Below are 111,994 nucleotides of genomic sequence, written 5' to 3'. Positions count from 1 at the left end.
TCACGGCCGGGCCGTCGGCGCCGGTGCGCAGCACCAGCGCGGCGTGCGCCTCGGCGCGCAGCACCCCGATCGGCCGGTCGTCCCCGGCGGTGCGGGCCAGCTGGGCGGCCTGGTCGATCACCGACCACATCGCCGCGGCCACCGCCGAGGGAGCCTCGGTGGTCAAGGGCGTGTCAGATGGTCTGTGTAGGAGCTGCGTGAGCCTGGGGCTGTGGCCTCGGGAGGGAGCACCCTGATGACCGTGACCGATGAGCAGGCCGGCGACCCGGGTGGCCCGGGCCGGGTGAGCGGGGCGCAGCTGCGGCAGCTGTTGGCCGATGACACGTGGCTGGATGCGTTGATCGACCGGGCCGAGACCGGCGGAGTGGCGCTGACCGGGGAGGGCGGGTTCCTTCCGGAGCTGGTCAAGGCCGTCCTCGAGCGGGGACTGGCCGCTGAGCTGACCGAGCACGTCGGCTACGAGCGGGGCGATCCGGTCGGCCGGGGCTCGCCGAACAGCCGCAACGGCAGCACGCCCAAGACGGTGCAGTCCGAGGTCGGCCCGCTGCCGCTGGCCGTGCCCCGGGACCGGGCGGGCAGTTTCACCCCGCAGCTGGTGCCCAAGGGCGAACGCCGCCTCGGCGGCCTGGACGACATGATCATCTCGCTCTACGCGGGTGGGATGACGGTGCGCGACATCCAGCACCATCTGGCCCGCACGATCGGCACCGAGCTGTCCCACGACACGATCAGCAAGATCACCGACGCGGTGCTCGACGAGGTCGGCGCATGGCAGGCTCGGCCGCTGGAGCCGATCTACCCGATCGTCTACGTCGACGCGCTGGTGGTGAAGATCCGCGACGGCCATCAGGTGCGCAACCGGGCCGCGCACATCGTGGTCGGAGTGGACCTCGACGGCATCAAGCACGTGCTGGGGATCTGGGTGCAGGCCACCGAGGGCGCGAAGTTCTGGGCCGGCGTGGTGGCCGAACTGGCCAACCGCGGCGTGCGGGACATCCTCATCGCCTGCTGTGACGGGCTGACCGGCCTGCCCGAGGCGATCGAGGCGACCTTTCCGCACACGACCGTGCAGACCTGCGTGGTGCACCTGATCCGCGCCTCGATGCGGTTCGTGTCCTACGGCGACCGCAAGAAGGTGGCCGCCGCGCTCAAGGGCGTCTACACCGCCCCGACCGCCGATGCCGCCGAGACCACGCTGCTGGAGTTCGCCGACTCCGACCTGGGACGCAAATACCCGGCGGCGGTGGCGACCTGGCAGAACGCCTGGGAGCGGTTCATCCCGTTCCTCGCCTTCGGACCCGCGCTCCGCAAGATCATCTACACGACGAACATGATCGAGTCGCTGAACTACCAGCTCCGGAAGATCATCAAGAACCGGGGGCACTTCCCCAACGACGCCGCGGTGATCAAGCTGCTCTGGCTGGCGATCCGCGACATCGAGGACAAGCGGGCCCGGGAGCGGCTCAAGGACCGCGGCAAGCCGGCCAACCAGCGCACCGCACCCGGCAAGCTCGTCGAGGGCGCGGTCACCCAGGGCTGGAAGCCGGCCATGGCCGAGATGATGATCGCCTTCGGCGACCGCATCGAGCCTTACCTCAGCTGACAACATCAAGATCGACTGCAGGTCTTACACAGAGAAGTTGACAAGCTCGTGGTCAACGCCGACATCCCGTCCCCGGTCGGGGAGACCCGCACGGCGGCGCGCCGTTCGGCCTCGATCCGGCGCCGTTCGGCGAACTCCTCATCCGCGGCGACCCCGGCGGCGACCAGCCGGGTGCGCAGCTTCCCCGACGACAGGCCCGCCGCCTCCGGCAGCACCGCCGCCACCACCGCGGCAGCCACCTCGTTCGTGGCGCCGGCCAGCACGTCGGCGAACACCCGCGCCCGGAACCAGTCCAACCGCCCCGCCGCGCACGCGGCGTGCACCGCCGGCATCCGCTCCACCACCTGGAACGCATCCGCCAGCAGGCCGACGGCGTACGGCCGTCCGCAGTTCAGCACCAACGCCACCTCGTCGGGCAGGAACTCCGACGTGCCCGGCACCGGCGACCCGCCACCGCGGCGCCGCGCACCCGGATGCCCCGGCGGCGGATCGTCGATGTCCGGCCGATCCGCGGCCAGCGACATCAGCAGGGCGGCCTCGTAGGCGTCGTCCATCCCCTTGCGCGCCCGCACCCGCTGCAACTCGGTGACCTTCTGCTCGGCGGTCAACCGCGCCACCGGCAACCGCTCGACCGACGGCTCCCGCCACAGCAACCACTCGATCAACCCACCCTGGGGCTGCTCCGCGGTCACCGTCATGCACCCAAGCTACGGAGAGGGTCTGACAGTTTCCGCTGCTCAGCGGCCTGCCGACCGGAGATTCTCCGACGGGCCGTGAGGTGGCGGACGCCGTCGCCCCCGGCTGCGGCCACCCCCTCGACGTCAAGGGGGGCGCAACCGATCAGCCCCCACCCGCACGCACCGAGTGGTGTGCGCCGCAGCGGGCATGGGTGCACTCTCAGGGGGTACGGGGCGCCCGTCCTGGGAGGGAGCGCGCGTGGTGCTGCGACCGGAGGTGCACGGCACCGGCCGCGAGGCGGCTCGCGATCTCCGGTCTGCCGGGGAGCCCGTCGAGCCGGTCCCGGCGGACCTGGCGGGCGGGACCCCGCCACCGGCCTCGGGAGCGACCCCGCCGGCCGGCGCCGTCGAAGGCTCGCCCACGGGTCTGCCGCGCTGGCTGCTCCTGCTGGGCGGGCTGGCCGCCGCGACGATCGCGATCGCCGGGCTGCGTGCCGTCGCCTGGCTGGCCGCGCCGATCCTGCTCGCGCTCGTCGTCGTCGTGGGCCTCATGCCGGTCTCGAGCTGGCTGCGCCGCCACGGCGCCCCGCGCTGGGTGGCGACGACGGTGCTGCTGGTCCTCGTGTGGGCGGTGCTGCTCGGCTTCGTCGCGTTGCTGGTGCTCAGCGTCGCCCAGCTCGCCGCCCTGCTCCCGGACTACTCCGACCGGGCCCAGGAGCTCATCGACGGCGTCGTCAACGACCTCAACGACCGAGGGATCGTCTCCGGGCAGCTCTCGGACTGGGTCGGGCAGATCGACTACGGCGCGGTCGTCGGGCTGGCCACCGACCTGCTGGGCCGGATCACGGCGGCCGCCAGCACGCTGATCCTGCTGCTCTCGGCCCTGGTGTTCATGGCCATCGAGTCCAGCGGCTACGGGCAGCGGCTGGCGCTGATCGCCCGGGGGAACGACCGCACCTGCCGTTGGCCTTCAGCCTCTTCGCCTCGGGCACCCGCAGCTACCTGCTCGTCAGCACCGTGTTCGGGGCGATCGTCGCCGTGGGTGACGGGATCGCGCTGGCCATCCTCGGCGTGCCCGCGGCGGCGCTGTGGGGGCTGTTGGCGTTCATCACCAACTACGTGCCGAACATCGGGTTCGTGCTGGGCGTCGTCCCGCCGGCGCTGCTCGGCCTGCTCGCCGGGGGATGGGGCGAGCTGACCGCGATCGTGGTCATCTACACGCTGCTCAACTTCGTCGTCCAGACGCTCGTCCAGCCGCGCTTCGTCGGCGACTCGGTCGGCCTGTCGATGACGGTCACCTTCATCGCCCTGCTGTTCTGGGGCTGGGTGCTCGGCGCCCTCGGCGCGCTGCTCGCCATCCCGCTCACGCTGCTGGTCAAGGCCCTGCTGGTGGACGTCGACCCGCGCGGCCACTGGCTCGACGCGCTGCTCCGCGAGGAGCCGCGCGCACCGCGCACCTCCCGTGCGCGCCGCCGGATGAACGCCCGCCGCTCCGCGCTGGCGTCGGTCCGCCGGCTGCACCACCCGCGCCGTGACCAGGACGCCGAGCACCTGCCGGCCGAGGACGCCGGACCGCCCGACGGCTCCGGGACGACGCCGACCACCTGAGCGCGCCGGGTGCACCGCGGATGCCGGTGCGGTAGACACGGCAGGCCGTTCCCGGCACCCGTCCCGACACCCCGGAGGTCGCTCTCGTGCTGGCCAGCATCGGCTACGCCGCCGCCTACACGGGCGTGGGCATCGCCCTGCTCATGTTGGGCTTCGTGGCGCTCGACCTGCTCACCCCCGGGCACCTGGGGCGGCACATCTACGAGGAGGGGTCGGTCAACGCCGGCATCGTGCTGGCCGCGGGCTTCCTCGGCCAGGGCGCGATCGCGTTCACCACCATCTGGACCAACGCGACCGACGGCTTCGGCCGGGCGCTGTGGTGGACGGTGGTCTTCGGCGTCCTGGGCGTGCTGCTCCAGGCGGTCGCCTTCCTGGTGCTGAACCTGGTGACACCCGGATCGCTGGGGAAGGCGTTGGTCCAGGTGCGCTTCCACCCGGCCAGCCTGGTGAGCGCCGCGGGTCAGCTCGCGGTCGCCGCGATCATCGTCGCCTCGATCTGGCCCTGACGGCCCGCCGCTGCCCCGTGTGACGGCTGCCTCACGCGGTCCCCGTAAGGTGCCGGGCGTTGCCGCTCCCCTCGGTCGGGACGACGGCAGCGCAGACCTGACGAGAGGAAACAACATGAGCGAGGCAGTGAGCGGCACCCGTGCCGCCATCGTCACCGGCGGCGCGCGCGGCATCGGTGCCGCGACGGCGAAGCGGCTGGCCAAGGACGGGTTCGCCGTCGCGGTCCTGGACCTCGACGAGTCGGCCGCCCAGGTCACCGTGGACGCCATCAAGGCCGACGGTGGTCAGGCCCTGGCCGTCGGTGCCGACGTGAGCGACGCCGAGCAGGTCCAGGCCGCCGTCGACCGCATCGCCACCGAGCTCGGTGCGCCGGTCGTGCTGGTCAACAACGCCGGCGTGCTGCGCGACAACATGCTGTTCAAGATGTCGGACTCCGACTGGGACATCGTCATGAACGTGCACCTCCGCGGTGCCTTCCTCATGGCGCGGGCCGCGCAGAAGTACATGATCGAGCAGAAGTGGGGCCGGATCGTCAACCTGTCCAGCACCTCGGCGCTCGGCAACCGCGGTCAGGCCAACTACTCCACCGCCAAGGCCGGTCTGCAGGGCTTCACCAAGACCCTCGCCATCGAGCTCGGCAAGTTCGGCGTCACCTCCAACGCCATCGCCCCCGGCTTCATCCAGACCGAGATGACCAAGGCGACCGCCGACCGCATGGGGATCCCCTTCGACGACTTCATCAAGGGCGCCGGGTCGCAGATCCCGGTCCAGCGCGTCGGCCAGCCCGAGGACATCGCGCACCTCGTCTCGTTCTTCGCCAGCGAGGGCGCGCGGGCTTCATCTCCGGCCAGGTCGTCTACGCCGCGGGTGGCCCGAAGGCCTGATGCACGACCCCCGCGCAGCGGGGCGCACGACCGGGGCCGGGCAGCCGTTGGCTGCCCGGCCCCGCTGCACGGCCCGCACGGCAGGTCAGCGCGTGGGGGCCGGCACGAACCGGGCCGACAGCGGATCCACGAACCGGGTGAGCACCGGGCCGGCCACGGCGAGGAGCAGCACGTAGCCGGTGGCCACCGGGCCGAGCGACTCGTGCCCGGCTGCGACGGCCAGCCCGGCGATGACGATGGAGAACTCGCCGCGGGCCACCAGCGCGGACCCGGCCCGCAGCCTGCCGGGGACGGCGACGCCGTCGCGACGGGCGGCGAACCAGCCCGTGCCCAGCTTGGTGGCGCAGGTGACGACCGCCAGCGCGAGCGCGGCCGGCAGGACCGGGAGGATCTCGCCGGGATCGGTGCTCAGCCCGAAGGCCACGAAGAAGGTGGCGGCGAAGACCTCGCGCAGCGGGGAGAGCAGGTCCCGGGCCCGGTCGGCGAAGGACGCCGGCAGCGCGATGCCGACCAGGAAGGCCCCCACGGCGGCCGAGGCGCCGCCGGCCTGGGCCAGCCCGGCGACGAGGAGCGTGAGGCCGACCAGCCGGAGCAGCACCTGCTCGTCGTGGCGGGAACTGAGGATGCGACCCAGCCGGTGCCCGTGCCGCTGCGCGGCGAACAGCGCCAGGAGGACGGCGGTCACCGCGAGTGCGATGCCGCCGGCGGCCTGCGCCGGCCCCTCGCCGGCCAGCGCGACCACGAGCAGCGGGAGGAACAGGGCCATGGCCAGGTCCTCGAGGACCAGCACGGACAGGACCGCCGGGGTTTCGCGGTTGGCCAACCGGCCCAGGTCGCCGAGCAGCTGCGCCACGATGCCCGACGACGAGATCCAGGTGATGCCGCCGAGTGCGAGCGCGGCCGGCCACGGCAGGCCGAGGAGCAGCCCGGCGACGAAGCCCGGAGGGAAAGTTCAGCAGCAGGTCGACCGCACCTGACGGCGCGTGGCGGCGCAGCGAGCCGAAGAGCTCCTCGGCGGAGAACTCCAGCCCCAGCGTCAGCAGCAGCAGGACGACGCCGATCTCCGCCGCGGCGGTGAGGAAGGGCTCCGACGTCTCCAGCGACGCGGCCCCGCCCTCCCCGAACGCCAGTGCCGCGACGAGCACGAAGGGGATCGGCGTGAGGCCGGCGCGGCGGGCGACGACGCCCAGGACGGACAGCCCCAGGAACAGGAGCCCGAGCTCGACCAGCAGGGCGGCGACGTGGTCCACCCGGTCAGGCCCGCCCGGAGAGCCGCCGCTCCAACTGCTCGAGCCCGTTCCTCGACCCGACCGCCACCAGCACGTCGCCGGCGCGGAGCTCGTCCTGCGGCCCGGGGGAGGGGACGACGTCGGCGCCGCGGACGATCGCCACGATGGAGCAGCCGGTGAGGGTGCGGGCGCGCGTGTCGCCGAGCGGCCGGCCGGCGAACGGGGAGCCCGAGGGCACCGTGAACCGGCCGGACTCGAGCCCGGGGACCTCCTTGGACAGGTCGGCGAACCGCTGCGTCAGCCGCGGCGCGCCCAGCACCTCGGCGAGCGCGTCGGCCTCCTCGGGGGACAGCCGGAGCATGCTGCGCGCGCGGTCGGGGTCGCGCGCGTCGTAGACGCTCAGCTCGGCGCCGCCCGCACGGCCGACCACGACGCCCAGCAGCTGCCCGGACCCGGTGGTCAGCTCGTACCGGACGCCGACGCCCGGCAGCAGGGTCTCCTCGAGGTCCACGCGCCCATCGTCGCAGAACCCGCCTACGGCCGGTGCCCGGCGAGCAGCTCGGCGAGGTGCCGGCCTCGGCGGCCGGCCAGCTGGTCGAGCTGGGTGCGGCAGGAGAACCCGTCGGCGAGGACGACGGCGTCGTCGGCCAGGTCGGCGACCGCCGGCAGCAGCTGCTGCCCGGCGATGGCCACCGAGACGTCGTGGTGGCCCTGCTCCACGCCCCAGTTGCCGGCCAGCCCGCAGCAGCCGCCGAGCCGGGTGACCTCGGCGCCGGCCTTCCGCAGCAGGGCGGCGTCGGCCGACCAGCCCAGCACCGAGGTGTGGTGGCAGTGCGGCTGGGCGACGATCCGCAGGCCCGCGAGGGACGGCGGCTCCCAGCCCGGGGTGTCGGTGAGCAGCTCGGCGAGGGTGCGGGTGGCAGCCGCCACCCGCTCGGCGTCGGCGCCGCCCACCACCTCGAGCGCCTCGGCCCGCAGCACCGCCGTGCACGAGGGCTCGACGCCGACGACCGGGACGCCGGTCGCCGCGTAGGGGGCGAGCTCGGCGACGGTGTGCCCCAGGATGCGGCGGGCGGCGTCCAGCTGGCCGGTGGTGATCCAGGTCAGCCCGCAGCAGGTGTCCGCGCCGGGCACCTCCACCCGGTAGCCCGCGGCCTCGAGCACCTCGGCGGCGGCCATCGCGACGTCCGGGTCGAAGTGGTCGGTGAACGAGTCCACCCACAGCGCCACGGGCGCCCCGTCCGCGCCGGGCGCCCGCTGCGCCCACTGCTGCCGGAAGGTGCGCCGGGCGAACTCGGGCACCGAGCGCCGCTGGTCCATGCCGGCGCCCCACTTGGCCAGCCGGCCGCCGACGCGGGTGCCCAGCACCGCGTTGACCACCCGGGGCGCCCGCGCGGCGAGGTCGGCCCAGCGCGGCAGCCAGCCCAGCGTGTAGTGCGGGCGCGGCCGCAGCCGCCGCCGGTAGGACTGGTGCAGCACCTCGGTCTTGTACGACGCCATGTCCACGCCGGTCGGGCAGTCCGAGGAGCAGCCCTTGCACGACAGGCACAGGTCCAGCGCGTCGTGCACCTCCGGCGAGCGCCAGTTCCGCACCGGCCCGCCGGGCGCGAGCATCTCCTGCAGCACCCGGGCGCGGCCGCGGGTGGAGTCCTTCTCCTCGCGGGTCGCCGGCCACGAGGGGCACATGACCCCGCCGGAGGACTGCAGGTCGGCCCGGCACTTGCCGACGCCGGTGCAGCGGTGCACCGCCGCGGAGAAGTCCCCGCCGTCGTGCCGGTAGGCCAGGGCGAGGGCCGGCCGCTCCGCGCGGGTCAGCGCCGGTGCCGCGGCCATCCGGATGTCGTCGTCGAGCCGGTCCGGCCGGACGAGCACGCCCGGGTTGAGCACGTCGTCGGGGTCGAACACCGCCTTGACCCGTTCGAACAGCGAGATGACGGCGGGGGAGTACATGAGCGGCAGCAGCTCGCTGCGGGCCCGGCCGTCGCCGTGCTCCCCGGACAGCGAGCCCCCGTAGCCGGCGACCAGGCGGGCGGCGTCCTCCACGAACGCCCGGTAGCGGCTCCGGGCCCGGTCGCGCTCGCCGCCGGCGCCGAACGGGAAGTCGATCCGGCCGTGCACGCAGCCGTCGCCGAAGTGCCCGTAGGGCACGCACTGCAGCCCGTGCTGGTCCAGCAGCGCCTCGAACTCGCGCAGGTAGGCGCCGAGCCGCTCGGGCGGGACGGCGGCGTCCTCCCAGCCGGCGTGCGCCGGGTGCCCGTCGGAGGTGCGCGCCGCCAGCCCGGCGCCGTCCTCGCGGATCCGCCAGATCGCCGCCGCCTCGGCGACGTCGGTGACCACCAGCGAGTCCAGCGCGCCGGCGTCGGCCAGCACCCCCCGGGCGGCGTCCTCGATCTCGGCGACGCTGTCACCGGTGAGCTCGACGACCAGCCAGCCCCCGCCGCGCGGCAGGTCGGGGACGACGGCGGCCGGCACGTCGCGCAGCCGCTGCACCATGCGGGCGTCCAGGCCCTCGACGGCGGTCGGCCGGTGGGGGAGCAGCGCCGGCGTGGCGTCGGCCGCCTCGGCCATCGACGGGTAGCCGAGCACGACCAGCCCGCGGAACGGGGCGTCGGCGACCAGCCGCACCGTGGCGCCCAGCACCAGCCCGAGCGTCCCCTCGCTGCCGACCAGCGCACGGGCGACGTCGAACCCGTTCTCCGGCAGCAGGTGCTCCAGCGAGTAGCCCGACACCTGGCGGCCGAAGCGGCCGAGCTCGGTGCGGATCGTCGCGAGCTCACCGGCCACCAGCGCGGAGAGGTCGCCCAGGACGCCGTCGGCGGCCGGTGTGCCGGGGCCGAGGGCGAGCCGGGCGCCGCTCCCGGTGACGACGTCGAGGCCGACGACGTTGTCGGAGGTGCGCCCGTAGCCCAGCGCCCGCGAGCCGCAGGCGTTGTTGCCGATCATCCCGCCGATCGTGCAGCGGTTGTGCGTGCTCGGATCGGGGCCGAACCGCAGACCCGCCGGGCGCGCGGCGGTCTGCAGCGCGGCCTGCACGAGGCCGGGCTCGACGGTGGCCGTCCGCTGCTCGGGGTCGATGGCCAGCACCCGGTTCAGGTGGCGGCTGGTGTCCAGCACGACGCCCGGGCCGACGGCGTTGCCGGCGATGGAGGTGCCCGCGCCGCGGGCGGTCAGCGGGACGCCGAGCTCGCGGCAGACCGCCAGGGTCGCCAGCACCTCGTCGGTGTCCCGGGGGCGGACGACGGCGCGCGGCAGCACCCGGTAGAGGGAGGCGTCGGAGGAGTACAGCGCCCGGGCCAGCCCGGAGTCGTCGACGTCGCCGATCCCGGCCCGGGTCAGGGCGTCCAGCAGGCCGGGTGCGTCGACGCCACCCCGGGTGGTCGCGGTCATCGTGGCTCTCCGGAGGTGGTCGCGGGCGGGGCGAGCACGAGTCTGCTGCCCGGCCTCCGGCGAGGCCAGCCCGCCCCCCTCCCGGCGTCCGTGCGCCCCCGCTCAGTCCTCCAGGGCGGGCTCGATCGGGACCACCGCGACCGGCCCCGTGGCCTGGCGCAGCACGGCGCGGGTGGTCGAGCGGCGGGTCGCGAAGACGCCGCGCCGCCGGTGGCCGATGACCAGCAGCTCGGCGGTGAGCCCGGCGGCGAGCAGGCTGCGCGCGGCGCGGCCGCGGGCGATCACCTCGCGGACGACGACGCCGGGCCAGCGCTCCTGCCAGTCGTGCAGCGTCTCGCTGAGCAGCCGCTCCTCGTCGGCGCGCACCGCGGCCCAGTCGATGACCGGGCCGTCGGACTCGAACCGGGCGGGGGAGACCGCGCGCCACGTGTGCACCGCGACCAGGTCGGTGCCGCGCGCCGCCGCCTCCCGGAAGGCGAAGGCGAGGACCGCGTGCCCGCTCGGGTGCCCGTCCACACCGACGACGACGGAGCGCCGGCCGCGCACGACGATCGAGGTGGTGTTGTCGGGCAGCACGACGACGGGGCAGCCCGCCGAGGCCGCGAGGTCGCCGGCGGTGCTGCCGACCCGTGGCGCCGTCGTCCCGCCGGCGCCCTGGCCGCCGACCACGACCAGCTGCGCGGACGCGGACGCGGAGCGGAGCACGTCCACCGGATCGCCCTGCTCGACCGCCCAGCGCACCTGCACCGGTGCGCAGGCCGTGCCCAGCGAGGCGGTGACCGCCTGCAGGGTGCGGTCCGCACGCGACCCGAGCAGGTCCGCGACGTCGAGCGCGGCGTGCACGAGCTGCAGCGGCGCCCCGCGCCGGCGGGCGGTCTCGGCGGCGAAGCGGGCCGCCCGCACGGAGACCTCCGAGCCGTCGACGCCGGCCACGACGGGGAGCGGCGGTGCGGTCGTCACGGGCGCTCCTCTGCACGGTGCTGCCGTCGGGGGGAGGTCCTGGCCGCTGCCCAGGCTAGCGGGGCGGGCCTTGTGCCGGGGACGCGTTCCCGGCAGCCTCGGGGACGGACCGGGGTACCGACGACGAGGAGCTGTGGTGGCGGAGGACGCGCAGGGGAACGCCGACCGGACGGTCGTGGGCGTGGACGGCTCGCCCGGCGCCCGCGAGGCGCTCGTGTGGGCGCTGACCGACGCGGTACGGAGGGACGTGCCGGTCGAGGTGGTGAGCACCTTCCCGGTGCAGCTCTTCCTCGCCGATCCGTTCACCCTCGACGCCGGCCAGCTGGAGGCGGTGCGCGCCGACACGCTGTCGCGTGCGCGGGCCCAGGTCGCGGAGGTGCGCGCCGAGACGCGGCTGACCGACGTCCCCGTCGAGGTGCTGGCCGTCGCCGGGCCACCGGCCCCGATGCTGCTCGCCGCGTCGGAGGACGCCGGGATGCTCGTCGTGGGCAGCCGCGGCCGCGGCGCGGTGCGCCGCCTGGTGCTCGGTTCGGTGGCGCTGAGCAGCGTCACCCACGCCCGGGTGCCCGTCGTCGTCGTGCACCCGGCAGCAGACGGGGAGGTGCCCGACGGGGCGGCGGCCGAGGGGGAGGCGGCCGAGGGGGAGGCGCCCGCCGGGCCGCCGCGCGTCGTCGTCGGCCTGGACGGGTCCGCGGCCTCCACCCTCGCCCTGGAGCGCGCGGCGCGGGAGGCCGCGCTGCTCGGCGCCGAGGTGCACGCGGTGTCGGCGTACTCGTCGGCGAGCTACTGGAGCGACGCCTACGCGGTCGTCCTGCCGCCGCCGGAGCAGCTCGCCGAGGAGGTGCGGGTTGCCGCCGAGCGCCAGGTGGCGGCCGCGCAGCTGCCCGGCGGGGTGCCGGTGCGCGTTGAGAGCCTCGAGGGCCCGGCCGGGCACGTGCTGGTCGCGGCGGCGCGGGGCGCCCGGCTCCTGGTCCTGGGCGGGCACGGGCAGGGCGCCGTCCGCGGGCTGCTCATGGGCTCGGTGGCGCTGCACTGCGTCCTCTCCGGGCCGTGCCCGGTCATGGTGGTCCCGGAGCCGCACGAGGGCGGGCGGCACGCCACCGAGGCCTGAGCGACCCCCCGGGTCGCGAGCCCCCGGACGTGACGGAGGGGCCGCCGTCCGGGGACGGCGGCCCCTCCGGGGTCCGGCGAGGAGGTCAGTCGGACGTCGGGGGCTCGTCCTTGCCGGCCTCCTCGAGCTCGTCGGCCTCCTCCTTGGTCTTGTGCACCGCGCCGTCGGCGTGCTCGGCCGGGCCGTAGACGGTGTAGAGGATCAGCGGGTTCTCACCGGTGTTCAGGAAGTTGTGCTTCTTCCCGGCCGGGACGACGACCAGGTCGCCCTGGGCCACGGCCTTCTCCGAGCCGGAGATGATCGCCTTCCCGGTGCCGCTGACGAAGGTGAGGATCTGGTCCACCTCGTGGACCTCCTCGCCGATCTCGCCGCCCTTGGGGATGGTCATGATGACCAGCTGGGTGTGCTCCCCGGTCCAGAGGACGCGGCGGAAGTCCGGGCTCTTCTCGGCCTCGGTCGCGATCGTGTAGTGGATGACGGACGCCATGGATGGCGCTCCTCTCGTCTCGGCGCGGTTCAGCAGGCGGCCCGCCCGGGGCACCGGGTGGGCGACTGCGCTGGTCCTGCCCCCGTTCCCGGCCGAGTAGTCCTCGGCTCACCCGGAAAGCTGATCTTCCGGGAGGCGCGGGGTCGCAGCCCCGCCCGCGCGCCCGGGCGTGGGACCGTACGGGCGGGAAAGGGTGGCCGCACTCCGCTGCGGGGCGCTCCGCCATGTACCGTTCCCGCGATCGTGACACCCCTGTGATGGAGGTAAGGTGCCGGATTCTTCCCTGACGCCCTCGGGCCAGACGTTCGACGAGGTCTGGGCCGTCGCGGACCGGATCCCCGGGTGGATGACCAAGGGCCAGGCCGAGCTGCTCGACGAGCAGGCCCGCCGCCTGCCCGACGGCTCCGCGGTGCTCGAGATCGGCTCCCACCAGGGGCGCTCGACGGTGATGATCGGCCGCGTCATGCAGGCCAAGGGCGGTCGCGTCTACGCGGTCGACCCGTTCATCGACGGCAAGCTCTTCGGCGGCCGCAAGACCAAGGACTCCTTCGAGGCGCACATCGCCGAGGCCGGGGTCCAGGACACCGTGGAGCTGGTCTGCGACTACTCCACGAAGATCCGCGCCTCGTGGGACAAGCCGTTCCAGATGCTCTACATCGACGGCAAGCACGACTACTGGACCTACACCGACGACCTCAAGTGGCGGGTGCACCTGCCCGAGGGCGCCCCGGTGCTGGTGCACGACTGCTTCTCCTCGATCGGCGTCACGCTCGGCACGCTGCTCAAGGTGCTGCCGGCCAAGGACCTCCGCTACGAGCGGCGGGCCGGTTCGATGGCGCTGTTCCGCGTCGGCAAGCCCTCCCGCGCCGACCGGCTGCGCATCCTGGCCGAGATGCCGTGGTGGATCCGCAACGTGCTGGTGAAGGTGCTGCTGCGGCTCAAGCTGCGCCCGGTCGCCAAGGTCGTGTTCAAGCACGACTCCCCGTACGACCCGTACTGATCGCACCCGGCGGGGGGGCCGGCCCCCGGCCCCCCCCGCCGTGGCAGTCCGCCCTGCGGGAACCAGTCGGACCCGTAGGAGCCAGGCGGATCCCGTAGGAGCTAGGCCGTCGCCGCCGCGTTGCGCAGCTCGAGCCCCTCGCGGGCGTGCGTGCGCCAGAGGCGCAGCAGACCGGTGCTCACCAGCAGCACGCTGGCGCCGACGGCGATCCCGGCGACCGTGAGCACGGTCAGCCCCTCGCGCGCGGCGAGCACCTCGACGGCCGCGGCCTCCAGCGCGACGGCGCACCACACGGCCACCGCCGCGACGCGGTCCGAGGCCGCGATGCCGGAGTAGAGCAGCAGCTGGGCCAGCGCGAACAGCGTGCCCAGCATCGCGAACACCCAGGTCGCCCCGCCGAGGGCGTCCCCGTACTCCGCTCCGCCGACCAGCGGCAGGGCCCGGGCGCCCAGCACGGCGGTGGCGGCGGTGAGCAGCGCGCCCACCAGCGCGACCAGCGTGGCGGCGACCGGGAGCAGCCGGCGGCGGCCGCGCGCGTGCGCCAGCCGGGGCAGCAGCACGACGCTGACGCCCTGGGGCAGCCAGAAGGCGACCTTGGCGAAGATCGAGGCGACCGCGTACTCGCCGGCCAGCGAGGCGGGCAGGTGGTGGCGGGCCAGGAGCAGGTCCAGGTTGACCATGAGCACCAGGCCCAGCAGCGCCCCGGACGCCTTCGCGGCGGAGACCACGTGCCGGCGGATGCCGCGGGTGAACCCGGGCCGGCCGTTGAAGGACCACCCGACGACGGCGCTGCAGGCGCAGCCGATCGCCATGCCGACCAGCGCGGCCTCCGGCGTGCCACCGATGAGCAGGCCGGCGATGCCGCCGCCGGACTTGAGCAGCCCGAACGTGGTGTTGACCAGCGCGAGCCGGCCGTAGCGGCGGTTGCCCTGCAGCAGGCCGTCGTAGCCGCCGACGAGGGTGTGGGGGACCAGCACCGCGATCAGCCACAGCACGGTCGAGGGCCCCGAGAGGTGCAGCAGCGAGACCAGCGGGGCGACGGCGACCAGCCCCAGGACGCCGACGGCGGCGGCGCCGACCCAGGTGGCGGTGTGCAGCCGGGCCAGGACGGCGGCGCGGTCGGCCGGGTTGGCGCCCAGGGTGAGCGCGGACGCGGTCTGCAGCGCGGTGGCCGGCACGACGCCGATGAACATGACGCCGAGCAGGGCGGCGAGCTCGCCGAACGCCTCGGGGGCGAGCGCGCGGGCCGCCACCACGGTCATGACGTAGGCCAGGCCGTTGACGCCCAGCAGCGCCAGGGAGACCAGCGCGGCCGGGACGGCGGCCTCGCGGCGCCTGCGGGCGGCCCCGGAGGCCGCCGCGGTCTCGGTGGCGGTCATCCCAGCACCGCGCGACGGGGACCCCGGAGGAGCGCCCGCCGGCGGTTGCCCGGGTGGCCGCCCCGGGTCACGCCGACCCTGAGGAGGCGGCTCCGAGGGGGAGCGCCGGCGCGAGGTCGTCCACCCCGAGCGGCACCGCGAGGGTGTGCGTGGCGTCGTCCCGGCCGTGCTCGATGCGCTCGAGCAGGTCGACGAGGTCGGCGGCGTCGCCGTGGCCGGCCTTCGAGCCCCGGGCCGAGCGGGCCAGCACGCCGGCGAAGGTGCGCACGCTGGCCGACCACTCGAAGGTGGCGGCGTGGCGGACCGCGGCCTCGCCCATGGCGCGGCGGGCCTCGTCGTCCTCCAGCAGGCGGGCGACGGCGTCGGTCATCTGGTCGAGGTCGTCGACGAGCACGCCGCTGACGCCGTCGACCACGGACTCCTGCAGGCCGCCGGAGGAGTGGTAGCCGACGGTGGGGACGCCGTGGCCGCCGGCCTCGATGACCACCATGCCCCAGCCCTCCTTCACCGACGGGCAGACGAACACCCAGGCGGCGGCGAGCTGCTCGTGCTTGGCGGTCTCGTCGAGGAAGCCGGTGAACTCCACGCGGTCGGCGACGCCGAGCCGCTCGGCCTCCGCGCGCAGCGAGTCCTCCCACCAGCCCTCGCCGACGACCGAGAGCGTGAGGTCGGGCCAGCGGTCGCTGAGCCGGGCGAGGATCTCCAGGGAGTGCTCGACCTGCTTGTGCGGCACCAGCCGGCCCAGCGTGATCAGCCGCGGCGACGGCGAGCGCGGCGTGTCGACCTGCACGATCGGCTCGGTGCCGACGGGGACCAGCGTGACCCGCTCGGCCTCGACGCCCAGGCCGGCGAGCTCGCGGCCGGTGGCGTCGGAGATCGTCACGTAGGGGGTGCGCCGGTAGATCTTGGGCGCGAGGAAGGACTCCAGCCACCAGCCGATGCGGCCGCCGACCGGGCCGAAGACGATCGGCCACTGCTCCTTGTGCACGTGGAAGACCACGTTGGTCACCGGAGCGCGGGTGACCAGGGTGCTGCAGAAGGGGATGCCGTTCTGGATGTCGACGACCAGGCGCGGCTTGTGCTTGCGGACGAAGGCCATCGCGCGCGGGTAGATGCTCAGCCGGCCGCCGCGCCGGACGATGTGGACGCCGTTGATGGTCTCCTCGGCGGGGGCGCGGCCGTGGGCGGCGCACAGCAGCGTCACGCGCAGACCGGTGGCGGCCAGACCCTCCGCGATCCGCTGCACGTACCGTTCCGATCCGCCGCCCTCCGGGTGGCTGACATCACGCCAGTTCACGAAGAGAACATCGATGTCCGTCGTTCGGTGCAACACCCGCGGCACACTAATGCACCCACGCGGCCACTTCGACCCGCTGTGAGTCCCACGACACGATGGAGTGCGAAAGAATGAGCCGGTCGGCCACCCTCTCCCGGTCGGTCACGCTGTTCCGGGCCTTCCTGCACGAGCAGGACGACCCCGACGGTTTCTACAGCGTCCTCGCCGCCGACTCGGTGGCGCAACTCAGCCGGTGGGCGGACCTCTCGGGCGCCACCGTCCTCGACGTCGGGGGAGGGGCGGGCTACTTCGCCGACGCCTTCCGCGCCGCCGGCGCCACCTACATCGGCCTCGAGCCGGACGCCGGCGAGATGACCGCCCGCGGGGAGCCCGAGCCCGGGACGCTGCGGGGCAGCGGCGAGGAGCTGCCGATCCGCAGCGGCGCCCTCGACGTCTGCTACTCGTCCAACGTGCTCGAGCACGTCCGGCGCCCCTGGGTGATGGCCGACGAGATGGTGCGTGTGACCAAACCCGGCGGCATCGTCTACCTCTCCTTCACCCCGTGGTTCTCGCCCTGGGGCGGGCACGAGACGGCGCCGTGGCACTACCTGGGCGGGCACCGGGCGCGGCGCCGCTACGCGCGCCGCAACGGCGTCGAGCCCAAGAACAAGTTCGGCGAGTCGCTGTTCGTCGCGAAGGCCGGCGGTGCGGCGAAGTGGGCGAAGAACTGCCCGGACGCCGACCTGCTCGCCGTGCTGCCGCGGTACCACCCCTGGTGGGCGGCGTGGGTGGCCAAGGTGCCCGTGCTGCGCGAGTTCGCCAGCTGGAACTACGTCGTCGTGCTGCGCCGCAGGGCCTGACCAGCGGGTTCCCCGGGTCGTCCCGGCCGGTGCGTCGCTCCGGCCGGGACGGCCCGCTCCCGTACCCTCGGGGGTGCTGTGCCGCGACCCTTCTGCGGCGGGAGGAGCTGCATGCGGGCGCGGATCGTCGGGGTGACCCTCATCGTGCTCGGCGCGATCGCGGTGGTCGTCGCCGTCCTCGCGCGGACCGCGGCGCCGCTGCTGCCGGTCGACCTCGAGCTGGACGCGGCGTTCCGCACCGGGGCCGAGGGGGGCGAGGTCAGCTTCGTCGACCCGGTCGACCTCTCGCAGCGGACCAGCGGGGACACGTCCGCGTGGCTGCGGGTCCGCGGCAACCCCGACACCGGCGACGCCGGCGACGACGTCGCGGTGTGGGAGCTCGCGGCCACCGCCGACGACGCCGACGGCACGCTGATCAGCACGATGACCACGGTGGCCTGCCTGGACCGGCGCACCGCCGAGGCCGTGGACTGCGTGAGCGAGTCGGTGGACGGCCGGCGCGCGGACGTCCGCGGCCTGACGGTTCGTTTCCCGATCGACACCGCCCGCCGCGACTACGATGTCTGGGACGCCCGGACCCAGCAGGCGTACCCCGCCCGCTTCGCGGGCGACGAGCGCATCCGCGGCCTGCAGGTGTACCGCTTCGAGCAGGAGGTGCCCGCGCAGGTGGTCGCCTCGGTAACCGTGCCCGGCACGCTCGCCGGCGGCACCTCGACCGCGGACGTCCAGGCCGACGTCGTCCACAGCGGCACCCGCACCGCTGCTCGTCGAGCCGGTCACCGGCGTCATCGTGTCCAGCACCGAGTCGCCGAACACCTGGCTGCGCGGCCCGGAGGGGCTGCCCGGCGCCTTCCTGCTGTCGGGCTCCTTCACCAGCACCGACGAGACGGTCGACGAGGCGCTGGACCGGGTCGAGCAGATCCGCGGCGAGCGCGAGGTCCTGCGCTCGGTCGTCCCGTGGGCCGCCGGCGGCGTCGGCGCTGCCCTGCTCCTCGCCGGCGCGCTGCTGCTCGCCAGAGCCCGCCCGGCCCGCACCGAGACCGCGGAGGACGAGCCCGTGCGCGCGCCCGTCCCCGCCGCCTGAGCGGGCGGGCGCATGGCAACGGTGGTCACCGGCCGCTCGGCGGACCTCGCCCCGGCCCACGAGGACGGTGCAAGGGCGCCGCGCCGGCCGCTCGGGGAGCGCGCGCTGGAGCTGCTCGTGCGCGCCCACCTCGCGGTGGTGTGCGCGGGATTCCTCGTCCTCGCGTTGCTCCAGTCGCCGGGGAAGATCATCGGCGACACGAAGCTGGACCTCGCGGTCGATCCGCTGGCGTTCCTCGGCCGGGCCCTCACCCTGTGGGAGCCCGAGGGCGCCGCCGGGCAGCTGCAGAACCAGGCGTACGGCTACTTCTTCCCGATGGGGCCGTTCTTCGCCCTCGGCCAGCTCGCCGGGCTGCCGGTGTGGGTGACCCAGCGGCTCTGGTTCGCGCTGCTGATGAGCGTGGCGTTCCTCGGCGTCGTGGTGCTCGCCCGCCGGCTGCGGATCGGCACGCCGTCCACCGTGCTGGTCGCCGGCATCGCCTACGCGCTCGCACCGCGCATGCTCACCGCCATCGGCACCACCTCGGCCGAGCTGATCCCCATGGCGCTGGCGCCGTGGGTGCTCGTCCCGCTGGTCGGCGCCGAGCGGCACGGCTCGGCGCGCAGGGCCGCGGCGCTGTCCGGGGTGGCCGTCTTCTGCGTCGGCGGCGTCAACGCCGTCGCCACCGCCGCCGTCCTCCCGCTGGCCGCGCTGTGGCTCGTCACCCGCCCCGGGGGGCCGTTCCGGCGAAGGCTGGTGCTCTGGTGGGGGCTGGCCGTCGGGCTGGCCGCCGCCTGGTGGGCGGGCCCGCTGGTCCTGCTCGGGCAGTACAGCCCGCCGTTCCTCTTCTACATCGAGAACGCCGAGGCGACGACCGGCCCCACCGACGTGCTCAGCGTGCTGCGCGGGGCGTCGCACTGGGTCGCCACCATGGCCTCGCCGTCGGGGCCCGCGTGGCCGGCCGGCTGGTCCCTCGTGCACGACGTCGTCCCGGTGGTCGGCACCGTCGTCCTGGCCGCGGCCGGCCTGGTCGGGCTGTGCCGGCGCGACCTGCCCGAGCGCACCTGGCTGGTGCTGGGCGTGCTGGCCGGCGTCGGCCTGGTGTCCCTGGGCCACCTCGCCTCGGTCGAGGGCATGTGGGCCGGTCCGCTGCACGACGCCCTCGACGGGCCGCTCGCCCCGCTGCGCAACGTGCACAAGTTCGACCCCGTGCTCCGGCTGCCGCTGGTGCTGGCCCTGGCCCACCTCGGCGGCGTCCTGCTCGAGGCGCTGCGGGAGCGGCGCGGCGCGCACGCCGCCCCGGAGCGCCGTCCCCGGCCGCTGGTGCGCGCGGCGTCGCGCGTCGTGCTCGTCCTCCTCGCGGCCGCGCTCGTGGCGAGCGTGACCCCGGCCCTGGCCGGGCGGCTCGCCCCGCCGCGCGGGTTCGAGGACGTCCCCGACTACTGGCAGGAGACGGCCGACTTCCTGGCCTCGGACAGCGTCGAGGGCCGCGCGCTGCTGCTGCCCGGTGCGAACTTCCCGGTCTACGAGTGGGGCACGCCCACCGACGAGCCGTTGCAGCCGCTGGCCGACTCGCCGTGGGACGTGCGCAACGCCATCCCGCTGACGCCCGAGGGCCACATCCGCATGCTCGACGCGATCGAGGAGCGGCTGGAGCGGGGGCAGGGCTCGGCCGGCCTGGCGCGCTACCTGGCCCGCGCCGGCATCTCGCACCTCGTGCTGCGCAACGACCTCGACAACGGGGCCACCGGCGCCACCCGCTCGGTGCTCGTCCGCGAGGCGCTCCGCGAGTCGCCGGGTATCACCCCGCTGACCACCTTCGGGCCGACCACCGTCGTCGAGGTGCCGGAGGACGCCACCGTCTTCGACGCCGGGCTGGACGAGCCCGACGCCGCGATCGAGATCTGGACCGTCGACGACCCCGCGCCGCGGGCGTGGACCGCGCCGCTGTCCTCGGTGGTCACCGTGCACGGCGGGCCCGAGGGCGTGCTGCCGCTGGAGGACCACGGCGTCGTCACCGACCGGCCCACGATGATGGCCGGCAGCCCCGGCGCGCCGCTGGAGACCGTGATGGTCACCGATGCGCTGGTCCGCCGGGAGCGGACCTTCGGCCGGATGGCCGACGCCGAGTCCGGGGCGCTGGCCGCCGACGACCCGCTGCGGCTGGACGCCCCCGTGCGCGACTACGTCCTGCCGCGCACCTGGCCGCGGCCGAGAGCGTCGTCCGCTACGTCGGGGGCACCCCGACCGCGTCGAGCTCGGCGTCGGACCCGGACGGCTTCAACGGCACCCGGATGGACACCCAGCCCTGGTCGGCGGTGGACGCCGACCCGATGACCGCCTGGCGGCCCGCGCCGTGGAGCGAGGACCCGCAGCCGGCCTGGTGGAAGGTGACCGCCGACCGCGCCTTCCTGGCCTCGACCGTCGTGGTCTCCCTCGGTGGCGAGCCCGGCGTCCCGCGCCCGTCGGAGCTGCGGCTCACCACGGACACCGGCTCGGTCGTCGTGCCGGTCGCCGACACCGGCGAGGAGCAGGTCCTGCCCCTGCCCGAGGGGTACACCTCGCAGCTCACCATCAGCTCGACCACCCCCGGCAACGCGGAGGACGCCCCCGCCTTCGCGCTCGCCGAGGTGCGGATCCTCGGGATGACCGTGCACCGCTCGACGGTCACCCCGCCGGTGGCCGGTCCCGCCAGCGTCTACGCCTTCGAGGCCGACCGGGGACGGCCCGGCTGCGTGACCGGCGGCGACGGGGCGCCGCTGTGCGCCGCGCCGCTGGTCACCGGCTCGGAGGAGGCGGTCTGGCTGGACCGCACCTTCTTCGTCACCGACTGGACCGAGTACCAGGTCTTCGGCACCGCGACCGCCCGGCCGGGCCGCGCGCTGGACGAGCTGCTCACCTCGGTGCGGGGCACCGTGACGGTCGAGGCGACCAGCGAGCCGGTCACCGATCCGCGCGCCAGCGCCGCGGCCGCGGTCGACGGCGACCCGACCACCGCCTGGCTGGCGGCCGGCGACGACGTCCGCCCGACCCTGGTGCTCACCTTCCCCGAGCCGCGGACCATCGACTCGCTGCGGGTGGTGCCCACCGAGCGGCAGGCCGGCGCCGCGCCCGAGGCGGTCACCATCGAGGCCGGCGGCCTGCCCCGCACCCTGCGGCTGACCGAGGACGGCACGGTCCGCTTCACCCCGATCACCACCGACCGGCTGTCGGTCACCTTCGAGGTGCCCGACGACCTGCAGTCGCTGGACCCGGCAACCCGCTGGAACCAGCAGCTGGGCGTGGGCATCGCCGAGATCGAGGTCGGGCAGCCCAACCCGGTCACGCCGCCGGAGACCCCCGTGGTGACCGAGTGCGGCACCGGCCCCGAGGTCCGGCTCGACGGCACGCTCTACCTGACCTCGGTGCGCTCGACGGTGGGTGCGCTGCAGACCCTGCAGCCGCTGGCGCTGGAGTTCTGCGAGCCGGCCACGGCGCCGACGCTGAAGATCCCCGGCGGCGAGCACCGGGTGCTGGCGCGCAGCAACGAGGCGTTCGCGATCGAGTCGGTCGCGCTCAGCCGCACCGGCGCGGGCGCGGCCACCGCGCCGGGGCAGCGCGGCGCGGTCGAGACCACGCGCTGGGAGGCCGAGCACCGCACGGTGCAGCTGGCCGCCCGGGACGAGGAGACCCTGCTGGTCATCCCGGAGAACACCAACCACCGGGGTGGGAGGCGCGCCTGGACGGCGAGCCGCTCCCCGCCGTCACCGTCGACGGCTGGCAGCAGGGCTACGTCGTCCCGGCCGGTGCCGCCGCCACGGTCGAGCTCTCCTTCACCCCCGGCCCCGCGTACCGGACGGCGCTGGCGATCGGCGCCGGCGCGGTGCTGCTGCTCTTCCTGCTCGCCTTCCTGCCTGCCCGGGTCCGGCCCGACCGCACCCGCCGGCTCCGGCTGCCCCGGCTGGGCGCCCGCGTCCCGGCGGTGCTGGCCGCGGCCGTCGTCGTCGGCGCGGCGGTGTTCGGTTCCGCGCTGGTCGGCGGGCTGGTGGGCCTCGGGTCGCTGGCCGGATTCTGGGTGCTGCGGCAGCTGACCGGCCGGTACGCGCCGGCGCTGCTCGGGACGGTCGCCGGCGGATCGGTGCTCGCCGCCGGGGCGCTGCTCGTGGCCGACGGCGAGACCGCCGGTGCCGCGGGCCAGGCGCTCGCCGTCGTGGCGCTGGCCGCCGTCGTCGCCGGGGTGCTCCCGGTGCTGCCCCTGCGCCGACGGTCCGCGCAGGAGACCGCGGCCGCGCCGTCCGCGCCGGTGCAGGCATGAGGTGGCGGCGATGAGGGAGCATGGCGGCGTGCTCCGTCGCTCTGCCGTCCTGCTGCCGGTCCTGTGCCTGGTCCTGACCGGGTGCATCCGGCTCGAGGCACCGGCGCCGGAGGTCACCGAGGTGGACCGGCAGGAAGCCCTGCCGACCTCGCTGGACGCGGGCGAGGCCGCCGCCACGACGCGGCTGGAGCCCGCCTGCCCCGCGCCGGACCCCGCGGAGGTCGTCTCGGCGACCACGCTCAACCGGGCGCTGTCCCGGATCGACTTCCCCCAGTGGCAGTCCGCCGACCTCGGGGCCACCGTCGCGCTCGCCGACGGCCGGATCTTCTGGGCCTGGGGTGACACCGGCCGCGAGAGGGACTTCGTCCCGCAGCTGGTGGACAACTCGGTGCTCATCTCCTCGGGCAACTGCTTCTCGCAGCTGCTCACCGACGAGGACGGCCCCTTCTTCCAGCGCGGCCCGGACGAGCTGACGCTGTGGCCCATGTCGGTGGTCCGGCTGGACCCCACGCCGGCCGACGGCGAGGGCGTCACCGACGTCGTCCTCGTCTACCAGTCGCGCATCCAGCGCGGCGACCGCCAGTGGGACTTCCTCTTCCGCGGCACCTCGGTCGCGGTCCTGCTCGTCGGCGCCGACGGCGTGCCGCGGCTGGACCGGACCGTGCAGCTCACCACCGACAGCTCCGACTACGACCAGGTCAACTGGGGCGCGGCCGCCGAGCCCGACGGCGAGTGGATCTACCTGTACGGCACCCGGTACACCGCGGAGGCCTACATCACCGGCCGCGAGCTGTACGTTTCGCGGGTGCCCCTGAGCGACCCGACGAACGCCGCCGCGCAGGAGTTCTGGGACGGCACCGGCTGGCAGGACGAGCCGGGCCGCGCGGCGCCGATGATCGGGGCCGTCCAGGGGACCTCGCAGACCCTCTCGGTGGACCAGATCGACGGGCGCTGGGTGATCATCTCCAAGGAGGGGGGCGACCTGGCCGACTGGATCTCGATGTGGACGTCGGACTCGCCGACCGGGCCCTGGTCGGACCCCGTCCCCGTGCTGTCCTCACCGGCGGGCCACGACGCCCCGGCCGGCAGCCGGAACCTGCAGTACACCCCGCTGTCCCACCCCGACATCCGCACGCAGTCCGGCGCGCTGCTGGTCTCGGTCTCCCGCAACACCGACGACATCGAGCTGCTGTTCGACGAGCCGCAGCGGGGCCGGGTCCTGTTCGCCGAGGTGCCGCTGCCCCGGCCGTGACCCGGTCGGGGTCCGGCCGTGACGCGTTTCGGGAAAACCGGGTGAGCGAGGTCACCGCGCGCGCCGGAAGATCGGCGCCGTGCCAGGTGTCGGGACAGGGGTGAGCACCCCGACCCCCGCCCGCGCCTACGCGGTGTGGGGCGTGGCGCTGCTGTCCTACGTCGTCGCGGTGTTCCACCGCTCGTCGCTCGGCGTCGCCGCCGTGGACGCGCAGGAGCGGTTCTCCGCCGGCGCCTCGGCCGTCTCGCTGTTCCTCGTCCTCCAGCTCGCGGTGTACGCCGGCCTGCAGATCCCGGTGGGGGTGGCCCTCGACCGGCTCGGCTCCCGGAGGCTGATCCTGGCCGGCGCGGTCACGATGGCCGCCGGCCAGCTGGTGCTCGCCCTGGCGCACGACGTGCCCACCGCCGTCGCGGCGCGCGTCCTCGTCGGCGCCGGGGACGCGATGACGTTCATCAGCGTGCTGCGCGTGGTCTCGTTCTGGTTCCCCGGCACCGTCGTGCCGCTGATCACCCAGCTCACCGGCATCCTCGGCCAGCTGGGATCGGTGCTGGCCGCCTACCCGCTGGTCGCCATGCTGCACGGCACCTCGTGGGAGACGACCTTCCTCGGCGCCGCCGCCATGGGCCTGCTGGTCGCGGTGCTGGTGCTGGTCGCGTTGCGGGATGCCCCCGGTGGCACGGTCCGGGGTCCCGCGGTGAGCCTGGCCCACCTGCGCGCCACCCTCGGGGAGACCTGGCGGGAACCCGGCACCCGCATCGGGCTCTACACCCACCTGGTCACCCAGTTCTCCGGCACGGTCTTCGCGCTGCTGTGGGGCTACCCGTTCCTCGTTGTCGGCCAGGGCCTCTCGCCGGGCACGGCGGCCGGGCTGCTCACCCTGCTGGTCCTCGTCGGCATGGGCGTCGGCCCGCTGCTGGGGCGGTTGTGCGGGCGCTGGCCGCTGCGCCGATCGGTGCTGGTCTTCTCCATCCTCGGCGCGACCGCCACCGCCTGGACCGTCGTGCTGCTCTGGCCCGGGCGGGCGCCGCTGCCGCTGCTGGTCGCGCTCGTCGTCGTCCTGGGCACGAACGGCCCCGGGTCGATGATCGGCTTCGACTACGCGCGCACGGAGAACCCCGCCGAGCGGATGGGCAGCGCCAGCGGGGTGGTCAACGTCGGCGGGTTCGTCGCCTCGCTGCTGACCATCCTCGCCATCGGCGCCGTCCTCGACGTCCTCACCCCGGGCGGTTCCACCGACTACGAGCTGAGCGCCTTCCGGGCGGCGTTCGCCGTCCAGTACGTCTTCTGGGCGATCGGCCTGGTCGGCGTGCTGCGGCACCGCCGCGAGCTGCGGGCGCGGCTTGCCCGTGACGGCGTGGTGCTCGCGCCGCTGGGCGTCGCGGTCCGCGCGCGGCTGCGCGGCGGGTCCGCCTACCGCTGACCGGTCGCCGGTTCGGCTGTCGCCCGCGGCGTCGCGCTGCGATGGTGGGTGCATGAACCGCGGAATCCGCGCGGCGGCCGCAGGGCTCGCCGCCGTCGCCGCCGTCGCCACCCGCGACCTGGTGCAGCGCGAGCACACGCTGCTGCGCAACTTCCCGGTGGTCGGGCACGCCCGCTACCTGCTCGAGTCCCTCGGGCCCGAGCTCCGGCAGTACCTGGTGGCCGGCAACAACGAGGAGCGCCCGTTCACGCGTGACCAGCGGCGCTGGGTCTACGCCTCGGCCAAGGGCGAGAACAACTACTTCGGCTTCGGCACCGACAACGACCTCGAGTACACCGCCGGGTACCCGGTCATCAAGCACAAGACCTTCGGCCGGGCGGTCCCGGCGTCCGACGTGCACGCCGGGCACGGCGTGAACCTGCCCGCCGCCAAGGTGCTCGGCGCCGCGCGGGGCCGCCGGCACGCGTTCCGCCCGGCGTCGGTCGTCAACATCTCGGCGATGAGCTTCGGTTCGCTGTCGGGTGCCGCGGTCGAGGCGCTCAACCGGGGCGCCGCGCTGGCCGGCTGCCTGCACAACACCGGTGAGGGCGGGTTGTCCCCGCACCACCGGCACGGCGGCGAGCTGGTCTTCCAGCTGGGCACGGCCTACTTCGGCTGCCGCGACGAGCACGGCCGGTTCGACCTGCAGCGGCTGCAGGACCTGGTCGCCGGGGCGCCGGTGCGCGCGCTGGAGATCAAGCTCAGCCAGGGTGCCAAGCCGGGGCTCGGCGGAGTGCTGCCGGCCGCGAAGGTCTCCGCCGAGATCGCCGCCACCCGCGGCATCCCCGAGGGCCGGGACTGCATCAGCCCCTCGCGGCACGCCGAGTTCTCCGACGTCGACAGCCTGCTGGACTGGGTGGAGCTGCTGGCCGAGGCGACCGGCCTGCCGGTCGGCATCAAGTCCGCCGTCGGCGACATGGCGTTCTGGGAGGAGCTCACCGACCGGATGGCCGCCGGTGGCCGCGGGGTCGACTTCGTGACGATCGACGGGGGAGAGGGCGGCACGGGCGCCGCGCCGCTGATCTTCACCGACTCGGTGTCGCTGCCGTTCCAGGTCGGCTTCGCCCGCGTCTACGCCACCTTCGCCCGCAAGGGTCTGCACGAGGACGTTGTGTTCATCGGCGGCGGCAAGCTGGGGCTGCCGGACAACGGGGTCGTGGCGTTCGCGCTCGGCTGCGACATGGTGAACGTGGCGCCGCGAGGCGATGCTGGCGATCGGCTGCATCCAGGCGCAGAAATGCCACACCGACACCTGCCCGACCGGCATCGCCACCCAGAACGCCTGGCTGGCGCACGGCCTGGACCCGGCGCTGAAGTCGGTGCGGGCGGCCAACTACGTCCAGACCCTGCGCCGCGACCTGCTCAAGGTGGCCGAGGCCTGCGGGGTGGAGCACCCGGGGCTGATCGACGCGGGCGCCGTGGAGGTGCTCACCGGGCGGACGGCGTCGTCCCCGCTGCACGAGGTGTACGGCTACCACCCGTCCTGGGGGCTGCCCTCGGCGGCCGACCGCGCGGCCATCGCCGCGATCATGGCGGGGGAGTCGCCGCAGGGCGGCAGCGCCCCGCCGTCCCCCGACGCCGTCGGCTGACCCTCACCCTGAGGTCGAGGGCGGACCCGGCCCCCCTGGGGCAGAAATGGCCGTTTCTGCCCCACGGGGGTCAGCGGCCGCGGAGGAGGTCCTCGAAGGAGGTCGCCGGGTCGGCGAAGGGGTCCACCGGCGCGGCCGGCGGCCGCCCGGCGACCAGGTCGGCGAGCTCGCCCGCCGCGCGGTCGACCCGGTCGGCCAGCGCGCCACCGGTGCCCTCGCCGCCGGCCCAGTCCTCCGAGGCGGCGAAGACCGCGGTGGGGACGACGGTGGCCCGCAGGTAGGCGAACAGCGGGCGGAGGGCGTGCTCGAGGGCCAGCGAGTGCCGGGCCGTGCCGGCAGTGGCGCCCATGAGCACCGGGGTGCCGGCGAGCGCGTCCTTGTCCAGGACGTCGAAGAACGTCTTGAACAGCCCGCTGTAGGACGCCGAGAAGATCGGCGTCACCGCGATGACCGCGTCCGCGCCGGTGACCGTGTCGACCGTGGCCCGCAGGGGCTCGTTGGCGAAGCCGGTGAGCAGGTGGTCGGCCAGGTCCCGGGCGTGCTCGCGCAGCTCGACGACCTCCACGGTGGCGGTGATCCCGCGCTCGCGGAGCGCGGCGACGGTGGCCGCGGTGAGCCGGTCGGCCAGCAGCCGGGTCGAGCTGGGGGTGCCCAGCCCGGCGCTGACGACGGCGAGCGTCCGCGTGCTCATCGGACCTCGACCTCCTCGCGGGCCTCGTCACGCGCCTGGCCGGTGACGTCGTCGCCGGGGGCGTGCACCGTGAGGTCGCGGCTCCCGCCGGCGGCCGCGACGCGGGCGGCGTGGGTGGGGGCGTCGGGCACGTGCGCGGGCTTGCGGGCGGCGAACTCGCGGCGGAGCACCGGCACGACCTCCTCGCCGAGCAGGTCCAGCTGCTCGAGCACCGTCTTCAGCGGCAGCCCGGCGTGGTCGATGAGGAACAGCTGGCGCTGGTAGTCGCCCACGTACTCGCGGAACCCGAGCGTGCGCTCGATGACCTGCTGGGGGCTGCCGACGGTCAGCGGCGTCTGGCTGGAGAACTCCTCCAGCGATGGCCCGTGGCCGTAGACCGGCGCGTTGTCGAAGTAGGGCCGGAACTCGCGCACCGCGTCCTGGCTGTTCTTCCGCATGAACACCTGCCCGCCGAGGCCGACGATGGCCTGGTCGGCGCTGCCGTGGCCGTAGTGCTCGAAGCGGCGCCGGTAGAACTCGACCATTCGCTGGGTGTGCTCCGGCGGCCAGAAGATGTGGTTGTGGAAGAAGCCGTCGCCGTAGTAGGCGGCCTGCTCGGCGATCTGCGGGGACCGGATCGAGCCGTGCCACACGAACGGCGGGACGCCGTCCAGCGGACGCGGCGTCGAGGTGAAGCCCTGCAGCGGGGTGCGGAACTTCCCCTGCCAGTCCACGACGTCCTCGGTCCAGAGCCGGCGCAGCAGCGCGTAGTTCTCGACGGCGAGCTCGATGCCGTTGCGGATGTCCTGCCCGAACCACGGGTAGACCGGGCCGGTGTTGCCGCGTCCCAGGGTGAGGTCCACGCGCCCGCCGGCGAGGTGCTGCAGCATCGCGTAGTCCTCGGCGATCTTCACCGGGTCGTTGGTCGTGATGAGCGTGGTGGCCGTGGACAGCTGCAGCGTGGAGGTCTGCGCCGCGATCCAGGCCAGCGTGGTCGTGGGGGAGGAGGAGAAGAACGGCGGGTTGTGGTGCTCGCCGAGGGCGAAGACGTCGAGGCCGACCTCCTCGGTCTTCTTCGCGATGGCCAGCACCGCCTGCAGCCGCTCGGCCTCGGACGGCGTGCGCCCGGTGGTGGGGTCCTGCGTGATGTCGCTGACCGTGAAGACGCCGAACTGCATGACCGCTCCTCGACTTGGTTGAGAGTGCAACTACTGTCTCACGGAACCTCCGCGGGGCGCACCGCATTCCCCGCGCTGGGGGGAGGGGGGCGACCCCGCTGGGTAGCCGACTCGCCACGGCCTGCCGGACGATGCCGGGAGTAGTTCACGGTCCGGTCACGACGCGCCGCTCTCGGTGCCGGGGTCTGGCACTGTCCGGATCGGAGAACGGCGAGGTGCGAGGGGGCGGCGCGATGGCCGAGCGATCGGGAACCGGAGCCGGCGGACCGGGTGGGGGCGACGGCCCGGAGCCGGTGTTCACCGGACCGCTGGACGCGCTGCTGGGGTCCGCGCCGGTCTTCCGCGGCAAGCTGCGCGGCTACGACCCGGTGGAGGTCGACACCTACGTCGCCTGGGCCGAGGGTGAGCTGCGCACCGTCCGCCGGCAGGTCGACGACCTGCTCGCCCGGTTCGGCGCCTGCTCCGCCGAGCTGGAGATCTCCCGCCGGCTGCTGGCCGAGGCTCCGCGGGGCCGGGTGTTCCCGGTGTCCGAGCGGGTCGAGGAGATGCTGCAGCTCGCCGCCGACGAGGCCGCTGCCCTCGTCGACGCCGGTGCCCGCGAGGCCGAGCGCCTGGTGGCCGAGGCGCGCAGCGAGGCCGACGCGCGGCTGCGCAAGGCCCACGAGATCAAGGAGATGGCCGTGCGCGCCGCCGACGAGCTGCGCGACCACGCCCGCAGGGAGCAGGCCGAGGCGCAGGCGAGCCTGGAGCGGGCCCGCACCGAGGCCGCCGAGGTGCTCCGCGCGGCCGCCGAGGAGCGCGACCGGCTGGCCGCGGAGCAGCTCACCGAGCTCCGGGCGCAGGTGGCCGAGCTGAACCGGCAGCGCGACGAGGCCCGCCGGTCGCTGCGCGGGCTCAGCGGCCGGATCGGCGAGGCCCTGGAGGTGATCGCCGCGACGGTGCCCGACGCGCCGGGCTCCGGCAACGTCGCGATCGAGGGGATGGAGTACGACCCCGCCCACGTGGCGCCGACCGGTGCGCCGCGCGCCACGGGGGACGAGCTGGTGCTGGTCGGGCGGCCGGCACCGACCCCGTCCTGACCCCCGGGGAGCGGTTCGGGCACTCCGGCGGTGGCTCGCTCGTGGAGGAGTGAGAGTCTTCCGCTGGTGCGGCGCCGTGCCGCCGGAGCAGAGTCCAGGAGGTCAGCGGTGAGCGAGGTCGCCAAGACCGTGCAGATCGACGGCGGGATCGTCGTCGGTCACGACGGGTCCAAGTGCGCGCAGGAGGCCCTGGTGTGGGCCGGTCGGCTGGCCGCCCGCGCCGACGTCGAGGTGCACGTCGTCCGCGCGTGGTCGATGACCTCGGCGCCGCAGCCGGCCAGCTGGTCGGCCGGCTACGTCCCCCCGCTGCCGGAGTGGGAGCAGGCGGTCCACGACGAGCTCACGGCGCACGTCCGGGCCGCCGGCCTCCCGTCGTCGGTGCGCTGGACCTGCCACGTCGTGCACCGCCCCGCGGAGCAGGCGCTGATGCAGGCGGCCGAGGGCGCGAGCCTGGTCGTCATGGGTGCTCGCGGCCGTGGTGGGTTCGCCGGCCTGCTGCTCGGTTCGGTCAGCGACAAGCTGGTGCGGCACGCGCCGTGCCCGGTCACCGTCGTCCGCACCGGTGCCACCGGCCGGGAGCTGGAAGCGGTCACCGGCGAGAACGCCGCCGTCGAGCTCTGACCGGTCAGCCCGGCTCGTCGCCGTAGACGGCGGACAGCCAGATCCGCAGCAGCACGGGGACGACGTCGTCGGCGGCGACCGCAGGCCCGTCGCCGCTGAGCGAGCCGTAGATGACCCGCTCGTTCATCGAGGTCAGCGCGATCGCCAGGTCGCGGGCCGCGGGGCCGCCCGGTGCGGCGCCGCGGTCCCGCTCGGCCTCGATGACCGCGGTGCACCGCTGCACCCAGCGCTCGACGACCTCGGCCCACAGCCGGCGCACCTCGGCGCTGCCCGCGCGGGCCTCTGCCCAGGCGACGGTCAGCGCGCGGTGGGTGCGGAAGGTGTCGTGGTAGGCGGCCAGCGCCCGCTGCCAGCCCTGGCGCGGCTCGACCACCGAGCCGTCGAAGACCGCGTCCATCGCCGCGTCGGCTTCGGCGACCACCCGGTCCAGCAACGTCAGCAGCACGGCGTCCTTGGACGGGAAGTAGAAGTAGAAGGTGGGTCGGGAGATGCCGGCGCCGCGCGCCAGGTCGTCGACCGAGATGGCGCCCAGCGGCCGCTCCTCGAGCAACCGCTCCGCCGTCGCCAGGATGGCCAGCTCCCGGTCGTCGCCGGAGGTGCGCGCCGGGCGCCGGCCGCGCCCTCCCGGCGGTGCCGCGTCGTCGGACATGCGGGCGAGGCTACCGGCGCGCGACGCGTAACTCGACACCCTGTTGACTCGTTCGACAGAGCGTCGATAGCGTCCGCGGTGCGCAGTTCCGCGGCCGCCGGACGCCCGACGCCCGAGCCCGAACCGCCGACCCCCGCGGCCGGCCCGTTCCTGGAGTGTGGACATGAGTCCCGAGCACGTGGACGTCCTGATCATCGGCGCCGGCCTGTCCGGCATCGGCGCCGCCTGCCACCTGCAGGCCGAGTGCCCCGGCAAGACCTACGCGGTGCTGGAGTCGCGCGGGGCCATCGGCGGCACGTGGGACCTCTTCCGCTACCCCGGCATCCGCTCGGACTCCGACATGTTCACCCTCGGCTACGCCTTCAAGCCCTGGACCGGCCCGAAGTCGATCGCCGACGGTGAGTCGATCTCGCGAGTACATCGTCGAGACCGCCCGGGAACACGGTGTCGAGGAGAAGATCCGCTTCCACCACGAGGTGCTCTCCGCCGACTGGTCGAGCGCCGACGCGCGGTGGACGGTCACCGCCCGGCGCACCGACACGGGGGAGACGGTGCAGCTGACCTGCTCCTGGCTGTCGGTCTGCTCCGGCTACTACCGCTACGACGAGGGCTTCCGGCCGGAGTTCCCCGGCGAGGAGCGCTTCGCCGGCGAGCTGATCCACCCGCAGCACTGGCCGGAGGACTTCGACGCCACCGGCAAGCGCGTCGTCGTCATCGGCAGCGGCGCCACCGCGGTCACCCTGGTGCCCAACCTCGCCGAGGACGCCGCCTCGGTCACCATGCTGCAGCGGACGCCGAGCTACATCCTGTCGCTGCCCGGCAAGGACCCGCTGGCCGAGCTCCTGCGCAGCCGGCTGCCCGCGAAGGTCGCCTATCCGATCGTGCGGTGGAAGAACGTGCTCACGTCCACCGCGCTGTTCCAGGCCAGCCGGCGCTGGCCGAACGGCGTCCGGAAGCTGATCCGCCGGCTCACCGAGAAGCAGCTGCCGGCCGGCTTCGCGGTCGACGAGCACTTCAACCCGCCCTACGACCCGTGGGACCAGCGGCTGTGCCTCGTCCCCGACGGCGACCTGTTCCGCAGCCTGCGCGAGGGCTCGGCCTCGATCGTCACCGACCGGATCGCGACCTTCACCGAGACCGGTATCGAGCTGGCGTCCGGCGGGCACCTCGACGCCGACGTCGTCATCACCGCCACCGGGCTCAACCTGCTGGCGATGGGCGGCATGGAGCTGCGCCTCGACGGCGAGCCCGTCGACGTCTCGGAGACGGTCTCCTACAAGGGGATGATGCTCTCCGGCGTCCCGAACTTCTCCATGGTCATCGGCTACACGAACGCCTCCTGGACGCTCAAGGCCGACCTGGTGAACCGCTACGTCTGCCGGCTGCTCCAGCACCTGGACCGCCGCGGCCATGGCCGTCGCCACCCCGCTCGCCCCGCCGGAGGGCGCGGACCTGCCCTTCCTGGACCTGGCGGCGGGCTACGTGCAGCGCAGCCTCGCCCAGCTGCCCAAGCAGGGGCGGCGCACCCCGTGGCGGCTGCACCAGAACTACATCCGCGACGTGCAGCTCATGCGCCGCGGCCCGCTCGAGGACGAGGGCATCACCTTCAGCGCCGCTCCTGCCCGGGCCGAGCGGGCGGCCGCCTGATGCGCGGCTACGAGTTCGCCGGCGGCACCGCGATCGTCACCGGCGCGGCCAGCGGCATCGGCGAGGCCCTCGCCGTCCAGCTCGCCGACCGCGGCAGCGCTCTCGTGCTGGTCGATCGGGACGCCGAACGGCTGGCCGGCGTGGCCGACAGGATCCGCCGGTCTCACCCTCGACTCGAGGTCGAGACCTATGTCGCCGACCTCGTGGACGAGGCGGCCACCGACGCCCTGGGCGCGCAGCTCGCGGCCGCCCACCCCGGGACGACGCTGCTGGTCAACAACGCCGGCGTCGCCCTCGGCGGGCGCTTCGACCAGGTGACGCTCGAGGAGTTCGACTGGGTCCTGGCGATCAACTTCCGCGCCGTCGTCCGGCTGACCGCGGCGCTGCTGCCGGTGCTCAAGGCCAACCCCGGCTCGCACCTGGTCAACGTCTCCAGCATCTTCGGCATCTTCGCCCCGCCCGGGCAGGCCGCCTACGCCGCCAGCAAGTTCGCCGTCCGCGGCTTCAGCGAGTCGCTGCGGCACGAGCTCGCCGACGACGGCGTCGGGGTGACCGTCGTCCACCCCGGCGGCATCCGCACGCGGATCGCCGAGACCGCGCGGCTGGGCTCCGGGGTGGACCCCGAGGAGGTCGCGGCCGGCCGCGAGCAGATGGCCCGGCTGCTGCGCATGCCGCCCGAGAAGGCGGCCGCCCGGATCGTCACCGCCATCGAGCGACGCCGACCCCGGCTGCTCATCGGCCTGAGCGCGACGGTGCCCGACGTGCTGGTGCGGCTCCGGCCGGGCGCCTACTGGCGGCTGGTCGCCCGGGGGATCGGCGCGCGCCGCGCGGCGGCCGCGCGAGACTGACCGGGTGACGTCGGTCCCCGCCTCCTTCATCCGCGCCCACACCCGGCCCGAGCGGCCCTCGCTGGTGCCGGAGGTGCAGCTGCTGGTCGCCGCCGACGTCGTCGCGCTCTGGGAGGCGATGGCGGTCGAGCAGGGCCGCACGGCGCAGGAGCCGCCGTTCTGGGCCGCGGCCTGGCCGGGTGGCCAGGCGCTGGCGCGGTACGTGCTCGACCACCCGGAGCTGGTCGCCGGCCGCACCGTGCTCGACCTCGGCGCCGGCAGCGGCCTGGTGGCGGTCGCCGCGGTCGTGGCCGGTGCCGGCCGGGTGATCGCGAGCGAGATCGACCCCTTCGGCCGGGCGGCCATCCCGGAGAACGCGGCGCTCAACGGGGTGTCGGGGATCGAACCGGTCGGCGACCTGCTGGGGGAGGCGCCACCCGGCCGTGGACGTCGTCCTGGCCGGGGACGTCTGCTACGACCGGACCATGACCGAGCAGGTGCTGCCCTTCCTGGAGGCGGCCCGCGCCGCCGGCGCCGAGGTGCTCGTCGGTGACCCCGGCCGGCCCTACCTGCCGCACGACCGGCTCACCGAGGCCGCCGTGCACGACATCCCCGACGGGGACGCCTCGGCGGCCGGTCCGGCCCGTGTGCGGAGGACCACGGTGTGGCGCCTGCCCTGACGGGAACACCTCACGCATTTGACATGCGTCACGCGAGGAATTCGCGCCAGCGTTTGTCACGGCGCGATAACGCCGGTTACGTTGGACCGGTCCGGAAGGCGGCCCCCCACCGGGGGCGCTGCGCCGGGCGCCGCCGAATCGCCCAGCGAGGCGAACCGGGGACCCACCGCACCACTGGGGTGAATCCCGGCTCCGGATCTCCAGTCCGGAGCGGGTAGGGCTGCTTCCCGCCCGAACCCGTCAGCTAACTCGGTAGGCGGCTCACGGAAGAACTGGACAGCTGCGGAACACGACGCCGCCCCTGCGAGGGCGGCCGTTCTGCTGCGCCCTGACACCCGGAGCTCACCCCCCTCATGAACCTCCGCACCACCCTGAACGCACGCCTGCGCCGCCGCCCGCCCGTGGGCCCGCGCCGCTCCGCCCTGTTCCTCGGCGTCGCCGCCGCTGGAGCACTGATGGTGAACACCCTCGCCGCCGGCGAGCCCGCCGCGCACGCCGAGGCCCAGACCGAGTCGATGAGCGTCGCCCAGCAGCTGGGCATCGAGCAGAGCTCGGTGCTGGACGCCGCGGCCGTGGAGCCGCTCCAGGAGCTGGCCGCCAGCCGCAGCGCCCGCGACGCCGACCAGGCGACCGCCGCCCTCAACCAGCTCGCCGCCGAGCAGGCCGAGCGGGACCGGCTCGCGGCCGAGGAGGCCGCCCGGATCGCCGCCGAGGAGGCCGCCCGCGCCGAGGCCGCGCGCGCCGCCGAGGCAGCCCGTGCGGCGGAGGCGGCCCGTGCCGCCGAGGCCGCCCGCAAGGCCGCTCCTGCCCCCGCTCCCGCCGCACCGCGGGCCGCCGCCGGCTCGGCCGCCGCCGCGCCGTCGGGCTCCTACCAGAGCTACGCGCTGCAGAAGCTCGGTGGCGACAGCGGGCAGTTCTCCTGCCTCGAGAAGCTCTGGGGCAAGGAGAGCGGCTGGAACCCCAACGCGCAGAACCCGACCAGCACCGCGTACGGCATCCCGCAGTTCCTGAACAGCACCTGGGCCGGCACGGGGATCGCCAAGACCTCCGACGGCTACCGGCAGATCGACGCGGGCCTGATCTACATCAACAACCGCTTCGGCTCCCCGTGCGGCGCCTGGGCGCACTCGCAGGCCAAGGGCTGGTACTGAGCCCCCGCGCCGGGCACTGACCCGGCGCTGCACGCCCCACCGGTTCCGCCGGGATCACCGATCCCGGCGGAACCGTTGCGTCCGGGGTCAGTCGAGCAGGCCGGCCTCGGCCTTGGCCAGCAGCGCGGTGCGGACGGCGGCGTCGACGGTCGCGGCGAAGGCCGGGTCCGCCGCGCTGCGCTCCTCGACCGCCTCGAGCATGGCCGGGAAGGTCGTGGGGGCGACGGTGAGCACCAGCGTGCCCCCGGCGGCCAGGAAGCGGATCGCGCGCTCGCCCACCGGGGTGGCCGCCACGGCGGCGGCGTTGCCGAGGTCGTCGGAGATGACGGGGCCGGTGAAGCCGAGCGTGCCGCGCAGCAGCTCCCGCACGACGACGGGGGAGAACGCCGCCGGGGCCGTCGGGTCGATCCGGCCGTAGGTCGCCGAGGACGTCATCACCATCGGCGGGGCATCGGCCGCGGCCAGCGTGCCGGCGAACGCGGTCACCTGGTCGTCGCCCGCGGTGGTCACCGGGTCGACGACGTCGGCGGTGTCGTCGGTGTTGCCGCGGACCCGTCCGAGACCCGGGAAGTGCTTGAGCGTGGCGGTGACCCCGGCCGCCGCCAGGGCCGTCGACGACGGCGCCCGCCGCGGGGGTCACCTCCGCGCCGGTGCTGCCGTACTGCCGGTCGAAGACGCCGATCGGTCCGTTGGTGTCCTCGGTGCCGGCGGGCACGACGTCGACGACCGGAGCCAGGTTGAGGTTGATGCCGGCGTCGCGCAGCTGGCTGCCGAGCCGGCCGGCCAGCTCGGCCAGTTGCCCGGCGGGCAGGTCGCCCTGGTCGGTGGCGGGCGGCAGCCGGTCGAACCCCGGGCCTTTGAGGGTCTGCACGGCGCCGCCCTCCTGGTCGACGGCGATCCACAGCCCCGGCCCGGTGGCGTCGGCCTGCCAGCCGGCGGTGAGCTCGGCGAGCTCCGCCGCCGGGGCGGCGGGGCGGCCGGCGAGGAAGATCCCGCCGACGCCCTGCTCGACCAGGCCGGCGCCGCTGCCCAGCGCGTCGGCGGGCACGCCCACCACGAACAGCTGCGCGATCTCCTCCCGGCGGTCGAGGGCCTCCAGCGCCGCGGCCACCCGTGCTTCGGCGTCGTCGCCGGGTCCGCCGGCCGGCGGCTCGGCGCTCGCGGATGCCGACGGCGGAGCAGTCGCGGAGGAGGGGGCCGCGCCCGTCGCCGGCTCCTCGCCGCCGCAGGCCGCCAGGCCGAGGGCCAGGGACGCCAGGACGGCGGTGGCGCGGACGGCGGTGCGGCGCATGGCTCTCCTCCGGAACTCCTCCCGGGGGAGGCGGCTCGGCGCCCGCTGACCGGCGGGCACCCGGAGCGAGTCTGCCGCCCGGGGTGCCCCCGGTCCGGGACCGGCATAGCGTCGGGTCGTGACCGAGGAGCGACCAGGACCGGAACGCGGCGTCCCGCCCGGCCTCGTGGGCCGGTCGATCGAGGAGTTCGTCACCCAGCTGCGGAGCTTCACCGACCGGGCGCGCACCGTCGCGGGCTCCGTGCCCACCCGGCTGTCCCTGCCCGCCCTGCCCAGCCCGCCGGGCGCGCTGTCGGCCGCCCAGCTGCGCGCCATCGCCGAGATGGTGACCGCGCAGCGGGCCGCGATCGGCGGCATGCGCGCCCAGCTGGACGCCTTCGACCAGCAGCTCGCCGTCTTCGAGCGGATCCTCGAGCCCCTGGTCGAGTGGAGCGGCACGTGGGCGCGCCTCGAGGAGGCGGTCGGCGACCTGGTGCGCCGGGACGGCGGCCCGGACGAACCGGTGCCGGACCGGGGCCCCGACCCGTCGCCCTGACGGCGGGACGCGGCCGGGTCAGCGCCAGGTGGTGATGCGGACCGTCGTCCCGAGGGACGAGGACCGGACCTGCACCAGGTCGCAGAGCTGGTTGACCAGGTGCAGCCCCCGCCCACCGGGCCGGTCCGGCGGGGGACGGCGGCGGCCGACCAGCGGGTCGGCGATGTGCCCGCCGTCGCCGAACTCCACGACGGCGGCGTCCTCGGTGTCCCAGAGCGCCAGCGTGCCGCGCCCTCCGCCGTGGCGCAGGGAGTTGGTGACCACCTCCGAGGCGGCCAGCTCCAGCGCCTCGACCTGGGCGCCGGCCAGCCCGCAGGAGCGGGCGAACGAGGCGACCGTCCCGCGGATGGCCCGGAGGTCGTCGGCGCCGTAGCTGCCCCGCAGCGCCACGTCGGTGCGCTGCGGGAGCGGAGCGCCGAACGTCTCGGCGGCGGCCGCGCGGGAGTAGGCGGTGCTGGGGCGGCGGCGCCCCGCGCTGGAGACCAGGGGGTGGGACTGCAGCGCGCCCGTGCGGACCGCACGGGGCAGGTGGGCCTGGTCGTACGGGCACAGCAGCCGCCACGCCGGCCCGCCGCCGAAGGCGGTGTTCAGCAGCAGCTCGTGCAGCCGGCAATCCACGTACTCGGCGTCGCGACGGCCGGGCCAGGCGGGCTCGCCGACGCCGCGCAGCCCGCAGCCGGCCACCCCGGCGGCGGCGACCACCTCGTCCCACGCCCCGATGATCCGGGCGGGGTTGGCTCCGAGGGTGCTCATGTCCAGCCACCGCACGGCGGCGGCGTCCGCCGCCCAGCGCCGCCTGCAGCAGCCGGAGCCGGCCGGGTGGCTCCGGCGACCACGACGCGCTCGCCGCGGTCCAGCCCCTCGCGGACGAACGGGACCACCCCGGCCAGGAAGGTGTCGTCGTCCCGGTAGAAGAGCGCCTCGTGCTCGAAGCCGGCCGCCGCGTGCGGCGCCGGGGCAGCGGAGCTCATCCGGGCGCGACCCCGTCGGGGGCCGGCACCCGCCACGAACCCACGATCGACCCGTGCGTGCGCACGGGTCGACCGTAGACCGCCGGGGGGCGGGGCGACAGGGTCCGGCGGGGAGGCCCGCCGGGTGTCAGAGCGCCCGGAGGATGTCCTCCACGCGCTCGCGGGCGTCGCCGAAGAGCATCCGGCTGTTGTCCCGGAAGAACAGCGGGTTCTGGACGCCGGCGTAGCCGGTGTTCATCGACCGCTTGAACACCACGACCCGCTCGGCCTCCCACACCCGCAGCACCGGCATGCCGGCGATCGGGCTGGCCGGGTCCTCGGACGCGGCGGGGTTCACCGTGTCGTTGGCGCCGATGACGAGGACGACGGAGGTGTCGGCGAGGTCGTCGTTGATCTCGTCCATCTCGAGCACGACGTCGTAGGGCACCTTGGCCTCGGCGAGCAGCACGTTCATGTGCCCGGGGAGCCGGCCCGCGACGGGGTGGATGCCGAAGCGCACCTCGACACCGCGCTCGGTGAGCTTGCGGGTCAGGTCGGCCACCGCGCCCTGCGCCTGGGCCACGGCCATGCCGTAGCCCGGGGTGATGACGACGGACTTCGCGTCCAGCAGCAGCTGGGCGGTGTCCTCGGCGTTGATCTCGGTGTGCTCGCCGTAGTCGACGTCGGAGGCGGCGGCGCTGCCCTCGTTGCCGAAGCCGCCGGCGATGACGGAGATGAAGGACCGGTTCATCGCCTTGCACATGATGTAGGAGAGGTAGGCACCCGAGGAGCCGACCAGTGCACCGGTGATGATCAGCAGGTCGTTGCCGAGCAGGAAGCCCGAGGCGGCGGCCGCCCAGCCCGAGTAGCTGTTGAGCATCGAGACGACGACCGGCATGTCGCCGCCGCCGATCGAGGCCACCAGGTGCCACCCCAGGGCCAGCGCCAGCACGGTGAGGACGGCGAGCACCGGCAGGTTCGGCTCGACGACGAACACGACGGTCAGCGCCGCGAACGCCGCCAGCGCGCCGAGGTTCAGCCAGTTCTTGCCGGGCAGCACCAGCGGGTTGCTCTTGATGCGGGCCGACAGCTTGAGGAAGGCCACGATCGAGCCGGTGAAGGTGACCGCACCGATGAAGACGCCGATGGCGACCTCGCCGGAGTGGATGCCCAGCAGGTCCGAGGAGACCTCGGTCTGGTTGTCCAGGTCGGCCTCGACCGACAGGTAGCCGTTCCAGCCGACCAGCACCGCGGCCAGGCCGACGAAGCTGTGCAGGATCGCGATGAGCTCGGGCATCCCGGTCATCTCGACCTTCGCCGCGCGCCACAGGCCGATCGCGCCACCGATGACGACGGCGAGGACCATCAGGACGGCGCCGGTGCCGGACAGGCCGTGGTCGACGGCGAGGCCGATGGTGGCGACCAGGGCGATGACCATGCCGGCCATGCCGTAGGCGTTGCCCGCCTTCGCCGTCTCGTGCTTGGCGAGGCCGGCGAGGCTGAGGATGAACAGCAGCGCGGCGACGATGTAGGCCGCGGAGGCGGCGGTGGTGGCGGTCATCGGGCTGCACTCCCCGTGCTCGGTCCGCGGGTGAACATGCCGAGCATCCGGCGGGTGACGGCGAAGCCGCCGAAGACGTTGATGCTGGCGACGAGGATCGCGACGAACGCGAGCGCGGTCACCAGGGCGTCGTCGTGCCCGATCTGGAGCAGGGCGCCGACGACGATGATCCCGGAGATCGCGTTGGTGACGCTCATCAGCGGCGTGTGCAGGGCGTGGTGCACCCCGCTGATGACGTAGAAGCCCACGACGACGGCGAGCGCGAACACCGTGAGGTGCTGGACCAACTCGCTGGGCGAGAACCCGGCGAGCACGAAGAGCAGCGCGGCGGCCACCCCGACCAGCGCGAAGCGCCGGCCTGGGCTCGGGGGCTCCGGTGGGGGAGCGGCCTGCACCGGGGCGGGGGCCGCGGCGGCCGGCGCCGGGGCGGCGGAGACCTGCACCGGCGGCGGGGGCCACATCGTCTCGCCCGCGCGCACGACGGTGATCGCGCGCTGCACGACGTCGTCCAGGTCGAGGACGAGCTCGCCGTCCTTGCCCGGGGTGAGCAGCTTGAGCAGGTTGACCAGGTTGGTGCCGTACAGCTGCGAGGCCTGCGCCGGCAGCCGGCCGGGCAGGTCGGTGTAGCCGATGATCGAGACGCCGTTGGGCGTGACCACGACCTCGTCGGGCACCGAGCCGGCGACGTTGCCGCCCTGGGCCGCGGCCATGTCGACGATGACCGAGCCGGAGCGCATCGAGGCGACCATCTCCTCGGTGATCAGCCGCGGCGCGGGCCGGCCGGGGATGAGCGCGGTGGTGATGATGATGTCGACGTCGCGCGCCTGCTCGGCGTACATCTCGGCGGCGCGGCGGTTGAAGTCCTCGCCCATCTCGCGGGCGTAGCCGTCGGAGCTGACCTCCTGCTCGCCGGCCTTGACCGCGACGTACTCGCCGCCGAGCGAGCGCACCTGCTCGGCGACCTCGGGGCGCACGTCGGTGGCGCGCACGATCGCGCCCAGGCTGCTGGCCGCGCCGATGGCGGCGAGGCCCGCCACACCGGCGCCGGCGACGAGCACCTTGGCCGGGGGCACCTTGCCGGCGGCGGTGACCTGGCCGGTGAAGAAGCGGCCGAAGACGTGGGCGGCCTCGACGACGGCGCGGTAGCCGGCGATGTTCGCCATGGAGCTGAGCACGTCCAGGGACTGCGCGCGGGAGATGCGCGGGACGGCGTCCATCGAGAGCACGGTGATCGGGCGGGCGGCGAGCGCGGCGACCAGGTCGGGGTTGAACGCCGGGCTGATCATGCCGATCAGCGTCGCGCCGTCCCGGAGCCGGGCGATCTCGTCGACCGTCGGCGCGGTGACCCGCAGCACGACGTCGGCCTGCCACGCCTCGTCGGTGCTGCCGATGCGGGCACCGGCGCCGGCGTAGGCGTCGTCCGGGAAGCTGCTGGCCTCACCGGCCCCGGCCTCGACGACGACGTCGTATCCGAGACCGACGAGCTGCGAGACCGTGGTCGGCGTCGCGGCCACCCGCGTCTCGCGGGCTCGGGTCTCGCGTGGCACTCCGATGTGCAACGTGGCTCCGTTCGTCGTCGACCGGCCGCGCCGGTCCCCTGTGGAAAGCGACCGCGGTCACCGCGATCCCGGCAGATCATGCCTGGGTCGGAGCCGGCTCTCCGCCCGGGGCCCGCCGATGTGACCACTGCCACGTCGTCCCACTGCGTGGTCAGGCGAGTCCGTTCACCGAGACACCGGCGGTTCGGAGGGCGTCCACGCCGGTCAGCCGCGTGCCGTCGGTCTCGTCCAGCCCGAGGTTGATCAAGGTGGGCACCCGCAGCAGCGGGGTGAGGTCGGTCAGCGGGTTGGCGCCCAGCTGGAGCTCCTGCAGCAGCGGGGCGTCGGCCAGCCCGCCGACGGCGGAGACGCGGTTGCCGAACAGGTCGAGCACCAGCAGCGTCGGCACGCTGCCCAGGGGCGAGGGGTCGACGACCTGGTTCCGGCCCAGCCGCAGCGTGTCGAGGGCGGGCAGCCCGGCCAGGGGCGAGACGTCGGTGATCGCGTTGCTGCTGAGGTCCAGGCGGCTCAGGCCCTCGGCGCGCGCCAGCGGGGTGAGGTCGGTGATCTGCGCGGAGGCCACCCCGAGCGCCCGCAGGGTGCCGGTCCGCAGCGGGGACAGGTCGCTGACCGGGTTCTGCGAGAGGCCGACGTCGAACAGCTCCAGCCCGGCCAGCGGGGACAGGTCGCTGATCCGGTTGCCGGTGAGGGTCAGCGTGCTCAGCCGCTCCAGCGCCGCCAGCGGGTCCAGGTCGCTGATCTCGTGGTGCGGCAGGTCCAGGTTGATCAGCCCGGTGAGCCGCTCGAGGCCGTCGAGGGACCGGATGGGGGGCTCGGGGCCACCGCCGGGGCAGTGCAGCTCCTCGATGGCCCCGAGGTCGCGCTCGGGGAAGGCGGTCGTGCCGGCGGGCAGGCCCGCGGTCTCCGCGACGCACGCGGCGAGCGCGGGATCGGCCAGCACTGCGCCCGGCTCGTCGTCCCCGGCGGCGCAGGCGGGGACGGCCGCCAGCACCAGGGCGGCGGCGAGTGCGGCCCGGCGGTGGGTGCGGGGTGTGCGGGGGATGACGGCACCTCCTCCGGCCGCAGGCTAGCCAGTGGGGACGCCGCGGCCCGGCAGGCCGGCCGGGCCGCCGCGGCCCGCGTACCCCCAACGGGCGAATCGCACGGGAACGGGCGAAGAGCTGGGCGGATGCGGCCGAAGAACCTGGTGTCGCGTCCGTCCGGGCGCGCCGCCGCATGAGGAAGGGGGACCGTGACCGCCGCGACCGCGCCGGACGAGCACGTCCCGTCGGAGATCGTCTCCTCGGTCTTCTACAGCGCCGCCGTCAGCGACGCGCTGGCCCTGCTGGTGGCCGAGACCTCCGGACGCACCCAGCGGTTCACCTGGGCGAACGAGGGCGCCGTGCAGCTGCTGGGCTACGGCCCGGCCGACCTGTGCGCGATGCCGGTCGAGCAGCTCTTCCCGACCCTCGGCGGGGGTGAGCTCAAGCTGCTGCTGCGCCGCGAGCGCTCCGCCCGCCGCACCCTGCACGTGCGCACCGCCAGCGGCGCCCTGGTGGAGGTCGGCGTCCTCACCACGCCGTCGCCCGGCGGGCGGCGGTGGACGGTGTTCCTGCGCGCGACCGCCAACGAGCAGGAGCGCGCCCTGCGGGCCACCGCGGACGCCCACGAGCGGCGCTTCTCCGCCCTCACCGAGCGCTCCCCGGTGCCGACCCTGCTCTCCGAGCAGGGCATGCGCCTGGCGCACGTGAACGACGCGTTCTGCGGCCTGGTCGGCCGGGGGGCCGAGCAGATGCTGGGCACCGGCTGGATCGACACGGTGCACACCGACGACCTCGACGCCGTCATCGAGCAGGTCTCCGCGGCGCTGGACGGCGGCGAGGTCGAGGTCCAGGCCCGCCTGGTCCGCGACGACGGTGCCGTGCGGACGACGATCATCCGCTTCGCCCACCTGTTCACCCCCGGCGTGGGCGCGGGCTTCGTCGCCACCATCGAGGACATCACCGACCGGCTGGCGTTCGAGGCGCGGCTGGCCCACCAGGCCAACCACGACCCGCTGACCGGGCTGCCCAACCGGACGCTGCTGGCGCAGTACGTGTCGGAGCGCTTCCGGCCGGGCGCCGGCGGCCTGGCCTGCCTGTTCCTCGACCTGGACAACTTCAAGGTCGTCAACGACTCGCTGGGGCACACCGCCGGCGACGAGCTGCTCATCGAGGTGGCGAACCGGCTGCGCGCGACCGTGCGCCCCGGCGACCTGGTGGCGCGCTTCGGCGGCGACGAGTTCGTCGTCGTCTGCGAGCAGGTCGACGAGGAGGCCGTCGTCGCGCTCGCGGAGCGGATCACCGAGGCCCTCGGCCGCCCGATGCGGCTGGGCGGGGTGGACGTGCGTCCCCACGCCAGCGTCGGCGTCACCGTGCAGACCGCCGAGCACGTCGCCGCCGAGGAGCTGATCCGCGACTGCGACATCGCCATGTACCAGGCGAAGGCCGGCGGCAAGGGGAGGATCAGCGTCCTCGACCAGGCCGGCCGGGCCGAGGCGCGGGACAAGCTGCGGATGGTCGCCGAGCTGCGCGACGCCGTCGACCACCGCGAGCTCACCCTGTACTACCAGCCGATCTTCGGCACCGCGGACCGCAGGCCGGTCGCGGTCGAGTCGCTCGCGCGGTGGCAGCACCCCGAGCGCGGGACGATCAGCCCGACCGTGTTCGTGCCGCTGGCCGAGGAGAGCGGGCTCATCGCGGGGCTGGGCCTGTTCGTCCTCGACGAGACCTGCCGCCAGCTCGCGGAGTGGGACCGCCTGGTGGGGGCCGCGGCGCCGCCCCGGGCCAACGTCAACGTGTCCGCCCTCCAGCTGGACGGCAACCTGCCGGAGCAGGTCGCGGCCGCGCTGCAGCGGCACGGGCTGCACCCGTCGCGGATCTCCATCGAGATCACCGAGTCGGCGCTGATGAAGGACCCGGCGTCGGCGCAGAGGGTGTTGCAGGACCTGCGCGACGTCGGCGTCGAGCTGACCATCGACGACTTCGGCACCGGCTACTCGTCGCTGGCCTACCTGCGGCACCTGCCGGTGGACTGCCTCAAGGTGGACCGCTCGTTCGTCGCCGAGCTCAGCGCCGGCCACGGGGAGATCGCCTCGGCGGTCATCGCCCTGGCCCGCAACCTCAACCTGTGCACGGTTGCCGAGGGCGTCGAGACCGCCGAGCAGGCCGACGAGCTGCAGCGGCTGGGTGCCACCTACCTGCAGGGGTTCAGCCTGGCCGAGCCCATGACCGGGGGGCACACCGCCGCCTGGTTCGCCACCCACGGGGAGACCGGAGAAGCGTGACCGTCACACCGTTCCCGCGCGCGGAGCTCGCGGCCGTCCCGGCCCCGACGTTCGACGTCGAGAAGGTCCTGGCCAGCATCGACTCGATGGCCGCCCAGAAACCGGTGGCCGCCCAGCTGGTGTCGGTGGCGAACTCGGAGGACACCAGCTCCAAGGAGCTGGCCACCATCCTGGCCTCCGACGTCGCGCTGGCCGCCCGCGTGATGAAGCTGGCCAACTCCGCCTACTTCGGCATGCGCGGGCGGGTGACCTCGCTGCAGTTCGCCGTCACCGTCGTCGGCTTCACCACCGTGCGCACGATGGCCACCGTCGCCCTCACCGACCTGGACGACGAGTCGCGGCTGCCCGAGGACTTCTGGGCCTTCAGCACGCACCTGGCCCTGGCCGCGTCCACGCTCGCGCCGCGCTTCGGCGAGCGGCCGCAGGACGCGCTCTGCGTGGGCCTGCTGGCGCAGATGGGGGCGGCGCTGCTGTTCCACAACGACAGCGAGGGCTACGCCGAGCTCGTGGCCGCCGAGCCGACCTTCCCCGGCCGGCGGGCCGCCGAGACCCGGCGCTACGGGATCAACAGCCTGATGCTCACCGCGGTCGCGCTGGAGCAGTGGGGCTTCCCGAACCCGATGATCTCCCCGCTCAAGCACGTCGACGACTACCGGGCCCCGGAAGGTGCGCTGCTGCGCAGCTCCTTCGAGGTGGCGGCCCGCCTGACCAGCGAGGACCACGAGACGGTGCCGATCGTGCGGGTCAGCGGCGGTCGGCTGCGCGAGGACGACGTCGTCCCCGTCCTGGACACCGTCCGCACCGACGCGGTCGAGCTGCGCCGGGCATTGCTCTCCGACTGAGCGCCCGCGGGGCGCGTCCGGCACCCTGACGTCGTGACGGTCGCCGTGGTCGTAGCGCTGGTCCTTCTCGCGTTCGGCGGGGCCGCGTCCGTGGCGGCGCGCCGCGCTCGGACCCGGGAGGCCGGGCGTTCCCACATCCCCGTCGCCGATGCGCTTGCAGAGGTGCTCGCGGTTGCGAGCGGCGGCGGTGATCGCGACCGGGTGCGGGCCGTCCGGCTGCTCCGCGAGCGCACCGGCCTCGGCCTCGTCGAGGCTGATCGCACGGTGCTGCGCTGGCTCGAGGAGGAGGCCGCGGGGCCGCACGGGTAGGGGTGGCACCCCTCGCACGTTGGTGCCGGGCGCCGGTCGTCAAGCACGTCGACGAATCTGTGGACAGGGCTCTGACCTGGGGATTCATCTGGTCCGATGCCACCGATCGCGGTACTATTCGTACGTGTGTTCGACAGGATGCGGGACGCCGGTGGAGTGCTTCACCGGTGCGCTGCGGGCGCTGGTCGGGGAGGATCTGTCCTCGTCGTTCGGGCCGGCGGTGCTGGAGCGCGCGACCGTGCTGGTGGGTGCCCGGAACGTGATCGATGCCGAGCTGGCGCGGACGGTGCGCGAGGGTGAGCTGACGAAGGCCTCAGAGCACGACGGGAAGGCGACGATGGCCTCCTGGCTGCGCGGGCACCACCGGCTGCCCCAGGGCGCGGCGAGCCAGTTGGTGCGCAACGGGCGCGCGCTGGAGGCGCTGCCCGCGCTGGCCGCGGCGGCGCGGTCGGGCCTCGTGCCGCCGGAGGCGGTGCGGGTGGTGGGGCAGGTGGCGTCCCCGGAGCACCTGGCCGGCGCGCAGGCCCAGGGCGTGGACATCGCCCAGGTCGACGAGGCGCTGACCGCGGTGGCGATGAACCGGCCCCACGAGGAGCTGCGGCAGGTGGTGGCGCACTACCTGGCCCGGCTTGACCCCGACGGCCCCGAACCCGATCCCACCGAGCAGCGCAGCCTCACCGTGAGCCGGGACGCCACGGGCCTGGTGGTGGGCCGGTTCGTGCTCGACGCGGTCGGCGGGGAGAAGGTCCAGGCCGCCGATCGAGTCGATCCTGCAGGCCTCCCGCCCGGCCGGGGACACCCGCACCCGCGCCCAGCAGGCCGGCGACGCGCTGGTCCAGCTCGCCGACAACGCGCTCGCGTCGGGATCGCTGCCGGTGCTGCGCGGCCGCAAGCCGCACATCGGGGTGCTGATCGACCTGGAGGACCTGGTGGACACCACCGCCGAGGCCGGCGTGGGCGCCGGCGCCGGGCGGACGACCTTCGGCGGGATCATCTCCGCGGCCAAGGCCCGCTGGCTGGCCTGCGACGGGAACGTCTCCCGCATCGTCATGGGCCCGGACTCCCGCCCCCTCGATGTCGGGCGGGACAAGCGGAGCTTCCCACCCCACCTGCGGCGGGCGATCGAGGTCCGCGACCACCACTGCGGCGTCGTTGAATGTGCAGAGCGCCGGCTGCGACGCCCCCAGCTACTGGTGCGACGTGCACCACCTGGTGCACTGGATCGACGGCGGCGAGACCTGCGAGGACAACGCCGGCCTGCTGTGCGAACGGCACCACACCAAGGTCCACCACGGCTTCCGCATCGAACGAACACCCGACGGCCGATGGCGCACCTACCGCCCCGACGGCACCGAGATCCTCATCGTCGAACCGTTCCTCATCGGCGTCTGCCCCGGTACACCCACCTGATCAGCACCGATACAGCGACTGCAATCAACCAGAAGTGACGCCCAGCCCGCCCTGGCATGCCCGGGGCGGGCCGGACGGCTGCGCCCGTCGAGGCATGACCTGCGCGAACGCCAGCGCCTCCTGGAACGGCAGAGCCTCGGGGACGGCAGAGCCCCGGGGACGGCAGAGCCCCGCCCCCACGAAGGGGAGCGGGGCTCTGCTGCGGTCGGTCCTGCGGGCCCGCCCGCCGATCAGGCGGAGGGCGGGCTCACGGGGAGCCGATCAGGCGTACGGGGCGCCCAGCGGGTCGACCGTCGGGTAGTCGCCGACCTTCGCCGCCAGCCGGTCGGCGGCGAAGTCGCCGTCGCCCAGCAGGTGGTCGATGGCGGTGAGCCGGGCGGTGTAGTGCCCGACCTTGTACTCGGCGGTCACACCGATGCCACCGTGCAGCTGGATGGCGTCCTTGCCGATGTGGCGGCCGGCGCGGCTGGTGAGCAGCCGGGCGCGGTCGCCGGCGGAGACGACGTCCCCGCCGGTCATCTCGACGACCGTCGCCCACAGCGCGATGCTGCGGGCCAGCTCGAGGGACATGTACATGTCCGCGGCGCGGAAGTTCAGCGCCTGGAACTTGTTCAGCGTCACCCCGAACTGCTTGCGGGTCTTGAGGTACTCGACGGTGGTGCGCAGCGCCGTGTCCATCGCGCCGACGGCCTCGTTGCTGTAGGCGATCCGGCCCACGGCGAGCGCCCGCTCGATGGCGTCGGTCTGGTCGCCGCCCTCGCCCAGGGGCGCGGCCGGCGTGCTGTCGAACCGGACGTTGGCCGAGCGGGTGCCGTCGATGTTGCGGTAGCCGCTGCGGGTCAGCCCGGAGGCGTCACCGTTCACGACGAACAGGCCGGTACCCCCACCGGGCAGGGCCGCCGAGACGACCAGGACGTCGGCGCGGGCACCGTGCGGCACCGGCTCCTTGACGCCGCTGAGGGTCCAGCTGTCGCCGGCCTCGGTGGCCGTGACCGCGGAGGCGGTCGGCGTCCAGCGGGAGCCGATCTCGGTGTGCGCGAAGGTCGGGATCGAGCTGCCCTCGGACAGGGCCGTCAGCAGCTCGCTCTTCTGCGCGTCGGAACCGACGCGGTTGATCAGGCCACCGGCCAGCACGACCGCCTCGACGAACGGCTCGGGTGCGAGCACCCGCCCGATCTCCTCGGCGACGATCGCAACCTCGACCGGGCCGGCGCCCGCTCCGCCGTGCTCCTCGGCGAAGGGCAGACCCAGCAGGCCCATCTCGGCCAGCTGCGTCCAGACCTTCTCGTCGAAGCCCGGGTCGGTCTTGGTGACCTTGCGGCGCACCTCGCTGTCGCCGTAGGCGCGGCGCCAGCAGCGCCGCCACGGCCTCGCGCAGGTCGTTCTGCTCGCTGTCGTAGGTGAAGTCCATGGCTATCTCACAACCCCAGGATCGTGCCGCTGATGATGACGCGCTGCACCTCGTTGGAGCCTCCGTAGATGGAGACCTTCCGGTAGTTGAGGTACTCGGGGGCCGAGACCCGGGCCCAGTCGGGCACGTCGGAGCCCTCCTCGGCGAACGAGGCGACCGACAGCGGGCCGGCGATGTCGACGATCAGCTCGGTCACCTCCTGCTGCAGGACCGAGCCCTTGAGCTTGAGCACCGAGGACGCGGGGTGCGGCTTGCCGTCGGCGGAGTTGGCGACCACGCGCAGCGCGGTCAGCTCCAGGGCGACGAGCTCGTTCTCGATCTCGGCGATGCGCGAGGCGTAGCGCGGGTCCTCGAGCAGCGGGCGGCCGTTGTAGGTGGTCTCGCGGGCGAGCTCCTTGGCCAGGGCCAGCATGCCCTTGGTGCCACCGACGCGGGCGATGCCCACGCGCTCGTTGCCGAGCAGGAACTTGGCCTGGTCCCAGCCCTTGTTGACCTCGCCGATCAGGTTCTCCGACGGGACGCGGACGTCCTCGAAGAAGACCTCGTTGACCTCGAAGCCACCGTCGAGCAGCTCGATCGGGCGCAGCGTGACACCGGGGGTGTCCATCGGGAAGACCAGCATCGAGATGCCGCGCTGCTTCTTCTCCGCCGTCGGGTCGGTGCGCGCCAGGCAGAAGATCCAGTCGGCGTGCTGCCCCATCGTCGTCCAGGTCTTCTGACCGTTGACGACCCACTCGTCGCCGTCCTGGACGGCGACGGTGCGCAGGCCGGCCAGGTCGGAACCGGCGTCGGGCTCGGAGAAGCCCTGGCACCACCAGATGTCGAGGTTGGCCGTCTTGGCGAGGAAGCGGTCCTTCTGCTCCTGGCTGCCGAACTGCGCCAGCACCGGGCCGATCATGCTGGTGTTGAACGCCAGCGGCTCGGGCACGTGGGCGAGCTGCATCTCCTCGCGGTAGATGTGGCGCTGCAGCGGCGTCCAGTCGCGGCCGCCGTACTCGACCGGCCAGTGCGGCACGGCCAGGCCGGCGGCGTTCAGGATGCGCTGCGTGGTGACGAAGTCGTCCTTCGTCGGGTGGTGGCGGTTCGCGCCCTTGTCACGGATCTCCTTCGGCACCTGGGTGGTGAAGAAGGTCCGCATCTCCTCCCGGAAGGCCTGCATCTCCGGGGACAGCTGCAACTGCATCGGTCCTCTTTCCTGACCGCAGTCGCTCTGCGGTCTCGACGTGTAGGTGCGACGATCCCACATCCCGAACGGGATTCGGTTCCCCCCTCCCGTTAGGTGGGGGCTGCGCGGGGCAAGGTCGCCGGGTGCCCGCCCTGTCCTCCCGCACCCTTCCCCTGCTCAGCGCCTCGGTGTCGACGCCGGGCTACGACCGCGACCGGGTGCGTGCTGGCATCGTGCACCTCGGCGTGGGCGGATTCCACCGGTCCCACCAGGCGATGTACCTCGACCGGCTCATGGAGCGCGGGCAGGCGCTGGACTGGGGCGTCGTCGGCGTCGGCGTCCTGCCGGGCGACCGCTCGATGGCCGAGGTCATGGTGGCGCAGGACCACCTGTACACGCTGGTCGTCAGCCACCCCGACGGCTACCTCGGGGCGCGGGTGATCGGCTCGGTCGTCGAGTACCTGCTGGCGCCCGAGGACCCGGAGGCCGTTGTGGAGCGGATGACCGACCCCGCGATCCGCATCGTCTCGCTCACCGTGACCGAGGGTGGCTACAACGTCGACCCGGTCACGGGGGAGTTCGACGCCTCGTCGGCCGGCGTCCGGGCCGACCTGGAATCCGGGGCCCTGCCGCGCACCAGCTTCGGGCTGGTCACCGAGGCGCTGGTCCGCCGCCGCGCGCGCGGCGTCCCGCCGTTCACCGTCATGTCCTGCGACAACATCCCCGGCAACGGCGACGTCGCCCGGCGCAGCTTCGCCGCCTTCGCCGGCCTGAAGGACGCCGAGCTGGGCGCCTGGGTGGATCGCGAGGTCGCGTTCCCGAACTCCATGGTCGACCGGATCACCCCCGCCACCACCGACGAGCACCGCGAGCGGCTGGCCCAGCGGTTCGGCGTCGAGGACGCCTGGCCGGTGGTGTGCGAGCCCTGGACCCAGTGGGTGCTGGAGGACCGGTTCCCGACCGGCCGGCCCCCGCTGGAGGACGTCGGCGTGCAGCTGGTGGACGACGTCGAGCCCTACGAGCTGATGAAGCTGCGGCTGCTCAACGGCAGCCACCAGGCGATGGCCTACCTGGGCGCGCTGGCCGGCCACACCCACGTGCACGACGTCTGCCAGGACCCGCTGTTCCGGCGCTTCCTGCACGGCTACCTGGACGAGGAGGCGACGCCGACGCTGCCCCCGGTGCCCGGCATCGACCTGGACTCCTACAAGGCCGACCTCGTCGGCCGGTTCGCCAACCCGACCGTGCGCGACACCCTGGCCCGGCTCTGCGCGGAGAGCTCCGACCGGATGCCGAAGTTCCTGCTGCCGGTGCTGCGGGCGAACCTGGCCTCGGGCGGCAGCATCCGCTGCTCGGTCGCCGTCCTGGCCGGCTGGGCCCGGTACGCCGAGGGCGTGGGGGAGGACGGCCGCCCCATCGAGGTGGTCGACCCGCTGCGGGAGCGGCTGATGGCCGCCGCCCGCCGGCAGGGCGAGGACCCGCTGGCCTTCGTCGCCGACCGCGAGCTGTTCGGCGACCTGGTGGACGACGAGCGGTTCACCGCGGCCTACCGGACGACGCTGGAGCTCATTCGCGAGCAGGGCACCCGCGCCGCGCTCGAGGAGCTGCTCCGCCGGCCCTGACCGCGCCGACCCCCGCCCGGAATGTGCACGAACCGTCGTCCCCGGGTCGGGGACGCGACCGGATGTGCACGAACCGTCGTCCGGTGCGCCGCTCAGTTCCCGCCGGCCGCGGCGGGAGCGGGGGCGTCGGCGTCCGCCCGGCGCAGCCGGGAGTGCCGGTAGCCGTAGACCGCGTAGACCAGCAGCCCGAGCAGCAGCCAGGCCAGGAACCGCAGCCACGTCTCCACGCTGAGGTTGCTCATCAGGTACAGCGACGCCAGCACGGCGAGCACCGGCACCAGGGGCGACAGCGGGACGCGGAAGGGGCGCTCCAGGTCCGGGCGCGTGCGGCGCAGGACCGGCACCGCGGCGGAGACCAGCAGGAAGGCGAACAGCGTGCCGATGCTGACCAGGTCGGCGAGCACGCCCAGCGGGATGAACGTGGCCATGACCAGCACCGCGAGGGCGAACAGCAGGGTCATGCGCAGCGGGGTGCCGGTGCGCGGGCTCACCCGGGCCACCGACCGGGGCAGCAGGCCGTCGCGGCCCATGGCGAAGCCGATCCGGGTCATGGTGATCAGGTCGACCAGGATCACCGAGGTCAGGCCGGCGACCGCGGCGATCGACACCAGCGTCGAGGCCCAGCCGAGCCCGACCTGGTCGAAGGCGTCGGCGATCGGCGCGCTCGGGTCGATGTCGGGGGTGTCCACCATGCCGACGAGCACGAACGAGACGCCGATGTAGAGCGCCGTGGCCAGGCCGAGCGTGCCCAGCAGGCCGAGCGGCAGGTCGCGGGAGGGCTTCTTCGTCTCCTCCGACAGGTTCGCCACCGCCTCGAAGCCGGTGTAGGCGAAGAAGACGACGGCCGCCGCGGTGAGCACGCCGCCGATCCCGAACACCGCGGGCTCGATGCCCGCCACGGCGGAGATCAGCGGCTGCTGCAGCCCGTCGGCGTCCTCGCCGCCCCGGCTCGGCGGGATGAACGGGGTGAGGTTGGCGCCGCGGACGAACCAGGCGCCGGCGACGATCACGAAGACGCAGATGGACACCTTGACCACGACCAGCAGGCTGGTCACCCGGGCGGACTCGCGGATGCCGAGCGCGGCGACCACGGTGAGGACCAGCACGATGAGCGCGGCGCCCACGTTGATCGTGGACTCCTCGCCGAACCACGCCGTCGGCAGGTCGAGCAGGTTGCCCACGTACCCCGACCACCCCCGGGCGACGACGGCGGCCCCGAGGGCGAACTCGAGGAACAGGTCCCAGCCGATGATCCAGGCGATCAGCTCGCCGGTGGTCGCGTAGGCGTAGGAGTACGCGCTGCCCGCCGTCGGCACGCTGGCGGCGAGCTCGGCGTAGCAGAGGGCGGCCAGCAGGGCGACGACGCCGGCGATCGCGAACGAGAGCACGACGGCGGGGCCCGCGGTGTCGCGCGCCTCCACGCCGGTGAGCGTGAAGATCCCGGTGCCGATCACGATGCCGATGCCGAAGCCGACGAGGTGCCGGGCGCTGAGGTTCTTGCGCAGCGAGCCGACGGAGCCCTCGCCGTCGCCCTCGGCGTCGGCGCCGATGCGCTCCACGGACTTGGTCCGGAACAGGTCCACGAGCGGAAGGTAGGAGCAGTTGCCCCGGTCCGCTCGCCGGAGCGGCGGTTTCACCCGCGCCGCCCCCGGGCAGGTGAGCTGCGCGATCGACGGAGGGACCCACCATGGCCATCGCCACCACCAACCCGACCACCGGAGAGACGCTCCGGACCTTCGAGCCGCTGTCGGACGACGCCCTCGAGGACAAGCTCGCCCGCGCCGCCGCCGCCGCCGCGACCTACCGGCGGACCACCCCCGCGCAGCGCACGGAATGGCTGCGCGACGCCGCCGACGTGCTGGACGCCGACACCGACGCGGTCGCCGAGCTCATGACGACCGAGATGGGCAAGACGCTCGCCTCCGCCAAGGCCGAGGTGGGCAAGTGCGCCGCGGCGCTGCGCTGGTACGCAGAGCACGGCCCCGCGCTCCTGGAGCCGCAGCCCTGCGACGCCGACGCCGTGGGCGCGACGCAGGCCTACGTCGTCCACCAGCCGATCGGCGTCGTCCTGGCCGTCATGCCGTGGAACTTCCCGCTGTGGCAGGCGATGCGCTTCGCCGCCCCGGCCCTCATGGCCGGCAACGTCGGCCTGCTGAAGCACGCGAGCAACGTGCCGCAGACGGCGCTGTACATGGAGGAGCTGTTCCGCAAGGCCGGCTTCCCCGACGACGTCTTCCAGACCCTGCTCATCGGTTCCTCGACCATCGAGCGGGTGCTGCGGGACGACCGGGTCGCCGCGGCGACCCTCACCGGTAGCGCCCCGGCCGGGCAGTCGGTCGCGTCGATCGCCGGCGACGCGCTGAAGCCCACGGTGCTCGAGCTCGGCGGCAGCGACCCGTTCATCGTCATGCCCTCGGCGCACCTGGACCGGGCCGCCGAGGTGGCGGTGACCTCCCGCAACCAGAACAACGGGCAGAGCTGCATCGCCGCCAAGCGGTTCTTCGTGCACCGCGACGTCGCCGAGGAGTTCACCCGGCTGTTCACCGCCAAGATCGCCGACCTCACCGTCGGCGACCCGATGGACGAGGCCACCCAGATAGGGCCGCTGGCGACCGAGTCCGGCCTGGAGGACGTCGAGAAGTACGTGCAGGACGCCGTCGCCAAGGGCGCGACCGTGCTCACCGGCGGGAAGCGGGTCGACCGCCCCGGCTGGTTCTACGAGCCCACCCTGCTCAGCGGCATCACCCCGGAGATGGACCTCTACGCCGAGGAGGTGTTCGGGCCGGTGGCCGCGCTGTTCACCGTCGACTCCCTCGACGAGGCGATCGAGATCGCCAACAGCCACCCGTATGGCCTGGGTAGCAACCTGTGGAGCGAGGACGAGGACGAGCGGGCGCAGTTCGTCCGCGACATCGCCTCGGGCATGGCGTTCATCAACGGGATGACCACCAGCTTCCCCGAGCTGCCCTTCGGCGGGGTCAAGCAGAGCGGCTACGGCCGTGAGCTGACCGAGCTCGGCATGCGGGAGTTCATGAACGCCAAGACCGTGTGGGTCGGTGCGCCGAGCAGCGAGCAGGCCGAGGGCAGCACCGCCGGGGCCGCCGCGGAGTGAGCCGCCCCGGCCGGCCGCCGTGGTCAGTGCAGCCGGGACCCGCCAGTCGGCGGGCACCCGGCCGCGCGGCCCCGGTGCCGGCTGGTCGGCCGGCCGGGACTGCGGCGGGGCGAGCTCGGCGCCGGGCACCCCCGCGCCGGTGGCGAAGCTCCAGAACCAGTCCTCGCCCGGTTCGAAGCTGCGCACCACCGGGTGGCCGGCGGCCGCGGCGTGCGCGCGGGCGTGCTGCCCGGGGGAGGAGTCGCAGCAGCCGACGTGGCCGCAGGCGGCGCACCGGCGCAGATGGAACCACCAGCCGCCGAGCTCGTCGCACTCGACGCAGCCCGTGCCCGACGGCGGAACCGCGGGATCGATCGCCGGGTCGCTCATCCGCTCCCTCTCGCCGGGGCTCGCTGCGCGCCACCGTACGGACGCCGGCGGGGCCGGGGAAGGTCCCCGTTCACGTGCGTCGGGAGGGTGCACCCGGGGCGATCCCGGGGCTAGCGTGGGCGCCGCCGCGCGGACCCCGCCCCTCCGGCCCCGACCGGTCCGCGCCGGACAGGAGTCGCACATGGGCAGACCCGTCCTCCTCAGCGTGGACGACGACCCCGGCGTGTCCCGGGCCGTCGCGCGCGACCTCCGCCGTCGCTACGGCGAGGAGTTCCGCGTGCTGCGGGCGTCGTCCGGACCCGAGGCGCTGGACGCGCTGCGCGAGCTGACCCTGCGCGGGGACGTCGTCGTCGCGGTGCTCGCCGACTACCGGATGCCGGACATGAACGGCGTCGAGTTCCTCGAGCGCGCGATGGACGTCGTCCCCCGGGCCCGCCGCGCGCTGCTCACCGCCTACGCGGACACCGACGCGGCGATCCGGGCGATCAACGTCGTCGACGTCGACGCCTACCTGCTCAAGCCGTGGGACCCGCCGGAGGAGAAGCTCTACCCGGTCGTCGACCAGATGATCGAGGCGTGGCGGCAGAGCCCGGAGGCGTCGGTCGACGGCGTGAAGCTGGTCGGGCACCGGTGGTCGGCGCCGTCGTTCCGGGCCCGCGACCTGCTGGCCCGCAACGCCGTCCCGTACCGCTGGTACAGCGCCGACGAGCCCGACGGGCAACGGCTGTTGGAGCTGGCCGGCGCGACACCCGACGACGTCCCGGTGATCGTGACCGCCGAGGGCGCGGTGCTGAAGGCGCCGTCGGAGAGCGAGCTGGCCACGGTGGTCGGCCTGAGCGTCGCGGCCGAGCAGGAGTTCTACGACCTCGTCGTGGTCGGCGGCGGGCCGGCCGGGCTGGGCGCGGCGGTCTACGGGGCGTCCGAGGGGCTGCGCACCGTGCTCGTCGAGCGCGAGGCGACCGGCGGCCAGGCCGGGCAGAGCAGCCGGATCGAGAACTACCTGGGTTTCCCCGACGGCATCTCCGGCGGGCAGCTCGCCGACCGCGCCCGCCGGCAGGCGCGCCGGTTCGGCGTGGAGATGCTGCTGACCCGCGACTGCGTGGCCCTCGAGGTGCACGGCCCCAAGCGGGTGGTGCGCTTCGACGACGGCAGCGCGCTCGCCGCGCACGCCGTCGTCCTGGCCACCGGCGTCTCCTACCGCAGCCTGGGCGTCCCGGGCGCCGAGGAGCTCACCGGCCGCGGCGTCTACTACGGCTCGGCGATGACCGAGGCCGCCGCGTGCGCGGGGGAGAAGGTCGTCATCGTCGGCGGCGCCAACTCGGCCGGGCAGGCGGCGGTGTTCTTCGCCCGCTACGCCAGCTCGGTGCACCTGCTCTGCCGCGGGCCCTCGCTGGCCGCGACGATGTCGCACTACCTGGTCGAGCAGCTCGCCGAGATCGACAACGTGCACGTGCACACCTGCACGTCGGTCGCCGAGGCGCACGGCACCGACCACCTCGACGCGGTCACGCTGCACGACGCGCGGACCGGCGAGCAGACCCGGGTGCCGGTGGGCCACCTGTTCGTCTTCATCGGCGGCGAGCCGCGCACGCACTGGCTGGACGGCGTCGTGGTCCGCGACGAGCGCGGCTTCATCCCCACCGGGCCCGGGCTGCTCGCCGACGGCGGCCGGCCGCGCGGCTGGGGGCCGGACCGCGACCCCTACCTGCTGGAGTCCAGCGTGCCGGGGGTGTTCGTGGCCGGGGACGTGCGGGCGGAGTCGGTCAAACGGGTCGCCTCGGCCGTCGGCGAGGGTGCCATGGCGGTCACCCTCGTGCACCGGTACCTGGGGGAGCGATGACCAGCACGCACGAGGGCCTGACCCCGGCGGAGCTGCGCGAGCTGTTCCTGTTCGCCGACCTCGACGACGCGCAGCTGGCCTGGGTGGCGGAGAACGGCGACGTCGTCGCGGTCCCCGCCGGCACCGACGTCTCGGTCGAGGGCGAGCCGGCCGAGTGCTTCTTCGTCCTGCTCGAGGGGACGATGACGATGGTCCGCGTCGTCGGCGGCAGCGAGGTCGAGACGGTGCGGACCGCGCACCGCGGCGTCTACTCGGGCGCCGTGCAGTTCTACTTCGGCGACCGGCTCGAGCAGCGCTACCCCGCCACGGTGCGGGCGGTGACCGGCTGCCGCTTCCTCGCCCTTCCCGCCGGCCCGTTCGCCGAGGTCTTCCGCCGGTGGTACCCGATGGCGGTGCACCTGCTGGAGGGGCTGTTCATCGGGCAGCGGAACTCGGCCGAGCTCGTCGGCCAGCGCGAGCGGCTGCTCGCGATGGGCAAGCTGACCGCCGGTCTCACCCACGAGCTCAACAACCCAGCGGCCGCGGCGGCACGGGCGACCGACGCGCTCCGTGAGCGGTTCGCCGGCATGCGGCACAAGCTGGCGATGCTCGCCGGGGGCGCGTTCGACGGCGCGATGCTGCGCGCGCTCACCGGGCTGCAGGAGGAGTTCGTCGCCCGCATCCCCGGCGCGCGCGACCTCCCGGCGCTGGAGCGTTCGGACCTGGAGGGCGCGCTCGAGGACTGGCTGGCCGACCACGACGTCGCCCGGCCCTGGGAGCTGGCGACCGTCTTCGTCGCGGCGGGCCTCGGCCCGGCCGACCTGGACCGCGTGCCGGAGGCGGTCGCGGCGTCGTCGGTGGAGCCGGCGCTGCGCTGGCTGGGCTACACGGTGGAGACCGAGAGCCTGCTGCTGGAGATCACCGACAGCACCCGCCGGATCTCGAATCTGGTGGACGCCGCCAAGCAGTACTCGCAGATGGACCGCACGCCGCACCAGCCCACCGACCTGCACGACGGGCTGGACGCCACGCTGGTCATGCTCGGCGGCAAGATCGGGCCCGGCGTCACCGTGGTCAAGGAGTACGACCGCGGCCTGCCGGAGGTGCCCGCCTACGCCGGCGAGCTCAACCAGGTGTGGACCAACCTGATCGCCAACGCGCTCGAGGCGATGGAGGGCGCCGGCACCCTGACGCTGCGCACCGCCCGCGACGGGGACTGCGCGCTGGTCGAGGTCGGTGACACCGGCCCCGGCATCCCGCCGGAGTTGCGCGCCCGGGTCTTCGAGCCGTTCTTCACCACCAAGCCCGTCGGGCAGGGGACCGGCCTGGGCCTGGACGTGTCCTGGCGGGTGGTGGTCAAGCGGCACGGCGGGGACCTGCGCGTGGTCTCCGAGCCCGGCGACACCCGTTTCCAGGTGCTGCTGCCGCTGAGCGAGCCCGCCGCCTGACCGCCGCGCGCGGGGACACTGGAGCGCGTGTTCGAGGTGGACTGGATGGGGCTGCTGGCCCGGGAGGTGCTGCGCGAGCGGGCGCCCGCGCTGATCGCCGAGACCTGCGCCTGGGCCGTCGGGCTCTCCGACCGCCCGCACCTGCGCCGCCGCGGCGGGCTGCCGCAGCCCACGGGGCCCACGCTGGGGGAACGCGCCGCCGGCGGGCTGCCGCTCAGCGGGGACGACGACGGCCGGCTGGAGCTCGCCGACGCCGTGCCGGGGAGCTTCCAGGACGCGCTGAACGCGCTGGCGCCCGAGGGCGGCGTGCACGCCGAGCGGTTCGACGAGGAGCTGCTGGCCCCCTTCGTGCAGGCGACCTGCGTCGCGGCGGCCGAGCGCGCGCGCAGCCGCCGGCCCGTCGCCTGGGCCGAGCTCGCCGAGGACGTCGGGGAGGACGCCGACGACCTGGCCGCCGTCGTGCGGGCGGGGGAGTGGGAGGCGCCGGTGCGCATCGTCGCCGAGCAGCTCGTCCTCGCCGCGCTGGGTGCGACGCCGCTGCTCGAGGTGGAGACCGAGGGGCTGCCCCTGTCCCTGGTGCGCGCCGCGGAGGCGGTGACCCGGGCGGCCGCACCGGATGCCGCGGCGGCCGCCGTGCCGGACGACAGCCTGGCCGGCGCGCTGTTCCTCGCCCGTGCCGCGCTGGAGGAGTCCGGTTGCGCGGTGCCCGTGCCCCCGGGCGAGGCCGACCTGCTGATGGCCGCGCTCGCCGACGGCGGGCTCGAGGCCGAGGAGCTGCCCGCCGTCCTGCCGCACCTGCCGGTGGAGCAAGCGACCGTGGACCGGGTGCTGGCCGTGCTGCGGGCCGGCGGGATCGGCTGAGCCGGGCCCTCGGACCCTGTCGGGCACGGCGCGCGCCGGGCCAGCCTGGGCGGCGCTGACCCAGCACACCGGCGCACGGGGGCGCCGGCCCTGCGCACCGAAGGCCCCGGACGAATGACCTCCACGACCGGCACACCCGCCGACGCCGACCGCGCCCTCAAGGCTCGGCACCGCGCGATGTGGGCGACGGGGGACTACCCCGCGCTCGCCGACGACCTGCTGCTCGACCTCGGCCCGGCGATGGTCGCGGCGTGCGGCATCGGTCCCGGGGACCGCGTCCTCGACGTCGCCGCCGGCTCCGGCAACATCGCGCTCGCCGCCGCCGAGGCCGGCGCGCGGGTGGTGGCCTCCGACCTCACCCCGGAGCTGCTCGAGGCGGGCCGGGCGCGCGCCGCGGAGCGCGGGCTGCAGCTGGAGTGGCGCGAGGCCGACGCGGAGGCACTGCCGTTCGCCGACGGGGAGTTCGACGTCGTCGTCTCGTGCGTCGGCGTGATGTTCGCGCCGCACCACGCTGCCGCGGCCGACGAGCTGCTCCGCGTGTGCCGGCCGGGTGGTCGCATCGGGCTGATCAACTGGACGCCGGAGGGCTTCATCGGCCAGATGTTCGCCACCATGAAGCCCTACGCGCCGCCGCCCCCGCCCGGGGCGCAGCCGCCGCCGCTGTGGGGCGACGAGCAGCACGTGCGCGAACTGCTGGGCGACCGGGTCACCGACGTCCGCGTCGAGCGACGGGCCCTGCCGGTCGGGATCTTCGGCACCGGCGAGGAGTTCCGCGACTACTTCAAGGCGCGGTACGGCCCGACCATCGCCGTCTACAGGGCCCTGGCCGACGAGCCCGAGCGGGCCGCGGAGCTGGACGCCGCCCTGGCCGACCTCCTTCGGCGGTTCGAACGGGACGGTGGCCTGGAGTGGGAGTACCTGCTGCTCACCGCGACCCGCCGGGCGGAGGTGCCGGGCCCGCGCTGAGCCTGCCTGCGCTGAGCCGGTCCGCGCTGGGCCGGCTCAGAGCTGGGCGGCGACCAGCGGCTCCAGGGTCAGCTCGGGCTTGTTCTGCTGGAGCACGCGCAGGCCCCACTTGTCCGGGAAGACGGCGAGCAGTTCGCCGTCGGCACGGCGCAGGATCTCCGCGTTGCGGGCCGCGGCCAGGATGCCCGGCGCCGACGCCTCGTCGGTGCGCAGCGCCAGGCTGTACGGCAGCCGGTCCAGCTCGACCGGGGCGCCGAACTCGTGCGCCATGCGGTGCTGCGCGACCTCGAACTGCATCGGCCCGACGACGGCGAGCACCGGGGTGCCGTCGCCGCGGCGGTCGGACGTGAGCACCTGGACGACGCCCTCGCTGTCCAGCTGCTGGATGCCCTTGCGGAACTGCTTGTGCTTGGCGGCGTCCTTGCTGTGGCAGACGGCGAAGTGCTCGGGCGCGAAGGTGGTCAGCGGCGGGAACTGCACCGGGCGGTCGGCGTACAGCGTGTCGCCGACGCCGAGGGCGTTGGCGTTGACCAGGCCGACGACGTCGCCGGGGTAGGCGGTGTCGATGCTCTCGCCGGTCGCGACCGAAGACGTGCTGGGCGTACTTGGTGGCGAACGGGCGGCCGGTGCGGGCGTGGGTCACGACCATGCCGCGCTCGAAGACGCCCGAGCAGATCCGGATGAACGCGAGCCGGTCGCGGTGCGCGGTGTCCATGCCGGCCTGCACCTTGAACACGAAGGCGCTGAACGGATCGGTGAGCTCGCGCACCGCGCCGTCGGCGGTGGGCATGCCGGTGGGGGCGGGCGCGAGGTCGACGAGGGTGTCCAGCAGCGCGCCGACGCCGAAGTTCGACACCGCCGAGGCGAAGAGCACCGGCGTCGTCACGCCGTCGAGGAACAACGACTGGTCGTGGTCCTGGCCGCTGGCCTCCAGCAGCTCGACCTCCTCGACGGCCTGCTGCCAGGCGTCGCCCTCGCGGGCCAGCGCGGCGGCCGCGGGCAGCGTCTCCTCCGGCGCGATGGTGGCGCCGCCGGCGGTGCGGGTGAACCGGCGGTAGGTCCCGTCGGCGCGGTCGAGGACGCCCCGGAAGTCGCCGGCGATGCCGACCGGCCAGGTCAGCGGCGTCGGCGTGAGGCCGGTGCGCTCGCTGATCTCGTCCATGAGCTCGAGCGCGTCCTTGCCCGGGCGGTCCCACTTGTTGATCACGGTGAGCACCGGGATGCCGCGGTGCCGGCAGACGGCGAACAGCTTCATCGTCTGCGCCTCGAGGCCCTTCGCGGCGTCGACCAGCATGACCGCGGCGTCGACCGCGGTCAGCACGCGGTAGGTGTCCTCGGAGAAGTCGGCGTGGCCGGGGGTGTCGAGCAGGTTGATGACCGCGTCGCGGTACTCGAACTGCAGCGCGGCCGACGTGATCGAGATGCCGCGGGCCTTCTCGATGTCCATCCAGTCCGACACGGTGCCGCGCCGGCCGGCCTTGCCGTGCACCGCGCCGGCCGAGCCGATGACGCGGGCGTGCAGGGCGAGCGCCTCGGTGAGCGTGGACTTGCCGGCGTCCGGGTGGCTGATGACGGCGAACGTGCGGCGGCGCCGGGCCTCGCCGACGGCCTCCTGTGCCGGGCGCGATCCGCCGGCGCGCTCCTCGACGACGCTCATCGGAGCTCCGTCCGGGCAGCGCGGGACACGGTCGGGTTCACGAGGGGCACGACTGGACAGTATCCGCGCTCCGGTGCCCTCCCCGCTGCGTCGTCGGTCACCCGCGCACGTCCCGATGCCGCCCGGATGCGGACGAGCGTCGCCTCGGGACGGCGCGAGGCGACGCGCAGGCGGATCGGCGTGGGAACGGGGGGACCGAGCAGAAGCGCAGGGCGCCGGCTCAGGAGAGGTGGCGTAGGTAGGACGCCGGTGCGGCCAGGAACTGCCGCCAGCTGCGGGTCAGCTCCAACTCCTCCCACCGGGCCGGCCGCATGCCCCAACTGCCGACCTCCAGCAACTGCGCGCCAGGCAGCGCCGCGATGACCGGAGAGTGACTGGCGACGACGACCTGCGCACCAGCCGCCACCAGGTCCAGCAGTGCGGCGACCAGCGCCAGGCTGCCGCCGAAGGAGAGCGCCGCGTCGGGCTCGTCGAGCAGGTAGGTGCCGGCCCCTCGGGCGCGATCGCCGAGCACCTGCAGGAACGCCTCGCCGTGTGACAGCTCGTGGAATCGGGGTTCCGAGGAGCGCGAGCTCGGGTTGGCCTCCAGGTAGGAGTAGAGCCCGTGCAGCGTCTCGTCACGCAGGAAGTACCCCCACCGAGAAGCTCCGGGACTGCGCTCTACCACCAGCCCCATCGATCCCGGCTCGCTGGCCCGGGTGCGATGCCGGGTGTTCACCGACCCGCCCTCGGGGTTGAGGCCGAGCGTCACGGCGAGCAGCTCCATCACCGTTGACTTGCCCGAGCCGTTCTCGCCGACCAGCACCAGAGCGCCTGACGGCATCTCGAGCCCCTCGGCGAGGAGCTGGGCCACAGCGGGGACCGTCAGCGGCCAGCGGGCACGCTGCTCGTCGGTCGGTGCGGCCATGCCGGGGTCCGGCCGGAAGCGTCGGATCGGACGATCGTCCACGGTGGCATCCTCGCGCGGGCCGGCGCGTTCAGTCGGGCGGGGTGGGACCCAGTGGCAGGAACGTCCCTCGTGCCGCTCCGCCGCGGGCCGCCGAACCATGATCAACGCGCGCTGAGGGTCGTCTTGACGACGGCTGAGGCGACCACCAGTGCGCGTTGATCACGCGGGAGTCGGCCGGCACGCGCGACCGGGAGGGACAGGCGCCCCTTGCCGCGCCGGGCGGGCGCGGGCCAGGGTGAGGCCATGACCCGGAGCGCGGGCGGGACGACGGTGCACCACCCCTGGTTCGCGCGGATGTGGGTGCGGATCGCCGCGGCGGCGGAGGAGCACGGCGCGGCGGAGCACCGCGCGCGGCTGCTCGCGGAAGCGCGGGGGCGGGTGCTCGAGCTCGGTGCGGGCACCGGCGCGAACTTCGCGCACTACCCGCCCGGCGTCGACGAAGTGCTCGCGGTGGAGCCCGAGCCGCACCTGCGCACGCTCGCCGAGCAGGCCGGGGAGCGGGCCGGCGTCCCCGTCACCGTCGTCGACGGCACCGCCGACGCCCTGCCCGCCGCGGACGCGTCCGTCGACACCGCCGTCGCCTCGCTCGTGCTGTGCAGCGTCCCCGACCAGGCCACCGCCCTCGCGGAGCTGCGGCGGGTGCTGCGGCCCGGCGGCCGGCTGCTGTTCTGGGAGCACGTGCGGTCCGGGCGTCCCGGCGCCGCGCGGGTGCAGCGCCTGCTCGACCGCACCGTCTGGCCCGCCGTCGGCGGCGGCTGCCACTGCTCCCGGCAGACGCTCGACGCGATCACCGACGCCGGGTTCGCCGTCGAGCGGGTGGAGCGCTTCCGCTTCCCCGACGTGCGGCTCCCGGCGCCGACCGCCCCGCAGGTCCTCGGGGTCGCGGTGCGCGGCTGAGCCGCGGCGGTCAGACCTCCTCGACGGGGAACGTGCGGCTGGGCTGCACGAACTCGTCCTGGGCGGCGACCAGCAGGATCTCCCGCGAACCCTCGGCCTCGGTGCGCGCCAGCAGGCCGAACACCGACGCGGCGGCCGCGGCCAGGGCGTCGGCCGGCGAGCCGGTCTTGAGCAGGTGGGCCAGGAACAGCGCGGCGATCGCGTCACCGGCACCGTTGACCGAGACGCCCAGCTTCGGCGTCCGGACGCGGAAGTGCCGCCCCTCGGCCGAGGCCAGCAGGTCCACCGCGTCGGCCGGGGTGTCCTCGGTGTCCAGCGACGTGGTGAGCACGACCCGCGGGCCGAGCGCCTGCACGGCGGCGACGGCGTCCTTCACCGACTCCAGCGAGCGGGTGGTCATCCCGGAGAGCAGGTCGAGCTCGAAGTGGTTGGGGGTGACGACGTCGGCGGCCGGGACGGTCACCTCGCGCATCAGCTCCTCGATGCCGGGACGGACGAAGACGCCGCGGCCGACGTCGCCGATCACCGGGTCGCACAGGTACAGCGCATCGGGGTTGGCGGCCCGCACCCGGGAGACCGTCTGCAGCACCGCGTGCCCGATGTCGGCCGAGCCCAGGTAGCCGGAGAGGACGGCGTCGCAGTGCGCGAGCACCTGGCGGTCGGCGATGCCGTCGACGACCTCCTCCACGGCCTGCCCGTCGAAGACGCGCCCGGTCCAGGCGCCGTAGCCGGTGTGGTTGGAGAACTGCACGGTGTGCACCGGCCACACCTCGACCCCCAGCCGCTGGAGCGGGAAGACGGCGGCGGCGTTGCCGACGTGCCCGTAGGCGACGTGGGACTGGATCGAGAGGACGTTCAGCACGGGGGAGAACCTAGCGGGGGCTCAGGCGGTGGCCGATCCGCCGTCGGCGGGCCGGTGCAGCTCGACGTGCGGGCGGGTCTGCCACAGCGCCCACTCGGCGCTGACCTCGCCGGCGGTGCGCTGGAGCAGCGGCAGGTGCTCCTCCAGCAGCCGCTCGGTGCTGGTCTCGGCGGCGTGCACGGTCACGTTCATGGCCGCGCGCACCGTCCCGGTGCCGTCCCGAACCGGGACGGCGACCGAGCGGACGCCGGGGGCGAGCTCCTCGTCGGCGAGCGCCCACCCGCGGGCGCGCACCTCGGTGAGCTCGTCGCGCAGCCGCTCGGGGCTGCGTGCGGGGGAGGACGGCCCGATGAACGGCGGCAGCCCGGCGCGGCTGTCCTCGGCCAGCGCCGCGGCCAGCTCGTCGGCGGTCAGCGCCGCGAGCAGCACCTTGCCCTGCGAGGTCTGGACGGCGGGGAAGCGCGTCCCGACCTCCACCCGCAGCGTGATGATCTTCGGGACCGACACCCGGGCGACGTAGACGATGTCCGAGCCGTCCAGCTGCGCCATCGACGACGACTCGCCGGTGCGCGCGACCAGCGCCTCCAGGTGCGGGCGGGCGATGTCCCACAGGCCGAGGGCACCCACGTAGGCCATGCCCAGCGTGAGCACCTTGGGCGTGAGCGCGAACGCCCCGCCGGTGACCCGCACGAAGCCGAGCTCCTCCAGGGTGAGCAGGAGGCGGCGGGCGGTCGGCCGGGCGAGCCCGGCCGCCGCCGCCACCTCCGACAGCGTCATCGTGGGGGAGTCCCGGTCGAAGCAGGCCAGGACGTCGAGCCCCCGGGCGAGCGCCTCGACGAAGTCGGGGCCGGTGCCGCGTCCTGCCATGAGCTGTCCTCCGGTCCGGCTGTCAGCGCTCGTTCGCCAGGTGGTCCTCGAAGACCTCCTCGCGGGCGGTGCGCGTGCTGTCGGACTTGTAGTCGGTGTACTGGTACGGGTTGTCGAGCAGCTGGTTGTCGGGCAGGTCGGGGTTCATGCCCTGCGCCCAGACCTCCTCGCCCAGGGTGGAGCGCAGGTGCTCGACGCTGGCCTCCACCTCGCGGCGCACGGCGGCCAGGTCCACGCCGACCAGCTTGTGCGCGTGCTTCACGACCTTGCCGTCGACCAGCACGGTGTGCACGTCGCCGCGCTGGGCCTGGAAGGCGACGTGGCCGTAGGGGTTGAGCACCGGGAAGGAGACCGGGGAGTCGTCGTTGCGCAGCAGGACGACGTCGGCCTTCTGGCCCGGCTGCAGGGAGCCGAGGTCGTCGCGACCCAGCGCCGTCGCCCCGCCCCGGGTCGCCCAGCGGACGACGTCGCGCGCCCGGAGCGCCACGTGGGTCACCGTCTCGCCGGTCAGGTGCGCCTCGAAGTGCTCGCGGGAGCGGTCGGCGCCCAGGGTGGTGCGCATCGCCGAGAACAGGTCGGCGCTCCACCAGACGCTGGTGTCCATCGACAGCGAGACCGGGATGCCGTGCTTGCGGACCTGCCAGGTGGGCGGGTAGCCCTGCCCGGCGCTCTGCTCGGACTCGGTGGAGACCGAGATCGAGCCGCCGGTGGCCGCGATCCGGTGGTAGGAGTCCGGCGTCAGCGTGGCGGCGTGCACGTACACGGTCTCGGGGGTCATGAAGCCGTTGTCGTGCATGAGCCGGATGCCGTCGTCGTTGGTCGCGCCCCAGACGCCGGCGTGGGTGGTCACCGGCAGGCCCAGGTCGCGGGCCACCTCGAACGCCGCCTTCTCCGGGAAGGCGGGGTCGCCGGTGACGTCGAAGGCGAGTTGCAGGCCGAGCAGGTCGTCCGCGGCGTCCCGGGTGCGCTCGAGGAAGGCGCGGACGGCCGGGTCGGCGGTCCACTCCCACGGGCCGGCCTGGATGTTGCCGTAGGCCAGGACGAACCGGCCGGGCACCGAGCGCAGCGCCTCGACGGCGGCCTCGGCGTGGTCGACGCTCTGCAGCCCGTGCGACCAGTCGACGGTGGTGGTGACGCCGGCCTCGAGGGCCTCCAGAGCGGCCAGCCGGTTGCCGGCGGCGACGTCCTCGGGGCGGAAGGTGCGGCCGTGCTCGAGGTAGTACCAGACGAAGTACTGGGTGAGCGTCCAGTCGGCGCCGTAGCCGCGCATCGCGGTCTGCCACATGTGCCGGTGGGTGTCGATCATGCCGGGCATGACGATGCCGCCGCGGGCGTCGATCTCCTCGGTGCCCTCGGGCACCTCCAGCGCCTGCCCGACGGCGGCGATGCGGTCGCCGACGACCAGCACGTCGGCGCCCTCGAGCACGGTGCCGGCGTCGTCCATCGTCAGGACGGTGCCGCCGCGCAGGACCACCGGGCGACCGGCTCCCGGAGTGGGCTCGGGGTTGCTCATCGTTCCCTCCTAACCTTGGACGCACGACACGGACGGGCGTCCGGTGTGCGGACATGCGGTGCGATGCGGGTCACCCTGGCCCGCTGCGGCCGCCGTGTCAACCGGTTCGCGTGCTGGGCGCAGGCGGTCGCGCGCTCCGGTTGACAGCGTGACCGAGCCCGGTCGACACTCCTCGCGGTTCCGGCGGACAACCGTCCGCAGATCGCCGTCCCGAGGAGGCACCGACCGCTCATGAGCGCCGACACGACAGGACCGGGCACGCCCGCCCCGGCCGCACGGGGGCCGCTCTCCGGGCTCCTCGTGGCCGACTTCTCCCGGATCCTGGCCGGGCCCGTACAGCACGATGCTGCTGGCCGACCTCGGCGCCGAGGTGGTCAAGGTGGAGGGCCCCGGCGGGGACGACACCCGCACCTGGCAGCCGCCGGTGCGTGAGGGCGTCGCGACCTACTACCTGGGCGCGAACCGGAACAAGCGGTCGATCGCGCTGGACCTCAAGGACCCGGCCGACGTCGAGGTCGCCCGCGAGCTGGCCCGCCGCGCCGACGTGTTCGTCGAGAACTTCAAACCCGGCGGCCTGGCCCGCTTCGGCCTGGACTACGAGGCCGTCGCCGCGGTCAACCCGCGGGTCGTCTACGCCTCGATCAGCGGCTTCGGCAGCGGCCCCGGCGGGGCGGCGCTACCCGGCTACGACCTCATCGTGCAGGCGATCTCGGGCTTCATGAGCCTCACCGGCGACCCGGACGGCCAACCGTTCCGGGGCGGGGTCGCGCTGTTCGACGTCATGGCCGGCCTGCACGCCACCATCGGCATCCTGTCGGCGGTCAACCACCGGCACGAGACCGGCGCCGGCCAGCACGTCGAGGTCAACCTGCTCTCCTCGGCGCTCTCCGGCCTGGTGAACCAGACCAGCGCCTACGTCGCCGGCGGCGTGGTGCCCTACCGGATGGGCAACAGCCACCCGAGCCTGTTCCCCTACGAGCCGCTGCCCTGCGCCGACGGCGACCTGATCGTCACCGCCGGCAACGACGGGCAGTTCCGCAAGTTGTGCCAGGTGCTCGGCGTCCCCGAGCTGGCCGACGACCCCCGGTTCGGCCGCAACGAGGACCGCACCGCCAACCGCGACGCGCTCCGCCCGCTGCTGGTCGCCCGGCTGCGCACCCGCACGAAGATGGAGTGGTTCCGCGACATCATCGGCGCCGGCGTGCCCTGCGGGCCGATCAACACCATCGACCAGGGCGTCGCGTTCGCCGAGGAGATCGGCCTGGACCCCGTGGTCAGCGTCGGCGAGGGCGCGGCCGCCATCCCGTCGGTGCGCAACCCGATCACCTTCTCGGCCACCGAGGCCACCTACCGGCTGCCCCCGCCGGCGCTGGACGAGCACGGCGCCGAGATCCGGCGCTGGCTGAGCGCCGAGGAGAAGACCCAGTGAGCGCACACATGGACGATCGACCCGAGTACCGCACGGCCCTGGGCGCCTCGAGCCTGGAGTCGATCACGCTGCTGGGCACCGACCTCGCGCGCGACGTGATGGGCACGGTCGGCTTCGGTGAGCTGTCGTTCTGGCTGGCCACGCAGCGCCGGCCCACCCCGGGCGAGACCAGGGTGTTCGAGGCGGTGCTCGCGGCGCTGGCCGACCACGGCTACACGCCGACGGCGATCGTCACCCGGCTGACCTACCTGAGCGCTCCGGACTCCATCCAGGGCGCGCTCGCCGCCGGCCTGCTCGGCGGCGGCTCGCGCTTCCTCGGCGTCACCGAGGACTGCGGCCGCTTCCTGCACGACGTGCTCGCCGGGGTCGAGGGCGAGCTGCCCACCGACGACGCCGGGTGGGACGCCCTCGCGCTGGAGACCGTCACCGCGCAGCGGGCGCTCGGCCGCTTCGTGCCGGGCCTGGGCCACCACGTGCACAAGCAGGGCGACCCGCGCACCCCCCGGCTCATGGAGATCGCCGCCGAGGAGGGCGTCTCCGGCCCGCACCTGGCGCTGTTCGCCGCGATCGGGCGGGTGCACGAGCAGGTGCTCGGCAAGCGGCTGCCGCTCAACGGCGCCGGCGTCTGCGGCGCCGCGCTGGCCGACCTCGGCCTGCCGCTGGAGCTGCTGCGCGGCTTCGCGCTGCTCGCCCGCACCGCCGGGCTCATCGGCCAGCTCGCCGAGGAGCTGCGGCACCCGGTCGCCAACGACATCTTCCTCTCGGTGGACCTCAACAACCGGCCCGTCGACCCCGACCCCTACGTCGCGCCGCCGCTGCCCGCGGCCGGCCGGGACGGCTGAGGGCCGGGCCGTGCGGGCCGCCGTCGTGCGGACGCCGGGCGAGGTGCCGGCGCTCGCGGAGCACCCGGACCCGGCACCGGCCGACGGGGACACCGTCGTCCGCGTGACGGCGGCACCGCTGGTGCCGCTGGACCTGCTCTGCGCCTCGGGCACCTCGTACTTCGGCCGGCCGGCGGTGCCGTACGTGCCCGGCGTGCAGGGCGTCGGGGTCGTGGAGAGCTCCGCCGAGCTCGCGCCCGGCACCCGGGTCTGGTTCGCCACCAGCGCCGGCATGGCGCCCGGCGACGGCAGCCTGGCCGAGCGCTGCCTGGTGCCGCCGGTCGACGTGGTGCCGGTGGACGCCGATCTCCCGGACGCCGCGCTGGCCGCCCTCGGCCTGTCCGGCGTGGCCGCGTGGATGGCGCTCACCTGGCGCGGCGGCCTGCAGCCCGGCGAGCACGTGCTGGTGCTCGGCGCCGGCGGCGCCGTGGGGCAGGTCGCCGTCGGGGCGGCCCGGGTGCTCGGCGCCCGGCGGGTCGTCGCGGTGGCCCGCTCGCAGCGGGCCCGGGACCGGGCGCTGGCGGCGGGTGCCGACGACGTGGTCGCGCTCGACGGTGACGCCGACGCGCTGACCGGGCGGTTCCGCGACGCGCTGGGCGGCCGGCTCGACGTCGTCGTCGACCCGGTGTTCGGCGCCGCGGCGACGGCGGCCTCCCGGGTGCTCTCCGACGGCGGGCGGCTGGTCAACCTCGGCGGCGCCTCCGGGGACACCGCCGAGTTCTCCTCGGCGGCGCTGCGCTCGCGGTCGGCGTCGGTGCTCGGCTACACGAACAACGCGCTCACCCCCGGGCAGCGGCGCGACGCGCTCACCGCCGTCGCCGGGCACGCGGCCGCCGGGCGGCTCGGCGTGGCGCACGAGGCGGTGCCGCTGACCGACGTCGCCGACGCCTGGCGCCGCCAGGCCACCGGTGACCCGGGCGTGCGGCTGGTGCTCACCCCCTAGGACGGCAGGACCCCCGCGGGAGCCGCGGGGTGCGACGGAGCGCGACCGGCACGCGGCCGCGAGGACAGCAGGAGGACACCGTGCAGCTGGTCACCGAGGACAACATCACCGACCTGGCCGTCGAGCGCTGGGCGACCGCGGGCGACCCCCGCCTGGCCGAGCTCATGACCGCGCTGGTGCGGCACCTGCACGCCTTCGCCCGCGAGGTGCGGCTCACCGAGGCCGAGTGGATGACCGCGATGCAGTGGCTGACCCGCACCGGGCAGATCAGCGACGAGAAGCGGGAGGAGTTCATCCTCGCCTCCGACGTCGTCGGGCTGTCCATGCTCGTCGTGCAGATGAACCACCGGCTCGACCCGCGGGCGACGCCGGCGACCGTGCTGGGCCCGTTCTTCATCGAGGGCTCCCCGCAGCTGCCCTACGGCGGCGACATGTCCGACGGGCTGGACGGCGTCCCGCTGTACGTGCACGGCACCGTCCGCGACCTCGACGGCGCGCCGGTGGCCGGCGCGACCTTCGACGTGTGGCAGGCCGACGACGAGGGCGTCTACGAGGCGCAGCTGGGCGAGGTCGACGAGGCGCGGCTGCGCGGCAAGTACACGACCCGTGAGGACGGCGGCTACTGCGTGCGCTCCATCGCGCCCAAGGGCTACACGATCCCGATGGACGGCCCGGTCGGCGAGCTGATCTCCCGCACCGCCATCAGCCACTTCCGCCCGGCGCACATCCACTTCCTGCTCGCCGTTCCCGGGTACGCGCCGCTGATCACCCACCTGTTCCAGGAGGGCGCCGAATACCTCGACACCGACGTGGTGTTCGGGACCAAGCAGGAGCTCGTCGTCCGCTTCGAGGAGCGCGAGCCCGGCCCGACCCCGGACGGCGGCCGCAGCGAGGTGCCGTGGATCGAGGCGCGGTACGACTTCGTGCTGCAGCGCGAGGGCTGACGGGCATCGGTCGCCGGCGGCGGGGTAGCTCCGGGAGCCGGCGGACACCGGCTCGGCGGAGGCAGCGATGGACGGCACGAGAACCGCAGGAGATCGCGCGGGTGGCGGCCGCGGCCGGCGCGAAGAAGGCGCACCGGACGTGGGACAAGGTGCTGGTGAGCGCCTTCCTCGCCGGCGCCTACATCGCCTTCGGTGGGCTGGTCGCCATCAGCGTCTCCTCGGGCCTGGACCCGGAGACGTGGGGGACGCTGCCCACCCTGTTCACCGGCGCGACCTTCACGCTCGGGCTCGTGCTGGTGCTCATCGCCGGCTCCGACCTCGCCACCGGCAACATGGCGCTGGTGCCGCTCTCCGCCATGCGCGGGAAGCTGGGCCTCGGCGACGTCGCCAAGAACCTCTCGCTCGTGCTTCTGGGCAACCTCGTCGGCGCCCTGGTCGTGGCGTACTTCCTCGCCGTGCAGACCGGGGTGATCGACGACGCCGACGCGAGCGGGAACGCCGCCCTCACCTACGAGCGGCTCGCGTCCATCGCCGAGGGCAAGGCGCTGGGGGAGTCGGCGTGGCAGACGTTCCTGCGCGCGGTCGGCTGCAACTGGCTGGTCTGCCTGGCCGTGTGGATGTCCCTGGCGGCGACCACCGTCTCGGGCAAGATCCTCGCGATCTTCTTCCCGATCATGGCGTTCGTGGCGATGGGCTTCGACCACGTCGTCGCCAACATGTTCTTCCTGCCGGCGGCCATCTTCGCCGGCGTCCCGGACGTCGGCTGGGGCGAGACGCTGCTCAACTGGCTGCTGGCCGGGGCGGGCAACCTCGTCGGCGCGGTGGTCTTCGTGGCCACCTCCTACTGGTACCTCTTCCTCAAGGACCAGCCCGACGAGGAGCCCGACCCGGCCGGCGCGGAGAGCGCCGGGCGGGCCTGAACGCTCAGCGGGTGGGCAGCCCCGCGGCCTGCCACGCCCGGAACCCGCCGACGACGTCGGTCGCGCGGGACAGGCCGAGCGACCGCAGCGCGTCGGCGGCCAGGCTCGAGGTGTAGCCCTCCGAGCACAGGACGACGACGTCGACGTCGTACCCGGTCGCCTCGGGCAGCCGGGCGTCTCCGGCCGGGTCGAACCGCCACTCCAGGACGTTGCGCTCGACGACGAGCGCGCCGGGCACCTCGCCCTCCTGCGCGCGCTGCGCGGCGGGCCGGATGTCGACCAGCAGCGCGCCGCGGGCGACGCGCTCGGCGGCCTGCTCCGGCGTCACCCGGTCCAGCCGGGAGCGGGCCTCGGCCAGCAGCTCGTCGATCGAGCGGGCACCCGCGGGTCGGGTGGTGGTCGGGGCGCTCACCAGTCCACCCCCGCGCGCTCGGTGCCGGTGCGCCGCAGCGCGCCGTCGGCGATCTCGTAGCGGTTCATCCACGCCAGGCCCGGGGTGTAGACGTGCACGCTCACCGCGGCCTGCAGGCCGGTGTTGGTCACCTGGTGCACGTAGTGCGGGCCGAAGTGCCGCACCCGGCCGGCGTCCAGGTCGTGCGCGGAGTCGGTGACGCCGGTCCGCCCGGCGGCCACGACCCGCTCGGTGAGCGTGCCGCGGACGACGGCGAACGCGCCGGAGGAGGTGCCGTGGTCGTGCAGTGGCGTGCCCTGCTCGGGGCAGCCAGGAGAGCAGCCACACCTGGGCCGCGCGCAGCTCGGGGTGCAGCGAGGGATCGAGGACGTCGGCGGCGGCCGCCGGGTCGAGCAGGTGGGTCCAGCGGCTGCCGGACCGGTACTCGACCAGGTCGATCCAGTGCGCCGAGGCCGCGGCGAGCGCGGCGGCCAGGCCGGCGGCCCCGGTGCGGCGGGCGGTGCTGTCGGGGGCGGTGCTGTCAGGGGCGGTGCTGTCAGGGGCGGTGCTGTCAGGGGCAGAGCGCAGGAGGGTGCTGTGCGGCATGGGGTTTCCTTGATCGAGGGCGCGCTCGATGACCCCGGCGGTGCCGGGGGAGCGCAGGAGTCGGGGGGTCGGGGCGTGCGTCAGCAGCCCGGACAGAGCGCGCTGGCCGTCCGCAGCAGGTCGACCGCGCAGCGGCGGGTGAAGCGGTTGGCGAGGAGCCGCCGGCGGGTGGTCATCGCGGCGCACCGCCGCGGTGCCCGGCTCGTGCGGCGGCGACCTGCACGGTGGCGAGCTCCAGCCAGCCGTCCAGCGCGCCGGGGGCGTCCCACGCCTTGTCCACCAGGTACAGCCCGCGGGTGGGCGTGATGGCACCGAGCTCGACCAGCACCGGCTTGAGCAGCAGCTCGGGGGCGAGCGCGTGCGTCGGGCCGCCGCCGAGCATGAGCGGCACCGCGGTGACGCCGGCGAGGTCGCCGGTGCCGATCTGGTCGAGGAAGAGCTTGAGCAGGCCGGTGTAGGTGGCCTTGAAGGTCGGGCTGGCGACGACGGCCAGCTCGGCGCCGCGCACGGTCGCCACCGCCTGCTCGACCGCGGGGTCGCCCCAGCCGAGCAGCCCGGCGCCGAGGTCGACCACGTCGATGACGACGTCGGCCGGAGCGCCGGTGAGGCGCTCGACGACCAGCTCGGCGGCCGCCCGCGTGCGGGAGAGCGGCTTGGGGTTGCCGACGACGGCGACGGTGGTCACGCGGGAGCTCCTCGGGGGTCGGGACCGGCAAAGCGCACTATACCGATCGGGTTTGACGTATTGAGTGCTCCCGTGCCAAGGTGGCAGCAGGTCACGAGTGCCAGCGCGAAGCCCCGGCTTGCTGGCCGGCAACCCTCCTCCGCGATGGGGTGCCCCGGGTGACGACCGGGCGGCTGCGGTCCCGCAGCCGCAAGCGCGGACCCGTGCCCGGGTCCCCGACCCGCCAGGAGCACTCCCATGCCCGCACTGCTCGACTGCCCGCCCGCCCCGGCCGTGTCCCGGCCCGGCCTCCGGCCGCTGCTGCCCGTCGTCGGCGCCGACACCGAGGTCCCGCTCGTCCCGGGCGGCCGCACCCGGTACACCGACCTGGACTCCGCGGCGAGCTCCCGGGCGCTGGTGAGCGTCGCCGACCAGGTGGCCGCCGCGCTCCAGCTGTACGCCAGCGTGCACCGGGGTGCGGGCTACCTCTCGCAGGTCTCCACCGCCCTGTACGAGTCGGCGCGGGAGACCGTCGCGCGGTTCGTCGGCGCGCGCGACGACGACGTCTGCGTCCTCACCCGGCACACCACCGACGCCCTCAACCTGCTCGCCGGCTGCGTGGCCGAGGGCGCGGCGGTGCTGGTGCTCGACTGCGAGCACCACGCCGACCTGCTGCCCTGGCAGCGCCGCGGCCCGGTGACCGTGCTGCCGACCGCGCCGACCGTCGTCGGCACGCTCCGCGCGCTGGCCGCCGAGCTGGCCCGCACCCCGTACGCGCTGCTCGCCGTCACCGGCGCGTCCAACGTGACCGGCGAGTCGCTGCCCCTGGAGGAGGTCGTGGCCCTGGCCCGGGCGGCCGGCGCGCGGGTGCTGGTCGACGGCGCCCAGCTCGTGCCGCACCGCGCCTTCTCCCTGGCCGCCACGGGCGCGGACTACGTCGTCCTCTCCGGGCACAAGACCTACGCCCCCTTCGGCGCCGGGGCGCTGGTCGGCCGCCGCGACTGGCTCGACGCCGGCCCCGCCTACCTGGCCGGCGGGGGTGCGGTGCACGAGGTGTCGGTCGCCGAGACCGCGTGGGCACCCGCGCCGCACCGGCACGAGGGTGGCTCGCCCAACGTGCTCGGCGCGGTGGCCCTGGCCGCGGCCTGCGAGGCGCTGGCCGCGCTGCCCGCCGGTGCGCTGGAGGGGCACGAGCGGGCGCTGCGCGAGCGGCTGACGGCGGGCCTGGGCGCGCTGCCCGGCGTCCGGCTGCTGCGCATCTGGGCGGACTCCGCCGAGCCCACCGGCGTCGTGGGGTTCACCGTCGAGGGCGCCGACCCCGGCCTTGTCGCGGCCTACCTCTCCGCCGAGCACGGCATCGGCGTGCGCGACGGGCGGTTCTGCGCCCACCCGCTGCTCGCCCGGCTGGGCGTGCCCGAGGGCGCGCTGCGGGCCAGCGTCGGCGTGGGCAGCACGCTCGACGACGTCGACCGGCTGGTCGACGCCCTCGCGCGGTACCTCGCCGACGGCCCGCGCAACCGCTACGAGCTGGTCGCCGGCCGCTGGCAGCCCGTCGACGACCCGCGCCCGCTGGCCGGCCTCGGCGGGGCCGACCCCGCCGTCGTGGCCCGGGGCGCCGGCTGCGGCCCGGCCACCCGATGACCACTCGCGATCCCCGAGGAGCAGAGACCGTGACCGTTCCCCTCGCCCCGACCGCCGGTCCGGACGCGTCCTTCGCCGAGGACTGGGCGCGCTGGCACCGGGAGCACGAGCTCCGCCGCGCCGATCCGCACGGCTTCCTGGCCGTCACCGGCCTGCACTGGCTGACCGGGCAGCCGCAGCGCCTGCCCGGCGTCCCCGGGGAGTGGTCGACCGGCGCCGACGGCCCGCTGGTCACCCTCGGCCCGGGCGAGGAGCTCGTCGTCGACGGGCACGTCGTCCGCGACCGGCACGCCTTCGGCCCGATCGCCGAGCGGGACGGCCGCACGGCCCGCGCGGGCGAGGTCGAGATCGAGGTGGCCCGCCGCGGCGGGCACGACATCGTCCGGCCGCGCGACCCCGCGCACCCGCTGCGCACGCAGCACCGCGGAACGCCCACGTTCGCGCCGGACCCGCGCTGGGTCGTCCCCGCCCGCTACCAGCCGTTCCCCGCGCCGCGGCCGACGACGGTCGGCGCGGCGGTCGAGGGGCTGGAGCACGTCTACGACGCGCCGGGCCGGGTGGTCTTCGCCGTCGACGGGCAGGAGCTCGCCCTCACCGCCTTCGCCGGCGCCGCCCCGGGCAGCCTGTTCCTCCTCTTCACCGACGTGACGTCCGGCGTCACCACCTACGCGGCCAACCGGTCGCTCGCCGTCGACGCCCCGGCGGCCGACGGCACCGTGACGCTGGACTTCAACCGGGCCACGAACCTGCCGTGCGCCTACACCGACTTCGCCACCTGCCCCCTGCCGCCCGCCGAGAACCGGCTGCCGGTCGCGGTCGAGGCCGGCGAGCAGATCCCGACCGAGAGGCGCTGAACCCGTGTCCGCATCCCCGCTCCACCTGGCCGTGGCTCTCGACGGCGCCGGCTGGCACTCCCGCCGCCTGGCGCGAGCCCGACGCCCGACCGCTCGACCTGCTCACCGCGCAGTACTGGCTGGACCTGGTGCAGGAGGCCGAGCGCGGACTGCTCGACCTGGTCACCATCGAGGACGGGCTGGCGATCCAGTCCGCCGACGCCTACCGGCCCGACGAGCGCACCGACCAGGTGCGCGGCCGGCTCGACGCGGTCCTCATCGCCTCCCGGGTGGCGCCGCTGACCGAGCGCATCGGCCTGGTGCCGACCGCCGTCGTCACCCACACCGAGCCGTTCCACCTGTCCAAGGCGATCGCGACGCTGGACTACGTGAGCACCGGCCGCGCCGGGGTCCAGGTCCGGGTGTCGCTCAAGGAGCACGAGGCGCGGCTGTTCGGCCGGCGCAGCTTTCCGCCGCTGACGCCGTCGGACCCGTCCGCGGCGGCACTGATCGAGGAGGGCTTCGCCGAGGCGGCCGACTACGTCGAGGTGCTGCGCCGGCTCTGGGACAGCTGGGAGGACGACGCCGAGATCCGCGACGTCGCGACCGGCCGGTTCGTCGACCGGGAGAAGCTGCACTACATCGACTTCGAGGGCCGGCACTTCTCCGTCCGCGGCCCCTCGATCACCCCGCGCCCGCCGCAGGGGCAGCCGGTCGTGGCCGCGCTGGCCCACCAGGCGGTGCCGTTCGAGGTGGTCGGCTCCTCGGCCGACCTCGGCTTCGTCACCCCGCGGGACGCCGCGCACGCCGCGGAGATCCTCGCCGAGATCCGCTGCGCGCAGACGGCGGCCGGGCGCGAGGAGGAGACCCTGCACGTCCTCGGCGACGTCGTCGTCTTCCTCGACGAGGACGACGCGACCGCCCGCGACCGGAAGGCCCGGCTGGACGACCTGGCCGGTGAGGAGCTGCGCAGCGACGCGACGGTGTTCACCGGCACCCCCGCCGGGCTCGCCGACCTGATCGCCGAGTGGCAGCAGGCGGGCCTGAGCGGGGCGCGGCTGCGCCCCGCCGCGCTGCCGCGCACGACCTGACCGCCATCACCCGGGGGCTGGTGCCCGAGCTGCAGGCCCGGGGCCTGTTCCGCACCGCCTACGAGGCGGACACGCTGCGCGGGCTGCTCGGCCTGCCGCGCCCCGCCAACCGCTACGCCGTCGCCTGACGCCGCCCGACCAGCTGGAGATCGACACCCCCATGTCCCCGAAGCAGATCCACCTCGCGGCGCACTTCCCCGGCGTCAACAACACCACCGTGTGGAGCGACCCGGCCGCCGGCAGCCACATCGAGTTCCGCTCGTTCGCCCGGTTCGCCCAGGCCGCCGAGCGCGGGAAGTTCGACTTCCTGTTCCTCGCCGAGGGGCTCCGGCTGCGCGAGCAGAACGGGAGGATCTACGACCTCGACGTCGTCGGCCGGCCGGACACGTTCACCGTGCTGTCGGCCCTGGCGGCGGTCACCGAGCGGCTCGGCCTCACCGGCACGATCAACTCCACGTTCAACGAGCCCTACGAGGTGGCCCGGCAGTTCGCCAGCCTGGACCACCTCACCGCGGGGCGGGCGGCGTGGAACGTCGTCACCTCGTGGGACGCGTTCACCGGCGAGAACTTCCGCCGCGGCGGCTTCCTGGCCCAGGAGCAGCGGTACGAGCGCGCCCGCACCTTCCTGCAGACGACGTTCGAGCTGTTCGACTCCTGGCGGGGCGACGAGATCGTGGCCGACAAGGACGGCGGCCGGTTCCTCACCGATCCGGCGGCGGGCTCCTTCCGGCACGTCGACGAGCACTTCGACGTCGAGGGCCGGTTCGCCGTGCCCCGCAGCCCGCAGGGGCGGCCGGTGATCTTCCAGGCCGGCGACTCCGACGAGGGTCGCGAGTTCGCCGCCTCCGCCGCCGACGTCATCTTCAGCCGGCACAGCACCCGCGAGGCCGGCCAGGCGTTCTTCGCCGACGTCAAGGGCCGGCTGCCGAAGTACGGCCGCACGCCCGAGCAACTGCTGATCATGCCGGCGGCCACCTTCGTCATCGGTGACACCGACGCCGAGGCCGCCGAGCTGGCCCACGAGGTCCGGCGGCAGCAGGTGTCGGGGCAGACGGCGATCCGCTCGCTGGAGCAGGTCTGGAACCGCGACCTCTCCGACCTCGACCCGGACGGCCCGCTGCCGGAGTTCGACCCGGTGGCCGGGGAGAACACCGTCGCCCAGGGCCGGGCCAGCGTCCGCATGAACAAGGACCCGCTGGCCGTGGCCGCGAAGTGGCGCTCCATCGCCGAGGCCAAGAACCTGTCCATCCGCGAGCTGATGGTGGAGGTGACCGCGCGGCAGGCGTTCGTGGGCAGCCCGGAGACGGTGGCCGCCACGATCGACGACCACGTGCAGTCCGATGCCGCCGACGGGTTCGTGCTCGTCCCGCACATCACCCCCGGCGGGCTGGACCCGTTCGTCGACCGGGTCGTGCCGCTGCTCCAGGAGCGCGGCGTCTTCCGCGCCGACTACGCGGGGACGACGCTGCGCGACCACCTCGGGCTGGCCGAGCCGGCGCGCCGCAGCTGAACAGGGGGGAGCGGGCCGCGTGCCACGATCTGCTCGTGGACGTCCTGGCCTCGCTGCCCGCCTTCGTGCTCGCGGTGCTCCTGATCTCCGCCACGCCCGGCCCGGCGATGGCGCTGATCCTCCGGCGGGCCGCGCTCCGCGGCTTCCGCGGCGCGGTGCCCACGGTGCTCGGCCTCGAGCTCGGGCTCTTCGTCTGGGCGCTGGCCGCGGGTGTCGGGTTCGCCGCGCTGGTGGCCGCCTCCGAGGTCGCCTACCTGGTGCTCCGGGTCGTCGGCGCGGCCGTGCTGATCGGGCTCGGGGTCCGGGCGCTCCGCGCCGCGTGGCGGGGCAGGGGCGGCCGGGCGGCACCCCAGCCCGAGGCGGTGCTCCCGGCCGGCTCCCGGCACTGGTGGACGGCGTTCGGCGAGGGCGCGCTCGTGCAGCTGGCGAACCCGAAGGCCGCCGTCTTCATGCTGGCGTTCTACCCGCAGTTCGTGCCTGCCGACGGGCCGGTCTTCGCGACGACGGCGGTGCTCGGCCTGCTGCAGGTCACGGTGGAGACCGGGCTGTACCTGGCCCTGGCGGCGGGCGTGGCACGGGCGGGCGCCTGGTTCCGCCGGCCGCGCGTCAGGGTCGGCCTGGAGGCGGTCAGCGGTTCGGTGCTGGTCGCCCTCGGGCTGCGCGTCGCGGCCGCCGGCCGCTGAACCGGATCCGGCCGGGCCCCGTGCGGTGGCCCGGCCGGAGTGCGTGCCGGAGGTGTCAGCCGGCGACGGCGTGCGCCGCCAGGCGGAAGCGGTCGGCGCCCGGTTCGGTGCCGGTGGCGAGGTCGGCCAGCACCCGGCCGATCGCCGTCGCCCCCTTGAACCCGTGCCCGCTGAAGCCCGCGGCCACCACGACCGGCCCGACGCGGTCGAGCACGAACTCCCCGGTGGCGGTGCTCGTGTAGGTGCACGAGATCGGCTCGGGGCTGCCGGCGTCCAGGCCGGGCAGCCACCGGCGCACGTACTCCTGCAGCTGGGCCAGCTGCCCCGGCTCGGCGGTGCGGCTGCGCCGGTCCGGGTGCACTTCCGGCCCGGTGCCGTGGAAGCCGACCTTGACGCCGTCCGGGCTGAGCAGCCCGTAGACGCCGCTCGGCCGGCCCCCGGCCGGCTCCGGGTCCGCGGTGAACGCCGGCCACTCCAGGCCGTCGGTCACCGGCGCGAAGTGGGCCGGCTGCTCCTGGGTGACCCGCAGCGCGGGCAGCGGCACGAGGTCCCCGAGCACGTCGGCCGTCCAGGCGCCCGCGGCGACGATCGCCGTGCGCGCGCGCACCGCCCCACCCGCGGCCGAGCGCACGACCACCCCGTCGCCCGCGGCCTCGACGGCGGTGACCCGCCGGTGGTGCCGGACGACGGCGCCGTGCCGCTCGGCGGCGGTCTGCAGGGCGGTGACCGCGGCGTCGGCGTCCAGCCGGCCGGCGGTGTGCGGTTCGTGCAGGACCGGGCCGGGGAAGCGCATCCCCGGGCCAGCGCTCCTCCGCCTGCGCCGCGGTCAGCCACTCGTGCGGCACCCCGGCGCTCGCCATGGCGGCGGCGACCTCGCGCAGCCGCGGCTCCCCGGAGGGTCCCGCGGTGCTGACGCCGGGGGCCGGGTGCAGCAGGGTGGTCCCGGTCTCCGCCTCGAGTTCGGTCCACAGCCGGCGCGCCTCGGCGACCAGCGCCTGGTGGTGCGGCTGGGCGTAGGTGCTGCGGTAGATGCGCGAGCTGCCGTGCGAGGCGCCGAGGTCGTGCCCCGGTGCGAACCGCTCGAGCAGCACGACGTCGACGCCGCGGCGGGCCAGCGCCCAGGCGGCCGACGAGCCCATCACCCCGCCACCGACGACGACGACGTCGGTCCGCCGCGGCGTGCCGGGGGCGCTCACGAGGCCACCGCGGGGTTGATCTCGGGCGCCTCGACGGCCTCGTCGGTCAGCCCCCAGCGCTCCAGGGTCCGGGCGTAGCTGCCGTCGTCGAAGGCGTGCTGCAGCGCCGCCCGGACGGCGTCGACCAGCCCGGTGCCCTTCAGCGTGGTGGCCGCGACGTAGGTGGTGTTGGGCCAGCCCGCGTTCACGGTGCCGACGATCTCCACCTGACCGACCGACTCCTGGTAGACCGCGTTCGGGTTGGGGCCCAGGTAGGTGTCGATCCGGCCGGACTGGATCGCCAGCAGGACGTCGCCGGTGTTGGCGAAGTACTCGAGGCCGGCCGGGGCGCGCCCCGCCGCCTCGTTCTGCGCGTTCCAGTCCAGCAGGATGCGCTCCTGGTTGGTGCCGGACGCGACGGCGACGGTGAGCCCGGAGATGTCCTCGGCGCCGTCGATCGACAGCCCGCTGTCCGGCGCGGTGGTGAACGCCATGACGCCCTCGCGGTAGGTGGCGAAGTCGAACAGCTCCAGCCGTGCGGCGTTGACGCCGACGTTGCTGAACACCGCCTCGAGGTCGCCGCTCTGCAGCCCCAGCGGCCACTGCTCCCAGGCGACGTTGACCACTTCGAGCTCGAGGCCGAGGGAGTCGGCGACGAGCGCGGCGATGTCGACCTCGCTGCCGACGACGGTGGCGTTGTCGTCGGCGAGGAAGGCCAGCGGGGGCTCCCCGGCGCCGGCCACGCCGACGGTGAGCTTCCCGTCCGCGGCGACGGACGCCGGCACGAGGCGCGCGGCCGCCGGGTCCTCGTCGGTCGGGACGCGGTCGGCCTGCTCGGGGCTGGTGTCGACGGCGAACGCCTCGGTGGCGGTGCCGGCGGTCTCGGCGCGCTGCTCGGCCTCGATGTCGGCGGAGCTGGTGCAGGCGCCGAGGAGGACGACGGTGCCGAGCACCAGGCCGGTGCGGAGGCCGACCGCGGCGGCCGCCGGGATCGGTCGCCGGCGGCGGGGCAGCAGGGGTCGGCGCGACAGCAAGGGGCGGGTCATGCGGGGGCTCCTGGGGGTCCGGGGACGCGTGCGGGCGGGAACGGGTCGGCGGTCACGGCCGGGGCAACCCGGGCGGGTTGGTCTCGGAGGAATCGATCGCCTCGCTGGTCAGGCCCCAGCGCTCGAGCAGCTCGGCGTAGCTGCCGTTGGCGATGGCGTGGTCCAGCGCGGCGGTGATCGCGGCGGCCAGGCCGTTGCCCTTCGCGGTGGCGACGGCGATCTGCGCGGTCTCCGGCCACCCGCCGCTCACCGTGCCGACGACCTCGAAGTCCTGCGGGGCCACCCCGGCTTTGTACGCGCCGGTGGGGTTGGGGCCGAAGTACAGGTCGAGCCGGCCGGACTGGAGCGCGAGGATCGAGTCGCCGTCGTTCTCGTAGTACTGGACGTCCACCGGGTCGAGACCGGCCGCGCGGTTCTCCGCGTCCCAGGCCAGCAGGATCTTCTCCTGGTTGGTGCCCGAGCCCACCGCGACGGTGCGTCCCGCGACGTCCTCGGCCGCGTCGACCGACAGCCCGGAGCCGGCCCGGGCGAGGAAGCCGAGGGTGTCCACGCGGTAGGAGGAGAAGTCGAAGAGGTCCTTGCGCTCCTCGGTGACCGTGACGTTGGCGATCGTCACGTCCACCGCGCCGGACTGCGTGGCCAGCGGCCAGTTCGACCAGTCGGTGGTCACCAGTTCCAGGTCCAGGCCCAGCCCGTCGGCGACCAGCTGCGCGATGCCCGGCTCGTTGCCGATCACCGTCGTGTTGTCGTCGGCCAGGAAGCTCAGCGGCGGGGTGAACGCCCCCACGGCGACGGTGAGCGTGCCGTCGTCCAGGAGCCCCGGGGGGAGCAGGGCGATGGCCTCGTCGCTGGGGGTGCTGCGGACCGGCTCCTGGTCGGGGCTGGTGTCCACGGTCAGCGCGGTGCGGTCCTCGCCGGTGGCGGCCTGCTCCTCGATGTCGTCCGCGCTGGTGCACGCCCCGAGGGCCAGGGCGGTCACGGCGGCCAGGAGGGGGACGAGGCGGGCTCGTCGGGTACGGGCGGTCACGGGGTCTCTCCTCGGGCGGGGCACGCGGGCGCGTGCCGTCGGCGGGCGGCGCGGGGTGCGCCGTCCGTGGGGTGGGACGGGAGGGGCTGGTCAGAGGACGCGGGCGAGGAAGGCGCGGGTCCGTTCGTGCTGCGGGTCGTCGAGCACCTGCTCGGGCGGGCCCTGCTCGACGATCCGGCCGGCGTCCATGAAGACGACCCGGTCGGCGGCCTTGCGGGCGAAGCCGATCTCGTGGGTGACGACGATCATCGTGGTGCCGGTGCGGGCGAGGTCCTCGATGACGCCGAGCACCTCGCCGACCAGCTCCGGGTCGAGCGCGGACGTCGGCTCGTCGAAGAGCAGCACCGCGGGCCGCATGGCCAGGGCGCGGGCGATCGCGACGCGTTGCTGCTGCCCGCCGGAGAGCTGCCGGGGGTAGGCGTCGGCCTTGTCGGCCAACCCGACGCGGTCCAGCAGCTCGCGCGCCTCGCCCTCCACCTCGGCCCGGGGCCGGCCCTGGGCCGACACCGGTGCCTCGACGACGTTCTCCAGCGCGGTCAGGTGCGGGAAGAGGTTGAACGACTGGAAGACGAAGCCGAACCGGGTGCGCTGCCGGAGCAGGTCCCGCTCGGGCAGCTCGTGCAGCCGGTCGGTGCCGCCGCGGTGCGCCTTGCGCCGGTACCCGACCAGCTCGCCGTCGAGCGCGACGAAGCCGCGGTCGACCTTCTCCAGGTGGTTGATGCTGCGCAGCAGCGTCGACTTGCCCGAGCCCGACGGGCCGAGGACGACGGTGACGCTGCCGGGCTCCACGACGAGGTCGACGCCGTGCAGCACCTCGAGGGCACCGAAGGACTTGTGCACGCCGTGCACCTCCACCCGCCCCGGACGGGGGTCCGCCACGGCGGTCACCGGGCCACCTCGCGGGCGGTGCGCACGCGGGCCAGGCCGGCGGTGAGGTTGCCGCGCAGCCGTTGCAGGGGTGTCGGTGGCAGCGTGCGCACGGCGCCGCGGGCGTAGTACCGCTCGACGTAGTACTGGACCACCGTGATGACCGTGGTCAGCACGACGTACCAGACCGCCGCGACCAGGAGCATCGGCAGCACCCGCTGGGTCCGGCCGTAGATGACGCTGACGGTGTAGAAGAGCTCGCCCAGCGCCAGCACGTAGACGATCGAGGTGCCCTTGAACAGGCCGATGATCTCGTTCACCGCCGTCGGCACGATCGAGCGCATCGCCTGGGGCAGCACGATGCGGGTGCTCTGCCGCCGCCGCGGGATGCCCAGCGACGCGGCGGCCTCGAGCTGGCCCTGGTCGACCGAGAGGATCCCGGCCCGGACGATCTCCGCCGAGTAGGCGGCCTGGTGCAGGCCGAGGCCCAGCACCGCGGCGCCGAACTTGTCGATCAGCGAGAGCGTCTCGACCCCGGCGAACGCCGGCCCGAACGGGATGCCGAACTCCAGCCGCTGGTACAGGTAGGCGAGGTTGTACCAGAGCAGCAACTGCAGGATCAGCGGCACGGAGCGGAACACCCACGTGTAGCCCCAGCTCACCGCCTGCAGCAGCGGCGACCTGCTCAGCCGCATGAGCGCCAGCACCGTGCCGAGCGCGAAGCCCAGCACCGCGGTGATCAGGGTGAGCTGGACGGTGGTCCAGACGCCGCGGACGATCGACTCCTCGGTGAGGTAGGCGCCGACGACGTCCCACTCCCACCGCGGGTTGGTCACCAGGCTGTTGACCGCCATGGCGAGCAGGACGGCGACGCCGGCGGTGGCGACCCAGCGGCCGGGGTGGCGGGCGGGGACGACGCGCAGCTCGTCGTAGGGCGTGCCGGTCGGCGGCGGGACGGCGGTCGCCGCGGGCGGGCGCTCGTCGAGTGTGGTCACGGGGTCCCTCCCAGGGAGGTCTCGAAGGCGTAGAGGAGGTCGGCCGGCGGCAGCCCGCGCATCGCCTCGAGCTCGGTCGGGCGCGGGGCGGCCGGGTCGAACAGCGGGGTCCAGCCGGCGGCGAGGTAGAGCGCCCTCGCCTCGGGCTGCAGCGGGCCGGTGGTGAGGTATAGGCGGGTGTAGCCGCGCCCGCGGCGGCCCGCTGCTCGAGCTCGGCGAGGATCCGGCGGGCCAGGCCGCGCCGGCGGTGGGCCGACGCCGTCCACATCCGCTTGACCTCCGCCGTCCCGGGGTCGCGGTGGCGGCGGAACGCACCGCCGGCGACGGGGACGCCGTCCTCGAGGAGCAGCACCAGCTCGCCGTGCGGCGGCAGGAACTCCTCGGCGGGGTGGCGGGCGAACTCGGCGCTGGTGTCGCCGAACAGCCCGCGGTAGCGGGTGTCGTACTCGACGGCGAGCTCGGCGAACAGCGGGCGGGCCAGCGCGTCGTCCGGGTGGACGCGAACTGCCTCGAGCCGCGGAGCGGCGGTCACCGGGCGGTCCGGGGACGCGGGGGAGGGGAGCTGGGCATGCGGGAACTCCTGGGCGGGGACGCGCGGGCAGGCCACCGGTGCCGCCGGGACGACGGCGCGGTGGAGCAGCGCAGGGGAGGGGGAGCGGCCGGGCCGCGGGGACCGGTGGACCGGTCAGGAACGGGTCAGCGACAGAGCGCGCTGCTGGTGCGCAGCAGGTCGACCGCAGGGCGGCCGACGAGGTCGAGCGACGGGATGCGCCGGGTGCGCGCGCTCACCTGTCCCACGTCGTGGCTCCTCGCTCTCGACCCCGTGCAGGGGCCGGCTGGCTTGCGGGCACGGACGTGCCCGCCTGGTCGTCACCCGGGGCACCCCGTCACAGCGGAGGGTTGCCGGCCAGCGAGCCGGGGCTTGGTGCTGGCGCTCAGGACCTGAGCCGGGACTGTAGGGCACGGAACGGATGACCGTCAAACCCGATCGGTTTGGTAGACATAGTCCAGTCGCCCCGCCCGGGAGCAGACGTCCGTGCGCCAGGGAGGAGGCCGGCCCGTGGTCGCGACCCCGCTGCGCTCCCGCCGGCACGTCGACCTCCTGCGCACCTGCAGTGCCCTCTGTCCGACGCGCTGACCACCCCGTCCTCGCGCGTCCGCACCGGTACTGGAGACGACCCCGCATGTCCGCACCCGCCCCGCACTCCCGCTTCCTGCCCGGCCCGTCCTTGTGCGTCGTCGGCGCCGGCCCGACGGCGATCGGCGTGCTCGAGCGCCTGGTCGCCAACGCCCCCGCCCTCTCCGGCGGCGCCCGGCTGACCGTGCACCTCGTCGATCCGCACCCCGCCGGTGGTGGCCGGGTCTGGCGCGCCGCGCAGCCCGACCTGCTGTGGGCGAACTCGCTGGTCGGCGACGTCACCGTGCTGCCCGACCGGTCCGTCGTCGTCGAGGGACCGGTGACCGACGGCAGCACCCTCTGGCAGTGGGTGCAGGACGTCGGCCGAGGGCTGCCCGCCGACTCCGCCGTCGGTCGCGAGGCGCGGCGGCTGGGGCCGGCGTCCTTCCCGTCCCGGCCGCTGGTCAGCGCCTACCTCGCCTGGGCGCTGGACCGGGTGGTCGCCGACGCCGCGCCGTGGGCCGACGTCCTGGTGCACCGCACCCGCGCGGTGGACGTCGACGACCGCCCCGACGGCGCGACGGTGCACCTCGCCGACGGGGTCGTGCTCGACGTGGACGCCGTCCTGCTCGCGCAGGGCCACCTGGACGCCGCACCGACCCCCGCCGAGCGGCGCACCGCCGCGCGGGCGGCGGCCGCCGGCCTCACCTACCTGCCCACCGCCTACACCGCCGACGTCGACCTGTCGGTGCTGGCGCCGGGGGAGGACGTGCTCGTGCGCGGCGCGGGGCTGGCGTTCGTCGACCTCGTGGTGCTGCTCACCAGCGGCCGCGGGGGCGCCTTCGAGCGCACCGGCGAGGGGCGGCTGCGCTACCTGCCCAGCGGTCGCGAGCCGGTGCTGCACGTCGGCTCGCGCCGCGGGGTGCCCTACCGGCCGAAGCTCGGCTACCCGTGGGCCGGCCCGCCGGTGCCGCTGCGCTTCTTCACCCCGGCCGCCGTGGACGCCGCCTTCGGGCCGGCGCGGCAGCTGGACCTGCGGGCCGACCTCGCCCCGCTGATCACCCGCGAGCTGGGCTGGGCGCACTACACCGAGCTGTTCCGCGCCTTCCCCGAACGCACCGCGCTGCCCTGGGCGGAGTTCGCCGAACGGTACGTCGCGGCCGGCCCTGCGGAGCTGGCCCGGCTGGCCGCCGAGGCGGTGCCCGATCCGGCCGACCGGTTCGACCTCGCCGCGCTGGACCGGCCGCTGGCGGGGGTGCGCTTCGACGACTCCCACGAGCTCCAGGAGTGGGTCCGCGGGCACGTGCGGCAGAGCCTGGACCGCGCCGCCGACCCCCGGCACAGCGCCGACTCGGCGGTCTTCCTCGCGCTGCTGCAGTGCCACGGCACCCTCGCCGCGCTGGTCACCGGGCGCCGGCTCACCCCCCGCTCGGAGTGCGAGGACCTCTCCGGGTGGTGGATGAACCTGTTCAGCTACCTGGCCAGCGGCCCGCCGGGTCCCCGGCTCGAGGAGCTGCTGGCGCTGTCCGAGGCCGGCGTGCTCCGGTTCCTCGGCGCCGACGTCGAGGTGGTGGCTCGACGAGCGGGCCGGCGTCTTCCGGGCCGTCTCGCCCAGCGCGCCCGGTGCGGTCGAGGCCCGCGCCCTGGTGGAGGCCCGCATCCCCGAACCCGACGTGAGCGCCACCCCCGACGCGCTGGTCACCGCCCTGCTGGCCCGCGGTGCGGCCGCCGAGCGCGTGCTGGCCGACCCGGCCGCGCCGGCGGGGCACCGGCGCACCGGCCGGCTGGACGTCGACCCGTCGCTGCGCGTCCGGACGGCGACCGGCGGGGTGCGGCCTCGGCTGTTCGCCGTCGGCTTCTGGACGGCGGGGGCGCAGGTCGCCGCCTTCGCCCGGCCGCGCACCAACGCGCCCTTCTTCCGGCAGAACGACGCGCTCGCCCGCACCCTGTGGTCCGCGGTCACCGAGCCGGCCGCCGCCCTCCCGGTCGCGGGTGCGGCGTGAGCGCCCCTGCGGTCGCCCTGGCCGACGACTTCCGCGCGGTCATGGCCGGCGTGGCCACCCCGGTCGCCGTCGTCTCCACGCTGACCGGGGGAGTGCCGCACGGCACGACCGTGAGCGCCTTCGCCTCGCTCTCGCTGGCCCCGCCCATGGTCATGGTGGCGCTCGACGAGCGCTCGGACCTGCTGCGGCGGCTCGCCGTCGGCAGCCCCTTGGGCCTGTCGGTGCTGGCGGTCGGGGAGTCGGCCCTGGCGCACGCGTTCGCGCGCAAGGGCGAGGACAAGTTCGCCGGCGTGCCGTGGGAGCTCGACGCCGGCGCTCCGCGGCTGCGCAGCGCCGGCGGCTGGCTGGGGTGCACCGTGACCAGCCTGGTGCCCGGCGGCGACCACGTCATCGTGCTGGGGCAGGTGCGGCGCGCCGATCCCGGGACCGGCGCGCCGCTGACCTACCACGCGCGGACCTTCGGCACCCACGTCGCCGCGGGCTGAGGACCGGACTCAGCGCTCCGGGCGGGCCGGGAGCAGCCGCTCCTCGTGGTCCAGCTCGCGCTCGAGGATGCGCAGGCTCTCGTCGGGCAGCCGGCCGGTGTCCCGCCAGTCCAGCAGCGCGGCGCGCTGCGCGTCGAGCACCGAGCGGCGCACCCGCAGCGCCGCCTCGTACTGCGGCGACATCGGGATCGCGCCGGCCTCGGCCGTCTGCAGCAGGTCCAGCCGCTGCCGGTAGCGCGCCAGACGGGTGGACAGCTGCACGCGGATGGCGGCGATCGCCTCGTCGTCGACGTGGTCGTGGCGGGCCACCTCCAGCTCGGTGAGCCGGGCCAGGCCCGCCTCCACCGACGCTGCGCGCGCCTCGTTGCGCAGCCGCGCCTCGTCGGCCTGGTCGGCCCGGATCCCCAGCAGCCGCACCATCGGCGCGAAGGTGAGCCCCTGGCCCACCAGGGTCACGAGGACCGCCAGCAGCGCGCAGAACAGCAGCAGGTCTCGGTCGGGGAACGGCGCGCCGGACTCGGTGAACCGGGGCAGCGAGAAGATCGCGGCCAGGCTGATGACGCCGCGGGTGCCGGCCCAGCTCAGCGCGACGATCTCCCGCCCGGTGAGCCGGCCGTGCGCGTGCGCACCGGGGTCGTCGTCGACGTCCTCGCTGAGCCGCATGTGCAGCGACTGGGGCATGTGCTCGGTGAGCCACAGCCACAGCGGGCGCAGCAGCAGCACCACCCCGACGGTGATCAGCGAGGCGGTCCAGATGGTGGAGGCCTCGTAGGCGCCCAGCCCGTCGATGATGCTGGGCAGCTGCTGGCCGATGAGCAGGAAGACGATGCCCTCGAGCAGGAAGTCGACCAGCCGCCAGACCGCGTTGGTCTGCAGCCGGCTGGCGCCCGAGGCCCAGCTCGGGTTGTTGTGCCCGATGACCAGCCCGGCGATGACGACCGCCAGCACGCCGGAGACGTCTACCGCCTCGCCGAGCAGGTAGGCGACGAACGGGGTGGCCAGCGAGATCGCGTTCGACGACAGCGGATCGGTGCGCAGCCGGCGCAGCGGCCGGATGGCGACGGCGACCGCCAGGCCCATCGCGACACCGCCGACCGCCGCGACGAGGAACTGCCCGACGGCGCCCGGCGCGGAGAAGCCGTCGCCCTGGGCGGCGGCGATCGCGACGCCCAGGATGGTCAGCGCGGTCGCGTCGTTGAGCAGACCCTCGCCCTGGATGAGGGTCACCAGGCGGGGCGGCAGGCCGACCTTGCGCCCGACGGCCAGCGCGGCCACCGGGTCGGGCGGGGCGACCGCGGCGCCCAGCGCGATGCCCGCCGCGAGCGTGGCGCCGGCGACGAACAGGGCGAACCCGACGCCGATCAGCAGCGCCGTGGCCAGCACGAGCAGCACCGAGAGGCTGACGACCGTGCGCAGGTTGCGCCGGATCGCGGTGAGCGAGGCGTCCAGCGCGGCGCTGTAGAGCAGCGGCGGCAGCACCAGCAGCAGCACGAGGTCGGGGTCGAGCACGATGTTCGGCCCGGGCAGCACCGCGTAGCCGATCCCGCACAGGGTGAGCAGCGCCGCCTCGGGGAGCCCGGTGCGCGCGGCCACCCAGTGGACCGCGACGATGACGGCGACCGCGCCGAGGACCAGCAGCAACAGGTTCTCGGCATGCACCCGCCCAGTCTTCCGGACGTCCGGTCCCCGGGCCCGGTCCGGCTCCTGCGCGGTGCGTCGGCGCCGCCGCGCGGGAAGAGACGGCCGGGGGTGAACCGATCCGGCGCAGGGCACGAACGCTGCCCGACGACGTGCCACCGACCGGAGGAGGAGCGCGTGCGACCGCTGACCGGAACGCGGCCGGCCGCCGACCGCGGTGCTGCCGCCGTGCGCGCCCCGCGGCCGGTTACCGTTGCGGGCGTGGACGAACCGGCATGCAGGCCGGAGAACGCCGCCGCCGTCGCCCTGCTCGCCCGGATCCGGGCCGGCGACCGGAACGCCGTCGACGAGCTGTACGCGATGTTCGGCCGGCAGGCGTTCGCGCTGGCCCGCCGGATCCTGGTCGACGACGGGCTCGCCGAGGACGTCGTCCAGGAGGTGTTCCTGTCGGTGTGGCGGAGCCCCGGCGCCTTCGACGAGCAGCGGGCCGCCGTCTCGTCCTGGCTGCTGGCGATGGTCCACCACAAGGCGGTCGACGCGGTGCGCCGCGAGGAGGGGCACCGGCGGCGCGGCCGCCGGGCGGAGGACGACATGGCACTGGACGCGCCGACGGCCACCCGCGACGCCGAGGAGCAGGCCGTCGACCGGGTGGTCTCCCAGCAGGTTCGCGCGGCGCTGGGCGAGCTGCCCGCCGCGCAGCGCGAGGCGCTGGGGCTGGCCTACTACGGCGGCTACACCCAGCGGGAGGTCGCGGCCCTGACCGGCGTCCCGCTGGGCACCGTGAAGACCCGCATGCTGGCCGGGATGCGCAAGCTGCGCACCGACCTCGGCCGCAGCGCCGGCCCGGCGACCGAGGGCCGCGCGGCCGCCACGCCGACGGACGGGAGCGCCCGGTGAGCGCCGCCGCGACCGGCCCCGGGCACGGCGAGCACTCCGAGGAGCTCGCGGTCGGCTGGGCGCTGCACGCGCTCGAGCCGGGGGACGCGGAGACCTTCGGCGCGCACCTGGCCGGGTGTGCGCGCTGCCGCCAGGTCGTCGCCGAGACCACCGACGTCATGGGCGACCTCGCCGCCGCCGTCCCCGCGGCCGAGCCCCCTCCCGCCCTCGCCGAGCGGCTGCGCGTCGAGGTGGCGCGCACGCCGCAGGACGCACCGGCCGCGCCGGCTACGGACGTGCCGGCTCCCGACGTGCCCGCTCCCGACCTGCCCTCCGCCGCACCCGCCGCCCCCGTGGCGCTGCCCGTGCCGCGCCGCCGCCGGACGGCGGTGCTGCTCGCCGCCGCCGTCGCCGCGGTCGTGGGCCTCGGCGGCTGGGCGGCCGTGCTCGTCGGCGATCGCGACGAGGCCCGGCGCACCGCGGCCGCCGAGGCGTCGGTGGTGGACGAGCTGCTCCGCCCGGGCCCGGCGACCGTCGTCCCGGTGGCCGACCCCGACGGCCGCACGGTGGCCACCCTGCTGGCCCGCGACGACGGCGTCCAGGTGGTCAACCGGGCGCTGCCGGCCAACGACCGGGAGACCGAGACCTACGTCCTGTGGGGCCTGGACCAGGGCACCCCGAAGGCGCTGGGCGCGTTCGACGTCACCGGCTCCGGCCGGCAGCTGCGCACCCTGGCGGTCGAGGACGCCGACGGCTTCCCCGGCTACGGCATCAGCATCGAGCCGGGGCGCCGCGCGCCCGAGGCGCCCACCGACGTCGTCGCCCGCGGCTCGCTGCCCGGCTGACCCGCGGTCCCGTGGACGGTCCGCAGGCGGGCGGCAAGCCGGTGCCCGACGTGCTCGCACCCGGCCTGGACGTGCTGTTCTGCGGGATCAACCCCTCGCTGATGTCGGCCGAGCGGCGGCACCACTTCGCCCGGCCGGGCAACCGGTTCTGGCCGGCCCTGCACCGGGCCGGCCTCACGCCGCGGCAGCTGCGCCCCGAGGAGGACGCCGAGCTGCCGCGCTGGGGCCTCGGGGTGACCAACCTGGTCGACCGGCCCACCCGCACGGCCGCCGAGCTGGGCCGCGACGAGCTGCGCGCCGGAGCCGCGGCGCTGGAGGAGCTGGTGGCGCGGTACCGGCCGCGGCTGCTCGCCGTCCTCGGGATCAGCGCCTACCGGCTGGGCTTCGAGCGGCGCGGCGGGGTGCTGGGCGAGCAGCCCGAGCGGATCGGCGGCGTCCGGACCTGGGTGGCCCCCAACCCCAGCGGGCTCAACGCGCACGTCCAGCTGCCCGACCTCGCGCGGCTCTACGGCGAGCTGCGGACGGCGGCCGGCCGGGCGCGGGACGGCGACCCGGACGCGGGATGATCCGGGCATGGCCCGTCTGCTCGTCGTCCACCACACCCCCTCGCCCGCACTGCAGGCGGTCCTCGAGGCGGTGAAGGAGGGCGTGGCCCTCGCCGAGGGCACGGAACTGGTGCTCCGCCCCGCCCTCTCGGCCGGAGCGGCCGACGTGCTGGCCGCAGACGGGGTCCTCCTCGGCACGCCGGCCAACATCGGCTACATGTCGGGGGCGCTCAAGCACTTCTTCGACACCGTCTACTACCCGTGCCTGGACGCCACCCCCGGCCTGCCCTACGGCGTCTACGTGCACGGCAACGACGACACCGCCGGGGCGCTCACCAGCATCGCCCGCATCACCGGGGCGCTGCGCTGGAAGCAGGTGGCCGCGCCGCTGGGCCTGACCGGTGCGGCGTCGCCCGCCGACCTCGACGCCGTCCGCGAACTCGCCGCCACCGTGGCCGTCTCGCTGGACTGACCGCTGCCCCTGGGAACGCCGAACAAGGGCTCCGTCCCCTGCCCCCGGAAACGCCGAACGGGGGCTCCGTCCTCTGCCCCCGGAAACGCCGAACGGGGGCCACGGCGCCGGAGCGCCGTGACCCCCGTCCGGGGATCAGTTCAGATCAGAGGGGACGGACGTTCTCCGCCTGCGGGCCCTTCTGGCCCTGCGTGACGTCGAACTCGACCTGCTGGCCCTCGTCGAGCGAGCGGTAGCCGTCGCTGACGATGGCGGAGTAGTGGCAGAAGACGTCGGCGCCGCCGCCGTCCTGGGCGATGAACCCGAAGCCCTTCTCCGCGTTGAACCACTTCACAGTGCCCTGAGCCATGTTGTTCTTCTTCCGTGCTGGGGGGTGACCGGACCGGCACTTCGCTGATCCGGGGCCGCCGCACCGACCGGCAGGACCGAGAGGAACGTCAGGCAGAGACGACTGCGGACGTTCGAGAACGAGCAGAGGTACAACAGCGACCGGGGAGAACCCTACCCCGTCGCGACCCGCTGCCGGTAGCCCCGCCCCCGAGGAGGGGGGTCAGCCGTCGAGCTCGAGGGTCTCCATCGTGTCCTTGCGCACCTGGGCCAGCAGCTCGGGCTCCTCGGACAGCTTGTGGCCGTACGAGGGGATCGCCTCCTGGATCAGCGGCCGCCACGACGTCATGCGGTCGGGGAAGCAGCGCTCCAGCAGCGTCATGCATCGCCGCCACCGCCGTCGAGGCGCCGGGGGAGGCCCCGAGCAGGCCGGCGATGCTGCCCTCCGCGCCCACGATGAGCTCGGTGCCGAACTGGAGCATGCCCTTGCCGGTGGACGGGTCGCGCTTGATCACCTGGACCCGCTGACCGGCGGTGATCATGTCCCAGTCGTGCTCCTCGGCCTCCGGGACGAAGCCCTGCAGCGTCCGGTGCCGGGCCGCCCGCGACTGGAGCAGCTCCTTGATCAGGTACTTGGTGAGCGCCAGCTCCGTGCGGGCGACGCCGAGCATCGAGCCCAGGTTGTTCGGCCGCACGCTCAGCGGCAGGTCGAAGATCGAGCCGGCCTTGAGGAACTTGGGGGAGAAGCCGGCGTAGGGCCCGAACAGCAGCGAGTGCTCGCCGTCGATGAGCCGCAGGTCCAGGTGCGGCACCGACATCGGCGGCGCGCCGACGGCCGCCTGGCCGTAGACCTTGGCCTGGTGCTTGCTGACCAGCTCGGCCCTGCGGTGCTGCGCAGGAACATGCCGCTGACCGGGAAGCCGCCGAAGCCGGCGATCTCCGGGATGCCGGTGCGCTGCAGCAGCGGCAGGGCCCCGCCGCCGGCGCCGACGAAGACGAACTTGGCGCGCACCGTGCGCGGCTCGCCGGAGCGGGTGTCCTCGACGGTCACCTTCCAGCGGCCGTCGGTCTCCCGCTCGATGTCGCGGACGCGCTGGTGGGTGTGCGCCGCGACGCCGCGGGTCTCGGCGTCGGCCAGCAGCAGCTTGGTCAGCGCCCCGAAGTTGACGTCGGTGCCGGCGATCGAACGGGTGGCGGCGACGGCCTGCTGCGGGTCGCGGCCGGCCATGACCAGGGGGATCCACTGCTCGAGGACGGCGGGGTCCTCGGCGTGCTCGAGCTCGGCGAACAGCGGCTGCGCCTTGAGCGCGTCGTAGCGGGCGCGCATGTAGCGGCGGCCCTCGTCGCCGGTGACGAAGCTGACGTGCGGCACGGGGGAGATGAAGTCGCGGGGGGACCCGGTCATCCCGCCGCGCACCAGGTGCGACCAGAACTGCCGCGAGACCTGGAACTGCTCATTGATCGAGACGGCCTTGGTGGCGTCGACCCGGCCGTCGGGACCGGCCGGGGTGTAGTTGAGCTCGCAGAGCGCGGAGTGCCCGGTGCCGGCGTTGTTCCAGGCGTCGGAGCTCTCCCCGGCCAGGGCGGGACCGGCCTCGAAGACGGTGACCGACCAGTCGGGGGCGACGATGCCGAACAGCGAGGCGAGGGTGGCGCTCATGATCCCGCCGCCCACGAGCACCACGTCGGGGTTGGAGCTGTCAGGTACTGCGCCGCGATCCGAAGTCACTTCTGCCTCTCTGGCCAACCGGGGGAGGGCACCCGCGGGCGCCGCACCCTAGATGGTCGGCCGAAACCGCTGCCGACGTGCGATCCGCGGGGTGTGAGGAATCTCGCCCACCGTGAGCTCCGTCATCTCCCGGGCCGCTGCACGCGTGGTTTCCCCGCATCTCGTCCGGGCATGCCCGGACGTCCTCACTCTTCCAGAGGGAGCTGCGACCTCCCCCGCGAGGGCTAGCGTGCGCCCATGGCCACCGATCCCGACGACGCCGCACGCGCGGAGCGCACGCTCGAGCAGTCCATCCGGACCGACCTGACCGCCGACGCCGGCTACGGCGGCTACCTCGGCCTGGACCAGCTGCTGGCCGCCCAGCACCCGCGCAGCAGCCCCGAGCACCACGACGAGCTGCTGTTCATCGTCCAGCACCAGACCAGCGAGCTGTGGCTGAAGCTGGTGCTGCACGAGCTGGTGGCCGCCCGCCGCTACCTCGCCGCCGACGAGCTGGACCCGGCGCTGAAGTGCCTGGCCCGGGTCAAGAACATCCAGCGCACGCTCACCGAGCAGTGGTCGGTGCTGGCCACCCTCACCCCGCGGGAGTACGCGCAGTTCCGCGGCGCCCTCGGCAACGCCTCGGGGTTCCAGTCCCACCAGTACCGCGCGGTGGAGTTCGTCCTGGGCAACAAGAACGCCGCGATGCTGCAGGTGTTCGAGGCCGAGCCGGCCGCCCGGCAGCTGCTCGCCGAGCTGCTGGACGCGCCGACGCTCTACGACGAGTTCCTGCGGCTGCTGGCCCGGGCCGGGTTCGACGTCCCGCGGGCCGTGCTGGACCGCGACGTCCGGGAGCCGTGGCGGTTCGCGGAGGGGCTCGTGCCGGTGTTCCGGCGGATCTACGAGTCGACCGAGACGCCGTGGGGGGTCTACGAGGCCTGCGAGAGCCTCGTCGACATCGAGGACAACTTCCAGATGTGGCGGTTCCGCCACCTGCTGACCGTGCAGCGCACGATCGGCGCCAAGACCGGCACCGGGGGCTCCTCGGGCGTCGGGTTCCTCAAGCGGGCCCTGGACCTCACCTTCTTCCCCGAGCTGTACGCCGTCCGCACCGAGATCGGCAGCTGAGCCGCCGCCCCACGCGGCTCACGACGGCGCGCCGAGCGCGACCAGCCCGCGGCGGACGGCGTCGATGACGCTGCCGGCCACGAACAGGTCCTCGCGCGTTGCGCTGCGGGTGCGCCGGACCTCGTCGGCGAGGGCCTGGACCGCGTCGTCCGCCACGCGGAGCGCCTCCGGGTCCGCCGTCCGGTCCCGCACCGTCCGGAGCGCGTCGCCCAGGGCGCCGAGGGTCCGGGCCGCGGCCGGCCGCAGCGCCGGGCCCAGTGCCACCCGCTCGAGCTCGGCCCGCTCGGTGGCGGTCAGCGCGTCGGTGAGCTCCTCGACCAGCAGCGTCAGCCGCTCCAGGGCGCGGGCCTGCAGCACCTGCTGCCGCGCGTCCTCGGCGTAGCGGCGGGCCTTGCGGTTGCCGCGCTGCGCCTCCAGCGCCTGCTCGACGGCGGCCCGCATCTCGGCCAGCACAGGGTCGATCGTGCGGGTCCGCTCCTGCCAGCCCTCCGCGGTGGGCGGGGTCTGCTGGCGCAGCCCGTCGGCGAGGTCGTCCAGCTGGTCGGCCAGCGCGTCGCGCAGCAGCTGGAGCTGGGCCTGCGCCGGCGCCAGCGGGAGCGGCGGGAAGGCGGCGGTGACGGCGAGCCCCACGAGCGCACCGAACAGGGTCAGCCCGGCGTAGCCGAGCACGTAGGCCGTCGGGTTGGCGTTGCCGATGATGAGCACGAACAGCCCGGATGTCGGCACCCAGCTGCGCGAGCTGCCCAGCAGCGGCCAGCCGGCCAGCAGCACCCCGACCGCGACGACGAGCGCGATCGCCAGGAGGTCGGGGCCGGTCACGGCGTCGACGACGAGCGCGACCGCGGCGCCCAGCGAGATGGCGGTGACCGTCTGCGCCGACTCCCGGACCGAGCCGGTCAGCGTCGTCGAGCTGGCGATGACCGCGCCCAGGGGCGCGTAGTACGGGTAGTCGGCGGCCGGGCCGGGGACCAGCCGCACCAGCGCCCAGGCCAGCGAGGCGGCCAGCGCCGCCTTGAGCGCCATCCCCACCCGCGGGTGCCGGGCCCAGGTCCGCCGGGCCCGGCCGTGGAGGGCTCGGGGCCCCCGTCGTGCGTCGGTGTCGGTGGCGGGCACCGGGGACCTCCTCCCGTCAGCGGCTGCACCCCGAGCCTGCCCGCGGCGGGGGCGGGCCGAACGTGCGGGGTGCCCGGGTGCGGCGTGCGTCCCGCCGCCGGTGGGGCGATTCCACCCCGTGGGGGCGGCCCGGAACGGTGGGCGGCGGCACCGGTCCCGAGGACGGGCTAAAATGGCTCGTCGTCCCCGGGAACGCGCCGAAACGGCCGGAACCGCAGGACATCCGCTCCCCACCCTCAGCACGTGCCGGCTCCTCGTCGCGCACGCGCCGGCCTCTCCGCCAGGACCGCCACGTCCCCGCGACGCCGTCCGATCCCGTCACGAGAGGCGACGATGACTGCGACCGACATCGCCCAGCCGGCCCCGAACGCTACGGACGAAACCATCACCACTCCCACCAAGCCCAAGACCGCGGCGAAGCCCAAGGCCGCCGCCAAGCCCAAGGCCGCCGCCAAGCCCAAGGCCGCCGCCAAGCCGAAGGCGCCCGCCAAGGCGAAGGCCGCACCGAAGTCGAAGGCCGCGCCGGCCGAGACCGACGAGGTCCTCGACGACGACGTCCTCGAGACCGCCGTCCCGGCGGAGACCGTGACCGTCACCACCAGCGCGGTGGAGGAGGACGACGACAGCGACGCCCCCGAGGCCGAGGGCGACGCCGCGGCCGGCGCCACCGGTGGCGAGTTCGAGTGGGGCGACGAGGAGGAGTCCGCGGCCCTGCGCAAGGCCCGCAAGGACGCCGAGATGACGGCCTCCACCGACGCGGTGCGGGCCTACCTCAAGCTCATCGGCCGGGTGAAGCTGCTCACCGCCGAGGAGGAGGTCGACCTCGCCAAGCGGATCGAGGCCGGGCTCTACGCCAGCCACAAGCTCGCCGACGCCGCTGCCGCCGGTGAGACGCTGCCGGTGGCCCGCCGCCGCGAGCTCACCTGGGTGACCCGGGACGGCGAGCGCGCCAAGGACCACCTGCTGGAGGCCAACCTGCGCCTCGTGGTGTCGCTGGCCAAGCGCTACACCGGCCGCGGCATGGCGTTCCTGGACCTCATCCAGGAGGGCAACATGGGCCTGATCCGGGCGGTGGAGAAGTTCGACTACACCAAGGGCTTCAAGTTCTCGACCTACGCGACGTGGTGGATCCGCCAGGCGATCACCCGCGCGATGGCCGACCAGGCGCGCACGATCCGCATCCCGGTGCACATGGTCGAGGTCATCAACAAGCTCGGCCGCATCCAGCGGGAGATGTCGCAGTCCCTCGGCCGCGAGCCCACCCCGGAGGAGCTGGCCAAGGAGCTCGACCTCACCCCGGAGAAGGTGCTGGAGATCCAGCAGTACGCCCGGGAGCCGATCAGCCTCGACCAGACCATCGGCGACGAGGGCGACAGCCAGCTCGGTGACTTCATCGAGGACTCCGAGGCCGTCGTCGCCGTCGACGCGGTGAGCTTCGGCCTGATGCAGGACCAGCTGCTCTCCGTGCTGCAGACGCTGTCGGAGCGGGAGGCCGGCGTGGTCCGGCTGCGCTTCGGCCTCACCGACGGCCAGCCGCGCACCCTGGACGAGATCGGCCGCGTCTACGGGGTCACCCGGGAGCGGATCCGGCAGATCGAGTCCAAGACGATGAGCAAGCTGCGCCACCCCAGCCGCTCCCAGGTCCTGCGCGACTATCTCGACTGAGCCGCAGGCCAGCTGACGAGATCGGCGATCTCGCACCCTCCGGACATCCAGAGCGTGCGAGATCGCCGATCTCGTCGTTGCGGGGGTTCACGCAGCGGCGGCCCACTCGGCGGCGGTGGCCTCGTCGTAGTAGCGGATGAGGCCGCAGCCCTCGGCGATGGGACCCCGGCCCTCGACGTCGCTCACGTCCCCGGCGACCAGGAGGCGCGAGCCCAGGGCGTAGGTCTCGTCGAACCCCTGTGCCGTCTCGACGTAGGGAGCCGTCATGTGCACGGTCACCGTCTCGCCGGTGCCGCCCCGGTACCAGGCGTGCACCTCGAAGGTGACCGAGTAGTAGCCGTCGGCGGGGTCTCCCGGCAGCGGGGGGAACCGCTGCTGTCCGATCTCGGTGACGGTGCCGTCCAGCGCGAAGCCCGTCTCGGCCACGAGGGCAGGGGAGTAGCCGGGGCAGCCGCTGGCGTCCTCCTCCGGCAGCGGGCCCGCCGGCAGCTCCCCGGCGGCGACGGCGGTCCACTCGTCGGCGGTGGCCCCGTCGAAGTAGCGGGTGTAGCCGCAGGTGAAGCCGAACCGGGCCATGTCGTCGTCCACGGGCATGGCCCCCGACGCACGCTCGGTGGACGCGAGCACGCCGGAAACGAGCAGGCGCGTGCCGATCCCATAGGCGCGCACCTCCGAGTCCTCGGTGTCCGGCCCGTCGAGGAGCACGTCCACCGTCCCGCCCGAGCCGCCGGCGTACCAGGTCCGCACCTGGAACGTCACGCGCACCATCTGACGGGGCATCTCCGGCCCGAGGTCCGGGCCGGGCTCGACCGCCGCGACGGTGCCGTCGAAGGCGAAGCCCCCGTCGCGGGTCAGGAGGGCGGCGAGCCCGACGACCGAGTACCCCTGGCAGTCCGTGGTGGCGTCGCCGGGGAGCGCGCCGACGCCGGTGGGCGCGGCCACGGGCGACGGGTCGGAGGCGAGCGGGTCCCAACCGGCCGCAGTCCCGCCGACGACGGCGGCAGCCGCGACGAGCCCGGCCGCCACCGTTCGCCGGACGCGCCGGCGCCGGCGCACCCGGTGCAGGGTCACGGTGGCCAGGCCGCCGGCGTCCGGCGCGGCCGCGGCGTCGGCGGCGAAGAGCTCCCGCAGGTGCCGCTCGGTGGGGCTGCTCATGGCGCCTCCTGGACGGTCTCGGTGAGGGCGGTGGTGCGCAGGGTGGCCAGCGCGCGCGAGGCGGTCGCGCGCACGGCGCTCGGGCTGACGCCCATCGCGTCGGCGATCGCGGCGTCGTCCAGGTCGGCGTGGTACCGGAGCACCAGCACGGTGCGTGCCCGCGGCGCCAGGCCGGCCAGCAGCGTGCGCAGCTGGTCGCGTTCCGCCAGGGCGTCGCCGGGCCGGTCGGCGAGGTCGACCCGGTCGGGCAGCTCGCTCGGGCGCTCGGTGCTCGACCGGCGCCGTCGCCAGCTCAGGTGCGCGTTCACCAGCATCCGGCGGACGTACGCCGCGGGGTCCTGCGCCGCGGTCACCTTCCGCCAGTGCCGATAGGCGTCCGCCAGCGCCGTCTGGGTCAGGTCCTCGGCGAGGTGCCGGTCGCCGGTCAGGACGAACGCCAGCCGCAGCAGGGCAGCCCCCTGCGCGTCCACGAACTCCTCGAACGTCACGCCCGCTCCCGTCAGCCGTCCTCACCCCATCAGACGCATCGAACGGATCCAGATGCTGCACGCCGGGCGGGAGACGACGAAGGCCCCGACCGGCGTGCGGTCGGGGCCTTCGTGGCGGTCAGCGGGGGAGGGGACCCCCGGTGATCACTTCGCCTCGGCGTCCAGGGCGTCGGAGACGCGGCGGTGCGCCGCCCAGATCTCCTGGGGCATGTCGCGGAACAGCGAGAGGTGCTGCTCGCGGTGGCCCATCTCCTGCTGCCAGCGGTGGGTGTCGATCGTCAGGAGCGTCTCGAGGTCGTCGGCGCGGAGGTCGTCCATGCCCTCGAGCGACAGCTCCTCCTTGGTCGGCACGATGCCGACGGGGGTCTGCCGGCCGGTGACCTCGCCGTTGCGCAGCTGCATGAGCCACAGCAGCGGGCGGAGGTTGTCCCGGTAGCCCGGCCACAGGAAGCGGCCGTCCTCGCCGCGCTGGAACCAGTTCACGTGGGCGAAGATCGGCTGGTCCTTGGCGGCCCCGATGATCTTCAGCCAGTGCTCGGCGTACCGGCCCTCGGAGTAGGCCATGAAGGGCCGCATCGACATCGGGTCGTACCGCAGCACGCCCTCGGTGCCCTCGGCCGCGAAGGTCGCCTCCGCGCCCAGGGTGAGGCCGTCGTAGACGCCCTCGGCGAGGTCGGTGATCGCGCGGATCAGCGGCTCGCGGTCACGGGTGCGCCCACCGAAGATGATCGCGTCGACCGGGACGCCCTTGGGGTTCTCGTAGTCCGGCGCGATGTTCGGGATGTTGGCCAGCGTGGTGGTGAACCGGCTGTTCGGGTGCGCCCAGGGAGCGTCCTTCTCCTCCTCGGAGCGCTCCGAGATCAGCTCGCCCTTCCAGTCGCGCCAGCCGGTGACGTCGGCCGGGGGCTGCTTGCTCTTGCCCTCCCACCAGACGTCCTGCGTCTGCTCGTTGTAGGCGACGTTGGTGAAGATAGTCCCGGTGCCCTCGGCGATCGCCTCGACCGCGGTGGGGTTGGTGGTCTCGTTGGTGTCCTTGGCGACGCCGAAGGCCCCGTACTCCGGGTTGATCGCGTAGACGCGACCGTCCTCGTCGTCGACCCACAGCCAGGCGATGTCGTCGCCGTAGAAGTGCACCTGGTACCGGTCGCCCAGGGAGTCCGGCGACAGGATCATGGCCAGGTTGGTCTTGCCCGAGGCGCTCGGCATGCCGCCCACGATGTGGTACGTGCGGCCGGTCTCCTTGTCGGTGATCCCCAGGAGCAGGAACTGCTCGGCGAGGAACTTGCCGGAGGCCCAGCCGTCGTAGGTGGCCTGGCGCAGCCCGTGGGCGATCTTGCCCAGCAGCGCGTTGCCGCCGTAGGACGAGCCGTAGTGCAGGATCGTGCGCTCGTCGGCGATGGTCACGAAGTAGCGCTGGTCCTCGGCGGTGCCCTGGCCCAGGCTGTCCAGGTCGCCGGTGACGTGCACGCCGCGGACGAAGTAGTCCTGGTCGGCGAGGTCGTTGACGTACTGCACGCCCACCCGCGCCATGCGGATCATGTGCAGGACGACGGTGCGGGTGTCGGTGAGCTCCACGCCGGTGGCGAAGGGCTGCAGCGGGGAGCCGGGGGGCGCCATCACGTAGGGGACGACGTACATCGTCTTGCCCGCGGACTTGCCGGCCATCCGCTCCTCGAGCATCGGGCGCATCTCCGACGCCGGGCGCCAGTTGTTGTACTCGCCCTTGTCGTCGGGGTTGTTCGTCGCGACGACCGTGCGCTCCTCGGAGCGCGCCGTGTCCTTGGGGTGGCTGCGCGAGTAGTAGCGCCCCTTGCCTGCGGGGAGGAGCTCACCCGCCTCGAGCGCCTCGGCGATCAGCCGCGCGTCGTCGGAGGCGTTGACGACCTCGACCCGCTCGGCGCCGGTGTGCTGCGCCCAGTGCTTCACGTAGGCGCGAACCGCTTCGTTCGTCAGCCCGGCTTCGTCCAGAACCGCGTCTATGGCAGTCACGAGGATCCTCTCCATCCGCTACGACCCACCTTCTCGTCCCAGGCGGGTTCCAGCCACCGCGGCGCTCGCGCGCCTGCGGGGGCGGCCCCGTGATCGGGAAACTCCGGGAATGGTGTCAGGCCTGTTACGGCCGGAGCACGTCGGGAGTCCCGCGGACCGTCGCCGGGCATCCGGAAGAGTGCTTCCACCGCTCGCACGTGTGACGTCCGTAACGCCGCAGGCGGGCGCTCGTTGTCCCCGGCACCTCGTCCCCGCCCCGCTGGAGTGCTCCCGTGCGCCGTCTCGTCGCGTGCCTGTTCGTCCTCGTCGTCTCGCTGGTGGTGCTCGCGCCACCGTCGTCGGCCGGCGGCCCGGTCCGCTACGTCGCGCTGGGCGACTCCTACAGCGCGGCCTCCGGCGTCCTGCCGCCGGACCTGACCGCGCCGCCGCAGTGCCTGCGCTCGACGGCGAACTACCCGCACGTCATCGCGGCCGCGACCGGCGCGCAGCTCACCGACGTGACCTGCGGGGCCGCCGACACCGGTGACTTCCTGGCCGCGCAGTACCCGGGCGTGGCTCCCCAGCTGGACGCGGTCGCCGCGGACACGCAGGTGGTCACGATGACGATCGGCGGCAACGACAGCAGCGTGTTCCTCAACGCGATCCTGCAGTGCGGCGCTGCCGGGCTCTCGACCCTCGGCCAGGGCAGCCCGTGCCGCGACACGTACGGCACGTCCTACGAGGACACCATCCGGACGACGACCTACCCGGCCCTGGTGCAGGTGCTCCAGGCGGTGCGGGCGAAGGCGCCGCGGGCCGAGGTCGCGATCCTGGGCTACCCGTGGATCGTCCCGGCGGCCGGCGGCTGCTTCGACAAGATGCCGATCGCGACCGGTGACATCCCCTACCTGCGCGGTGTGCAGGCCACCCTCAACGACGCCGTCCGCCGGGCGGCGAAGGCGACCGGCGTGACCTACGTCGACATGAGCCGGGCCTCGGACGGGCACGACGCCTGCCAGCCGCTCGGCGTCCGCTGGGTCGAGCCGGTGCTCCAGGGCACCAACCCGGTGATCGTGCACCCCAACGCGCGTGGCGAGGCCGGGATGGCCGCGGAGGCGCTGAAGGCCCTCCGCCGGCTCTGATCGGCGACCCCGCCGGCGGCCGGTCGCCGGGCTCAGACGGCGACCGGCTCCTTCGCCGCGGGGCTGTCCTCGAGCGCGCGGGTGAGCTTCTCGCCCTCGACGTCGACGTCGGGCAGCACCCGGTCCAGCCAGCGGGGCAGCCGCCAGGCCGAGCGGCCCAGCAGCGAGAGCACCGCGGGCACGATCGTCATGCGGACGAGGAAGGCGTCGACCGCGACCCCGAAGGCCAGGGCGAAACCCATCGTCTTGATGATCGTGTCGCTGGCCAGGATGAAGCCGGCGAAGACGCTGATCATGATCAGCGCGGCCGCGGTGACCACCCGGGTGCCGTGGCGCATGCCGCCGACGACCGCCTCGTCCGGCGTGGCGCCGTGGACGTACTCCTCCCGCATGCGGGTCACGAGGAAGACCTCGTAGTCCATCGCGAGGCCGAACAGCACGCCGATGAGGAAGATCGGCAGCAGGCTGATGATCGGCCCGGTGCTCTCCACGCCGAACACGCCGCTGAGCCACCCCCACTGGAAGATCGCGACGACGGCGCCGAAGGTGGCGACGACGCTCAGCAGGAAGCCCAGCACGGCCTTGAGCGGCACCAGGACGCTGCGGAACACCAGCAGGAGGAGCAGGAACGCCAGCCCGACGACGACGAGCAGGTAGGGCAGCATCGCGGCGTTGAGCTTGTCGGCGACGTCGAGGGTCACCGCGGTGACTCCCGTGACGGCCAGGGAGACCCCGGTGTCGGCCCGCAGCTGCGGCGCCAGGTCGCGGATGGTGCTCACCAGCTCCTCGGTGGCGTCCGTGGCCGGGCCGCTGGCCGGGATCACGGTCATGACCGCGGTGTCCTGCGCCGGGTTGAACTGCGCCGGTGCGACGACCGCGACGTCGTCGAGCTGCGCGATGGCGGCCTGGGCCTGCTCGGTCCCGGCGACGGCGCCGCCCTCCCCGGCGCCCTCGACCAGCACCAGCAGCGGTCCGTTGAAGCCCGGGCCGAAGCCCTCGCTCACCAGGTCGTAGGCCTTGCGCTGCGTGCTGTCCGGCGCGGCGGTGCTCTCGTCCGGCAGGCCCAGCTCCAGGTCCAGCGCCGGGACGGCGACGACGAGCAGCGTGCCGGCGGTGACCAGCAGGGCGACCAGCCGGTGGCGGACCAGGGCGGCGCCCCAGCGCGCGCCGAACGGCTGCGCGGCCTGCTCCTCGCGCTCGAGGCGGGCGCGGCCGCGCGTGCCGAGGATCCGCAGGCCGGCGAAGCCCAGCACGGCCGGCAGCAGGGTGAGCGCGATGACGACGGCGACGGCGACGGTGCCGGCGGCGGCCAGGCCCATCGCGGTGAGGAACGGGACGCCGACGACGGAGAGCGCGGCGAGCGCGATGACCACCGTGAGGCCGGCGAAGACCACGGCGGAGCCCGCGGTGCCCACGGCGCGGCCGGCGGCCTCCTCCGGCTCCCGGCCGAGGAACAGCTCGTGGCGGTAGCGCGACACGATGAACAGCGCGTAGTCGATGGCGACGGCGAGGCCGAGCATCAGCGCCAGCGTCGGGGTGCTGGAGCTCAGCTCGACGAAGCCGGTGGCGATCGTGACGCCGGAGACGCCGAGGGCCACGCCGATGATCGCGGTGAGCAGCGGCAGGCCGGCGGCCACCAGCGAGCCGAAGGTGAGGGCCAGCACGAGCGCCGCCACCAGCAGGCCGATCACCTCGGCGGCGCTCTGCTCGGGCACGCCCTGGGTGGCGTCGCCGCCGAACTCGACCTGCAGGCCGGCGCTCTCGGCGCTGCGGCCGGCGTCGAACAGCGCCTCGCGGTCGGTCTCGGAGACGTCGATGGTCTGGATGTCGTAGGCGACCTGCGCGTACGCGGTCCGCCCGTCGGCGGAGACGCCGTTCTCCAGGAACGGGTCGGTCACCGATGCCACGTGCGGCGCCTCGGCGACCTCGGCCAGCGCCTGCTCGATCGCGCTGCGCGTCCCGTCGTCGGCCACGGTGCCCTCGGCGCGGAAGACGACGCGGGCCGAGGCGTTGTCCGCCGCCGTGCCCATCTTCTGCTCGAGGGTGTCGAAGGCCGTGATGGACTCGACGCCGGGGATGGTGAAGGAGTCCGAGGTCGGCCCGGACAGCGTGGCCGCACCCGCGCCGAACACCGCCAGCAGCAGCGCCCAGACGAGGGCGACCAGGCCGCGGCGGCGGAAGGAGAACCGGCCGAGCCGGTAGAGCAGGGTGGCCACGAGAACTCCTCGATCGGGGTGGCGGGCGCGGCGCCGGAGGGCCGGTCCGCAGGCTCGGACGGCGTCGGTGAACGCGACGTGCCGGCTCCGAGGAGACTAACCGCGCAGCTAGGCTGGCCCTAGCCGATCGGCTAGGTGAGATGGCACACGTCGGGAGGGGGAGCGATGAGCGCAGCACCGGGCAGCACGGCTCCGGAGGGTGGCACCGACCGCACCGCGGGGGCCGGCCGCGCCCGCCTGCTGCAGGCCGCGTTGCGGCTGTTCGCCGAGGACGGCGTCAGCGAGACCTCGCTGCAGAAGATCGCCGACGCCCTCGGCGTCACCAAGGCGGCCGTCTACTGGCACTACCGCTCCAAGGACGAGATCATCCTGGCCGCCCTGCGGCCCGCGCTCGACGAGCTGGAGCGGCTGGCCGTCGCCGCCGAGGCGGAGCGCAGCCGGCGCGGCCGGGTGGAGCTGCTGGTCGCCGGCCTCGTCGACCTGCTGATCGGCAACCGCGGCGGGTTGTCGGTGCTCATGGGCGACGTCGCCGTCCGGCACCTGCTCGAACAGAACCCGGCGCTCATGGGCGTGCTGCAGCGGATCGTCGACCAGCTCGCCGGTCCCGACCCCGCCCTCCGGGTCGCGGCCACGCTGTTCCTCGTCGGGCTTCCCGGCCCGGCCGCCGATCCCGGCTCCGCCGCGCTGGAGGACGCCGAGCTCCGCGAGCACCTCATCGAGAGCGGGCGGCGACTGCTGCTGCCGAGGCGCTCGACACGCCCGGGCCCCGCATAGCTGCGGCGCACCTCACACCCGGCGCATCGCCCCAGGTAGGGGGCCCGTCCCGGCCCCGCGTGGCCCGGTCGCCGATTGTCACGGAACCGTAACGCTGCCTACCGTGGCGCGGTCCGTCGGTCGCACCGTCCCCACCCGGGGAAGCCGCCGGGCGCCGCTGAGTCGCCGTCGTCCTCCGGGGCGCGGGGAGCCGGGGACCCACCGCAGCACTGGGGTGAATCGCGCGCCGGACCGCCGTCCGCCGCGGGTAGGGCACTTCTGAGCCCGAATCCGTCAGCTAACCCGGTAGGCGGTATCGGAAGAACGGAGAGCCGCCGGATGGCGCGCCCCAGCACCACCGCACGACCCCGGTCCACCCGCCCCGCCGCCCACCGGCGCCCCCCGTCGGCGACCCGCCGGCCGGCCGTCTACATCGGCGTCGCCGCCGCAGGCGCCGTCATCGTGAACCTCGTCGTCGGGCCCGGCCCGGACGCGCAGGCCGAGGCGGCGCAGACCGAGTCGGTCAGCGTCGCCCGCCAGCTCGGCATCGAGGGCAGCTCCGGCGCGGTCGACGTCGCGCGGGACCTGGGGCCGCTGGCCGACCTGGCCGCCAGCCGCAGCAGCCGTGAGGACGCCGAGTTCGCCGCGCTGGCCACCCAGGCCGCCGCCGACCAGGCGGTGCTCGACCAGCAGCGGGCCGACGCGGAGGCCGCCGCCCGGCGGGCCGCGGAGGAGGCCGCCGCACGGCAGGCCGCCGAGCTCGCCGAGCTGGCCGCGGCGCAGGCCGCTGCCGCGAAGCCCGCGCCGGCCGCACAGGCCCCGGCCGCGGCGGTCGCGCGGGCCGCGGGCTCGGTCGCCGCCACCACCCGCGCGACGATCAGCAACAGCGCCGGTGCGATCAAGCCGCGGGCGCAGGCCGCCGCGGACGCCGTCGTCAGCAACGTCCCGGGGGCGGGCTCGATCACCCTCGGCGGCACCCGGCCCAGCGCCACCGACCCCGGCGGCCACCCCTCGGGCCTCGCGGTGGACTACATGGTCATGGCGAACGGCGCCCTCGGCGACGCGATCGTGGCCTACCACGTGGCGCACTGGAGCGAGCTCGGCGTGGAGTACCTCATCTGGGAGCAGCGGATGATGAGCACGCCGGGCGGTGCGTGGAAGCCCATGGAGAACCGCGGCGGCGCGACGGCCAACCACATGGACCACGTGCACGTGAACTACCGCTGAGCGCGGCGCCCAGCGGGCCGGCGCTAGTGTCGACGGCCCCGGGCGGCGGCTCCTCCGAGCACGCGGCCCGTTCCCGGAGACCGAGCTGGAGGAGCGCACCGTGACGACGACCGGTCGTGGACGGGGCCCCGACGACGAGGAGTCGCCCGCGGCTCCGCCGATCCCGTCCTTCGCCTCGCTGCGCGCCCCGCGCCGCACCCATGCCGCGATGGACGTGCTGCTGCCGCCCGCGCTGCCGCCGGTGCCCCCGCCGGTGCGGGAGCGGCCCGTGGCGGCCGCGCCCAGGCCCGCCGAGTGGCCCGACCTGCTCCGGTTCGGGGTGCGCGCCGCGACCGCCGCACTGCGCCTGCCCGGCCTGCTGGTGCGCGAGCCGGCGCGCCGGCTGCGGCGCCTCCTGGGGGAGTAGCGCCGCAGCCGGTGCGGTCAGCCGCGGACGCGGAGGAGGACCTTGCCGGCGGCCCGGCGCTCGTCGAGCTCGGTGACGGCGGCGACGACGTCCTCCAGCGGGTGCACGCTGCCCAGCACGGGGTCGAGCTTCCCGGCCTCGAGCAGCGGGTAGAGGTCCTCCCACTGCTCCTTGGGGAAGCCGGGCGCCCCGACGGACCAGAACGCGCCCCAGCCGACGCCGACGACGGAGACGTTGTTGAGCAGCAGCCGGTTGACCTTGACCGTGGGGATCTCCCCGCCGGTGAAGCCGAGGACCAGGATCCGGCCCTCGCGGCCCAGGCTGCGCAGCGAGTCGGTGAAGCGGTCGCCGCCGACCGGGTCGACGACCACGTCGACGCCCTTGCCGCCGGTCAGCTCCTTGACCGCGTCGCGGAAGCCGTCGGCCGGCACGACCTCGTCGGCGCCGGCGGCGCGGGCGACCTCGCCCTTGGCGTCGCTGGACACGACGGCGAGCACGCGGGCGCCGTAGGCCTTGGCCAGCTGGACGGCGGCCGTGCCGAGCCCGCCGGCGGCGCCGTGCACCAGCACCGACTCGCCCTCGCGCAGCTGGCCGCGTCGGCGCAGCGCGAAGTGCATGGTCAGGTAGTTCATGGGCAGGGCGGCGCCCTGCTCGAAGCTGACGCCGTCCGGGAGCGGGAAGGTCAGCGACGGCGCCGCGGCGACGACCTCGGCGAAGCCGCCGAGCGACGGGAAGGCCGCGACGCGCTGGCCGGCGGTGAAGCCGCTGCCCTCGGGGGCGGAGCGCACGACGCCGGCCACCTCGCTGCCCGGGGTGAAGGGCAGCGGGGGCTTCATCTGGTACTCGCCGCGGCTCTGCAGCACCTCGGGGTAGGTGACGCCGGCGACGTGGACGTCGATGAGCACCTTGTCGCCGGCCTCGGGCTCGGGGACGTCGACGACCTGGATCGCCCGGGGGCCGTCGAGGGTGGAGATCTGGGCGGCGCGCACGGGTCCTCCTGCGGTGGGGGTCGGTGGGGCTCCGAGCTTGTCAGACGGCCGCCGCGGCCGGGCGGGCGGCTCAGGCCGGCGCCGGGGCCTCCTCGGCCGCGATCTGCGCGTTCCACTCCTGCTTGGTCGACTGCCAGCCGTCCTCGGTGTCGCCGCGCCGCCAGTAGCCGGAGATCGACGTCCACTCCGCGTCGAGGCCGCACACGGCGCGCAGGTGCCGGCGCAGCTCGCGGACGGCGTGGGCCTCGCCGTGCACGAACAGGTGCCCGCGGCCGGGCGGCAGTTCCGCGGCCCGGACGGCGGCGACCAGCGTCTCGCCCGGTTCGCCGTCCCCGCGGTGCAGCCAGCGCAGCTCGGTGCCGGCGGGCACGGTCAGGTCGGGCTGCTCCTCCTCGGGGCCGGCGACCTCGACGAAGGCCAGGGCCCGCGCGCCGGCGGGCAGTCCTTCGAGCGCCGCGGCGATGGCCGGCAGCGCGGCCTCGTCCCCGGCGAGCAGGTGCCAGTCGGCGCCCGGGTGCGGGCGGTAGGCGCCGCCGGGCCCCATGAACTGGATGCGGTCACCGGGCTGCGCGGCGGCGGCCCACGGGCCGGCCACGCCCACGTCGCCGTGGTGCACGAAGTCGATGGTGAGCTCGCCGGCCTCGGCGTCCCACGCCCGCACCGTGTAGGTGCGGGTGACCGGCCACTGCTCCGGCGGCAGGGTGGCGCGCAGCTCGTCGACGTCGTAGGGCGCCGTGTAGCCGGCGCCGGCCGGGGGCAGCTGGAGCTTCACGTAGTGGTCGGTGAACTCGCCGGCGGGGAGGTCGCCCAGCCCCTCGCCGCCGAGGACGACGCGGATCATGTGCGGGGTGAGGCGCGTCGTGCGCAGCACCTCGGCCACCCGCGGGGTGCGCTTGCGGGGCTGGCGGGTGGCCTGTCGTGCCTCGGTCATGCCTGAACGGTAGTCCGGGGCTGGTTAGGGTGCCCTCACCAGGGGGTCGTGGCCTGCAGCACCGCCTCGGTGAGCGCGCGGGTGCGCAGGGCGGTGACCTGCTGGTACTCCGGATCGGCCACCATCGCGCTGAACGCCTGGCGGGACGGGTAGCGGATCAGCAGCACGGCATCCCAGTCCTGCCCGGCCTCGGCGACCAGCGCGGTGGAGCCGTCGCCGGCGTAGAGGATCTCGCCGCCGTAGCGGGGCAGGAACGTCGTCCGCAGCGCCTCGGCGTACTGCGCGTAGGAGTCGCGGCCGCCCTCGGCGTAGCGGAGCAGGTTGAGCATGACCACGGGCCCGCCCGGGTCCTCCTGCAGGTAGCGCTTGAGATCGGCACCGCGGGGATCGACAGCCATGCCGAACGTTAACCGGCGGCGGCCCTCCCACGCCCCAGCTGCCGCAGCGTCTGGACGACGTAGACGACCGACAGCACGAAGAACGCGGCCCCCACCGCGGCCCGCACCTGGTCGTCGGTGAGCGGGGACCGTCGTGCCACCGGGGTCGCCACCGTGTCGGCGACCCTCGCGCGCCAGCCCTGCAGACCGGCCTTGCCCATCGAGACGGCATCCATGGGGACGCCCTACCCCCGGGCGGGCTCGGTCAGCCGCGGAGCCCCGCAGTCGTACCCGTCGAGGAGACTGCGGGGGTGAACCGGATCGTCCTCGTGCGCCGCGGCGAGGAGGTCGAGCTCCGGGCGGACGACGGCGTCCTCCGGGTGCCGGCCGACGCGCTGCCGGAGGCCGTGGCCGCCCGGGAGGCGGGGCCGGAGCCGGTGCGCTGGGTCTGGGACGACACCACGCGCTGGTACCCGGCGCTGCTGGCCGCGGGGGTGCGGGTCGCGCGCTGCACCGACCTGCGGCTGTGCCACGCGCTGCTGCGGCGCTCGCCGTTCGCCGACCGGGGGCTGCTCGCCGCCGACGACGCGCCGGGCTGGGACGCGCTGCAGCCGGTGACCGCCGTCGACGCCGGGCTGTTCCCGCTCGACGACCCCGCGGACCGGCTGGACCCGGTCGCCGAGCACGAGCGCCAGCAGGCGGTGCTGGCCGCCTCCGCCGAGCGCGGGCGGCTGGCCCTGCTGCTCGCCGCGGAGTCATCCGGCGCGCTGGTGGCAGCCGAGATGACGTACGCGGGCCTGCCGTGGCGGGCCGACGTCCACGACCGGCTGCTCTCCGAGCTGCTCGGGCCGCGGCCGCCGGCGGGGCAGCGCCCGGCCGCGCTGGAGCGCCTGGCCGCCCGGATCCGGGACGCGCTGGGCGCCCCCGGGCTCAATCCCGACTCGCCGGCCGATCTGCTGCGGGCGCTCCGGGCGGCGGGGCTGCCGGTCCCCGACACCCGCTCCTGGACCCTCGAGCAGGTCGAGCACCCGGCGATGCCGCCGCTGCTCGAGTACCGCAAGCTCTCCCGGCTGCTCACCGCCAACGGCTGGGCGTGGCTGGACGCCTGGGTGCGCGAGGGCCGGTTCCGCTCCTGGTTCGTGCCCGGCGGTGTCGTCACCGGGCGGTGGGCGTCCAATGGGGGCGGGGCGCTGTCGATGCCGGTGCAGGTGCGCCCGGCCGCGATCGCCGACGAGGGGTGGCGGTTCGTCGTCGCCGACGTCGCCCAGCTCGAGCCGCGGGTGCTGGCCGGGATGAGCGGGGACTCCGCGATGGCCGACGCGGCCCGCGGCGCCGACCTCTACCAGGGCATCGTCGCGGCGGGCGTCGTCGGCAGCCGGGCGGAGGCCAAGGTCGGGATGCTCGGCGCCCTGTACGGCGCCACCCGCGGCGAGAGCGGCCGGATGATGCCGCGGCTGACCCGGCGCTACCCGCGCGCCATCGGCCTGGTCGAGGAGGCGGCGCGGGCGGGCGAGCGCGGCGAGGTGGTGCGCACCCTGCTCGGCCGCGGCTCACCGCTGCCGGCGGCCGGGTGGGCCGACGGCGCCGACCTCGGCGAGGCGCCCGACGACGGCGGTTCCCGCGAGGACCGCGACCGCCAGCGTCGCGCGTGGGGCCGGTTCACCCGCAACTTCGTCGTCCAGGGCACGGCGGCGGAGTGGGCGCTGTGCTGGCTGGCCGACCTGCGCAACCGGCTCTGGCAGCTGGGGGAGGGCGAGCTCACCGCCCGGCCGCACCTGGTGTTCTTCCTGCACGACGAGGTGGTCGTGCACACCCCCGAGCACCTGGCCGACGCGGTCGGCGAGGCGGTGCGGGAGGCCGCTGCCGCGGCCGGCCGGCTGCTGTTCGGGGAGTTCCCGGTCGACTTCCCGCTCGACGTCTCCGTCGTCGGCTCCTGGGCGGACGCCGGCTGACGGCGCCCGGTCCCGCGGTCAGCCGCCGGTGATCTCGCGGAGCGTCTCGTCGTCGCGGGCCACCCACGCCCGCCCGTCGCCGGCCAGCACGATCGGCCGCTGGATCAGCGCCGGGTGCCCGGCGAGCAACCGGAGCCAGACGTCGGGGTCGCGGGGCAGGTCGCGCACCCCGAGCTCGCGGGCCAGCGGGTCGCCGGTGCGGGTGATGTCCCACGGGTCGAGCCGGAGCGCGGCGAGCACCTCCCGGAGCTCGGCCTCCGTCGGCGGGTCGTCCAGGTAGCGGCGCAGCGCGACCTCGACGCCGGCGTCGGCCAGCCGCTCGCGGGCGGCGCGGCTCTTGGAGCACGACGGGTTGAACCAGACCTCCACGCCGGCAGCCTAGGTCGGTGCGCGGGGGAGGCGGCCGCCGTGGTGGA

At 74.8% G+C, this 111,994-nt stretch carries 104 protein-coding genes, 13 pseudogenes and 4 riboswitches (1 of these 121 cut by a window edge); of the genes and pseudogenes, 59 read left to right on the top strand and 58 right to left on the bottom strand.

Features of this window, described 5'->3' with window-relative positions; all coding sequences use genetic code 11:
* Positions 1-166, bottom strand: the 5' portion of a protein-coding gene (locus JKP75_RS10755) for an HNH endonuclease signature motif containing protein (protein WP_200491454.1). 695 nt of this gene lie to the left of the window's left edge; only the first 166 of its 861 coding nucleotides appear in the window; it begins with the start codon at positions 164-166; its stop codon lies off the left edge, out of view.
* A gap of 69 nt (positions 167-235) precedes the next feature.
* Here JKP75_RS10755 and JKP75_RS10750 point away from each other — a divergent pair, with 69 nt between their 5' ends.
* Positions 236-1,603, top strand: coding sequence for an IS256 family transposase (locus JKP75_RS10750; protein ID WP_375335624.1), 1,368 nt, complete (start codon positions 236-238; stop codon positions 1,601-1,603).
* 5 nt (positions 1,604-1,608) lie between these two features.
* Here JKP75_RS10750 and JKP75_RS10745 read toward each other — a convergent pair whose 3' ends face one another.
* Positions 1,609-2,301: a DUF222 domain-containing protein gene (locus tag JKP75_RS10745; RefSeq protein ID WP_200491455.1), complete on the bottom strand. Its 693-nt coding sequence runs from the start codon at positions 2,299-2,301 to the stop codon at positions 1,609-1,611.
* A 187-nt stretch (positions 2,302-2,488) separates the two neighbouring features.
* Between JKP75_RS10745 and JKP75_RS22800 the strand changes: the two are divergent.
* The 4 genes and pseudogenes from JKP75_RS22800 to JKP75_RS10730 form a co-directional block, all read left to right on the top strand.
* Positions 2,489-3,130 (top strand): annotated as a pseudogene (locus JKP75_RS22800) (AI-2E family transporter); the annotation flags it as partial.
* 167 nt (positions 3,131-3,297) lie between these two features.
* Complete coding sequence (locus tag JKP75_RS22795; RefSeq protein WP_309229748.1) at positions 3,298-3,888, top strand: AI-2E family transporter; 591 nt, start codon at positions 3,298-3,300, stop codon at positions 3,886-3,888.
* Positions 3,889-3,974: 86 nt separating this feature from the next.
* Positions 3,975-4,394 carry a DUF350 domain-containing protein gene (locus JKP75_RS10735; protein ID WP_200491457.1) on the top strand — a complete coding sequence of 140 codons (420 nt, stop codon included), beginning with the start codon at positions 3,975-3,977 and terminating at the stop codon, positions 4,392-4,394.
* Positions 4,395-4,509: 115 nt separating this feature from the next.
* Positions 4,510-5,169 (top strand): annotated as a pseudogene (locus JKP75_RS10730) (SDR family NAD(P)-dependent oxidoreductase); the annotation flags it as partial.
* 195 nt (positions 5,170-5,364) lie between these two features.
* Here the strand turns inward: JKP75_RS10730 and JKP75_RS10725 are convergent.
* The 4 genes from JKP75_RS10725 to JKP75_RS10710 all read right to left on the bottom strand — a co-directional run bounded on the left by JKP75_RS10725 (position 5,365) and on the right by JKP75_RS10710 (position 10,855).
* Positions 5,365-6,159 (bottom strand): cation:proton antiporter, encoded by a 795-nt coding sequence (locus JKP75_RS10725; RefSeq protein ID WP_309229991.1) that lies wholly within the window; start codon positions 6,157-6,159, stop codon positions 5,365-5,367.
* 374 nt (positions 6,160-6,533) lie between these two features.
* Positions 6,534-7,019: a cation:proton antiporter regulatory subunit gene (locus JKP75_RS10720; RefSeq protein ID WP_200491460.1), complete on the bottom strand. Its 486-nt coding sequence runs from the start codon at positions 7,017-7,019 to the stop codon at positions 6,534-6,536.
* 23 nt (positions 7,020-7,042) lie between these two features.
* Positions 7,043-9,895 (bottom strand): FAD-binding and (Fe-S)-binding domain-containing protein, encoded by a 2,853-nt coding sequence (locus JKP75_RS10715; protein WP_200491461.1) that lies wholly within the window; start codon positions 9,893-9,895, stop codon positions 7,043-7,045.
* A 102-nt stretch (positions 9,896-9,997) separates the two neighbouring features.
* Positions 9,998-10,855, bottom strand: a complete 858-nt coding sequence (locus JKP75_RS10710) for a universal stress protein (protein WP_200493062.1) — start codon at positions 10,853-10,855, stop codon at positions 9,998-10,000.
* Positions 10,856-10,991: 136 nt separating this feature from the next.
* Between JKP75_RS10710 and JKP75_RS10705 the strand changes: the two genes are divergently transcribed.
* Entirely contained in the window at positions 10,992-11,966 is a 975-nt protein-coding gene (locus JKP75_RS10705) for a universal stress protein (protein ID WP_200493061.1), read from the top strand.
* Between the two features lie 85 nt (positions 11,967-12,051).
* On the opposite strand, the gene JKP75_RS10700 is transcribed toward JKP75_RS10705, so the two are convergent.
* Positions 12,052-12,453 (bottom strand): cupin domain-containing protein, encoded by a 402-nt coding sequence (locus tag JKP75_RS10700; protein ID WP_200491465.1) that lies wholly within the window; start codon positions 12,451-12,453, stop codon positions 12,052-12,054.
* 268 nt (positions 12,454-12,721) lie between these two features.
* On the opposite strand from JKP75_RS10700, the gene JKP75_RS10695 reads away from it, so the two are divergent.
* On the top strand, positions 12,722-13,453 hold the full coding sequence (locus JKP75_RS10695) for a class I SAM-dependent methyltransferase (protein WP_200491466.1): 732 nt from the start codon (positions 12,722-12,724) through the stop codon (positions 13,451-13,453).
* A gap of 101 nt (positions 13,454-13,554) precedes the next feature.
* Here the strand turns inward: JKP75_RS10695 and JKP75_RS10690 are convergent, their stop codons facing one another.
* Positions 13,555-14,832, bottom strand: coding sequence for a lipopolysaccharide biosynthesis protein (locus JKP75_RS10690; protein WP_200493060.1), 1,278 nt, complete (start codon positions 14,830-14,832; stop codon positions 13,555-13,557).
* Between the two features lie 67 nt (positions 14,833-14,899).
* The gene (locus JKP75_RS10685) at positions 14,900-16,129 is read right to left on the bottom strand and encodes a glycosyltransferase family 4 protein (RefSeq protein WP_200491468.1); all 1,230 of its coding nucleotides are present in this window, start codon (positions 16,127-16,129) and stop codon (positions 14,900-14,902) included.
* Positions 16,130-16,239: 110 nt separating this feature from the next.
* On the opposite strand from JKP75_RS10685, the gene JKP75_RS10680 reads away from it, so the two are divergent.
* The 4 genes and pseudogenes from JKP75_RS10680 to JKP75_RS10665 all read left to right on the top strand — a co-directional run bounded on the left by JKP75_RS10680 (position 16,240) and on the right by JKP75_RS10665 (position 20,368).
* Positions 16,240-16,968 carry a bifunctional 2-polyprenyl-6-hydroxyphenol methylase/3-demethylubiquinol 3-O-methyltransferase UbiG gene (locus JKP75_RS10680; protein WP_242471934.1) on the top strand — a complete coding sequence of 243 codons (729 nt, stop codon included), beginning with the start codon at positions 16,240-16,242 and terminating at the stop codon, positions 16,966-16,968.
* Positions 16,969-17,079: 111 nt separating this feature from the next.
* A pseudogene (locus tag JKP75_RS24580) lies at positions 17,080-17,715 on the top strand (porin PorA family protein); the annotation flags it as partial.
* A gap of 13 nt (positions 17,716-17,728) precedes the next feature.
* Positions 17,729-18,052, top strand: coding sequence for a porin PorA family protein (locus JKP75_RS22790; RefSeq protein ID WP_255523344.1), 324 nt, complete (start codon positions 17,729-17,731; stop codon positions 18,050-18,052).
* Between the two features lie 12 nt (positions 18,053-18,064).
* A complete protein-coding gene (locus tag JKP75_RS10665; protein ID WP_200493057.1) occupies positions 18,065-20,368 on the top strand; it encodes a DUF3367 domain-containing protein in 2,304 nt (767 codons plus the stop codon).
* Between the two features lie 361 nt (positions 20,369-20,729).
* On the opposite strand, the gene JKP75_RS24575 is transcribed toward JKP75_RS10665, so the two are convergent.
* The gene (locus JKP75_RS24575) at positions 20,730-21,248 is read right to left on the bottom strand and encodes a hypothetical protein (RefSeq protein WP_200493056.1); all 519 of its coding nucleotides are present in this window, start codon (positions 21,246-21,248) and stop codon (positions 20,730-20,732) included.
* A 174-nt stretch (positions 21,249-21,422) separates the two neighbouring features.
* A complete protein-coding gene (locus JKP75_RS24570) occupies positions 21,423-21,713 on the bottom strand; it encodes a hypothetical protein (RefSeq protein ID WP_200493055.1) in 291 nt (96 codons plus the stop codon).
* A 180-nt stretch (positions 21,714-21,893) separates the two neighbouring features.
* Between JKP75_RS24570 and JKP75_RS24565 the strand changes: the two genes are divergently transcribed.
* The 5 genes and pseudogenes from JKP75_RS24565 (at position 21,894) to JKP75_RS22780 (ending at position 26,625) form a co-directional block, all read left to right on the top strand.
* Entirely contained in the window at positions 21,894-22,325 is a 432-nt protein-coding gene (locus tag JKP75_RS24565; protein ID WP_200493054.1) for a hypothetical protein, read from the top strand.
* A 28-nt stretch (positions 22,326-22,353) separates the two neighbouring features.
* Positions 22,354-23,577 (top strand): DUF4185 domain-containing protein, encoded by a 1,224-nt coding sequence (locus tag JKP75_RS23885; protein ID WP_200491472.1) that lies wholly within the window; start codon positions 22,354-22,356, stop codon positions 23,575-23,577.
* Between the two features lie 100 nt (positions 23,578-23,677).
* A complete protein-coding gene (locus tag JKP75_RS10640) occupies positions 23,678-24,997 on the top strand; it encodes a nitrate/nitrite transporter (RefSeq protein ID WP_200493053.1) in 1,320 nt (439 codons plus the stop codon).
* Between the two features lie 52 nt (positions 24,998-25,049).
* Positions 25,050-26,171: pseudogene (locus tag JKP75_RS23880) on the top strand (glutamate synthase-related protein); the annotation flags it as partial.
* 70 nt (positions 26,172-26,241) lie between these two features.
* Positions 26,242-26,625 carry a glutamate synthase-related protein gene (locus tag JKP75_RS22780; RefSeq protein WP_255523343.1) on the top strand — a complete coding sequence of 128 codons (384 nt, stop codon included), beginning with the start codon at positions 26,242-26,244 and terminating at the stop codon, positions 26,623-26,625.
* Between the two features lie 70 nt (positions 26,626-26,695).
* On the opposite strand, the gene JKP75_RS10630 is transcribed toward JKP75_RS22780, so the two are convergent.
* Both JKP75_RS10630 and JKP75_RS10625 read right to left on the bottom strand, forming a co-directional pair.
* Positions 26,696-27,316, bottom strand: coding sequence for an FMN reductase (locus tag JKP75_RS10630; RefSeq protein WP_200491474.1), 621 nt, complete (start codon positions 27,314-27,316; stop codon positions 26,696-26,698).
* On the bottom strand, positions 27,313-28,473 hold the full coding sequence (locus JKP75_RS10625) for an LLM class flavin-dependent oxidoreductase (protein WP_200491475.1): 1,161 nt from the start codon (positions 28,471-28,473) through the stop codon (positions 27,313-27,315). The genes JKP75_RS10630 and JKP75_RS10625 overlap by 4 nt, the downstream gene beginning before the upstream one ends.
* A 293-nt stretch (positions 28,474-28,766) precedes the next feature.
* Here JKP75_RS10625 and JKP75_RS10620 point away from each other — a divergent pair, with 293 nt between their 5' ends.
* Positions 28,767-29,552 carry a DivIVA domain-containing protein gene (locus JKP75_RS10620; protein ID WP_200491476.1) on the top strand — a complete coding sequence of 262 codons (786 nt, stop codon included), beginning with the start codon at positions 28,767-28,769 and terminating at the stop codon, positions 29,550-29,552.
* A gap of 108 nt (positions 29,553-29,660) precedes the next feature.
* Complete coding sequence (locus tag JKP75_RS10615; protein ID WP_200491477.1) at positions 29,661-30,173, top strand: universal stress protein; 513 nt, start codon at positions 29,661-29,663, stop codon at positions 30,171-30,173.
* A 4-nt stretch (positions 30,174-30,177) separates the two neighbouring features.
* Here the strand turns inward: JKP75_RS10615 and JKP75_RS10610 are convergent, their stop codons facing one another.
* Entirely contained in the window at positions 30,178-30,822 is a 645-nt protein-coding gene (locus JKP75_RS10610; RefSeq protein WP_200491478.1) for a TetR/AcrR family transcriptional regulator, read from the bottom strand.
* A 163-nt stretch (positions 30,823-30,985) separates the two neighbouring features.
* Here JKP75_RS10610 and JKP75_RS23420 point away from each other — a divergent pair.
* The 5 genes and pseudogenes from JKP75_RS23420 to JKP75_RS10590 form a co-directional block, all read left to right on the top strand.
* Positions 30,986-31,096, top strand: a pseudogene (locus tag JKP75_RS23420) (hypothetical protein); the annotation flags it as partial.
* A 124-nt stretch (positions 31,097-31,220) separates the two neighbouring features.
* Positions 31,221-33,317 carry an NAD(P)/FAD-dependent oxidoreductase gene (locus JKP75_RS23875; RefSeq protein ID WP_309229747.1) on the top strand — a complete coding sequence of 699 codons (2,097 nt, stop codon included), beginning with the start codon at positions 31,221-31,223 and terminating at the stop codon, positions 33,315-33,317.
* Between the two features lie 4 nt (positions 33,318-33,321).
* Entirely contained in the window at positions 33,322-33,849 is a 528-nt protein-coding gene (locus tag JKP75_RS10595) for a 50S ribosomal protein L11 methyltransferase (RefSeq protein WP_309229746.1), read from the top strand.
* Positions 33,782-33,976, top strand: coding sequence for a hypothetical protein (locus JKP75_RS21215; protein WP_242473285.1), 195 nt, complete (start codon positions 33,782-33,784; stop codon positions 33,974-33,976). Before JKP75_RS10595 ends, JKP75_RS21215 begins: the two co-directional genes overlap by 68 nt.
* Before the next feature lie 121 nt (positions 33,977-34,097).
* A riboswitch (cyclic di-AMP (ydaO/yuaA leader) is annotated at positions 34,098-34,250 on the top strand.
* Positions 34,251-34,329: 79 nt separating this feature from the next.
* Complete coding sequence (locus JKP75_RS10590; protein WP_242471937.1) at positions 34,330-35,127, top strand: lytic transglycosylase domain-containing protein; 798 nt, start codon at positions 34,330-34,332, stop codon at positions 35,125-35,127.
* An 87-nt stretch (positions 35,128-35,214) separates the two neighbouring features.
* On the opposite strand, the gene JKP75_RS22775 is transcribed toward JKP75_RS10590, so the two are convergent.
* Both JKP75_RS22775 and JKP75_RS24560 read right to left on the bottom strand, forming a co-directional pair.
* On the bottom strand, positions 35,215-35,733 hold the full coding sequence (locus JKP75_RS22775) for a glycoside hydrolase family 3 N-terminal domain-containing protein (RefSeq protein WP_255523342.1): 519 nt from the start codon (positions 35,731-35,733) through the stop codon (positions 35,215-35,217).
* A 16-nt stretch (positions 35,734-35,749) separates the two neighbouring features.
* Positions 35,750-36,418: pseudogene (locus JKP75_RS24560) on the bottom strand (glycoside hydrolase family 3 N-terminal domain-containing protein); the annotation flags it as partial.
* Positions 36,419-36,536: 118 nt separating this feature from the next.
* Between JKP75_RS24560 and JKP75_RS10580 the strand changes: the two are divergent.
* Entirely contained in the window at positions 36,537-36,953 is a 417-nt protein-coding gene (locus tag JKP75_RS10580; RefSeq protein ID WP_200491482.1) for a hypothetical protein, read from the top strand.
* 18 nt (positions 36,954-36,971) lie between these two features.
* On the opposite strand, the gene JKP75_RS22770 is transcribed toward JKP75_RS10580, so the two are convergent.
* The 5 genes from JKP75_RS22770 to JKP75_RS10555 all read right to left on the bottom strand — a co-directional run bounded on the left by JKP75_RS22770 (position 36,972) and on the right by JKP75_RS10555 (position 42,014).
* Complete coding sequence (locus JKP75_RS22770; RefSeq protein ID WP_200491483.1) at positions 36,972-37,706, bottom strand: sensor histidine kinase; 735 nt, start codon at positions 37,704-37,706, stop codon at positions 36,972-36,974.
* Positions 37,703-37,924 (bottom strand): MEDS domain-containing protein, encoded by a 222-nt coding sequence (locus JKP75_RS22765; protein WP_200493051.1) that lies wholly within the window; start codon positions 37,922-37,924, stop codon positions 37,703-37,705. Before JKP75_RS22765 ends, JKP75_RS22770 begins: the two co-directional genes overlap by 4 nt.
* Positions 37,925-38,051: 127 nt before the next feature.
* Positions 38,052-39,464: a Re/Si-specific NAD(P)(+) transhydrogenase subunit beta gene (gene pntB / locus JKP75_RS10565; RefSeq protein ID WP_200491484.1), complete on the bottom strand. Its 1,413-nt coding sequence runs from the start codon at positions 39,462-39,464 to the stop codon at positions 38,052-38,054.
* Positions 39,461-41,011 carry a Re/Si-specific NAD(P)(+) transhydrogenase subunit alpha gene (locus tag JKP75_RS10560; RefSeq protein ID WP_309229745.1) on the bottom strand — a complete coding sequence of 517 codons (1,551 nt, stop codon included), beginning with the start codon at positions 41,009-41,011 and terminating at the stop codon, positions 39,461-39,463. The genes pntB and JKP75_RS10560 overlap by 4 nt, the downstream gene beginning before the upstream one ends.
* A 163-nt stretch (positions 41,012-41,174) precedes the next feature.
* A complete protein-coding gene (locus JKP75_RS10555; RefSeq protein ID WP_200491486.1) occupies positions 41,175-42,014 on the bottom strand; it encodes a leucine-rich repeat domain-containing protein in 840 nt (279 codons plus the stop codon).
* 240 nt (positions 42,015-42,254) lie between these two features.
* Here JKP75_RS10555 and JKP75_RS23870 point away from each other — a divergent pair, with 240 nt between their 5' ends.
* The 5 genes and pseudogenes from JKP75_RS23870 to JKP75_RS23860 all read left to right on the top strand — a co-directional run bounded on the left by JKP75_RS23870 (position 42,255) and on the right by JKP75_RS23860 (position 46,888).
* Positions 42,255-44,327 carry a bifunctional diguanylate cyclase/phosphodiesterase gene (locus JKP75_RS23870; RefSeq protein ID WP_200491487.1) on the top strand — a complete coding sequence of 691 codons (2,073 nt, stop codon included), beginning with the start codon at positions 42,255-42,257 and terminating at the stop codon, positions 44,325-44,327.
* Entirely contained in the window at positions 44,324-45,169 is an 846-nt protein-coding gene (locus tag JKP75_RS10545) for an HDOD domain-containing protein (protein WP_309229744.1), read from the top strand. Before JKP75_RS23870 ends, JKP75_RS10545 begins: the two co-directional genes overlap by 4 nt.
* Before the next feature lie 33 nt (positions 45,170-45,202).
* Entirely contained in the window at positions 45,203-45,478 is a 276-nt protein-coding gene (locus JKP75_RS21200; RefSeq protein WP_242471938.1) for a hypothetical protein, read from the top strand.
* A 758-nt stretch (positions 45,479-46,236) separates the two neighbouring features.
* Positions 46,237-46,554, top strand: a pseudogene (locus JKP75_RS23865) (DUF222 domain-containing protein); the annotation flags it as partial.
* Positions 46,555-46,630: 76 nt separating this feature from the next.
* Positions 46,631-46,888, top strand: a complete 258-nt coding sequence (locus JKP75_RS23860) for an HNH endonuclease signature motif containing protein (RefSeq protein ID WP_309229743.1) — start codon at positions 46,631-46,633, stop codon at positions 46,886-46,888.
* A gap of 261 nt (positions 46,889-47,149) precedes the next feature.
* Here the strand turns inward: JKP75_RS23860 and JKP75_RS23855 are convergent, their stop codons facing one another.
* A complete protein-coding gene (locus JKP75_RS23855) occupies positions 47,150-48,214 on the bottom strand; it encodes an acyl-CoA dehydrogenase family protein (RefSeq protein ID WP_309229742.1) in 1,065 nt (354 codons plus the stop codon).
* Between the two features lie 92 nt (positions 48,215-48,306).
* Entirely contained in the window at positions 48,307-49,482 is a 1,176-nt protein-coding gene (locus JKP75_RS10530; RefSeq protein WP_200491488.1) for an acyl-CoA dehydrogenase family protein, read from the bottom strand.
* Between the two features lie 125 nt (positions 49,483-49,607).
* On the opposite strand from JKP75_RS10530, the gene JKP75_RS10525 reads away from it, so the two are divergent.
* Positions 49,608-51,086 carry a mannitol dehydrogenase family protein gene (locus JKP75_RS10525; protein WP_200493050.1) on the top strand — a complete coding sequence of 493 codons (1,479 nt, stop codon included), beginning with the start codon at positions 49,608-49,610 and terminating at the stop codon, positions 51,084-51,086.
* 92 nt (positions 51,087-51,178) lie between these two features.
* On the opposite strand, the gene JKP75_RS10520 is transcribed toward JKP75_RS10525, so the two are convergent.
* Positions 51,179-52,669 (bottom strand): amino acid permease, encoded by a 1,491-nt coding sequence (locus JKP75_RS10520; protein ID WP_200491489.1) that lies wholly within the window; start codon positions 52,667-52,669, stop codon positions 51,179-51,181.
* A 104-nt stretch (positions 52,670-52,773) separates the two neighbouring features.
* On the opposite strand from JKP75_RS10520, the gene JKP75_RS10515 reads away from it, so the two are divergent.
* Positions 52,774-54,198: an NADP-dependent succinic semialdehyde dehydrogenase gene (locus JKP75_RS10515; RefSeq protein ID WP_200493049.1), complete on the top strand. Its 1,425-nt coding sequence runs from the start codon at positions 52,774-52,776 to the stop codon at positions 54,196-54,198.
* 192 nt (positions 54,199-54,390) lie between these two features.
* Here the strand turns inward: JKP75_RS10515 and JKP75_RS21185 are convergent.
* A pseudogene (locus JKP75_RS21185) lies at positions 54,391-54,567 on the bottom strand (UBP-type zinc finger domain-containing protein); the annotation flags it as partial.
* Positions 54,568-54,748: 181 nt separating this feature from the next.
* Here JKP75_RS21185 and JKP75_RS10505 point away from each other — a divergent pair.
* The 4 genes from JKP75_RS10505 to JKP75_RS10490 all read left to right on the top strand — a co-directional run bounded on the left by JKP75_RS10505 (position 54,749) and on the right by JKP75_RS10490 (position 59,661).
* Complete coding sequence (locus JKP75_RS10505; protein WP_200491491.1) at positions 54,749-56,407, top strand: FAD-dependent oxidoreductase; 1,659 nt, start codon at positions 54,749-54,751, stop codon at positions 56,405-56,407.
* Complete coding sequence (locus JKP75_RS10500) at positions 56,404-57,834, top strand: ATP-binding protein (RefSeq protein WP_200491492.1); 1,431 nt, start codon at positions 56,404-56,406, stop codon at positions 57,832-57,834. The genes JKP75_RS10505 and JKP75_RS10500 overlap by 4 nt, the downstream gene beginning before the upstream one ends.
* 27 nt (positions 57,835-57,861) lie before the next feature.
* Positions 57,862-58,695, top strand: a complete 834-nt coding sequence (locus JKP75_RS10495) for a hypothetical protein (protein WP_200491493.1) — start codon at positions 57,862-57,864, stop codon at positions 58,693-58,695.
* Positions 58,696-58,809: 114 nt separating this feature from the next.
* A complete protein-coding gene (locus JKP75_RS10490) occupies positions 58,810-59,661 on the top strand; it encodes a class I SAM-dependent methyltransferase (protein ID WP_200491494.1) in 852 nt (283 codons plus the stop codon).
* 36 nt (positions 59,662-59,697) lie between these two features.
* On the opposite strand, the gene JKP75_RS21180 is transcribed toward JKP75_RS10490, so the two are convergent.
* The 3 genes and pseudogenes from JKP75_RS21180 to JKP75_RS10480 form a co-directional block, all read right to left on the bottom strand.
* Positions 59,698-60,141 (bottom strand): hypothetical protein, encoded by a 444-nt coding sequence (locus tag JKP75_RS21180; protein WP_309229990.1) that lies wholly within the window; start codon positions 60,139-60,141, stop codon positions 59,698-59,700.
* Positions 60,142-60,289: 148 nt separating this feature from the next.
* Positions 60,290-61,318 (bottom strand): annotated as a pseudogene (locus JKP75_RS21175) (GTP-binding protein); the annotation flags it as partial.
* A gap of 220 nt (positions 61,319-61,538) precedes the next feature.
* A complete protein-coding gene (locus JKP75_RS10480; protein ID WP_200491496.1) occupies positions 61,539-62,225 on the bottom strand; it encodes an ATP-binding cassette domain-containing protein in 687 nt (228 codons plus the stop codon).
* Positions 62,226-62,510: 285 nt separating this feature from the next.
* On the opposite strand from JKP75_RS10480, the gene JKP75_RS10475 reads away from it, so the two are divergent.
* Complete coding sequence (locus tag JKP75_RS10475; protein WP_242471940.1) at positions 62,511-63,164, top strand: class I SAM-dependent methyltransferase; 654 nt, start codon at positions 62,511-62,513, stop codon at positions 63,162-63,164.
* A 10-nt stretch (positions 63,165-63,174) separates the two neighbouring features.
* Here JKP75_RS10475 and pdxY read toward each other — a convergent pair whose 3' ends face one another.
* The 3 genes from pdxY to JKP75_RS10460 are packed head-to-tail and all read right to left on the bottom strand — an operon-like array spanning position 63,175 to position 66,406.
* Positions 63,175-64,026, bottom strand: coding sequence for a pyridoxal kinase PdxY (pdxY, locus tag JKP75_RS10470; protein WP_200491497.1), 852 nt, complete (start codon positions 64,024-64,026; stop codon positions 63,175-63,177).
* Between the two features lie 21 nt (positions 64,027-64,047).
* Positions 64,048-64,893, bottom strand: a complete 846-nt coding sequence (locus JKP75_RS10465; protein ID WP_200491498.1) for an IclR family transcriptional regulator C-terminal domain-containing protein — start codon at positions 64,891-64,893, stop codon at positions 64,048-64,050.
* A 22-nt stretch (positions 64,894-64,915) separates the two neighbouring features.
* Positions 64,916-66,406 (bottom strand): amidohydrolase family protein, encoded by a 1,491-nt coding sequence (locus tag JKP75_RS10460; protein ID WP_200491499.1) that lies wholly within the window; start codon positions 66,404-66,406, stop codon positions 64,916-64,918.
* Positions 66,407-66,749: 343 nt separating this feature from the next.
* On the opposite strand from JKP75_RS10460, the gene JKP75_RS10455 reads away from it, so the two are divergent.
* The 5 genes from JKP75_RS10455 to JKP75_RS10435 all read left to right on the top strand — a co-directional run bounded on the left by JKP75_RS10455 (position 66,750) and on the right by JKP75_RS10435 (position 71,523).
* The gene (locus JKP75_RS10455; RefSeq protein ID WP_242473283.1) at positions 66,750-67,835 is read left to right on the top strand and encodes a CaiB/BaiF CoA-transferase family protein; all 1,086 of its coding nucleotides are present in this window, start codon (positions 66,750-66,752) and stop codon (positions 67,833-67,835) included.
* 8 nt (positions 67,836-67,843) lie between these two features.
* Complete coding sequence (locus tag JKP75_RS10450; RefSeq protein WP_200493048.1) at positions 67,844-68,677, top strand: citryl-CoA lyase; 834 nt, start codon at positions 67,844-67,846, stop codon at positions 68,675-68,677.
* Between the two features lie 10 nt (positions 68,678-68,687).
* Complete coding sequence (locus tag JKP75_RS23850; RefSeq protein ID WP_200491501.1) at positions 68,688-69,659, top strand: zinc-binding dehydrogenase; 972 nt, start codon at positions 68,688-68,690, stop codon at positions 69,657-69,659.
* A gap of 80 nt (positions 69,660-69,739) precedes the next feature.
* On the top strand, positions 69,740-70,603 hold the full coding sequence (locus JKP75_RS10440) for a dioxygenase (protein WP_200491502.1): 864 nt from the start codon (positions 69,740-69,742) through the stop codon (positions 70,601-70,603).
* Positions 70,604-70,704: 101 nt separating this feature from the next.
* Positions 70,705-71,523: a formate/nitrite transporter family protein gene (locus tag JKP75_RS10435; protein ID WP_309229741.1), complete on the top strand. Its 819-nt coding sequence runs from the start codon at positions 70,705-70,707 to the stop codon at positions 71,521-71,523.
* Positions 71,524-71,527: 4 nt separating this feature from the next.
* Here JKP75_RS10435 and JKP75_RS10430 read toward each other — a convergent pair whose 3' ends face one another.
* Complete coding sequence (locus JKP75_RS10430) at positions 71,528-71,935, bottom strand: rhodanese-like domain-containing protein (protein WP_200491503.1); 408 nt, start codon at positions 71,933-71,935, stop codon at positions 71,528-71,530.
* Complete coding sequence (locus JKP75_RS22750; protein WP_309229989.1) at positions 71,932-72,297, bottom strand: cysteine dioxygenase family protein; 366 nt, start codon at positions 72,295-72,297, stop codon at positions 71,932-71,934. The genes JKP75_RS10430 and JKP75_RS22750 overlap by 4 nt, the downstream gene beginning before the upstream one ends.
* Here JKP75_RS22750 and JKP75_RS24555 point away from each other — a divergent pair.
* Positions 72,222-72,533, top strand: coding sequence for a pentapeptide repeat-containing protein (locus tag JKP75_RS24555; protein ID WP_200493046.1), 312 nt, complete (start codon positions 72,222-72,224; stop codon positions 72,531-72,533). The genes JKP75_RS22750 and JKP75_RS24555 overlap by 76 nt on opposite strands.
* A 159-nt stretch (positions 72,534-72,692) precedes the next feature.
* On the opposite strand, the gene JKP75_RS10415 is transcribed toward JKP75_RS24555, so the two are convergent.
* Entirely contained in the window at positions 72,693-73,205 is a 513-nt protein-coding gene (locus JKP75_RS10415) for an NADPH-dependent FMN reductase (RefSeq protein ID WP_200491506.1), read from the bottom strand.
* Positions 73,206-73,294: 89 nt separating this feature from the next.
* A riboswitch (SAM riboswitch) is annotated at positions 73,295-73,407 on the top strand.
* A gap of 35 nt (positions 73,408-73,442) precedes the next feature.
* Between JKP75_RS10415 and JKP75_RS10410 the strand changes: the two genes are divergently transcribed.
* The 5 genes from JKP75_RS10410 (at position 73,443) to JKP75_RS10390 (ending at position 78,942) form a co-directional block, all read left to right on the top strand.
* Positions 73,443-74,825 (top strand): aminotransferase class V-fold PLP-dependent enzyme, encoded by a 1,383-nt coding sequence (locus JKP75_RS10410; protein ID WP_200491507.1) that lies wholly within the window; start codon positions 73,443-73,445, stop codon positions 74,823-74,825.
* A 29-nt stretch (positions 74,826-74,854) separates the two neighbouring features.
* The gene (locus tag JKP75_RS10405) at positions 74,855-75,679 is read left to right on the top strand and encodes a DUF1684 domain-containing protein (RefSeq protein ID WP_309229740.1); all 825 of its coding nucleotides are present in this window, start codon (positions 74,855-74,857) and stop codon (positions 75,677-75,679) included.
* A gap of 128 nt (positions 75,680-75,807) precedes the next feature.
* The gene (locus tag JKP75_RS10400) at positions 75,808-76,749 is read left to right on the top strand and encodes an LLM class flavin-dependent oxidoreductase (RefSeq protein WP_375539244.1); all 942 of its coding nucleotides are present in this window, start codon (positions 75,808-75,810) and stop codon (positions 76,747-76,749) included.
* A 160-nt stretch (positions 76,750-76,909) separates the two neighbouring features.
* Complete coding sequence (locus JKP75_RS10395) at positions 76,910-78,259, top strand: NtaA/DmoA family FMN-dependent monooxygenase (protein WP_200491510.1); 1,350 nt, start codon at positions 76,910-76,912, stop codon at positions 78,257-78,259.
* A 35-nt stretch (positions 78,260-78,294) separates the two neighbouring features.
* A complete protein-coding gene (locus tag JKP75_RS10390; protein ID WP_200491511.1) occupies positions 78,295-78,942 on the top strand; it encodes a LysE family translocator in 648 nt (215 codons plus the stop codon).
* 55 nt (positions 78,943-78,997) lie between these two features.
* Here JKP75_RS10390 and JKP75_RS10385 read toward each other — a convergent pair whose 3' ends face one another.
* The 9 genes and pseudogenes from JKP75_RS10385 to JKP75_RS24545 form a co-directional block, all read right to left on the bottom strand.
* The gene (locus tag JKP75_RS10385) at positions 78,998-79,735 is read right to left on the bottom strand and encodes an FAD-dependent oxidoreductase (RefSeq protein ID WP_200493045.1); all 738 of its coding nucleotides are present in this window, start codon (positions 79,733-79,735) and stop codon (positions 78,998-79,000) included.
* Between the two features lie 52 nt (positions 79,736-79,787).
* Positions 79,788-80,138, bottom strand: a pseudogene (locus JKP75_RS22745) (FAD-dependent oxidoreductase); the annotation flags it as partial.
* Positions 80,135-81,163, bottom strand: a complete 1,029-nt coding sequence (locus JKP75_RS10375) for an ABC transporter substrate-binding protein (protein ID WP_200491513.1) — start codon at positions 81,161-81,163, stop codon at positions 80,135-80,137. The gene JKP75_RS10375 and the pseudogene JKP75_RS22745, both read right to left, overlap by 4 nt.
* 52 nt (positions 81,164-81,215) lie before the next feature.
* Positions 81,216-82,190, bottom strand: a complete 975-nt coding sequence (locus JKP75_RS10370; RefSeq protein WP_200491514.1) for an ABC transporter substrate-binding protein — start codon at positions 82,188-82,190, stop codon at positions 81,216-81,218.
* Positions 82,191-82,280: 90 nt separating this feature from the next.
* Complete coding sequence (locus JKP75_RS10365) at positions 82,281-83,078, bottom strand: amino acid ABC transporter ATP-binding protein (RefSeq protein WP_309229738.1); 798 nt, start codon at positions 83,076-83,078, stop codon at positions 82,281-82,283.
* Positions 83,075-84,052 (bottom strand): amino acid ABC transporter permease, encoded by a 978-nt coding sequence (locus tag JKP75_RS10360; protein ID WP_200491515.1) that lies wholly within the window; start codon positions 84,050-84,052, stop codon positions 83,075-83,077. Before JKP75_RS10360 ends, JKP75_RS10365 begins: the two co-directional genes overlap by 4 nt.
* Positions 84,049-84,318, bottom strand: a complete 270-nt coding sequence (locus JKP75_RS10355) for a hypothetical protein (RefSeq protein ID WP_200493044.1) — start codon at positions 84,316-84,318, stop codon at positions 84,049-84,051. The genes JKP75_RS10360 and JKP75_RS10355 overlap by 4 nt, the downstream gene beginning before the upstream one ends.
* Positions 84,303-84,404, bottom strand: a pseudogene (locus tag JKP75_RS24550) (GNAT family N-acetyltransferase); the annotation flags it as partial. The pseudogene JKP75_RS24550 and the gene JKP75_RS10355, both read right to left, overlap by 16 nt.
* Before the next feature lie 344 nt (positions 84,405-84,748).
* A complete protein-coding gene (locus JKP75_RS24545) occupies positions 84,749-84,850 on the bottom strand; it encodes a putative leader peptide (protein ID WP_375335655.1) in 102 nt (33 codons plus the stop codon).
* Between the two features lie 36 nt (positions 84,851-84,886).
* Positions 84,887-84,995, bottom strand: a riboswitch (SAM riboswitch).
* A gap of 241 nt (positions 84,996-85,236) precedes the next feature.
* Between JKP75_RS24545 and JKP75_RS10345 the strand changes: the two genes are divergently transcribed.
* Positions 85,237-87,657, top strand: a complete 2,421-nt coding sequence (locus tag JKP75_RS10345) for an FAD/NAD(P)-binding protein (RefSeq protein WP_200493043.1) — start codon at positions 85,237-85,239, stop codon at positions 87,655-87,657.
* A 9-nt stretch (positions 87,658-87,666) separates the two neighbouring features.
* Here the strand turns inward: JKP75_RS10345 and JKP75_RS10340 are convergent, their stop codons facing one another.
* Complete coding sequence (locus JKP75_RS10340; RefSeq protein ID WP_200493042.1) at positions 87,667-89,316, bottom strand: Na+/H+ antiporter; 1,650 nt, start codon at positions 89,314-89,316, stop codon at positions 87,667-87,669.
* Positions 89,317-89,556: 240 nt separating this feature from the next.
* On the opposite strand from JKP75_RS10340, the gene JKP75_RS10335 reads away from it, so the two are divergent.
* Genes JKP75_RS10335 through JKP75_RS10320 form a run of 4 tightly spaced genes read left to right on the top strand, consistent with a single transcriptional unit; the run spans position 89,557 to position 92,033 of the window.
* Positions 89,557-90,192: a sigma-70 family RNA polymerase sigma factor gene (locus JKP75_RS10335; RefSeq protein ID WP_309229737.1), complete on the top strand. Its 636-nt coding sequence runs from the start codon at positions 89,557-89,559 to the stop codon at positions 90,190-90,192.
* A complete protein-coding gene (locus JKP75_RS10330; protein ID WP_200491520.1) occupies positions 90,189-91,016 on the top strand; it encodes an anti-sigma factor domain-containing protein in 828 nt (275 codons plus the stop codon). Before JKP75_RS10335 ends, JKP75_RS10330 begins: the two co-directional genes overlap by 4 nt.
* A gap of 11 nt (positions 91,017-91,027) precedes the next feature.
* Complete coding sequence (gene mug, locus JKP75_RS10325) at positions 91,028-91,582, top strand: G/U mismatch-specific DNA glycosylase (protein WP_200491521.1); 555 nt, start codon at positions 91,028-91,030, stop codon at positions 91,580-91,582.
* Between the two features lie 7 nt (positions 91,583-91,589).
* Positions 91,590-92,033 carry a flavodoxin family protein gene (locus JKP75_RS10320; protein ID WP_200491522.1) on the top strand — a complete coding sequence of 148 codons (444 nt, stop codon included), beginning with the start codon at positions 91,590-91,592 and terminating at the stop codon, positions 92,031-92,033.
* Between the two features lie 145 nt (positions 92,034-92,178).
* On the opposite strand, the gene JKP75_RS10315 is transcribed toward JKP75_RS10320, so the two are convergent.
* The 4 genes and pseudogenes from JKP75_RS10315 to JKP75_RS22730 form a co-directional block, all read right to left on the bottom strand.
* Positions 92,179-92,382, bottom strand: coding sequence for a cold-shock protein (locus JKP75_RS10315; RefSeq protein WP_104524457.1), 204 nt, complete (start codon positions 92,380-92,382; stop codon positions 92,179-92,181).
* 201 nt (positions 92,383-92,583) lie between these two features.
* The gene (locus JKP75_RS22740) at positions 92,584-92,742 is read right to left on the bottom strand and encodes a malate:quinone oxidoreductase (RefSeq protein WP_255523314.1); all 159 of its coding nucleotides are present in this window, start codon (positions 92,740-92,742) and stop codon (positions 92,584-92,586) included.
* A 64-nt stretch (positions 92,743-92,806) separates the two neighbouring features.
* Positions 92,807-93,235 (bottom strand): annotated as a pseudogene (locus tag JKP75_RS22735) (malate:quinone oxidoreductase); the annotation flags it as partial.
* A 71-nt stretch (positions 93,236-93,306) separates the two neighbouring features.
* Positions 93,307-94,020: pseudogene (locus JKP75_RS22730) on the bottom strand (FAD-dependent oxidoreductase); the annotation flags it as partial.
* 306 nt (positions 94,021-94,326) lie between these two features.
* On the opposite strand from JKP75_RS22730, the gene JKP75_RS10305 reads away from it, so the two are divergent.
* Positions 94,327-95,196, top strand: a complete 870-nt coding sequence (locus JKP75_RS10305; RefSeq protein WP_200491524.1) for a tryptophan 2,3-dioxygenase — start codon at positions 94,327-94,329, stop codon at positions 95,194-95,196.
* An 18-nt stretch (positions 95,197-95,214) separates the two neighbouring features.
* Here JKP75_RS10305 and JKP75_RS10300 read toward each other — a convergent pair whose 3' ends face one another.
* A complete protein-coding gene (locus tag JKP75_RS10300; protein WP_200491525.1) occupies positions 95,215-96,309 on the bottom strand; it encodes an aromatic acid exporter family protein in 1,095 nt (364 codons plus the stop codon).
* Between the two features lie 312 nt (positions 96,310-96,621).
* Between JKP75_RS10300 and JKP75_RS10295 the strand changes: the two genes are divergently transcribed.
* On the top strand, positions 96,622-97,974 hold the full coding sequence (locus JKP75_RS10295; protein ID WP_309229988.1) for an RNA polymerase sigma factor: 1,353 nt from the start codon (positions 96,622-96,624) through the stop codon (positions 97,972-97,974).
* 87 nt (positions 97,975-98,061) lie between these two features.
* Here the strand turns inward: JKP75_RS10295 and JKP75_RS10290 are convergent, their stop codons facing one another.
* The 3 genes from JKP75_RS10290 to JKP75_RS10280 form a co-directional block, all read right to left on the bottom strand.
* Positions 98,062-99,129 carry a hypothetical protein gene (locus tag JKP75_RS10290; RefSeq protein WP_200491526.1) on the bottom strand — a complete coding sequence of 356 codons (1,068 nt, stop codon included), beginning with the start codon at positions 99,127-99,129 and terminating at the stop codon, positions 98,062-98,064.
* Entirely contained in the window at positions 99,126-99,617 is a 492-nt protein-coding gene (locus tag JKP75_RS10285) for a SigE family RNA polymerase sigma factor (protein WP_309229736.1), read from the bottom strand. The genes JKP75_RS10290 and JKP75_RS10285 overlap by 4 nt, the downstream gene beginning before the upstream one ends.
* A 144-nt stretch (positions 99,618-99,761) precedes the next feature.
* Positions 99,762-101,606: a phosphoenolpyruvate carboxykinase (GTP) gene (locus JKP75_RS10280; RefSeq protein ID WP_309229735.1), complete on the bottom strand. Its 1,845-nt coding sequence runs from the start codon at positions 101,604-101,606 to the stop codon at positions 99,762-99,764.
* Positions 101,607-101,878: 272 nt separating this feature from the next.
* On the opposite strand from JKP75_RS10280, the gene JKP75_RS10275 reads away from it, so the two are divergent.
* Complete coding sequence (locus JKP75_RS10275) at positions 101,879-102,727, top strand: SGNH/GDSL hydrolase family protein (protein ID WP_200493039.1); 849 nt, start codon at positions 101,879-101,881, stop codon at positions 102,725-102,727.
* Between the two features lie 32 nt (positions 102,728-102,759).
* Here the strand turns inward: JKP75_RS10275 and JKP75_RS10270 are convergent, their stop codons facing one another.
* On the bottom strand, positions 102,760-104,943 hold the full coding sequence (locus JKP75_RS10270; RefSeq protein ID WP_200491528.1) for an MMPL family transporter: 2,184 nt from the start codon (positions 104,941-104,943) through the stop codon (positions 102,760-102,762).
* A gap of 165 nt (positions 104,944-105,108) precedes the next feature.
* Here JKP75_RS10270 and JKP75_RS10265 point away from each other — a divergent pair, with 165 nt between their 5' ends.
* The 3 genes from JKP75_RS10265 to JKP75_RS10255 all read left to right on the top strand — a co-directional run bounded on the left by JKP75_RS10265 (position 105,109) and on the right by JKP75_RS10255 (position 107,329).
* A complete protein-coding gene (locus JKP75_RS10265) occupies positions 105,109-105,717 on the top strand; it encodes a TetR/AcrR family transcriptional regulator (protein WP_200491529.1) in 609 nt (202 codons plus the stop codon).
* 153 nt (positions 105,718-105,870) lie between these two features.
* A riboswitch (cyclic di-AMP (ydaO/yuaA leader) is annotated at positions 105,871-106,024 on the top strand.
* A gap of 11 nt (positions 106,025-106,035) precedes the next feature.
* A complete protein-coding gene (locus JKP75_RS10260) occupies positions 106,036-106,923 on the top strand; it encodes a hypothetical protein (protein ID WP_200491530.1) in 888 nt (295 codons plus the stop codon).
* A 100-nt stretch (positions 106,924-107,023) separates the two neighbouring features.
* Complete coding sequence (locus JKP75_RS10255) at positions 107,024-107,329, top strand: hypothetical protein (protein ID WP_200491531.1); 306 nt, start codon at positions 107,024-107,026, stop codon at positions 107,327-107,329.
* A 17-nt stretch (positions 107,330-107,346) separates the two neighbouring features.
* Here the strand turns inward: JKP75_RS10255 and JKP75_RS23845 are convergent, their stop codons facing one another.
* From JKP75_RS23845 to JKP75_RS10235, 4 genes are all read right to left on the bottom strand, one after another.
* Positions 107,347-108,318, bottom strand: coding sequence for an NADPH:quinone oxidoreductase family protein (locus JKP75_RS23845; protein ID WP_200491532.1), 972 nt, complete (start codon positions 108,316-108,318; stop codon positions 107,347-107,349).
* Positions 108,319-108,388: 70 nt separating this feature from the next.
* The gene (locus tag JKP75_RS10245) at positions 108,389-109,249 is read right to left on the bottom strand and encodes a siderophore-interacting protein (protein ID WP_200491533.1); all 861 of its coding nucleotides are present in this window, start codon (positions 109,247-109,249) and stop codon (positions 108,389-108,391) included.
* Between the two features lie 35 nt (positions 109,250-109,284).
* Positions 109,285-109,647, bottom strand: a complete 363-nt coding sequence (locus tag JKP75_RS10240) for a DUF1330 domain-containing protein (protein WP_200491534.1) — start codon at positions 109,645-109,647, stop codon at positions 109,285-109,287.
* A gap of 8 nt (positions 109,648-109,655) precedes the next feature.
* On the bottom strand, positions 109,656-109,862 hold the full coding sequence (locus JKP75_RS10235; RefSeq protein ID WP_200491535.1) for a hypothetical protein: 207 nt from the start codon (positions 109,860-109,862) through the stop codon (positions 109,656-109,658).
* Between the two features lie 75 nt (positions 109,863-109,937).
* Here JKP75_RS10235 and JKP75_RS10230 point away from each other — a divergent pair, with 75 nt between their 5' ends.
* Entirely contained in the window at positions 109,938-111,578 is a 1,641-nt protein-coding gene (locus tag JKP75_RS10230) for a bifunctional 3'-5' exonuclease/DNA polymerase (protein ID WP_200491536.1), read from the top strand.
* 18 nt (positions 111,579-111,596) lie between these two features.
* On the opposite strand, the gene JKP75_RS10225 is transcribed toward JKP75_RS10230, so the two are convergent.
* Entirely contained in the window at positions 111,597-111,947 is a 351-nt protein-coding gene (locus JKP75_RS10225) for an ArsC/Spx/MgsR family protein (RefSeq protein ID WP_200491537.1), read from the bottom strand.
* Positions 111,948-111,994 lie beyond the last annotated feature (47 nt).

This window comes from Blastococcus sp. TML/M2B (assembly GCF_016612865.1).
In the GTDB taxonomy this organism is placed as follows: domain Bacteria; phylum Actinomycetota; class Actinomycetes; order Mycobacteriales; family Geodermatophilaceae; genus Blastococcus.
The sequence above is the reverse complement of the archived record's forward strand: the minus strand, read 5'-3'. Positions and strand labels throughout refer to the sequence as shown.

What these genes read in the sequence shown, in the direction of transcription:
- JKP75_RS10750 (WP_375335624.1), top strand. Translation starts at nt 236, where the DNA reads ATGACCGTGACCGATGAGCAGGCCGGCGACCCGGGTGGCCCGGGCCGG.
- JKP75_RS10745 (WP_200491455.1), bottom strand. Translation starts at nt 2,301, where the DNA reads ATGACGGTGACCGCGGAGCAGCCCCAGGGTGGGTTGATCGAGTGGTTG.
- JKP75_RS10715 (WP_200491461.1), bottom strand. Translation starts at nt 9,895, where the DNA reads ATGACCGCGACCACCCGGGGTGGCGTCGACGCACCCGGCCTGCTGGAC.
- JKP75_RS10700 (WP_200491465.1), bottom strand. Translation starts at nt 12,453, where the DNA reads ATGGCGTCCGTCATCCACTACACGATCGCGACCGAGGCCGAGAAGAGC.
- JKP75_RS10690 (WP_200493060.1), bottom strand. Translation starts at nt 14,832, where the DNA reads ATGACCGCCACCGAGACCGCGGCGGCCTCCGGGGCCGCCCGCAGGCGC.
- JKP75_RS10680 (WP_242471934.1), top strand. Translation starts at nt 16,240, where the DNA reads ATGAGCCGGTCGGCCACCCTCTCCCGGTCGGTCACGCTGTTCCGGGCC.
- JKP75_RS10665 (WP_200493057.1), top strand. Translation starts at nt 18,065, where the DNA reads ATGGCAACGGTGGTCACCGGCCGCTCGGCGGACCTCGCCCCGGCCCAC.
- JKP75_RS24570 (WP_200493055.1), bottom strand. Translation starts at nt 21,713, where the DNA reads ATGACCAGCAGGGTCTCCTCGTCCCGGGCGGCCAGCTGCACCGTGCGG.
- JKP75_RS22780 (WP_255523343.1), top strand. Translation starts at nt 26,242, where the DNA reads ATGCTGGCGATCGGCTGCATCCAGGCGCAGAAATGCCACACCGACACC.
- JKP75_RS10630 (WP_200491474.1), bottom strand. Translation starts at nt 27,316, where the DNA reads ATGAGCACGCGGACGCTCGCCGTCGTCAGCGCCGGGCTGGGCACCCCC.
- JKP75_RS10625 (WP_200491475.1), bottom strand. Translation starts at nt 28,473, where the DNA reads ATGCAGTTCGGCGTCTTCACGGTCAGCGACATCACGCAGGACCCCACC.
- JKP75_RS10610 (WP_200491478.1), bottom strand. Translation starts at nt 30,822, where the DNA reads ATGTCCGACGACGCGGCACCGCCGGGAGGGCGCGGCCGGCGCCCGGCG.
- JKP75_RS21215 (WP_242473285.1), top strand. Translation starts at nt 33,782, where the DNA reads ATGACCGAGCAGGTGCTGCCCTTCCTGGAGGCGGCCCGCGCCGCCGGC.
- JKP75_RS10590 (WP_242471937.1), top strand. Translation starts at nt 34,330, where the DNA reads ATGAACCTCCGCACCACCCTGAACGCACGCCTGCGCCGCCGCCCGCCC.
- JKP75_RS22770 (WP_200491483.1), bottom strand. Translation starts at nt 37,706, where the DNA reads ATGAGCACCCTCGGAGCCAACCCCGCCCGGATCATCGGGGCGTGGGAC.
- JKP75_RS22765 (WP_200493051.1), bottom strand. Translation starts at nt 37,924, where the DNA reads ATGAGCTCCGCTGCCCCGGCGCCGCACGCGGCGGCCGGCTTCGAGCAC.
- pntB (WP_200491484.1), bottom strand. Translation starts at nt 39,464, where the DNA reads ATGACCGCCACCACCGCCGCCTCCGCGGCCTACATCGTCGCCGCGCTG.
- JKP75_RS10530 (WP_200491488.1), bottom strand. Translation starts at nt 49,482, where the DNA reads ATGCAGTTGCAGCTGTCCCCGGAGATGCAGGCCTTCCGGGAGGAGATG.
- JKP75_RS10515 (WP_200493049.1), top strand. Translation starts at nt 52,774, where the DNA reads ATGGCCATCGCCACCACCAACCCGACCACCGGAGAGACGCTCCGGACC.
- JKP75_RS10505 (WP_200491491.1), top strand. Translation starts at nt 54,749, where the DNA reads ATGGGCAGACCCGTCCTCCTCAGCGTGGACGACGACCCCGGCGTGTCC.
- JKP75_RS10500 (WP_200491492.1), top strand. Translation starts at nt 56,404, where the DNA reads ATGACCAGCACGCACGAGGGCCTGACCCCGGCGGAGCTGCGCGAGCTG.
- JKP75_RS10490 (WP_200491494.1), top strand. Translation starts at nt 58,810, where the DNA reads ATGACCTCCACGACCGGCACACCCGCCGACGCCGACCGCGCCCTCAAG.
- JKP75_RS10480 (WP_200491496.1), bottom strand. Translation starts at nt 62,225, where the DNA reads ATGGCCGCACCGACCGACGAGCAGCGTGCCCGCTGGCCGCTGACGGTC.
- JKP75_RS10475 (WP_242471940.1), top strand. Translation starts at nt 62,511, where the DNA reads ATGACCCGGAGCGCGGGCGGGACGACGGTGCACCACCCCTGGTTCGCG.
- JKP75_RS10465 (WP_200491498.1), bottom strand. Translation starts at nt 64,893, where the DNA reads ATGGCAGGACGCGGCACCGGCCCCGACTTCGTCGAGGCGCTCGCCCGG.
- JKP75_RS10460 (WP_200491499.1), bottom strand. Translation starts at nt 66,406, where the DNA reads ATGAGCAACCCCGAGCCCACTCCGGGAGCCGGTCGCCCGGTGGTCCTG.
- JKP75_RS10455 (WP_242473283.1), top strand. Translation starts at nt 66,750, where the DNA reads ATGCTGCTGGCCGACCTCGGCGCCGAGGTGGTCAAGGTGGAGGGCCCC.
- JKP75_RS10450 (WP_200493048.1), top strand. Translation starts at nt 67,844, where the DNA reads ATGGACGATCGACCCGAGTACCGCACGGCCCTGGGCGCCTCGAGCCTG.
- JKP75_RS10410 (WP_200491507.1), top strand. Translation starts at nt 73,443, where the DNA reads ATGCCCGCACTGCTCGACTGCCCGCCCGCCCCGGCCGTGTCCCGGCCC.
- JKP75_RS10395 (WP_200491510.1), top strand. Translation starts at nt 76,910, where the DNA reads ATGTCCCCGAAGCAGATCCACCTCGCGGCGCACTTCCCCGGCGTCAAC.
- JKP75_RS10385 (WP_200493045.1), bottom strand. Translation starts at nt 79,735, where the DNA reads ATGCGCTTCCCCGGCCCGGTCCTGCACGAACCGCACACCGCCGGCCGG.
- JKP75_RS10375 (WP_200491513.1), bottom strand. Translation starts at nt 81,163, where the DNA reads ATGACCCGCCCCTTGCTGTCGCGCCGACCCCTGCTGCCCCGCCGCCGG.
- JKP75_RS10345 (WP_200493043.1), top strand. Translation starts at nt 85,237, where the DNA reads ATGTCCGCACCCGCCCCGCACTCCCGCTTCCTGCCCGGCCCGTCCTTG.
- JKP75_RS10320 (WP_200491522.1), top strand. Translation starts at nt 91,590, where the DNA reads ATGGCCCGTCTGCTCGTCGTCCACCACACCCCCTCGCCCGCACTGCAG.
- JKP75_RS10315 (WP_104524457.1), bottom strand. Translation starts at nt 92,382, where the DNA reads ATGGCTCAGGGCACTGTGAAGTGGTTCAACGCGGAGAAGGGCTTCGGG.
- JKP75_RS22740 (WP_255523314.1), bottom strand. Translation starts at nt 92,742, where the DNA reads ATGACGCTGCTGGAGCGCTGCTTCCCCGACCGCATGACGTCGTGGCGG.
- JKP75_RS10305 (WP_200491524.1), top strand. Translation starts at nt 94,327, where the DNA reads ATGGCCACCGATCCCGACGACGCCGCACGCGCGGAGCGCACGCTCGAG.
- JKP75_RS10290 (WP_200491526.1), bottom strand. Translation starts at nt 99,129, where the DNA reads ATGAGCAGCCCCACCGAGCGGCACCTGCGGGAGCTCTTCGCCGCCGAC.
- JKP75_RS10265 (WP_200491529.1), top strand. Translation starts at nt 105,109, where the DNA reads ATGAGCGCAGCACCGGGCAGCACGGCTCCGGAGGGTGGCACCGACCGC.
- JKP75_RS10260 (WP_200491530.1), top strand. Translation starts at nt 106,036, where the DNA reads ATGGCGCGCCCCAGCACCACCGCACGACCCCGGTCCACCCGCCCCGCC.
- JKP75_RS10245 (WP_200491533.1), bottom strand. Translation starts at nt 109,249, where the DNA reads ATGACCGAGGCACGACAGGCCACCCGCCAGCCCCGCAAGCGCACCCCG.
- JKP75_RS10240 (WP_200491534.1), bottom strand. Translation starts at nt 109,647, where the DNA reads ATGGCTGTCGATCCCCGCGGTGCCGATCTCAAGCGCTACCTGCAGGAG.
- JKP75_RS10235 (WP_200491535.1), bottom strand. Translation starts at nt 109,862, where the DNA reads ATGGATGCCGTCTCGATGGGCAAGGCCGGTCTGCAGGGCTGGCGCGCG.